107 protein-coding genes and 1 tRNA gene (2 of these 108 running past the window's edge) are annotated in these 113,854 nt (G+C 70.6%); 40 read left to right on the top strand and 68 right to left on the bottom strand.

Going from position 1 to position 113,854, the window contains the following annotated elements; genetic code table 11:
* The 3 genes from KV100_RS16585 to hrcA all read right to left on the bottom strand — a co-directional run.
* A protein-coding gene (locus KV100_RS16585) for a PhoH family protein (protein ID WP_255559410.1) crosses the window boundary here: on the bottom strand, positions 1 to 296 show its start. The gene continues 697 nt to the left of window position 1, outside the view; only the first 296 of its 993 coding nucleotides appear in the window; the start codon lies at positions 294 to 296; the stop codon falls past the left edge of the window.
* A gap of 118 nt (positions 297 to 414) precedes the next feature.
* Positions 415 to 1,560, bottom strand: coding sequence for a molecular chaperone DnaJ (gene dnaJ, locus KV100_RS16580; protein ID WP_220344211.1), 1,146 nt, complete (start codon positions 1,558 to 1,560; stop codon positions 415 to 417).
* 17 nt (positions 1,561 to 1,577) lie between these two features.
* Positions 1,578 to 2,597, bottom strand: a complete 1,020-nt coding sequence (hrcA, locus tag KV100_RS16575) for a heat-inducible transcriptional repressor HrcA (RefSeq protein WP_220344717.1) — start codon at positions 2,595 to 2,597, stop codon at positions 1,578 to 1,580.
* 122 nt (positions 2,598 to 2,719) lie between these two features.
* Between hrcA and KV100_RS16570 the strand changes: the two genes are divergently transcribed.
* Complete coding sequence (locus tag KV100_RS16570) at positions 2,720 to 3,574, top strand: DUF3097 domain-containing protein (RefSeq protein WP_220344716.1); 855 nt, start codon at positions 2,720 to 2,722, stop codon at positions 3,572 to 3,574.
* Between the two features lie 12 nt (positions 3,575 to 3,586).
* On the opposite strand, the gene KV100_RS16565 is transcribed toward KV100_RS16570, so the two are convergent.
* From KV100_RS16565 to KV100_RS16555, 3 genes are read right to left on the bottom strand one after another with little or no spacing between them, the layout of a single operon-like run.
* Positions 3,587 to 4,639, bottom strand: a complete 1,053-nt coding sequence (locus tag KV100_RS16565; RefSeq protein WP_220344210.1) for an ABC transporter permease — start codon at positions 4,637 to 4,639, stop codon at positions 3,587 to 3,589.
* Entirely contained in the window at positions 4,636 to 5,535 is a 900-nt protein-coding gene (locus KV100_RS16560; protein ID WP_220344209.1) for an ABC transporter ATP-binding protein, read from the bottom strand. Before KV100_RS16560 ends, KV100_RS16565 begins: the two co-directional genes overlap by 4 nt.
* Entirely contained in the window at positions 5,532 to 5,924 is a 393-nt protein-coding gene (locus KV100_RS16555) for a GntR family transcriptional regulator (RefSeq protein ID WP_220344208.1), read from the bottom strand. The genes KV100_RS16560 and KV100_RS16555 overlap by 4 nt, the downstream gene beginning before the upstream one ends.
* 92 nt (positions 5,925 to 6,016) lie before the next feature.
* Here KV100_RS16555 and hemW point away from each other — a divergent pair, with 92 nt between their 5' ends.
* Positions 6,017 to 7,243: a radical SAM family heme chaperone HemW gene (hemW, locus tag KV100_RS16550; RefSeq protein ID WP_220344207.1), complete on the top strand. Its 1,227-nt coding sequence runs from the start codon at positions 6,017 to 6,019 to the stop codon at positions 7,241 to 7,243.
* Positions 7,244 to 7,312: 69 nt separating this feature from the next.
* On the opposite strand, the gene KV100_RS16545 is transcribed toward hemW, so the two are convergent.
* From KV100_RS16545 to lepA, 5 genes are all read right to left on the bottom strand, one after another.
* Complete coding sequence (locus KV100_RS16545; protein WP_220344206.1) at positions 7,313 to 9,148, bottom strand: long-chain fatty acid--CoA ligase; 1,836 nt, start codon at positions 9,146 to 9,148, stop codon at positions 7,313 to 7,315.
* A gap of 152 nt (positions 9,149 to 9,300) precedes the next feature.
* Positions 9,301 to 10,230 (bottom strand): TIGR01777 family oxidoreductase, encoded by a 930-nt coding sequence (locus KV100_RS16540; RefSeq protein WP_220344205.1) that lies wholly within the window; start codon positions 10,228 to 10,230, stop codon positions 9,301 to 9,303.
* Positions 10,227 to 10,883, bottom strand: coding sequence for a TetR/AcrR family transcriptional regulator (locus tag KV100_RS16535; protein WP_220344204.1), 657 nt, complete (start codon positions 10,881 to 10,883; stop codon positions 10,227 to 10,229). Before KV100_RS16535 ends, KV100_RS16540 begins: the two co-directional genes overlap by 4 nt.
* Before the next feature lie 77 nt (positions 10,884 to 10,960).
* The gene (locus tag KV100_RS16530) at positions 10,961 to 11,461 is read right to left on the bottom strand and encodes a GNAT family N-acetyltransferase (RefSeq protein ID WP_220344203.1); all 501 of its coding nucleotides are present in this window, start codon (positions 11,459 to 11,461) and stop codon (positions 10,961 to 10,963) included.
* 6 nt (positions 11,462 to 11,467) lie between these two features.
* On the bottom strand, positions 11,468 to 13,342 hold the full coding sequence (lepA, locus tag KV100_RS16525) for a translation elongation factor 4 (protein ID WP_220344202.1): 1,875 nt from the start codon (positions 13,340 to 13,342) through the stop codon (positions 11,468 to 11,470).
* A gap of 93 nt (positions 13,343 to 13,435) precedes the next feature.
* Between lepA and KV100_RS16520 the strand changes: the two genes are divergently transcribed.
* The 3 genes from KV100_RS16520 to rpsT all read left to right on the top strand — a co-directional run bounded on the left by KV100_RS16520 (position 13,436) and on the right by rpsT (position 14,607).
* Positions 13,436 to 13,810 (top strand): YccF domain-containing protein, encoded by a 375-nt coding sequence (locus KV100_RS16520; RefSeq protein WP_220344201.1) that lies wholly within the window; start codon positions 13,436 to 13,438, stop codon positions 13,808 to 13,810.
* A gap of 101 nt (positions 13,811 to 13,911) precedes the next feature.
* Positions 13,912 to 14,136, top strand: coding sequence for a DUF6458 family protein (locus KV100_RS16515; protein ID WP_220344200.1), 225 nt, complete (start codon positions 13,912 to 13,914; stop codon positions 14,134 to 14,136).
* Positions 14,137 to 14,346: 210 nt separating this feature from the next.
* Positions 14,347 to 14,607 (top strand): 30S ribosomal protein S20, encoded by a 261-nt coding sequence (rpsT, locus tag KV100_RS16510; RefSeq protein WP_220344199.1) that lies wholly within the window; start codon positions 14,347 to 14,349, stop codon positions 14,605 to 14,607.
* A gap of 74 nt (positions 14,608 to 14,681) precedes the next feature.
* Here the strand turns inward: rpsT and holA are convergent, their stop codons facing one another.
* The 4 genes from holA to KV100_RS16490 form a co-directional block, all read right to left on the bottom strand.
* The gene (gene holA, locus KV100_RS16505) at positions 14,682 to 15,662 is read right to left on the bottom strand and encodes a DNA polymerase III subunit delta (RefSeq protein WP_220344198.1); all 981 of its coding nucleotides are present in this window, start codon (positions 15,660 to 15,662) and stop codon (positions 14,682 to 14,684) included.
* Positions 15,663 to 15,705: 43 nt separating this feature from the next.
* Positions 15,706 to 18,075, bottom strand: coding sequence for a ComEC/Rec2 family competence protein (locus KV100_RS16500; RefSeq protein ID WP_220344197.1), 2,370 nt, complete (start codon positions 18,073 to 18,075; stop codon positions 15,706 to 15,708).
* 5 nt (positions 18,076 to 18,080) lie between these two features.
* Entirely contained in the window at positions 18,081 to 19,148 is a 1,068-nt protein-coding gene (locus tag KV100_RS20245) for a ComEA family DNA-binding protein (RefSeq protein ID WP_220344196.1), read from the bottom strand.
* A gap of 89 nt (positions 19,149 to 19,237) precedes the next feature.
* On the bottom strand, positions 19,238 to 20,095 hold the full coding sequence (locus tag KV100_RS16490) for a DegV family protein (protein WP_220344195.1): 858 nt from the start codon (positions 20,093 to 20,095) through the stop codon (positions 19,238 to 19,240).
* A 521-nt stretch (positions 20,096 to 20,616) separates the two neighbouring features.
* Here KV100_RS16490 and KV100_RS16485 point away from each other — a divergent pair.
* The 8 genes from KV100_RS16485 (at position 20,617) to araA (ending at position 30,174) form a co-directional block, all read left to right on the top strand.
* Complete coding sequence (locus KV100_RS16485) at positions 20,617 to 21,591, top strand: ABC transporter substrate-binding protein (protein ID WP_308291463.1); 975 nt, start codon at positions 20,617 to 20,619, stop codon at positions 21,589 to 21,591.
* A gap of 79 nt (positions 21,592 to 21,670) precedes the next feature.
* Entirely contained in the window at positions 21,671 to 23,251 is a 1,581-nt protein-coding gene (locus tag KV100_RS16480; protein WP_255566299.1) for a sugar ABC transporter ATP-binding protein, read from the top strand.
* Positions 23,244 to 24,272 (top strand): ABC transporter permease, encoded by a 1,029-nt coding sequence (locus KV100_RS16475; RefSeq protein ID WP_301021688.1) that lies wholly within the window; start codon positions 23,244 to 23,246, stop codon positions 24,270 to 24,272. The genes KV100_RS16480 and KV100_RS16475 overlap by 8 nt, the downstream gene beginning before the upstream one ends.
* Positions 24,269 to 25,285, top strand: a complete 1,017-nt coding sequence (gene yjfF / locus KV100_RS16470; protein WP_220344193.1) for a galactofuranose ABC transporter, permease protein YjfF — start codon at positions 24,269 to 24,271, stop codon at positions 25,283 to 25,285. Before KV100_RS16475 ends, yjfF begins: the two co-directional genes overlap by 4 nt.
* Positions 25,282 to 26,310 carry a LacI family DNA-binding transcriptional regulator gene (locus KV100_RS16465; RefSeq protein ID WP_301021687.1) on the top strand — a complete coding sequence of 343 codons (1,029 nt, stop codon included), beginning with the start codon at positions 25,282 to 25,284 and terminating at the stop codon, positions 26,308 to 26,310. Before yjfF ends, KV100_RS16465 begins: the two co-directional genes overlap by 4 nt.
* A complete protein-coding gene (gene araB / locus KV100_RS16460) occupies positions 26,307 to 27,986 on the top strand; it encodes a ribulokinase (protein WP_220344192.1) in 1,680 nt (559 codons plus the stop codon). The genes KV100_RS16465 and araB overlap by 4 nt, the downstream gene beginning before the upstream one ends.
* Entirely contained in the window at positions 27,983 to 28,681 is a 699-nt protein-coding gene (locus KV100_RS16455) for an L-ribulose-5-phosphate 4-epimerase (protein ID WP_220344191.1), read from the top strand. Before araB ends, KV100_RS16455 begins: the two co-directional genes overlap by 4 nt.
* Complete coding sequence (gene araA, locus KV100_RS16450) at positions 28,678 to 30,174, top strand: L-arabinose isomerase (protein WP_220344190.1); 1,497 nt, start codon at positions 28,678 to 28,680, stop codon at positions 30,172 to 30,174. The genes KV100_RS16455 and araA overlap by 4 nt, the downstream gene beginning before the upstream one ends.
* Here araA and KV100_RS16445 read toward each other — a convergent pair.
* Positions 30,150 to 30,809, bottom strand: coding sequence for a MerR family transcriptional regulator (locus KV100_RS16445; RefSeq protein ID WP_220344189.1), 660 nt, complete (start codon positions 30,807 to 30,809; stop codon positions 30,150 to 30,152). The two genes, araA and KV100_RS16445, sit on opposite strands and share 25 nt — an antisense overlap.
* A gap of 106 nt (positions 30,810 to 30,915) precedes the next feature.
* Between KV100_RS16445 and KV100_RS16440 the strand changes: the two genes are divergently transcribed.
* Entirely contained in the window at positions 30,916 to 31,329 is a 414-nt protein-coding gene (locus tag KV100_RS16440) for a hypothetical protein (RefSeq protein WP_220344188.1), read from the top strand.
* Here the strand turns inward: KV100_RS16440 and leuS are convergent, their stop codons facing one another.
* From leuS to KV100_RS16425, 3 genes are all read right to left on the bottom strand, one after another.
* Positions 31,330 to 33,807 (bottom strand): leucine--tRNA ligase, encoded by a 2,478-nt coding sequence (leuS, locus tag KV100_RS16435; RefSeq protein WP_220344187.1) that lies wholly within the window; start codon positions 33,805 to 33,807, stop codon positions 31,330 to 31,332.
* A gap of 168 nt (positions 33,808 to 33,975) precedes the next feature.
* Positions 33,976 to 34,260, bottom strand: coding sequence for a hypothetical protein (locus tag KV100_RS16430; RefSeq protein WP_220344186.1), 285 nt, complete (start codon positions 34,258 to 34,260; stop codon positions 33,976 to 33,978).
* A gap of 12 nt (positions 34,261 to 34,272) precedes the next feature.
* A complete protein-coding gene (locus KV100_RS16425; protein ID WP_220344185.1) occupies positions 34,273 to 35,988 on the bottom strand; it encodes a sodium:solute symporter family protein in 1,716 nt (571 codons plus the stop codon).
* A 148-nt stretch (positions 35,989 to 36,136) separates the two neighbouring features.
* Here KV100_RS16425 and KV100_RS16420 point away from each other — a divergent pair, with 148 nt between their 5' ends.
* Positions 36,137 to 37,267, top strand: a complete 1,131-nt coding sequence (locus KV100_RS16420) for a sorbosone dehydrogenase family protein (RefSeq protein ID WP_220344184.1) — start codon at positions 36,137 to 36,139, stop codon at positions 37,265 to 37,267.
* A gap of 10 nt (positions 37,268 to 37,277) precedes the next feature.
* A complete protein-coding gene (galE, locus tag KV100_RS16415) occupies positions 37,278 to 38,258 on the top strand; it encodes a UDP-glucose 4-epimerase GalE (protein WP_220344183.1) in 981 nt (326 codons plus the stop codon).
* Positions 38,259 to 38,331: 73 nt separating this feature from the next.
* Here galE and KV100_RS20240 read toward each other — a convergent pair whose 3' ends face one another.
* Genes KV100_RS20240 through KV100_RS16395 form a run of 4 tightly spaced genes read right to left on the bottom strand, consistent with a single transcriptional unit; the run spans position 38,332 to position 43,158 of the window.
* Positions 38,332 to 39,006 (bottom strand): TrkA family potassium uptake protein, encoded by a 675-nt coding sequence (locus KV100_RS20240; protein WP_220344182.1) that lies wholly within the window; start codon positions 39,004 to 39,006, stop codon positions 38,332 to 38,334.
* Between the two features lie 13 nt (positions 39,007 to 39,019).
* Entirely contained in the window at positions 39,020 to 40,363 is a 1,344-nt protein-coding gene (locus KV100_RS16405) for a TrkH family potassium uptake protein (RefSeq protein WP_220344181.1), read from the bottom strand.
* A gap of 37 nt (positions 40,364 to 40,400) precedes the next feature.
* Positions 40,401 to 41,435 carry a LacI family DNA-binding transcriptional regulator gene (locus KV100_RS16400; RefSeq protein ID WP_220344180.1) on the bottom strand — a complete coding sequence of 345 codons (1,035 nt, stop codon included), beginning with the start codon at positions 41,433 to 41,435 and terminating at the stop codon, positions 40,401 to 40,403.
* 4 nt (positions 41,436 to 41,439) lie between these two features.
* On the bottom strand, positions 41,440 to 43,158 hold the full coding sequence (locus KV100_RS16395) for an alpha-amylase family glycosyl hydrolase (protein ID WP_220344179.1): 1,719 nt from the start codon (positions 43,156 to 43,158) through the stop codon (positions 41,440 to 41,442).
* A 195-nt stretch (positions 43,159 to 43,353) separates the two neighbouring features.
* Here KV100_RS16395 and KV100_RS16390 point away from each other — a divergent pair, with 195 nt between their 5' ends.
* The 9 genes from KV100_RS16390 to KV100_RS16350 all read left to right on the top strand — a co-directional run bounded on the left by KV100_RS16390 (position 43,354) and on the right by KV100_RS16350 (position 54,361).
* Positions 43,354 to 44,610 carry a maltose ABC transporter substrate-binding protein gene (locus KV100_RS16390; RefSeq protein WP_220344178.1) on the top strand — a complete coding sequence of 419 codons (1,257 nt, stop codon included), beginning with the start codon at positions 43,354 to 43,356 and terminating at the stop codon, positions 44,608 to 44,610.
* A gap of 85 nt (positions 44,611 to 44,695) precedes the next feature.
* Complete coding sequence (locus tag KV100_RS16385; RefSeq protein ID WP_220344177.1) at positions 44,696 to 46,330, top strand: ABC transporter permease subunit; 1,635 nt, start codon at positions 44,696 to 44,698, stop codon at positions 46,328 to 46,330.
* Positions 46,330 to 47,211 (top strand): sugar ABC transporter permease, encoded by an 882-nt coding sequence (locus KV100_RS16380; RefSeq protein ID WP_220344176.1) that lies wholly within the window; start codon positions 46,330 to 46,332, stop codon positions 47,209 to 47,211. The genes KV100_RS16385 and KV100_RS16380 overlap by 1 nt, the downstream gene beginning before the upstream one ends.
* A 113-nt stretch (positions 47,212 to 47,324) precedes the next feature.
* Positions 47,325 to 49,298, top strand: a complete 1,974-nt coding sequence (locus tag KV100_RS16375) for a M13-type metalloendopeptidase (protein WP_220344175.1) — start codon at positions 47,325 to 47,327, stop codon at positions 49,296 to 49,298.
* Entirely contained in the window at positions 49,295 to 50,563 is a 1,269-nt protein-coding gene (locus KV100_RS16370) for an MFS transporter (RefSeq protein WP_220344174.1), read from the top strand. Before KV100_RS16375 ends, KV100_RS16370 begins: the two co-directional genes overlap by 4 nt.
* A 71-nt stretch (positions 50,564 to 50,634) precedes the next feature.
* Positions 50,635 to 51,582: a glutathione S-transferase family protein gene (locus tag KV100_RS16365; RefSeq protein WP_220344712.1), complete on the top strand. Its 948-nt coding sequence runs from the start codon at positions 50,635 to 50,637 to the stop codon at positions 51,580 to 51,582.
* 111 nt (positions 51,583 to 51,693) lie between these two features.
* Positions 51,694 to 52,263, top strand: coding sequence for a hypothetical protein (locus KV100_RS16360; RefSeq protein WP_220344173.1), 570 nt, complete (start codon positions 51,694 to 51,696; stop codon positions 52,261 to 52,263).
* 22 nt (positions 52,264 to 52,285) lie between these two features.
* Positions 52,286 to 53,119 carry a CDP-alcohol phosphatidyltransferase family protein gene (locus tag KV100_RS16355; protein ID WP_220344172.1) on the top strand — a complete coding sequence of 278 codons (834 nt, stop codon included), beginning with the start codon at positions 52,286 to 52,288 and terminating at the stop codon, positions 53,117 to 53,119.
* 42 nt (positions 53,120 to 53,161) lie between these two features.
* Positions 53,162 to 54,361: a CDP-glycerol glycerophosphotransferase family protein gene (locus KV100_RS16350; RefSeq protein ID WP_220344171.1), complete on the top strand. Its 1,200-nt coding sequence runs from the start codon at positions 53,162 to 53,164 to the stop codon at positions 54,359 to 54,361.
* Here KV100_RS16350 and KV100_RS16345 read toward each other — a convergent pair.
* The 4 genes from KV100_RS16345 to KV100_RS16330 are packed head-to-tail and all read right to left on the bottom strand — an operon-like array spanning position 54,312 to position 61,483.
* The gene (locus KV100_RS16345) at positions 54,312 to 55,577 is read right to left on the bottom strand and encodes a polysaccharide pyruvyl transferase family protein (protein WP_220344170.1); all 1,266 of its coding nucleotides are present in this window, start codon (positions 55,575 to 55,577) and stop codon (positions 54,312 to 54,314) included. The genes KV100_RS16350 and KV100_RS16345 overlap by 50 nt on opposite strands.
* A gap of 20 nt (positions 55,578 to 55,597) precedes the next feature.
* Complete coding sequence (locus KV100_RS16340; protein WP_220344169.1) at positions 55,598 to 56,602, bottom strand: glycosyltransferase family 2 protein; 1,005 nt, start codon at positions 56,600 to 56,602, stop codon at positions 55,598 to 55,600.
* Positions 56,599 to 60,093: a CDP-glycerol glycerophosphotransferase family protein gene (locus KV100_RS16335; protein WP_220344168.1), complete on the bottom strand. Its 3,495-nt coding sequence runs from the start codon at positions 60,091 to 60,093 to the stop codon at positions 56,599 to 56,601. Before KV100_RS16335 ends, KV100_RS16340 begins: the two co-directional genes overlap by 4 nt.
* A complete protein-coding gene (locus tag KV100_RS16330) occupies positions 60,086 to 61,483 on the bottom strand; it encodes a bifunctional cytidylyltransferase/SDR family oxidoreductase (protein ID WP_255561041.1) in 1,398 nt (465 codons plus the stop codon). Before KV100_RS16330 ends, KV100_RS16335 begins: the two co-directional genes overlap by 8 nt.
* Positions 61,484 to 61,627: 144 nt before the next feature.
* Between KV100_RS16330 and KV100_RS16325 the strand changes: the two genes are divergently transcribed.
* Together KV100_RS16325 and KV100_RS16320 are read left to right on the top strand one after the other, a co-directional pair.
* On the top strand, positions 61,628 to 62,440 hold the full coding sequence (locus KV100_RS16325) for an ABC transporter permease (RefSeq protein ID WP_220344166.1): 813 nt from the start codon (positions 61,628 to 61,630) through the stop codon (positions 62,438 to 62,440).
* Positions 62,441 to 62,442: 2 nt separating this feature from the next.
* Positions 62,443 to 63,306, top strand: a complete 864-nt coding sequence (locus KV100_RS16320; RefSeq protein WP_220344165.1) for an ABC transporter ATP-binding protein — start codon at positions 62,443 to 62,445, stop codon at positions 63,304 to 63,306.
* Between the two features lie 6 nt (positions 63,307 to 63,312).
* Here the strand turns inward: KV100_RS16320 and KV100_RS16315 are convergent, their stop codons facing one another.
* The 4 genes from KV100_RS16315 to KV100_RS16300 are packed head-to-tail and all read right to left on the bottom strand — an operon-like array spanning position 63,313 to position 66,484.
* Complete coding sequence (locus KV100_RS16315; RefSeq protein ID WP_308290332.1) at positions 63,313 to 64,197, bottom strand: glycosyltransferase; 885 nt, start codon at positions 64,195 to 64,197, stop codon at positions 63,313 to 63,315.
* A gap of 43 nt (positions 64,198 to 64,240) precedes the next feature.
* Positions 64,241 to 64,663 carry a hypothetical protein gene (locus KV100_RS16310; RefSeq protein WP_220344164.1) on the bottom strand — a complete coding sequence of 141 codons (423 nt, stop codon included), beginning with the start codon at positions 64,661 to 64,663 and terminating at the stop codon, positions 64,241 to 64,243.
* 49 nt (positions 64,664 to 64,712) lie between these two features.
* The gene (locus KV100_RS16305) at positions 64,713 to 65,330 is read right to left on the bottom strand and encodes an FMN reductase (protein ID WP_220344163.1); all 618 of its coding nucleotides are present in this window, start codon (positions 65,328 to 65,330) and stop codon (positions 64,713 to 64,715) included.
* Entirely contained in the window at positions 65,327 to 66,484 is a 1,158-nt protein-coding gene (locus tag KV100_RS16300; RefSeq protein ID WP_220344161.1) for an LLM class flavin-dependent oxidoreductase, read from the bottom strand. Before KV100_RS16300 ends, KV100_RS16305 begins: the two co-directional genes overlap by 4 nt.
* A gap of 95 nt (positions 66,485 to 66,579) precedes the next feature.
* Between KV100_RS16300 and KV100_RS16295 the strand changes: the two genes are divergently transcribed.
* Positions 66,580 to 67,122 (top strand): DinB family protein, encoded by a 543-nt coding sequence (locus KV100_RS16295; RefSeq protein WP_255560939.1) that lies wholly within the window; start codon positions 66,580 to 66,582, stop codon positions 67,120 to 67,122.
* 3 nt (positions 67,123 to 67,125) lie between these two features.
* On the opposite strand, the gene KV100_RS16290 is transcribed toward KV100_RS16295, so the two are convergent.
* Positions 67,126 to 67,851, bottom strand: a complete 726-nt coding sequence (locus tag KV100_RS16290; RefSeq protein ID WP_220344160.1) for an anti-sigma factor domain-containing protein — start codon at positions 67,849 to 67,851, stop codon at positions 67,126 to 67,128.
* A complete protein-coding gene (gene sigK / locus KV100_RS16285; RefSeq protein ID WP_220344159.1) occupies positions 67,848 to 68,447 on the bottom strand; it encodes an ECF RNA polymerase sigma factor SigK in 600 nt (199 codons plus the stop codon). The genes KV100_RS16290 and sigK overlap by 4 nt, the downstream gene beginning before the upstream one ends.
* A gap of 127 nt (positions 68,448 to 68,574) precedes the next feature.
* Here sigK and KV100_RS16280 point away from each other — a divergent pair, with 127 nt between their 5' ends.
* Complete coding sequence (locus tag KV100_RS16280; protein WP_220344158.1) at positions 68,575 to 70,128, top strand: molybdopterin-dependent oxidoreductase; 1,554 nt, start codon at positions 68,575 to 68,577, stop codon at positions 70,126 to 70,128.
* A 29-nt stretch (positions 70,129 to 70,157) separates the two neighbouring features.
* Positions 70,158 to 70,832, top strand: coding sequence for a fasciclin domain-containing protein (locus KV100_RS16275; RefSeq protein ID WP_308290330.1), 675 nt, complete (start codon positions 70,158 to 70,160; stop codon positions 70,830 to 70,832).
* 83 nt (positions 70,833 to 70,915) lie between these two features.
* On the opposite strand, the gene KV100_RS16270 is transcribed toward KV100_RS16275, so the two are convergent.
* The 4 genes from KV100_RS16270 to KV100_RS16255 all read right to left on the bottom strand — a co-directional run bounded on the left by KV100_RS16270 (position 70,916) and on the right by KV100_RS16255 (position 74,041).
* Entirely contained in the window at positions 70,916 to 71,548 is a 633-nt protein-coding gene (locus tag KV100_RS16270; RefSeq protein WP_220344156.1) for a TetR/AcrR family transcriptional regulator, read from the bottom strand.
* 39 nt (positions 71,549 to 71,587) lie between these two features.
* A complete protein-coding gene (locus KV100_RS16265; protein WP_220344155.1) occupies positions 71,588 to 72,271 on the bottom strand; it encodes an ABC transporter ATP-binding protein in 684 nt (227 codons plus the stop codon).
* Positions 72,268 to 73,398 (bottom strand): FtsX-like permease family protein, encoded by a 1,131-nt coding sequence (locus KV100_RS16260; protein WP_220344154.1) that lies wholly within the window; start codon positions 73,396 to 73,398, stop codon positions 72,268 to 72,270. Before KV100_RS16260 ends, KV100_RS16265 begins: the two co-directional genes overlap by 4 nt.
* Before the next feature lie 76 nt (positions 73,399 to 73,474).
* The gene (locus KV100_RS16255) at positions 73,475 to 74,041 is read right to left on the bottom strand and encodes an HhH-GPD-type base excision DNA repair protein (RefSeq protein WP_220344153.1); all 567 of its coding nucleotides are present in this window, start codon (positions 74,039 to 74,041) and stop codon (positions 73,475 to 73,477) included.
* An 86-nt stretch (positions 74,042 to 74,127) separates the two neighbouring features.
* On the opposite strand from KV100_RS16255, the gene KV100_RS16250 reads away from it, so the two are divergent.
* Positions 74,128 to 74,661, top strand: a complete 534-nt coding sequence (locus tag KV100_RS16250; protein WP_220344152.1) for a methyltransferase domain-containing protein — start codon at positions 74,128 to 74,130, stop codon at positions 74,659 to 74,661.
* A 43-nt stretch (positions 74,662 to 74,704) separates the two neighbouring features.
* Here KV100_RS16250 and KV100_RS16245 read toward each other — a convergent pair whose 3' ends face one another.
* The 3 genes from KV100_RS16245 to KV100_RS16235 form a co-directional block, all read right to left on the bottom strand.
* Complete coding sequence (locus tag KV100_RS16245; RefSeq protein ID WP_220344150.1) at positions 74,705 to 75,232, bottom strand: Dps family protein; 528 nt, start codon at positions 75,230 to 75,232, stop codon at positions 74,705 to 74,707.
* 85 nt (positions 75,233 to 75,317) lie between these two features.
* Positions 75,318 to 76,991 (bottom strand): serine/threonine-protein kinase, encoded by a 1,674-nt coding sequence (locus tag KV100_RS16240; RefSeq protein WP_220344149.1) that lies wholly within the window; start codon positions 76,989 to 76,991, stop codon positions 75,318 to 75,320.
* An 81-nt stretch (positions 76,992 to 77,072) separates the two neighbouring features.
* Positions 77,073 to 77,693: a LysE/ArgO family amino acid transporter gene (locus KV100_RS16235; protein ID WP_255566298.1), complete on the bottom strand. Its 621-nt coding sequence runs from the start codon at positions 77,691 to 77,693 to the stop codon at positions 77,073 to 77,075.
* 69 nt (positions 77,694 to 77,762) lie between these two features.
* Here KV100_RS16235 and KV100_RS16230 point away from each other — a divergent pair, with 69 nt between their 5' ends.
* Positions 77,763 to 78,638, top strand: a complete 876-nt coding sequence (locus tag KV100_RS16230; RefSeq protein ID WP_220344148.1) for a LysR family transcriptional regulator ArgP — start codon at positions 77,763 to 77,765, stop codon at positions 78,636 to 78,638.
* Positions 78,639 to 78,645: 7 nt separating this feature from the next.
* On the opposite strand, the gene KV100_RS16225 is transcribed toward KV100_RS16230, so the two are convergent.
* The gene (locus tag KV100_RS16225; protein WP_220344147.1) at positions 78,646 to 79,035 is read right to left on the bottom strand and encodes a nitroreductase family deazaflavin-dependent oxidoreductase; all 390 of its coding nucleotides are present in this window, start codon (positions 79,033 to 79,035) and stop codon (positions 78,646 to 78,648) included.
* Positions 79,036 to 79,094: 59 nt separating this feature from the next.
* Here KV100_RS16225 and KV100_RS16220 point away from each other — a divergent pair, with 59 nt between their 5' ends.
* Positions 79,095 to 79,319 (top strand): hypothetical protein, encoded by a 225-nt coding sequence (locus KV100_RS16220; RefSeq protein ID WP_220344146.1) that lies wholly within the window; start codon positions 79,095 to 79,097, stop codon positions 79,317 to 79,319.
* 4 nt (positions 79,320 to 79,323) lie between these two features.
* Entirely contained in the window at positions 79,324 to 79,620 is a 297-nt protein-coding gene (locus tag KV100_RS16215) for a zf-TFIIB domain-containing protein (RefSeq protein ID WP_220344145.1), read from the top strand.
* 6 nt (positions 79,621 to 79,626) lie between these two features.
* Here the strand turns inward: KV100_RS16215 and KV100_RS16210 are convergent, their stop codons facing one another.
* Positions 79,627 to 81,027 carry an MFS transporter gene (locus KV100_RS16210; protein WP_220344144.1) on the bottom strand — a complete coding sequence of 467 codons (1,401 nt, stop codon included), beginning with the start codon at positions 81,025 to 81,027 and terminating at the stop codon, positions 79,627 to 79,629.
* A gap of 935 nt (positions 81,028 to 81,962) precedes the next feature.
* On the opposite strand from KV100_RS16210, the gene KV100_RS16205 reads away from it, so the two are divergent.
* Entirely contained in the window at positions 81,963 to 82,772 is an 810-nt protein-coding gene (locus KV100_RS16205) for an MBL fold metallo-hydrolase (RefSeq protein WP_220344143.1), read from the top strand.
* Between the two features lie 16 nt (positions 82,773 to 82,788).
* Here the strand turns inward: KV100_RS16205 and KV100_RS16200 are convergent, their stop codons facing one another.
* From KV100_RS16200 to KV100_RS16135, 14 genes are all read right to left on the bottom strand, one after another.
* Positions 82,789 to 83,562: an MBL fold metallo-hydrolase gene (locus KV100_RS16200; RefSeq protein WP_220344142.1), complete on the bottom strand. Its 774-nt coding sequence runs from the start codon at positions 83,560 to 83,562 to the stop codon at positions 82,789 to 82,791.
* Between the two features lie 105 nt (positions 83,563 to 83,667).
* Positions 83,668 to 83,743: transfer RNA gene (locus tag KV100_RS16195), tRNA-Ala, on the bottom strand.
* A 41-nt stretch (positions 83,744 to 83,784) separates the two neighbouring features.
* Positions 83,785 to 84,486 carry a histidine phosphatase family protein gene (locus KV100_RS16190; protein WP_220344141.1) on the bottom strand — a complete coding sequence of 234 codons (702 nt, stop codon included), beginning with the start codon at positions 84,484 to 84,486 and terminating at the stop codon, positions 83,785 to 83,787.
* Positions 84,483 to 84,941, bottom strand: coding sequence for a ribosome silencing factor (gene rsfS / locus KV100_RS16185; protein WP_220344140.1), 459 nt, complete (start codon positions 84,939 to 84,941; stop codon positions 84,483 to 84,485). Before rsfS ends, KV100_RS16190 begins: the two co-directional genes overlap by 4 nt.
* The gene (gene nadD / locus KV100_RS16180; RefSeq protein ID WP_220344137.1) at positions 84,938 to 85,609 is read right to left on the bottom strand and encodes a nicotinate-nucleotide adenylyltransferase; all 672 of its coding nucleotides are present in this window, start codon (positions 85,607 to 85,609) and stop codon (positions 84,938 to 84,940) included. Before nadD ends, rsfS begins: the two co-directional genes overlap by 4 nt.
* Entirely contained in the window at positions 85,609 to 85,764 is a 156-nt protein-coding gene (locus KV100_RS16175; RefSeq protein ID WP_220344764.1) for a hypothetical protein, read from the bottom strand. The genes nadD and KV100_RS16175 overlap by 1 nt, the downstream gene beginning before the upstream one ends.
* A gap of 65 nt (positions 85,765 to 85,829) precedes the next feature.
* The gene (locus KV100_RS16170) at positions 85,830 to 87,089 is read right to left on the bottom strand and encodes a glutamate-5-semialdehyde dehydrogenase (protein WP_220344135.1); all 1,260 of its coding nucleotides are present in this window, start codon (positions 87,087 to 87,089) and stop codon (positions 85,830 to 85,832) included.
* 17 nt (positions 87,090 to 87,106) lie between these two features.
* Entirely contained in the window at positions 87,107 to 87,460 is a 354-nt protein-coding gene (locus tag KV100_RS16165; protein ID WP_220344134.1) for a hypothetical protein, read from the bottom strand.
* 109 nt (positions 87,461 to 87,569) lie between these two features.
* Positions 87,570 to 88,658, bottom strand: coding sequence for a glutamate 5-kinase (proB, locus tag KV100_RS16160; RefSeq protein ID WP_220344133.1), 1,089 nt, complete (start codon positions 88,656 to 88,658; stop codon positions 87,570 to 87,572).
* Positions 88,659 to 88,667: 9 nt separating this feature from the next.
* Entirely contained in the window at positions 88,668 to 90,179 is a 1,512-nt protein-coding gene (gene obgE / locus KV100_RS16155; RefSeq protein ID WP_220344132.1) for a GTPase ObgE, read from the bottom strand.
* 148 nt (positions 90,180 to 90,327) lie between these two features.
* The gene (gene rpmA, locus KV100_RS16150; RefSeq protein WP_220344131.1) at positions 90,328 to 90,582 is read right to left on the bottom strand and encodes a 50S ribosomal protein L27; all 255 of its coding nucleotides are present in this window, start codon (positions 90,580 to 90,582) and stop codon (positions 90,328 to 90,330) included.
* Between the two features lie 21 nt (positions 90,583 to 90,603).
* Complete coding sequence (gene rplU / locus KV100_RS16145; RefSeq protein ID WP_220344129.1) at positions 90,604 to 90,912, bottom strand: 50S ribosomal protein L21; 309 nt, start codon at positions 90,910 to 90,912, stop codon at positions 90,604 to 90,606.
* Positions 90,913 to 91,054: 142 nt separating this feature from the next.
* Positions 91,055 to 93,877: a ribonuclease E/G gene (locus tag KV100_RS16140; protein ID WP_220344128.1), complete on the bottom strand. Its 2,823-nt coding sequence runs from the start codon at positions 93,875 to 93,877 to the stop codon at positions 91,055 to 91,057.
* A 194-nt stretch (positions 93,878 to 94,071) separates the two neighbouring features.
* Positions 94,072 to 94,845, bottom strand: coding sequence for a TIGR03936 family radical SAM-associated protein (locus tag KV100_RS16135; RefSeq protein WP_301022401.1), 774 nt, complete (start codon positions 94,843 to 94,845; stop codon positions 94,072 to 94,074).
* A gap of 64 nt (positions 94,846 to 94,909) precedes the next feature.
* On the opposite strand from KV100_RS16135, the gene KV100_RS16130 reads away from it, so the two are divergent.
* On the top strand, positions 94,910 to 96,109 hold the full coding sequence (locus KV100_RS16130; RefSeq protein WP_220344125.1) for an MFS transporter: 1,200 nt from the start codon (positions 94,910 to 94,912) through the stop codon (positions 96,107 to 96,109).
* On the opposite strand, the gene KV100_RS16125 is transcribed toward KV100_RS16130, so the two are convergent.
* From KV100_RS16125 to KV100_RS16095, 7 genes are all read right to left on the bottom strand, one after another.
* On the bottom strand, positions 96,078 to 96,560 hold the full coding sequence (locus KV100_RS16125; RefSeq protein ID WP_220344124.1) for a GNAT family N-acetyltransferase: 483 nt from the start codon (positions 96,558 to 96,560) through the stop codon (positions 96,078 to 96,080). The two genes, KV100_RS16130 and KV100_RS16125, sit on opposite strands and share 32 nt — an antisense overlap.
* Positions 96,560 to 98,512, bottom strand: coding sequence for a TIGR03960 family B12-binding radical SAM protein (locus KV100_RS16120; protein ID WP_220344123.1), 1,953 nt, complete (start codon positions 98,510 to 98,512; stop codon positions 96,560 to 96,562). Before KV100_RS16120 ends, KV100_RS16125 begins: the two co-directional genes overlap by 1 nt.
* 131 nt (positions 98,513 to 98,643) lie before the next feature.
* Positions 98,644 to 99,852: a rod shape-determining protein RodA gene (rodA, locus tag KV100_RS16115; protein WP_220344122.1), complete on the bottom strand. Its 1,209-nt coding sequence runs from the start codon at positions 99,850 to 99,852 to the stop codon at positions 98,644 to 98,646.
* Complete coding sequence (gene mrdA / locus KV100_RS16110; RefSeq protein ID WP_220344121.1) at positions 99,849 to 101,990, bottom strand: penicillin-binding protein 2; 2,142 nt, start codon at positions 101,988 to 101,990, stop codon at positions 99,849 to 99,851. Before mrdA ends, rodA begins: the two co-directional genes overlap by 4 nt.
* The gene (gene mreD / locus KV100_RS16105; RefSeq protein WP_220344120.1) at positions 101,987 to 102,502 is read right to left on the bottom strand and encodes a rod shape-determining protein MreD; all 516 of its coding nucleotides are present in this window, start codon (positions 102,500 to 102,502) and stop codon (positions 101,987 to 101,989) included. The genes mrdA and mreD overlap by 4 nt, the downstream gene beginning before the upstream one ends.
* Before the next feature lie 2 nt (positions 102,503 to 102,504).
* Complete coding sequence (gene mreC / locus KV100_RS16100) at positions 102,505 to 103,353, bottom strand: rod shape-determining protein MreC (protein ID WP_220344119.1); 849 nt, start codon at positions 103,351 to 103,353, stop codon at positions 102,505 to 102,507.
* A 4-nt stretch (positions 103,354 to 103,357) separates the two neighbouring features.
* Positions 103,358 to 104,392 carry a rod shape-determining protein gene (locus KV100_RS16095; protein WP_220344118.1) on the bottom strand — a complete coding sequence of 345 codons (1,035 nt, stop codon included), beginning with the start codon at positions 104,390 to 104,392 and terminating at the stop codon, positions 103,358 to 103,360.
* A 107-nt stretch (positions 104,393 to 104,499) separates the two neighbouring features.
* Between KV100_RS16095 and KV100_RS16090 the strand changes: the two genes are divergently transcribed.
* Positions 104,500 to 105,183: an NIPSNAP family protein gene (locus tag KV100_RS16090; RefSeq protein WP_220344117.1), complete on the top strand. Its 684-nt coding sequence runs from the start codon at positions 104,500 to 104,502 to the stop codon at positions 105,181 to 105,183.
* A 13-nt stretch (positions 105,184 to 105,196) separates the two neighbouring features.
* Here the strand turns inward: KV100_RS16090 and KV100_RS16085 are convergent, their stop codons facing one another.
* The 4 genes from KV100_RS16085 to KV100_RS16070 are packed head-to-tail and all read right to left on the bottom strand — an operon-like array spanning position 105,197 to position 108,172.
* Positions 105,197 to 106,030, bottom strand: a complete 834-nt coding sequence (locus KV100_RS16085; protein ID WP_220344116.1) for an aminoglycoside phosphotransferase — start codon at positions 106,028 to 106,030, stop codon at positions 105,197 to 105,199.
* A 13-nt stretch (positions 106,031 to 106,043) separates the two neighbouring features.
* A complete protein-coding gene (gene ndk / locus KV100_RS16080) occupies positions 106,044 to 106,454 on the bottom strand; it encodes a nucleoside-diphosphate kinase (protein ID WP_220344115.1) in 411 nt (136 codons plus the stop codon).
* Positions 106,455 to 106,490: 36 nt separating this feature from the next.
* Positions 106,491 to 106,829, bottom strand: a complete 339-nt coding sequence (locus tag KV100_RS16075; protein ID WP_220344114.1) for a DUF4233 domain-containing protein — start codon at positions 106,827 to 106,829, stop codon at positions 106,491 to 106,493.
* Complete coding sequence (locus KV100_RS16070; RefSeq protein ID WP_220344113.1) at positions 106,829 to 108,172, bottom strand: folylpolyglutamate synthase/dihydrofolate synthase family protein; 1,344 nt, start codon at positions 108,170 to 108,172, stop codon at positions 106,829 to 106,831. The genes KV100_RS16075 and KV100_RS16070 overlap by 1 nt, the downstream gene beginning before the upstream one ends.
* A gap of 88 nt (positions 108,173 to 108,260) precedes the next feature.
* Between KV100_RS16070 and KV100_RS16065 the strand changes: the two genes are divergently transcribed.
* Genes KV100_RS16065 through KV100_RS16055 form a run of 3 tightly spaced genes read left to right on the top strand, consistent with a single transcriptional unit; the run spans position 108,261 to position 113,525 of the window.
* The gene (locus tag KV100_RS16065) at positions 108,261 to 110,399 is read left to right on the top strand and encodes an MMPL family transporter (protein WP_220344112.1); all 2,139 of its coding nucleotides are present in this window, start codon (positions 108,261 to 108,263) and stop codon (positions 110,397 to 110,399) included.
* A gap of 55 nt (positions 110,400 to 110,454) precedes the next feature.
* Entirely contained in the window at positions 110,455 to 113,076 is a 2,622-nt protein-coding gene (gene valS, locus KV100_RS16060) for a valine--tRNA ligase (protein WP_220344111.1), read from the top strand.
* A gap of 11 nt (positions 113,077 to 113,087) precedes the next feature.
* Entirely contained in the window at positions 113,088 to 113,525 is a 438-nt protein-coding gene (locus KV100_RS16055; RefSeq protein WP_220344110.1) for a GNAT family N-acetyltransferase, read from the top strand.
* 14 nt (positions 113,526 to 113,539) lie between these two features.
* Here KV100_RS16055 and KV100_RS16050 read toward each other — a convergent pair whose 3' ends face one another.
* On the bottom strand, positions 113,540 to 113,854 hold the final stretch of the coding sequence (locus KV100_RS16050) for a trans-acting enoyl reductase family protein (protein ID WP_220344109.1). Its footprint extends 825 nt past the window's final position; only the last 315 of its 1,140 coding nucleotides appear in the window; the start codon falls outside the window, past its right edge — the gene reads right to left on this strand; it ends in the stop codon at positions 113,540 to 113,542.

The raw sequence follows: 113,854 nt of genomic DNA, 5'->3' as shown, positions 1-113,854 counted from the left end.
TCGGCGGGGCGCTCCTCGGTCTCAGCCCGGAGGATCGCGATGCTCCGCTCGATCGTCTCGGGCGTCAGGCCCTGACCGGTTCGGATCATGGTCACGAGCTCCTCGAGGAGACGCTCGACCATCGCCGACTCCGCGGCCGTCGCGCGGATGGAGACCTGGTTGCCGCGGACGTGGATGTCAGCGTCGAAGCTGGCCTCGATCAGGCGCAGGAACTCGTCGGTGGGGCCCAGCAGCGACACCATGGGGATGCTCGCCGGGATCGTGACCATGTGCTGCAAGGGTTCAGGCGTAGTCATCGGCGCTCCCGCGGGAGCAGTTCTCCTTCTGTGAGTTCGGACTCGTCCATCGTAGGCGGCATCGGCGGTCGCACGAAAGCACGATCTCGACCGCCGGGTGCCGCCTCGGTGGCTCCGATCAGCGGAAGGCGTCCCGGATGCGGTCGAACACCCGCCGGTGCGGTGCGGCGAACTCGCCCTCGACCAGCTCCTCGCCCCGCTCGGTGGCGAGGAGGCCGAGCAGCTCGCGCTGCCGGTCGTCGAGCTTGGTGGGTGTCTCGACGACCACGCGGACCTTGAGGTCACCGCGTCCGACCCCGCGCAGGTGCGGGACGCCGCGACCGCGGATCGTGACCGTCTCGCCGGACTGGGTGCCGGGGACGATGTCGAAGCCGATCGTGGCCTCCTCGGCCGGGACACCGGTGTCGGCCTCGAGCGTCGGCAGGTCGATCTGAGTGCCGAGCGCCGCAGCGGTCATGGGGACCCGGACGTCGCAGTAGAGGTCGTCGTCGGAGCGGGTGAAGACGTCGTGCGGCTCCACCTCGACCTCGACGTACAGGTCGGCGGCGGGACCGCCGCCGGGGCCGACCTCACCCTCGCCAGTCAGCTGGATCCGGGTGCCGCTGTCCACGCCGGCGGGCACCTTGATGGTCAGCGTGCGTCGGGCGCGGACCCGGCCGTCACCGGAGCACTCCTCGCACGGGTTCGCGATCACGGTGCCGTAACCCTGGCAGGTCGGGCAGGGGCGGGCCGTACGGATGTCTCCGAGGAACGACCGCTGCACGTGCTGCACCTCGCCGTGCCCGCGGCACGTCTGGCAGGTGATCGGCTCCGCGCCGTCCGCCGAACCGTTGCCGTGACAGGTCGAGCAGACCACGGCGGTGTCGACCTTGAGCTCGCGCGTGGTCCCGAAGGCCGCCTCGGCCAGCTGGACGCCGATGCGGATCAAGGCGTCGTTGCCGCGCCGGGCACGACCACGTGGGCCGCGCTGGGTCTGCTGCCCGAAGAACGCGTCCATGATGTCGTTGAACGAGAAGCCGGCGCCGAAGCCGCCGCTGGCACCCGCACCGGCGAGGGGATCGCCTCCGCGGTCGTAGAACGACCGCTTGTCCACGTCGGAGAGCACCTCGTAGGCGACGGTGACGGTCTTGAACCGCTCCTGCGCCTCAGGGTCTGGATTCACGTCCGGGTGCAGGCTGCGCGCCAGCCTCCGGTACGCCTTCTTGATCTCCTCCGGAGTCGCGTCGCGACTCACACCGAGGGTCTCGTAGTAGTTCTGGCTCATGCGTCGTTGTCTGTCTCTCAGTCGCTGAGGGTCTGGCCGACATAGCGTGCGACGGCGCGTACCGCCGCCATGGTGCCGGGGTAGTCCATCCTGGTGGGCCCGACGACGCCGAGGGTGGCGAGCGGCTCGTCGTCGGTGCCGTACGCGGTGGCCACGAGGGAGGTCGCCGAGAGCTCCTCGTACGGAACCTCCGTGCCGATGCGGACGGTGAGCGTGGTCGGAGAGGTGGCCTCGCCGAGGAGCTTGAGCAGCACCACGTGCTCCTCGAGCGCCTCGAGGACCGGCTTGATCGAGGTGTCGAAGTCGGTGCCGAACCGGGCGAGGTTGGCGGCCCCGCCCACGGCAACGCGTTCGTCGGCCCGCTCGTCGGAGAACGCCCGGGTGAGCGTCGCGACGACAGCGGTGGCGATGGGCTGTTCCTCGGGACGGAAGGTCGTGATGAGGTCGGCCACCGATGCCGAGGCGTCCGGCAGCCGCTGCCCGACCGCGGCGCCGATCATCCGCGCTCGCAAGTCCGCGAGGAGCATCTCGGACGGCTCTTCGGGGAGCTCCACGATGCGCTGGTCGACACGTCCGGAGCTGGTGATCAGCACCAGCAGGATGCGGCCGCGCTCCATCGGGACCAGCTCGACGTGACGGACGGTCGAGCGGGTCAGGGAGGGGTACTGCACGAGCGCGACCTGGTGGGTCAGCTGAGAGAGCAGCCGGACACTGCGCTGGACGACGTCGTCGACGTCGACCGCGCCGTCGAGGAACGACTCGATCGCACGGCGTTCGGGAGGACTCAGCCGCCGGACGGAGGCAAGCCGGTCGACGAAGAGGCGGTAGCCCTTGTCGGTCGGGATCCGGCCCGCGCTGGTGTGCGGCTGGGCGATGAACCCGTGCTCCTCGAGGATCGCCATGTCGTTGCGGACCGTCGCCGGCGACACACCCAGCTGATGGCGGTCGACGAGCGCCCGCGAGCCCACCGGCTCCTGGGTCGCCACGTAGTCCTCCACGATGGCGCGCAGGACCGCGAGCTTGCGTTCATCGAGCACGACGTCAGCCACGGTCCCTCCTCGTGTCGATGATCTTTGGCACTCCGGTGCCCTGAGTGCCAGTCTAGCCAGCCTCACCAGTCGCGTGTGGCTGCGAGGTGCCGCACGTTCTTTCGGCTAGTTTGCTCCTCGTGGCTCACGACCGATACGGATCCGATGTCCTGGCCGGCGACTGGCGCGTCCCCAAGCGAGGGCGGTCCACCGAGGTGGAGGCGGAGGTGGGGATGGTGCTCGAGGAGGTCCAGACCGACTTCTGCGGCGCCGTGACGCGCACCGACCGAGATCTCGACACCGTCGAGCTGGAGGACCGTCGCGGGAGGCGGCGTACCTTCCCCCTCGGGCCGGGCTTCCTCCTCGAGGGCAAGCCGGTCGTGCTCAAGGCGCCGGTACGACGCGCCGCGCCCGCACGCGCGACGCACACCGCGTCCGGCTCGGTCGCCGTCCACGACACGAAGGCACGGGTCGCACGCGCGAGCCGCATCTACGTCGAGGGACGTCATGACGCGGAGCTGGTCGAGAAGGTGTGGGGTGACGACCTGCGGATCGAGGGGGTGGCGGTCGAGTACCTCGAGGGGGTCGACGACCTCCCGTCGGTCGTCGACCGCTTCAAGCCCGGTCCGGGACGCCGCCTGGGCGTGCTCGTGGACCATCTCGTCCCGGGGTCGAAGGAGTCGCGCATCGCCGCCTCGGTGCTGCGCGGACCGTACAAGGAGCACGTGCTCGTCGTCGGGCACCCGTACGTCGACGTCTGGCAGGGCGTGAAGCCCGAGCGCCTCGGGCTGGAGAAGTGGCCGGTGATCCCACGCTCGATGTCGTGGAAGCACGGCATCTGCCAGTCGCTCGGGTGGCCCCACCGGAACCAGGCCGACATCGCGCACGCCTGGAAGCGCATCCTCGGGTCCGTCCGCTCCTACGCCGACCTCGAGCCGGCGCTGCTCGGGCGGGTCGAGGAGCTCATCGACTTCGTCACGACCTGACCGCGCCCGCCCTTACGGTGCGTCGCCGCGGATCCGCCAGAAACACAGCCCGCCGAGGCCGAGCGCGAGTACGAGGAGCAGCGCCGTCTCGCGCCACTGCAGAGTCCAGAAGGCGCTGGACGGGTGCCACGTGACCTGCTGCCGATAGCCCTCGTCCGCCAACCGGTCGAAGCACGCCGCCCGCGCACCCGCCTGCGCGCTCTCCCCCGGTGGCGGCCCGCCGCAGTCGGCCACCCACGCCGGCAACGACCGCATGCGCTCGCCGTCGGCATCGAGCGTGACGTTCGACAGCTCCCACGTGCCGGTGCGGCCCGTCTCGACACGGATCTCGGAGACGTTCTCGATCGGGTCTCCTGGACCTGAGGCTCCTTCGACCATCAGACCGACGAGGTTCTCCTGCGTGATCGAGCTCGTGGCCTTCTCGGGTTCGACGAGCTGGGCCCGCACGACGACCCCGACGAACAGCTGGGCGCCAAGGACGAGGACGAGCGTCACTGCCATCGCCGCGACGGTCCGTCGCACCACGAGCCCAGCCAGCACGCCGATCGCGAGCGCCAGCACGGCGTACCCGATCGGGACGAGGCCCCGGGCTCCGAAGACTGCGGGCTCGATGCGCGAGACCATGAACGGCCCCGTCCCCTCGCCGGTCGCGATCGCGCGCTCGATCGGTCCGGCCCACCAGGTCACACCCCACGACAGCAGCCCAGCGACCGACACCGTGACGAGGGCGGCGCCGAGGAGCTTGACGGCGAGCCACCGTGTGCGCGTGACCGACTGGCTCCACGCGAGGCGGTGCGTCCGCGCCTCCAGCTCGCGCGCGACCATCGGCGCCCCCCAGAACGCCCCGACGACGAGCGGGAAGACGTACGCCGCCGCGATGCCGACGTAGTAGAGCGTGACGTTGAACGCGTCGGCGCTCAGTCCTGTCAGGAACGAGCGTGCGCCGTCCTCTGCCGCGTCGACGATCCCGGGCCCGGTGATGGCCAGTGCCACGAGCAGCAGAGCGACGGCACCCGCGACCGGAATCGCCTGGACACGCAGCTGGCGCCATGTCAGCCAGATCATCGGATCACCTCGACGGTCGGGCGCGGGCGCTCGTACGAGGCGTCGCCGCGCAGGTAGGCGAGCACCAGATCCTCGAGCCCGAGAGGGGTCACGTCCCAGGAGGGATCGACCGCGGGTCCGCCGGTGCGGACGACGAACGTGCTCTGGCGGTCGGTATGGCTCGCCGTCACGACGTGGTGGCCGGCTGGGCCTGCGTCGGAGGGACGCCGCGCGCCGGTCATGCGGCGGTGCGAGGCCAGCAGATCGTCGAGGTCGCCCGCGACCCGGACCTCGGAGTCCACCAGCACGACGAGGTAGTCACAGGCGCGCTCGAGGTCCGAGACGAGGTGCGAGGACAGGACGACCGTGAGGTCCTGCTCGGCGACCGCCTCCATCAGGTCCTGCATGAACTCGCGTCGGGCGAGCGGGTCGAGGGCCGCGACGGGCTCGTCGAGGATCAGCAGCTCCGGCCGCTTGCCGATCGCCACCGTGAGCGCGATCTGGGCGCGCTGGCCTCCCGAGAGGCTGCCGGTGCGGCGCCGCAGGTCGATGCCGAGCCGGTCGATCCGGTCCCGGACGAGCACGTCGTCCCATCGCGGGTTGAGGTGCGAGCCAATCCGGAGGTGGTCGGCGACACTCATCCCCCGATAGGTCGGCGCATCCTGACTCACGTAGCCGACGCGCGCCTGGTGCTCAGCGCCGGACGACGGCCCCTCGCCCAGCACCTCGATGCGACCGACGGTGGGCACGAGCATCCCGGCCGCGAGGCCGAGCAGCGTGCTCTTGCCGGCGCCGTTCGGCCCGACGAGACCCACCACGCGGCCGGCCGGGAGCTCCAACGTGCAGTCCTTCAGGGCCCAGTGGCGACTTCGGCCGTATCTCTTGCCGAGCTCATGCGTTCTCAGTGCTGTGGTCATGCGATGTCCTCCTCGGAGGCGGCCCGAAAGGTGGTCATGAACAACGCCTCGATGCTCTCGTCGTCGAGGCCGGCGCGGCGGGCCTTGGACAGCCACCGCTGGAGGTCGGTACGCAGCGGGCCGTGCGCCGCCAGCGTGTTGTCGGTGAGGGTCCGCGTGACGAACGTGCCGACACCCGGACGCGGAGCAACGAGGCCGTCGCGCTCGAGGTCGCGGTAGGCCTTCAGGACGGTGTTGGGGTTGATCGCCAGCGCACGCGCGACGTCCTTGACGGTCGGGAGCTGGTCGCCCTCGTCGAGGAGCCCGAGGCGGAGGGCGCGGCGTACCTGCTGAACGAGCTGCAGGTACGCGGAGACGCCCGACCGGGAGTCCAGGTGGAACTCGATCATTCGATACTCCTAATGTGCTATCTGAATAGCACTATAGGTAGCAGCGGATCCGACCGCAAGAGTCCTTGCAGCCGCCCTGCGACACTGGAGGCATGCCGTCCACGCTTCCCGAGGGACAAGCCGTCCCCGCTGACGGCGCCCTCCCTGCAGCCTCGCTCGACGCCCTCGGGGGCGCGCCCTTCGGCGTGTACGTCCACGTCCCGTTCTGCGTGACGCGGTGCGGCTACTGCGACTTCAACACCTACACGTCGTCCGAGCTCGGACCGGGCGCCTCGCACGACTCCTACGCCGACACCGTGCTCGCCGAGATCGCGTTGGCGGCTCAGGTGCTCCAGCGTGCCGACCGCCCGTTGCCGGAGGTCGAGACGGTGTTCATCGGCGGCGGCACGCCCACACTCCTCGCCTCCGACGACCTCGGACGCATCCTCGAGGGGATCGACAAGACCTTCGGGCTGGCGGCCGACTACGAGGCCACCACGGAGGCGAACCCCGACAGCGTGACCCCCGCGTCTCTCGCCACGCTCCGCTCACGCGGTTTCACCCGCATCTCGTACGGCATGCAGTCCGCGGTCCCTCACGTTCTCGCGACGCTGGACCGCACGCACGACCCGGCCAGACTGCCTGACGTCGTGCGGTGGGCCCGCGACGCCGGCTTCTCGCAGGTGAGCGTCGACCTCATCTACGGCACGCCCGGAGAGTCGCTGGCGGACTGGGAGCGGTCGCTCGACACGGCACTCGCACTCGGTCCCGACCATGTCAGTGCCTATGCCCTCATCGTCGAGGAGGGGACCGCGCTCGCACGCCGCGTCTCCCGCGGCGAGGTCGCAGCTCCCGACGACGACCTGATGGCCGACATGTATCTCGCCGCGGACGCGCGGCTCAGCGCCGCGGGCCTCGGGTGGTACGAGCTGTCGAACTGGGCCCGCGACGACGCCGCGCGGTGCCGCCACAACGAGCTCTACTGGACCGGTGCCGACTGGTGGGGCTTCGGGCCGGGGGCGCACAGCCACGTCGCCGGCACCCGCTGGTGGAACGTCAAGCACCCCGCCGCCTACGCCCAGCGGCTGGCCGAGGGCCGATCCCCCGGGCACGGGCGCGAGATCCTCGACCTCGAGACCCGTCGTGTGGAGCAGGTGCTGCTCGAGTCGCGCCTGCACGACGGCATGCCGCTCGTCCGGCTGGATGCCGCGGGACGTGCCGCCGTGCCGGGGCTCGTCTCCGACGGGCTCGTCGAGCTCTCCGACGACAGCCACCGTCTCGTTCTCACCGTCCGCGGCCGCCTCCTCGCGGACGCGGTCGTGCGCCGCCTCCTGCCGTAGGCGACCCCGCTCTCACGCAGAGGAGGGCCGCACCCCGCGGGGGTGCGGCCCTCCTGAGACAGCTGCCGGTCAGGTGCCGGCGTAGAACTCGTCCAGGATCGGGCGGTACTTGTCCTCGACGAACTTGCGCTTGAGCTTGAGGCTCGGCGTCATCTCGCCCTCCTCGACCGACAGGTCGCGGTCGAGGATCTGCCACTTCTTGATCGTCTCCCAGCGGTTGAGCTTGGAGTTGAGCTCCTCGACGTAGCCCTCGATCGCCTTGTGCATCTGCGGCGACGTCACGATCTCGGCGTACGACTTGCCCGCAAGGCCGTGGTTCTCGGCGAAGAGCGTCGCGGCGTCGGGATCGATCGTGATGAGGGCGCTCACGAAGTTGCGGTTGTTGCCGTGCACCACCATCTGGCTGGCGAGCGGGCACACCCCCTTGAAGACGCCCTCGACGTGCGACGGCGCGACGTACTTGCCGCCCGAGGTCTTGAAGAGGTCCTTCTTGCGGTCGGTGATCCGGAGGAACCCGTCCTCGTCGATCTGGCCGATGTCGCCCGTCGCGAGCCAGCCGTCGTCGGTCACCGTCGACGCGGACTCGGTCTCGAGGTTGTGGTAGCCCTGCATGACACCGGGACCCTTGATGAGGATCTCGCCGTCCTCCGCGATCTTGACCTCGGTGCCAGGCATCGGCAGGCCGACGGTGCCGAGCTTGTACTGGTCGGGGTGGTTCACGAAGGAACCGGCCGCACTCTCGGTGAGGCCGTAGCCCTCGAGGATGAGGATGCCGGCAGCCTCGAACCACTCGGCGACCTCCTGCGACAGCGCGGAGGCTCCGGAGATGAAGAAGCGCACGCGTCCACCGAATCGGTCCCGCACCTTCGAGAGGACGATCTTGTCGGCCAGCCGGTGCTGGAAGGCCAGCCCGGCGGGGACCTTCTTGCCCTCTCGCTCGAGAGCCTTGACCTGGGCCGCCACCTTGGTCGCCCAACGGAAGAGCTTGAGCTTGGCGCCGCCCTCCTCCTCCATCATCCCGACGATGCGGCCGTAGGCCTTCTCGAAGATGCGCGGTGCCGCGCCCATGAACGTCGGCTTCACGACGGCGAGGTTGTCGACGATCTTGGGGATGGCGCCGTCGACGGCGGTCGGGAAGCCGATCTGCAGCTGCGTCGACAGGAGCACCTTGCCGAAAGAGTGTGCCATCGGGAGCCAGAGGTACTGGAGGTCGTCGATGGTGATGTAGCCGCCCGCGGCGACCGCTGCTCCCTCGTACGTCCACGAGTCGTGCGTGAGCCGGACTCCCTTGGGACGGCCGGTCGTGCCGGAGGTGTAGATCAGGGTCGCGAGCTGGTCCGGCGAGATCGCAGCGACGCGCTCCTCGACGACCGACGGCTGCTCGGCGAGCAGCTTGTCTCCGAGCTGCTCGAGGTCGGAGAGGGTGATCACCCAGTCGCTGTCGTGGTCACCGTCGAACAGCACGACCTTGATCACGTCGGGGAGCTCGCTGCGCTTGTCCTGGAGCTTCGCCAGCTGGACGGCGTCCTCGGCGAAGACGATCCGGCTCCCGGAGTCCGCGAGGATGTAGGCGACGTCGTCGGTCACGGTCGTCGGGTAGACGGTGGTCGTCGCAGCGCCCGCCGCCATGATGGCGAGGTCGGCGAGGATCCACTCGTAGCGGGTCCCGGACGCGATCGCGACGCGCTCCTCCGGCTTGATGCCGAGCGAGACGAGACCTGCCGCGATCCGGGAGACGACGTCTCCGGTCTCGCCCCAGGTCAGGGAGCGCCAGTTCTCGCCGACCGGGTAGCGGTAGGCCTCACGAGTGGGGGTCTCGCGTACTCGGGCGAAGAACATCTCGCCGACGTTCTTGGCACGGGACTCGACAATCTCCAGATGCTCGGGTGTCGGGGCGTTGGCCATGAAGGGTGCACCTCATCGTTAGGGGTGGTGATGGCGATCACAGGATGGCTCGAATCGTACGTGATCGACGTGATCCGAGGCACATCCATCAGATAATCGTTACCGATCAGTACCCCTGGTGACGCAGGGTGCCCGTCGGCCACGGATCAAGGTCAGCCGAGCGCGACCGGAAGGAGCCCTCGCCGCGTGCGCGACGCGATCTCGCCGAGCGCCCCGTCGAGGTCGGGATGGGCGAACGCGAACCCGGACCCTCTCAGGATCGCCGGGTCGACCCAGCGGCTCTTGAGCACGAGCTCGGCCTCGGTCCTGATGAGCCGCGCTCCAGCTTCGAGCGCCCAGGTGGGCAGCGGGACACCGTGCGAGCGGCCGAACGCCCGGCGCACCGATCGCATCATCTCCGCGTTCGTCACCGCGTCAGGGGCGGCCACGTTGACCGGTCCGGCGATCTCGGGGTGCTCGGCGAGATGGTCCACCACGCGCACGACGTCGTCCACGTGCACCCAGCTGAACATCTGACCGCCGTCCCCCATCGGTCCACCGAAGCCGAGGCGGGCCAGGTTGATGAACGGGTTCACGGCACCACCGCCGGCACCGAGGACGATCGCCATCCTCAGCGCCACCTTCCGTACGGCCGTGGGCGCGTCGAAGAGCTCGTGCTCCCACGCCCGCGCGACGGCCACGGAGAACCCGGCGCCACGCTCTCCTGTCACCTCGTCCATGGGACGGTCTCGCGCATCGCGGTAGATCGTCGCCGTGCTCGCGTTGACCCACAGCGACGGCGGGGACGCCGACGCGGCGAGGGCCCGGCCGAGTAGTGCGGTGGTCTCCGTACGTGAGGCGAAGATCGCGTCAGCGTTGGGCTTGGAGTAGCGGCAGCTCACCGAGCGCCCGGCGAGATTCACGAGGAGGTCGGCACCGCCGAGCACGTCGGCGAGCCCCGCAGCGTCACCCCAGCTCGCGTCCGCGTCCGGACCGCGCCCGATCGTCCGCACCACCGCCCCGTGGCGCGACCAGGCGCGAACCAGGTGCTGACCGATGTATCCGGAGGCTCCGGCGACGACGGCGACCGCACCGCGCCTCATCGCAGCGCACCGGAGGACGGCTGGGTGAGCGCCACGACGTCGTCGACCAGGCCCCGCGCCACCGGGAGTCGGGACAGGGCGACCGCCTTCGAGACCACCGGTGCGAGCCGATCCACGAGCAACCGTGTGCGCTGCTGCTCCGGCGACGGATCGACGACCCAATGGAGCGTCACACCGAGGTAGAGCAACCAGAGCAGGTCCGGGAGCCGGTCGCGTAGTCCGCTCGGCACTCGCACCTTGGAGGTGGCGACCACGTGCTCCATGAGGTCGACCGCCATTGCCCTCGCATTCCCCGACTCCGCGGAGAACGGGCTCGCCGACGACGAGGCGGGGAGCGCCTGCTGCACGAACGTGGTGCCGAAGCCGTGGTAGGGCGTCATCACGTCGAGGCCGGCGTGCAGGGCCGCGCGCAGGTTGTCCGCGAGTGGAGCCCTTTCGACGAGGCGCGGGAGCGCAACGTCACGGTGCTCGCGCTGGACGCTGACGTAGAGCTCGTGGACAAGCTCATCCTTGCCCGAGAAGTAGTAGTAGGCGTTGCCGAGCGACAGCCCGGCCTCGTCCGCGATGCGGCGCATGGTCGTCGCCTGGTAGCCGTCGTCGCGGAACAGCCGTAGCGCGGCAGCGGTCAGCCGGTCGCGGGTGTCCTTGGCCATCAGAGAGCGCCGTCAGGAGACTTGAACATGTTCGAATCTAGCATCAGCCTTCGAACGTGTTCAAGAGTCGGCGCAGATCAGCGCAACGGCCTCGCCATGACGATCCGTGGCCAAGGGCGGAAGTACGCCGACTCGGCGACATGACGCTCACGCAGACCCGCGCTCCACCGCGCCTCGGGCACCACCTCGAAGCCGAGGCGCCGGTAGTACGGCGCGTTCCACGGCACGTCGGCGAAGGTCGTCAACGTCAGCTCGGCGTGCCCGCCTGCGAGTGCCCACCCCGCGACCACGTCGACGAGCGCTGCACCGATCCCCTGTCGGCCGTGCTCCGGGAGGACGGAGAGCTGCTCGAGGAAGGCCCGGCCGTCCAGCACGTCTGCGAGCGCGTACGCCACCGGCGCGCCGGCGTCCCCGACCTCGACCCACGCCCTGCCGCGACCGACCGCCGCGGCCACCGTCTCGTACGGCGCAGGTTCACCGTCCGCGACCAGGTCCCGGCCGATCTCCCGGAACCGCTCGTCCGCCGCTCGCTCGATGTCTCTGAGGAGCTCGACGTCGGCGAGCGTGGCGGCCCTCACGGGAGGCTACTTCTTGCCCTTGTCACCCGAGTCGCCGGTGGAGAGCGCGGCCACGAACGCCTCCTGCGGCACCTCGACGCGGCCGACCATCTTCATCCGCTTCTTGCCTTCCTTCTGCTTCTCGAGCAGCTTGCGCTTGCGGCTGATGTCACCGCCGTAGCACTTGGCGAGGACGTCCTTGCGGATCGCGCGGATGGTCTCGCGGGCGATGACCCGAGCACCGATCGCCGCCTGGATGGGCACCTCGAACTGCTGGCGCGGGATGAGCTCCTTGAGCTTCTGCGCGAGCGCGACGCCGTACGAGTAGGCGTTGTCGCGGTGCACGATGGCGCTGAAGGCGTCGACCGGGTCGCCCTGGAGCAGGATGTCGACCTTGACCAGGTCGGCGGCCTGCTCGCCGGTCGCCTCGTAGTCGAGCGAGGCGTAGCCCTTGGTGCGGCTCTTGAGGTTGTCGAAGAAGTCGAAGACGATCTCTCCGAGCGGGACGGTGTAGCGGATCTCGACCCGGTCCGCCGAGAGGTAGTCCATCCCGAGGAGGGTGCCGCGTCGCGTCTGGCACAGCTCCATCACGGGTCCGATGTAGTCGGTCGGCGTCAGGACGGTCGCCCGCACCACCGGCTCGTAGACCTCGGAGATCTTGCCCGTCGGATACTCGCTCGGGTTGGTGACCCGGTGCTCGCTGCCGTCCTCCATGACGACCCGGTAGACCACGTTGGGAGTCGTCGAGATGAGGTCGAGGTTGAACTCGCGCTCGAGCCGCTCCCGCACGATCTCCATGTGGAGCAGGCCGAGGAAACCGATGCGGAAGCCGAACCCGAGGGCTCCGGACGTCTCCGGCTCGTACTGCAGCGCGGCGTCGTTGAGCTGGAGCTTGTCGAGCGCGTCACGCAGCGTCGGGTAGTCGTCGCCGTCCATCGGGTAGAGGCCGGCGAAGACCATCGGGTTGGGGTGCCGGTAGCCGCCGAGCGCCTCGGTGGCCGGCTTCTGCGCCGAGGTCACGGTGTCGCCGACGCGGGACTGGCGCACCTCTTTCACCCCGGTGATGAGGTAGCCGACCTCCCCCACGCCGATCCGGTCGGCCTTGTTCGGCTCCGGCGAGATGACGCCGACCTCGAGCAGCTCGTGCACGGCACCGGTGGACATCATCTTGATCTTGTCGCGGTGCGACAGGTGGCCGTCGATCACCCGGATGTAGGTCACCACGCCGCGATAGGTGTCGTAGACGGAGTCGAAGATCATTGCGCGGGCCGACTCGTCGGGCTTCCCGACGGGCGCGGGGATCTGGTCGACGACCGCGTTGAGCACCGCCTCGACGCCGACCCCGGTCTTGGCCGAGACCCGCAGGACCTCGTCGGGCTCGCAACCGACCAGGTGCGCCAGCTCCTCGGCGAACTTGTCCGGCTGCGCGCTCGGGAGGTCGATCTTGTTGAGCACGGGGATGACCGTCAGGTCCGCGTCGAGCGCGAGGTAGAGGTTGGCCAGCGTCTGGGCCTCGATGCCCTGCGCGGCGTCCACCAACAAGATGGCGCCTTCGCACGCCGCGAGGCTGCGACTGACCTCGTACGTGAAGTCGACGTGGCCGGGGGTGTCGATGAGGTTGAGGACGTACGTCGTCCCCGCGTCCTCACCGGTCGACTTCGTGAACGGCAGCCGTACGGCCTGGCTCTTGATCGTGATGCCGCGCTCGCGCTCGATGTCCATCCGGTCGAGGTACTGCGCGCGCATCGCGCGACCGTCGACGACGCCCGTGTGCTGCAGCATCCGGTCGGCCAGCGTCGACTTGCCGTGGTCGATGTGGGCGATGATGCTGAAGTTGCGGAGGATCGCCGGATCGGTCGCCCCGGGAGCGGGCGCCGAGGAGGCAGGAGAGGTCTTGGCCATGGTGCCTCCCATCCTCCCATGACGGCCCCAGGTTCCCGAATGCATGAGGGCACAGGTCGTACGTCGCCACGCAATGCGCCTTACAGTTCGAGCGTGAACGTGATCCTCAACGTCATCTGGCTCCTGCTCAGCGGGATCTGGCTCGCGATCGGCTACACGCTCGCCGGTGTCCTGCTCTGCATCACGATCATCGGCATCCCCTGGGGGATCGCGTCGTTCCGCATCGCCTCCTACGCGCTGTGGCCCTTCGGGCGCACCATCGAGCCGAACCCGTCCGCCGGGGTGGCGTCGATGATCGGCAACGTGATCTGGATCGTCCTGGCCGGAGTCTGGCTCGCGATCGCCCACCTGGTCAGCGGGATCGCCCTCTGCCTCACCATCATCGGCATCCCGCTCGGTCTCGCGAACTTCAAGATGATCCCGATCTCGCTGATGCCGCTGGGCTACCGGATCGTGCCGGTGCGCTGACGCCCCGGGCTTTTCTCGCCCCGGCGGCGGCCGCGGTGGCCTGACGGCCGGGACCAGGCCGGGTACGTTGAGCGCCACCATCCCCCAGAGAAAGGACTGTCGTGGTCATCGGACTCGGCATCGTTCTCATCGTCCTCGGCCTGATCTTCGCCCTGGACGTCATCAACATCGACACGACCGTGGTGGACACGGGGACGCTCGGCTGGATCCTGCTCCTCGCGGGCGTCGCCGCCATCGTCGTCTCGCTGATCGTCAACCACCAGCGCACGCGCTCGACGCACGTGGTCGAGGAGCGCCGCGACGGCGGTTATCCGCCGCCGCGCTAGTACGGAGGCGACCCGACGCGGCCCTCGTCCACTGCACGCGTGCGGTGGCCGGGGGCCGCTGGCTTCGGCCATCCCGCTCGTCGTCGGACGGCTCCCGGCAGGATCGAGGCGCGTTTTGGCCGACCGGTCTGCCGCTGATACAGTGGGTGGTCGCGTGTCCGTGTCCGCGCGCGCACCCATCCACTTCGACAGAACAACGAGGCTTGCCCCGTGGCAAACATCAAGTCGCAGATCAAGCGCAACCGGCAGAACGAGCGTGCGCGTGAGCGCAACAAGGCCGTGCGCTCGGAGCTGAAGACCGTCGTCCGCCGGTTCACCGACGCCATCGACGCCGGCAACACCGACGAGGCGCAGCAGCTCGCGAGGGCAGCGACCCGCAAGCTCGACAAGGCTGCGTCCAAGGGCGTCATCCACAAGAACCAGGCGGCTAACCGCAAGTCGTCCATCGCGAAGAAGTCAGCAGCGCTCTGAGCGCCTGACCTCACCGACGCAACGGCACCTCCCGGCGGGGGGTGCCGTTCGTGCGTCCGGGCGAGATCGCGCCGTCACTGGACGCGCGAGGCGGCGACGGTGAGGACCATCCGCTCCAGCGCGTAGTGCGGGTCTGACGCTCCCTTGACGTCGAGGTCTGCTCGGGCGACGGCGCCGATGGCCGCCGTGAGCCCTGCGGTGTCCCACCCCCGCAGCTGCGCACGCAGCCGCTTGAGCCGGAACGGCGGCGCACCGACCTCGCGCGCCAGCTCGGCCTCACGGAGGCCCTTGCTCGACGCCACGCCGTAACGGGCGAGCGAACGGAGCCCTGTCGCGAACGCCGAGGTGATGAGCACGGGGGCCACGTTGTTGTTGAGGGCCCACCTCAGCTGTTCGAGCGCGCGAGCCGTCTCACCGTCGATCGCCGCGTCGGCGATGTCGAAGCCCTTCACCTCCGCGCGTCCACCGAAGTATTGACGGACGAGCTCAAGGGAGATCGGTGCGCGCTTGCCGTCGGCACCGGTCGCGGCGTCGACGAGCTGGTCGGCGGCCGCGGCGAGGGAGCGAAGGTCGTGCCCCACCGCGTCGACCAGGTAGCCCGCCGCCTCCTCGGAGATGGAGGCGCCGAGGTGACGGACCTCTGCGGCGACCCAGCGCGAGACCTCCCAGGGCTTGGGTGCCGTGGTCGTGACCTCCTTGACGGCCGCGAGCTTGCGGAGCTTGTCGAGGACGCCCTTGCCCTTCTGGCCCCCGCCATGGGTGAGCACGACCGCGACGTCGGGCGCCGGCGCTGCGGCGTAGGCGAGCAGCTCGTCGGCCGCGGTCGCGTCGAGGCTCTCGATCCCGCGTACGACGACCGCGCTGTGGGAGGAGAACAACGATGGACTGGTGAGCGCGGCCAGCTCGCCCTGCCCGATCGTCGAGCCCTCGACGTCGGAGACCGACACCTCGGGGTCTTCGTCGTGGAGCTGAGCGAGAGCACGTCTCATCGCGCGGTCGGTGAGGAACTCGACACCGCCGGTGACGAGGAGCACGGTGCTGAACAAGGACGCCATCGCCGCTCAGCATGCCACGTCGCGAGGACACCGCCGACGACGGTCAGCGAACGACACCGGACACCTGGCCGTCGCGTACGACGACCGCGACGTCACGACCCGGATCGGTACGCAAGATCGTGGCCCCGGCGTCTCGGAGGTGCTGCAACGTCTCCGGTGCCGGATGGCCGTAGGTGTTGCCCTCCCCCGCGCTGACCGTCGCCCAGCGCGCACCGAGCCCGGTCAGCCACACCACCTCTTGGTGCGCGCTGCCGTGGTGCGGAACCTTGAGGACGTCGACCTGGAGTGTGGGGTAGGCCGCGGCGAGAGCCCGCTGCGCGGGGGGCTCCACGTCCCCGGTCAGCAGGACCCGGACGTCCGAGGTCTCCGCGAGCAGGACGAGGCTCGCGTCGTTGGCGGTGTCCTCGGTCACCGCCGCGGGGGCGACGCCAGAAGGCCCGGGGCGGGCAAGAGGCCCGAGAACGGTCAGCGTGACCTCGCCTGCGCGCCAACGGTCTCCGGCCGTCAGCTCACGCACGGGCGCGTCCGTGACGTCGGGGCGGCTCGGACCGGCGCCGATCCAGGCGAGCGAGCGGCGACGCGTCACGCCGGGCAGGCCGTCGACATGGTCGGCGTGGTCGTGCGTCACGAGCATCGCGGGCACGGTGCGTACGCCGAGGTCGCGGAGACAGCGGTCGACCGAGCGCGCGTCGGGGCCGGCGTCGACGACGACCGCTGAGCCGGGACCGGCCTTCAGGACCGTAGCGTCCCCTTGCCCCACGTCGCAGGCCACCATCACCCACCCGCGAGGGGGCCAGCCCGGGCGAAGGGGGGCGACGGTGACCGCCGTGACAGCGGCCAGGACCAGGCAGGTGAGAACGGGTCGTCGCAGGAGACGGTGGCCGGTCACGGCGATGGCAGCACTGACGACCACCAGCGCGCTCACCGCCACCGGCCCGTCACCGACGGTCGCGGCGGCACCGGGGAGGTCAGCCGCACGACGACCCACCAGGACGATCCAGCCGGCGGGGAGCGCGGTCACCAGGCCCACCGCAGCACCCGAGGGCGCCCACACGAGCCCGAGCAACCCACCCGAGAGACCCAGCACGGTCGCGGGTCCGACGGCGGGTGCGGCGAGGAGGTTGGCGACGACGGCCACGACCGAGACCTCCCCGGACAGCGCGGCGACGGGTGCGGTGCAGGCGAGCTGCGCGGCGGCCGGCACCGCCACCGCCTCGGCGAGCCAGCGCGGCATCCACCGGGCCAGGGCATCGCGCCAGACAGGCGCGAGCAGGAGGATGCCGCCGGTCGCGACCGCCGAGAGCAGGAATCCGGCCGACGTCGCCAACCAGGGGTCGAGAACCACCACGGCGACGACGGCCCAGGCGAGGCAGCGGGCACCACGCCTGCGTCCGCCGGTGCTCAGCCCAGCGACCCCGACCAAACCCATGATCGCGGCGCGGACGACCGACGGCTCCGGACGCGCCAGCAGCACGTACGCGACCGTGGCGAGCACGGCGAGCACTACCCGGCTCCTCGGGCCTGCACCGAGGGGTCGTGCGAGGGCGAGCAGGAACCCGACCAGCAAGGTCAGGTTGGTGCCCGAGACGGCGAGGAGGTGGGTGAGTCCGCTGGTCTGGAACGCCGCCCTCAGGTCGTCGGGCAGAGCGTGGTCGTCGCCGTGCACGAGCGCCGGGACCAGCGCCGACACGTCGTGCCCCCGGGATGCGACCGACGCACTCACCGCCGCGCGCGCGGATCCGGCAGCGTCCCACCACCACGCGGGGTCGCCCCCGGGACGAGGACGCACGCTCGTCGCGGACAGCGTGGCGGCGTGGGCGGAGTCGTCGGCCGGACGCGCGCGGCCGACCACCTCGACCTCCTCGCCGACCCCGATGATGGGTGGGTCTCCGCGCACCCACACCGTCACGGGCGCGCGCAAGGTGACCGCCCGGCCCCGTGCCTCAGCCCGCACCAGCGTCGCCGCGAACACCGTGGCCGAGCCGAAGGTGCCGCGGACCACCCGAGGGTCCGTCGTCACCCGCGCGACAGCGCGGACCGTCGCTCCGTCCTGAGCGAGCTCGGCGACGAACGACCGCCGGTGGGACTCCGCCCGGACCGACCCCAGCACCACGGAGGTGAGGAGCAGCACCAGCGTGAGCCCGACCCACGCCGAGCGCCGGCGCAACGGCGTGAGCACCCGGGACAGCACGAGACACACGAGAACTGCCGCCGTGGTGACGGAGACGGCGGTGACCAGCTCGAGCCGCGTCGCCACCACCGCACCGGACCACGCACCCAGAGCGGGCCCGAGCATCCGCAGGTCGACCTCGTCGTCACGGTCGACCGCGACAGCGGCACGGGGCCGAGGTGCAGGCGCACGCGGCGACCGGTGAGGGTCGCCCGTCCCGGGGTGGGGCGTACGAGTCGACACCGTGCTCAGACGGTGACGAGGTCGCGCAACCGCGCCAAGGTGGCGTCACCGATCCCCCGGACCTCGAGGAGCTCCTCGACCGCGGTGAACCGTCCGTGCTCCGTCCGCCAGTCGAGGATCGCCTGCGCGGTCACCGGGCCGACCTGCGGCAGCGTGTCGAGCTGCTCGAGCGTCGCGGTGTTGAGGTTGACGACCCCGCCAGGGCCTGACGGACCTCCGCCTGGCGCCGTCTGAGGAGCCGGCGCGGGAAGGCCGGTGACGGCCGGGAGCCCGACCACGACCTGCTCGCCGTCGACGAGCACGCGCGCCAGGTTGACCGACGACAGGTCGGCGCCGCGCCGCGAGCCGCCTGCCGCCGTGATCGCGTCGGCGACGCGCGAGCCGGACGGCAGCGTCACGATGCCGGGCCGCCGGACGCGCCCGGTGACGTCGACGACGACCTGCGCCGGCGCGGTCGCGCCGGGCACTGCGGCGCCGGCAGCCGGCTGTCCGTCCGCCTGGGGCACCGCGACGTCCGAAGGGCTCCCGGACGCCCCTGGCGCGACCGGCTCGGCGACGACCGCCTGCGGCTGCGCGCGCAGCACCCACCAGATCACCGCCCCGGCCGCAAGGAGCACGACCACGATCGCGACTCCGACGTGACGAGGCGTCACCCCCTCGCCGAGCATGCTCAGGCGAGGAAGGGGTGGTCGACTGCCCTCGACCGGTGACTGCCCGGTCGCTCGCACCGTGCCCGAGCGGTGACGCCCCCACCCCGTCTCGTCGAGCTCGGTCGAGTCACTGGACGGTCCGCGCGATCTGCGCGACGACCCGGTCGCCGGACCCGGGATCCGGGTCGCCGGAAGCATCCCGGTCGGCCAGAGCTCGTCCAGACCGTCGCCTGCCGCGTCCGTCCCCACCTCGTCGAACTGGTCATCGAGCTGGTCACCGAACCGGTCACCGAGCTGATCGCCGGCGGTCGCGGCGGTGGAAGGGGCGTCCCACGCGCCCCCGCGATGGTCGAGCTCGCGCGCCAGCAGCTCGAGGCGCCGCCTCGCCGCCTCGCTCGCTCTGTCTGCTCCCCGTCGCTCCACACGACAGACGCTAGAGCGGCGAACCGTCGCCGCGTCGTCTCCGGGCGCTCACCTGTGGACAAGCAGCAGGGACACCAGCCTGGGGGCGTTCACCCCAGCGAAGGCATGCGCGCGGAGACCGTGACGGCGAGCAGACCCGGACCGACGTGGGCGCCGATGACCGCCCCGACCTCCATGACGTCGATCGACTCGCGCCCCAACGACTCCCCGAGACGCTCAGCCAGCGCCCGCGCCTGCGCGTCCGCATCGAGGTGCTGCACCGCGACGTCCACCTCGTCACCGTGGCTCGCGACGGCCTGTGCCGTGAGCTCCTCGAGACGGGCGATGGCGCGCGTCGAGGTCCGGACCTTCTCGATCGGCCGCACCCGTCCGTCCTTCACCCCGAGGATGGGCTTCACCGACAGGGCGGAGCCGAGCAGCGCGGATGCCGTCCCGATGCGACCGCCTCGGCGCAGATAGTCGAGCGTCGCGACGTAGAAGTACGTCGTCGCGCGTTCCGACCGGTCGCGGGCAGCCTTGGCGACGTCGTCGGCGGACTTCCCCGCGTCGCGCGCGTCCGCAGCAGTCAGCACGGCGTACCCGGTGGCCATCCCGACCTGGAGGCTGTCGACGCAGGTGACCGGCACGGTGCAGTCCTGCGCGGCCAGCTGCGCCGACTCCAGCGTCGCGGAGACCCGGGAGCTGAGGTGCACGGAGACGATCGCCTCCGCACCCCGTTCGGCCAGGCCGGCGTAGACGCGGGAGAAGCGCTCCGGCGCGGGCCGCGAGGTGCCGACGGCGCGCCCCGCACGAAGCGCCCGCGCGAGGTCGGCCGACGTGACGTCGAGACCCTCGGTGTACGAGCGGCCGTCCACGACGACCTCGAGCGGCACGACCGTGACGTCACGCGCCGACGCGATGTCGACCGACAGCGATGCCGTCGAGTCGGTGACGATGGCGAGGGTCATGGGGGTGAGGGTAGTCGGACTCTCCCTGAATCACCCCCGGTCCGGTGCTGGGCTTCCCTGAGCGGCGTCATCGAAGCGACAGGACGTGGACCCGAGGAAGGGCCACCAGCGCGGCGCGTGACGATGTGATCGTTAACACGCGCGAGGTCGTCCTGACACGGCCCGCCCGCGCAGGCCGGCACCGCCGCCGGGACGGCCACCTTGCGCGGCAGCGCCTGTGCCGGCGTGTGCCGAGGCGAGAGGCGGACGACGCTGACCGCCATGACCTGCGCTGATGCCGTGACCGAGCCAGCTCGCACCCTCCCCGTACGGACTGCAGCCGGGACCGCCGCGCGCCCGTCGGGCGACGGCGAACTGCCACGCCTCTTGACGGCAGCGAATGTGAGCGTTAACAATCTCTTCTTATCAGTGTGGCGTCCGTCACATTGAGAGCGACTGGGGAGCAGTTGTCCGCCTGCGCCCCTGGCCCGCACCAGAGCCGGTGCCGGCCCCGTAGACGGAGGAACCTCATGATCAGGAGAGTGAGCGCAGCCGCCGTCGGCGCCGTGCTCGTCGGCAGCCTCGCCGCGTGCGGGGGCGGCGACAGCAGCGACGCGTCGGACGACGACAGCATCACCATGGGCTTCGCCCAGGTCGGCGCCGAGAGCGGGTGGCGCACAGCCAACACGAAGTCCATCAAGGACACCGCGAAGCAAGAGGGCGTGACCCTCAAGTTCTCCGACGCCCAGCAGAAGCAGGAGAACCAGATCAAGGCCATCCGGTCCTACATCCAGCAGAAGGTCGACGTGATCGCCTTCAGCCCGGTGGTTGAGACGGGGTGGGACACCGTCCTCCAGGAAGCCAAGCGGGCCAAGATCCCGGTGATCCTCACCGACCGCTCGGTCGACTCCGACGACACGTCACTGTACGAGACCTTCCTGGGCTCCGACTTCGTCCTCGAAGGCGAGAAGGCCGGCGACTGGCTCGTCGAGAACGCCGACGCAGCAGACACCGACACCAACGGCACGATCAACGTGGTCCAGCTCGAGGGGACGACCGGCGCGGCACCCGCGATCGATCGAGCCGACGGATTCAAGGAGAAGATCGGCGCGGACCCGAGGATCGAGGTCACTGCGTCGCAGACCGGTGACTTCACCCGCGACGGGGGCAAGAAGGTCATGGAGTCGTTCCTGAAGTCGCAGCCGGACATCGACGTGGTCTATGCCCACAACGACGACATGGGGCTCGGCGCCATCGAGGCCATCGAGGCGGCCGGCAAGAAGCCCGGGACCGACATCAAGATCATCACCGTCGACGCCGTCAAGGACGGGATGACGGCGCTGTCCCAGGGCAAGATCAACTTCATCGTCGAGTGCAACCCGTTGCTCGGCCCGCAGCTGATGGACCTCGCCCAGAAGGTCGTCGCCGGCGAGGAGGTGCCCGAGCGCGTGGTCACCGAGGAGACGACGTTCGACCAGGAGCAGGCCAAGGCTGCGCTGCCCGACCGTCAGTACTGAGCGCTGACAGCCGGTCGGCGCCACCGCCGACCGGCTGCCCGGCCGCCACACCCGTCCCGACACGAGGCGAGGACTCGAGATGACCCACATGTCCGCCGACGCGTACCCCTCCTCGGGGACGTCGCCCCGAGGACGGACGCCGGTCGACCCGGTGGTCCAGATGACCGGGATCACGATCAGGTTCCCCGGGGTGACGGCGCTCGACGACGTCGACTTCCGGCTGTTCCCGGGAGAGGTGCACGCACTGTTGGGCGAGAACGGCGCGGGGAAGTCGACGTTGATCAAGGCCCTCACCGGCGTGTACGCGACCGACTCGGGCACGATCTGGGTCGGTGGAGCCGAGCATGCCTTCACCGGGCCCGCGGCTGCGCAGGACGCAGGGGTGAGCACGGTCTACCAAGAGGTCAACCTCTGCACCAACCTGAGCGTGGCCGAGAACATGCTCCTCGGTCGGGAGCCTCGTCGGCTGGGGCGCATCGACCACCGGCGGATGAACCGTCGCGCGAGCGAGGTGCTCGGCCGGCTCGGGCTCGACATCTCGCCCCGTTCCCGCCTCGGTGACCATCCGATCGCCGTGCAGCAACTGGTCGCGATCGGTCGTGCGGTGGACATCGAGGCCCGCGTCCTCGTGCTCGACGAGCCGACGGCAAGCCTCGACAGCGAGGAGGTCGCCAAGCTGTTCGAGGTCGTCCGGTCCCTGCGCTCCCAGGGTGTCGCGATCCTCTTCGTCTCCCACTTCCTCGAGCAGGTCTTCGCGATCTCCGACCGGATGACCGTGCTCCGCAACGGTCGCATCGTCGGTGAGCACCTCACGCGTGACGTCACGCGCCTGGAGCTCGTCGAGGAGATGCTCGGGCGCGCGCTCGAGGTCCTCGAGCGGCTGCACCGGGAGCCCTCCCGCCAGCCGGGCGAACGCCGTACGCCCGTCCTGCGCGCGAGGGGTCTGGGGCGCAAGGGGTCGCTCGCCCCGACCGACCTCGACGTCTACGACGGTGAGGTGATCGGTATCGCGGGCCTGCTGGGCTCGGGCCGCACCGAGCTGGCGCGGCTCCTGTTCGGTGCCGACGCCTCGGACAGCGGAAGCGTCGAGGTCCGCGGGCGACGGGTCGCGCTTCGGTCACCGCGTCGGGCCGTGGACCACAAGATCGGCTTCTCCAGCGAGAACCGCCGTTCCGAGGGGGTGATCGGCGACCTCACGGTCGCCGAGAACATGATGCTCGGTCTGCAGGCCGCTCGCGGCTGGCTCCGTCCGGTGCCACCACGTACCCGCGACCAGCTCGTGATCAAGCACCTCGAGATGCTCGACATCCGCCCGGCGAACCCGGACGCGCTGATGCGCAACCTCAGCGGTGGCAACCAGCAGAAGGTGCTGCTCGCGCGGTGGCTGATCATGCAGCCCGACGTGCTTCTGCTCGACGAGCCCACCCGCGGCATCGACGTGGGCGCCAAGGCACAGATCCAGCAGGTCGTCGACGATCTCGCGTACGAAGGGATGGGCATCGTCTTCATCTCGGCCGAGCTCGAGGAGGTGCTGCGGCTGAGCGACCGGCTGGTGGTGATGCGCGACCGTCACAAGGTCGATGAGATCCCGAACACCGGGGTGACCACCGACGACCTCATGGCGATCATCGCGCGTGAGGAGGAGTCCGCCCGTGCGTGACCTCGCCCGGCACCGCCTCTTCTGGCCCGTGCTCGCACTGGTCCTCCTGCTCGCCGTCAACGTGGCCGCCACGCCGTCGTTCCTCCAGATCCGGATGCAGGACGGCCACCTCTACGGGAGCCTCGTCGACATCGCCCGCAACGGCGCGCCCGTGCTCCTGGTCGCCCTGGGCATGACCCTGGTCATCGCGACCCGCGGCATCGACCTGTCGGTCGGGGCCATCGCGGCCATCGCGGGCGCGGTCGCGTGCGTCCATCTCGCCGGGTCCCCCGCCCCCGCGTCGACCGGGACCGCGATCACCGCGGTCACGCTCGCCCTCGCCGTGTGTGTCCTCCTCGGCCTCTGGAACGGCTTCCTCGTGTCGGTGCTCGGGATCCAACCCATCATCGCGACGCTCGTGCTCATGACCGCCGGGCGCGGCCTCGCGATGCTGGTCACCGGAGGCCAGATCACCACGGTGAACAACTCCTTCTTCCGAGGACTCGGCGCCGGCTACCTCCTGACGCTCCCGATCGCGGTCCTCATCGCCATGGCGGTGTTCGCGGTCACCGCGCTGGTCACCCGCCGTACCGCGCTCGGGATGCTGGTCGAGTCCGTCGGGGTCAATCCCGAGGCGAGTCGGCTCGCCGGCGTGCGCTCACGGACGATCCTGTGGACCGTCTACGTCTTCTCTGCGTTCTGCGCCGGCCTGGCCGGACTGATGATCGCGGCCAACACCAGCGCGGCCGACGCGAACAACGCCGGTCTGTGGATCGAGCTCGACGCGATCCTCGCCGTCGTCATCGGGGGTACGTCGCTGGCCGGCGGGAGGTTCTCGCTGGCGGGGACGTTGGTGGGCGCCTTGTTCATCCAGACGCTCTCGACCACCATCCCGACCATCGGCATCCCGGCGGAGACCAACTACCTCTTCAAGGCCGTCGTCGTCATCGCGGTCTGCCTCCTCCAGTCGCCCAAGGCACGGGCTGCGGTCTGGCGTCGTCGACGCGACCGATCCGCCCTCGTGAGAGCAGGTCGAGCATGAGCACCGTGACCAGGCCGGAGATCGCCACGCGCTCCCTCGCCGACCGGGTGAAGGGCTACTCCCCTCCGTCCCAGCTGCTCCCCGTCCTGGCGACGTTCGCCCTGCTCGTCGGGATGTTCGGAGTCGGCGCGGTCCGCTACGAGGGCTTCGCCTCGCCTCAGGTCGTCCTCAACCTCTTCGTGGACAACGCGTTCCTCATCGTGCTCGCGGTCGGCATGACGTTCGTCATCCTGACCGGCGGCATCGACCTGTCGGTCGGCTCGGTCGTCGCCCTGTCGACGATGATCGCGGCGGCGACGTTGCGCGCCGGCTGGCCGCCGGCGCTGGCGATCCTGGCGGTCCTGCTCACCGGGACCGCGCTCGGGCTGGCGATGGGCCTGGTCATCCACTACTTCGAGGTGCAGCCGTTCATCGCGACGCTGGCGGGGATGTTCCTGGCCCGCGGGCTCTGCTACCTCATCAGCGTGAAGTCGATCCCGATCAGGGACGAGACGTTCCAGTCGATCTCCGCTGCGTCGATCACGCTTCCCGGGGAGCTCTACGTGACCCCGACGGTGTTGATCGCGCTCGCCGTGGTGCTCGCCGCGGCGTGGGTGCTGCACCTGACCCGCTTCGGGCGCAGCGTGTACGCCGTCGGCGGGAGCGAGTCCTCTGCGGTGCTGATGGGTCTGGCCGTCGCACGCGTGAAGGTGGGCGTGTACGCGATCAGCGGCTTCTGCTCCTCGCTCGGCGGCCTGCTCTTCTCCCTCTACATGCTCTCCGGCTACAGCCTGCACGCGGTCGGCATGGAGCTCGATGCCATCGCCGCGGTCGTGATCGGTGGCACGCTGCTGACCGGTGGGTACGGGCTGGTGATCGGCTCGCTCCTCGGGGTGCTGGTGCTCGGCACCATCCAGACGTTCATCTCCTTCGACGGGACACTGAGCTCGTGGTGGACGCGGATCTCGATCGGCGCGCTGCTGCTCGTCTTCGTCGTCCTGCAACGCTTCTTCAACCGCCGGGAGATCTCGTGAGCACCGATCGTCAGAGCCCACCGGTGATGGCGGACGTGGCCCGGGCTGCGGGGGTCTCCCACCAGACCGTCTCCCGCGTCATCAACGGCTCCCCCAACATCCGCCCGTCCACCCGTGAGCGCGTCGAGTCGGTGATCCGCCAGCTGGGCTACCGACCCAACACCGCCGCGCGGGCACTGGTCACTCGACGGTCCTCGACGATCGGCATCATCAGCACCGGCAGCGGCCTGTACGGGCCCAACAGCATCCACCGCACGGTCGAGGACGCCGCCCGCGGTGCGGGATGGTTCGCCGGGTCCGTGAGCCTCGCGTCGGTCACCGAGTCCACGCTCACCGACGCGATCGACCACCTGCTGCGCCAAGCGGTCGAGGGGATCGTCATGATCGCCGGGCAGGTCGAGGCCCTCGAGCTGGTGAGCCGCCAGGACTTCGGAGTGCCGTTCGTCGTGGTCGAGGGCGACCTCTCGAAGGCGCCGAACGTCGTCGGGGTCGACCAGCGTGCGGGGGCGTACGCAGCCACGTCGCACCTGGTCGAGCTCGGTCACACGCGGATCGCCCACGTACGGGGTCCCCGCAGCTGGACGGAGGCCGACGGACGTGAGACCGGATGGCGGGAAGCCCTCGCCGACGCGCGGCTCGACCCGGGCACGCTGCTGCTCGGCGACTGGTCGGCCCGCAGCGGCTATGCCGCAGGCAGGACGCTCGTCGCCGCCCAGGAGACGACGGCCGTCTTCGTCGCCAACGACCAGATGGCGATCGGCCTGCTTCGCGCCTATCAGGAGGGCGGACGCCCGGCACCGCAGCACGTCAGCGTGGTCGGCTTCGACGACACTCCAGAGGCGGAGTACCTGCAGCCACCCCTCACGACGGTCCGGCAGGACTTCGCCGAGGTCGGCCGTCGGGCGATCGCGTTCCTCGACGCCGGCATCAAGGGGGTCGAGCCCCCGCTCGAGCGCCTCGTCTCCCCCGACGTGATCCTGCGCGCGAGCACCGCGCGCCCGTACCGGCCGGAGGTGTCCTCGTGAGCAGGGCAGAGTACGTGGTGGGGGTCGACTTCGGGACGCTGTCAGGTCGCGCGCTCGTCGTCGCGGTCGAGGACGGCCGAGAGGTGGCGAGCGCGGAGTCCGTCTACGCCCACGGGGTCGTCACCGACGCGCTGCCGGGACGACCGGAGCGGCGGCTGCCGCCCGCCTGGGCGCTCCAGGTGCCGTCCGACTACATCGACGTCCTTCGGACGGCCGTGCCCGAAGCGATCCGGCAGGCCGGCATCGACCCCGCCGACGTGATCGCGATCGGCACCGACTTCACCGCGTGCACGATGGTGCCGACCACCGCCGACGGCACCCCGCTGTGCGAGGTGGAAGGGTTCGAGGACCGCCCGCACGCGTACGTCAAGCTCTGGAAGCACCATGCGGCGCAGCCGCAGGCCGACCGCATCAACGCGTTGGCCGCCGAGCGCGACGAGCCGTGGCTGTCCCGGTACGGAGGACTGATCTCGTCCGAGTGGGAGTTCGCCAAAGGCCTCCAGGTGCTCGAGGAGGATCCGGAGGTCTACGCCGCGATGGACCGGTGGGTGGAGGCCTCGGACTGGATCGTCTGGCAGCTCTGCGCGACGTACGTGCGCAACGCGGGCGCCACCGGCTACAAGGCGATCTATCAGGACGGGCGCTATCCGGACACAGACTTCCTCACGGCCCTCCATCCCGCGTTCGGTGGGTTCGTCGACGACCACGTCGATCAGCCGGTCGCCGAGCTCGGAGAGGCGGCGGGCAGGTTGACGGCCGCCGCGTCGGCGTGGACCGGCCTGCCGGAGGGCATCGCCGTCGCCGTGGGCACCGTCGACGCGCACGTGAGCGCGCCCGCGGCACAGGCGATCGACGACGGTCAGATGGTCGCGATCATGGGGACCTCGACGTGCCACGTGATGAGCTCGTCGGTCCTCCGCGAGGTCCCGGGGATGTGCGGCGTGGTCGACGGCGGCATCGTGCCGGGACGCTGGGGCTACGAGGCGGGCCAGAGCGGCGTCGGTGACATCTTCGCCTGGTTCGTCGACCACGGGGTGCCGCCGTACGTGCACGAGGCTGCGGCCGCGGCGGGGGTCACCGTCCACGAGCACCTCAGCGCGCTCGCGGCGGAGCAGGCCGTCGGTGAGCACGGTCTCGTCGCGCTCGACTGGCACAGCGGCAACCGCTCGGTCCTCGTCGACCACGACCTCTCCGCCGTCGTCCTCGGCCAGACCCTCGCGACGCGCCCCGAGGACGTCTACCGCGCGCTCGTCGAGGCGACCGCGTTCGGGACGCGCACGATCATCGACGCGTTCGGGCGCAGCGGGGTGCCCGTCGAGGAGCTGGTGGTCGCGGGTGGTCTGGTCCGCAACGCGATGCTGATGCAGATCTACTCCGACGTGACCGAGCTCCCGCTGTCCGTGGTCGGGTCGGCACAAGGCCCCGCCTTGGGCGCCGCACTCCATGCCGCCGTCGCGGCCGGCGCGTACGCGGACATACGCGCTGCCGCGAAGGCGATGGGGTCGGTGCGCAAGGCGGTCTACGTCCCCGACGAGGAGCGTGCGCGTGCGTACGACCGGCTCTATGCCGAGTACGTCACGCTGCACGACTACTTCGGTCGGGGTGGCAACGACGTGATGCACCGGCTGCGCACCCTGCGAGACGACGCCTCACGATCACGCGGAGGTGCCCGATGACGGTCGCCGATGAGGTCCGCCGGACCATCGAGAGGCTGCGCCGCGAGGTGTGCGACCTGCACGCCGAGCTGACGCGCTACGGCCTCGTCGTGTGGACGGCTGGCAACGTCTCGGCGCGGGTCCCCGGCGAGGACGCGTTGGTGATCAAGCCCAGCGGGGTCGCGTACGACGCGCTGACCCCGGAGTCGATCGTCGTCACGGACCTGCACGGCCGGCTGCTCGACGGTGACCTGGCTCCGTCCAGCGACACGGCCGCGCACGCCTACGTCTATCGCCACCGACCGGACGTCAACGGCGTCGTGCACACCCACTCGACCTACGCGACGGCGTGGGCGGCGCGCGGCGAGCCGATCCCGTGCACGCTGACGATGATCGCCGACGAGTTCGGCGGGGAGATCCCGATCGGTCCGTTCGCGCTGATCGGCGACGACTCGATCGGTCGCGGCATCGTCGTCACGCTGGCACGGAGCCGGTCGCGCGCGGTCCTGATGCGCAACCACGGCGTCTTCGCGGTCGGCGCGGATGCGTTGGAGGCGGTGAAGACCGCCGTGATGTGCGAGGACGTCGCTCGGACCGTCCACATCAGCCGCCAGATCGGGGAGCCGGTGCAGATCGCCCCTGCGGACGTCGATCGCCTCTACGAGCGCTACCAGAACGCCTACGGCCAGGGGGCCGGAGAGAGAGAACACCGATGACCGATCGCGTCCTGTGGTTCCTGACCGGCAGCCAGACCCTGTACGGCGAGGACACCCTCCGCCAGGTCGCCGCCCAGTCGCGCGACATCGCCGACGCGCTCGACCGCACCGACGACCTGGCGCTCCCGGTGGTGTGGAAGCCTGTCCTGACCTCGTCCGACGCCATCCGCCGCCTCGTGCTCGAGGCCAACGCCGACGACGCCTGCGCCGGCCTCGTGGCGTGGATGCACACCTTCTCGCCGGCGAAGATGTGGATCTCCGGCCTCGACGCGCTCGCGAAGCCGCTCCTCCACCTGCACACGCAGCACCACGTCGAGATCCCGTGGGCGACGATCGACATGGACTTCATGAACCTCAACCAAGCGGCGCACGGCGACCGCGAGTTCGGGTTCGTGCAGACCAGGCTCGGCATCCCCCGCAAGACCGTCGCCGGCCACGTCACCGATCCCGCCGTCGGCGCCCGGGTCGCGACCTGGGCGCGCGCGGCGGCGGCGTTCGCCGACCTCCGCTCCCTGCGGCTGGCGCGCTTCGGCGACAACATGCGTGACGTCGCTGTCACCGAGGGCGACAAGGTGGAGGCCGAGCTGCGCCTCGGAGTCTCGGTCAACACCTACGGCGTGAACGACCTGGTCGCCGTCGTCGACCAGGTCGGCGACGAGGAGGTCACCAAGCTCGTCGCCGAGTACGACGACCTCTACGCCGTCGCCCCCGCTCTGCGCGCCGACGGTGAGCAGCGCGCCGCACTGCGGTATGCCGCTCGGCTCGAGGCCGGCCTGCGGGCCTTCCTCATCGAGGGCGGATTCGGTGCGTTCACCACCAACTTCGAGGATCTCGGAGGTTTGCGGCAGCTCCCGGGCATCGCCGTCCAGCGGCTGATGGCCGACGGCTACGGCTTCGGCGGCGAGGGCGACTGGAAAACAGCGGCGCTGGTCCGGGCGACCAAGGCGATGGCGGCGGGCCGGCCGGGCGGCACCTCGTTCATGGAGGACTACACGTACAGCCTGGCGCCGGGCCGGATGAAGTCCCTCGGCGCCCACATGCTGGAGGTCTGCCCGAGCCTCACCACGGAGCACCCGACCGTCGAGGTGCATCCGTTGTCGATGGGAGGGCGGGAGGATCCGGTGCGCCTCCGCTTCGTGGCCGATCCCGGCGAGGGCATCGTCGTCGGTCTCTCCGACCAGGGCGACCGGTTCCGCCTGAGCGCCAACGACGTCACGCTGATGGAGCCCGACGAGCCGCTCCCCCGGCTCCCCGTCGCCTGCGCGGTGTGGGAGGCCCACCCGTCGCTGACGGCGGCGGCCGAGGCCTGGCTGATGACGGGCGGGCCGCACCACACGGTCCTCACGACCGCGGTCGGGTTCGAGGAGTTCGACGACCTGGCCGAGATGCTGCGCACCGAGATCGTCCACATCGACGCCTCGACCACGACGCGCGGGCTGCGCCACGAGCTGCGTTGGAACCAGGCCTACTACCGGCTCGCCGCAGGGTTCTGACCGTCGTCACCAGCGGCGTGGCGTTCGCGGAACAGCGCCGCGTGGACGATGCGTCGCAGCGCGAGGATGACGGGCTCGACGAGCACCGTCCCGAGCACGACGTCCTGGACCACGGTGGCCACCGGATCGTCGTGGACGCCGCTGCCGTCGGGCTCGACCGACGCGACCTCGCGCCGAGCGATCGCCGCGACCTCCTCGGCGTACCGGCCGACCGCCTCGGCGTCGAGCGGCCGTCCCGCCGCCTCGAGACCGGCGAGCGCCGCTTCGAGCTGGGCCACCGCCGCTGATCCGGGATCGTGGGCGAGGCCGATGGCTTCGAGCGCAGCCGTGGCGCGGGCGTACGGTGGTTCGTCGCGGACGTAAGGCGGCAGGGCCGCGAGCGCGTCACCCACCGCCGCGTACGGGTCGGGACCTGGGTCGTCGATGACCGCCAGCACGGCGCGGACCTTGGCCAGCGGAAGCCCGCCGACCTCGACGAGCGAGCGGATCAGGCGGAGCCTCTGGAGGTGGCCCTCGTCGTACGTCGCCTGCGTCGCGCTCGTCGATCGACCGGGCGGGAGCAGGCCCTCGCGCAGGTAGTACTTGATCGTCGCGACGGCGACGCCGGATGCGTGGGCGAGCTCGGAGATCCTCACCACGTGTCCCCTTCGAGAAGTCCCTTGACGTACTGGAGAGTATCACTATCTAATATTGGATAGTCGCACTCTCCAAAAACGGAGGGTTCCCACGTCAGGAGACCGTATGAACGCCGCATCCACGCTCACCGCGGGCATCGTCGTGCTCACGGTGATCACCATCGAGTCGGGCGGGGTGTTCCTCCTGCGCGTCGTGGGCGGTCGCAAGCCGGCCAACGCCCTGCAGACGTCGTTCTTCCGGGCGGGCCACGCCCACGCGGGCGTGCTCGTGATCCTCGGGCTCGTCACCCTCCTGCTCACCAGCGCCGCCGACGTCGCCGACCCGTGGGCGTGGCTCGGCCCGCTCGGCGTCCTCGTCGCGGCGATCGTGATGCCCGCCGGCTTCTTCCTGTCGGTCCTGGGGCACGACCCGCAGCGCCCCAGCCGACTGGTCGCCCTGATCTGGACGGGCGCCGCGATCCTGACGCTCGGCCTGGCCACCACGGGGATCAGCCTCGTGGTGACCGGCGCGACCGCGTGATCAGACGACGATGTTGACGAGCTTCGGAGCGCGGATGATCACCTTGCGGATCACGGCGCCCTCGAGGTGCCGTGCGACGTTGGGCTCGGCCAGTGCGAGCGCCTCGAGCTCGTCGTCGGAGATCGAGGGCGCGACCTCGAGCTTGCCGCGCACCTTCCCCTTGACCTGGACCACGCACGTGACGGTGTCGTCGACCAGCAGGGCCGGGTCGACCGTCGGCCACGGCTGCTGCGAGACCGAGGGAGCGTGGCCGAGCTCCGCCCACATCTCCTCGGCGACGTAGGGCGCTGCCGTGCTGAGCAGGATCGCCGTGACCTCTGCCGCCTCGCGGACCGCGGGATCGGCCGCACCCGCACCGGAGTCGATCGTCTTGCGCGTGGCGTTCACGAGCTCCATCACACGCGCGATCACCACGTTGAAGCGCTTGGACTCGTAGAGCTGCTCGGCGTCGGCCACCGTCTTGTGCGTGACCCGACGCAGCGCGACGTCACCGGCGGTGACGTCGGCACCCGGATCGCTCGCCACCTCGTGCGCAACGCGCCACGCCCGCTGCAGGAACTTCGACGAGCCTGTCGGTGACACGTCGGCCCAGTCGATGTCGTCCTCGGGTGGCCCGGCGAACAGCAGCGTCAGGCGCACCGCGTCGACGCCGAACTGCTCGATCTGCTGACCGAGGTCGACGCCGTTGCCGAGCGACTTGCTCATCGCCTTGCCCTCGTTGATGACCTGGCCCTGGTTCATCAGCGATGTGAACGGCTCGACGAAGTCCACCAGGCCCATGTCGTGGAGCACCTTGGTGAAGAAGCGGCTGTAGAGCAGGTGCAGGATCGCGTGCTCGACCCCACCGACGTACATGTCGACCGGCATCCACCGGTTGACGTCCTCGGGGGCGAACGGCGCGTCGGTCCGGTCGGGCGAGCAGTAGCGCAGGAAGTACCACGAGGAGTCGACGAACGTGTCCATCGTGTCGGTGTCACGCTGCGCGGCGCCACCACAGCGGGGGCAGGTGGTGTTGACCCAGTCCGTCGCGGCGGCCAGCGGGGAGGTGCCCTTCGGCGCGAGGTCGGCGCCGGTCAGGTAGGGCAGCTCGACGGGCAGCTGATCGTCGGGCACCGCGACCTCACCACAGTCGGGGCAGTGCACGATCGGGATCGGGCAGCCCCAGTAGCGCTGACGGCTGAGCAGCCAGTCGCGCAGCCTGAAGTTGACCGTGCCCTCGCCCAACCCCTTCTCGGTCAGCGTCTCGATCGTCACCTCGATGCCCTCGGCCTTGTCGGTGACGCCCTCCAGCACCGGCGAGCCGACGTACGCCCCGTCACCGGTGGTCGCGACGCCGGTCTCGGCCGGGTCACCCTCCCCCGGCACGTCGACGACGCGGCGGACCGGCAGGTCGTACGTCCGGGCGAAGTCGAGGTCGCGCTGGTCGTGGGCCGGCACGGCCATCACGGCGCCGGACCCGTAGTCGGCCAGGACGTAGTCGGCGGCCCACACCTGCATGGGCTCGCCCGTCAGCGGGTTGGTCGCGTGGACGCCCAGGAACACCCCGGTCTTCGGACGGTCGGTGGACTGGCGCTCGATCTCCGTGGCCTGCTTGGTGCGCTCGAGGTACGCCTCGAAGGCGGGCCGCTGATCGTCGGACACCAGCTCACCGGCCAGCGTGGCGTCGGGGGCGACGACCATGAACGTCGCGCCGTACAGCGTGTCGGGCCGGGTGGTGAAGACCCGCACGGGCTCCTCGCGCCCCTCGACCACGAACGACACCCAAGCACCCTCTGAGCGTCCGATCCAGTTGCGCTGCATGGTCAGCACGCGCTCGGGCCACCGGCCCTCCAGCTGCTGCATGTCGTCGAGCAGCCGCTGGGCGTAGTCGGTGATCTTGAAGTACCACTGGGTCAGCTCGCGCTTGGTGACCACGGCGCCGCAGCGCTCGCAGAACCCTTGGACGACCTGCTCGTTGGCGAGCACGGTCTGGTCGTTGGGACACCAGTTGACGTAGGACGCCTTGCGGTAGGCCAGGCCCCGCTCGAACAGCCGCAGGAACAGCCACTGGGTCCAGCGGTAGTACTCGGGGTCGGAGGTGTGCAGGCGACGCGTCCAGTCGAAGCTCACGCCGTAGCGCCGGATCGACTCGGCCTGCGTCTCGATGTTGTCGTACGTGAACGTCGCTGGGTTCTCGTTGCGCTTGATGGCAGCGTTCTCGGCGGGCAGCCCGAAGGAGTCCCAGCCGATCGGGTTGAGCACGTCGTAGCCCTTGAGCCGCCAGTAGCGCGCCAGCATGTCGTGCAGCGCGAAGACCTCGCCGTGGCCCATGTGGAGGTCGCCGGACGGATAGGGGAACATCGTGAGCGCGTAGCGCCGCTCGCGACCGGGGTCGGTGCCGTCGGCGTCGTACGGCCGCAGCTCGTCCCACACCGCGCGCCACTTGTCCTGGACCGCGCGGACGTCGTACGACGCCGCCTCGCCCTGCTGGGTGCTCACCTGGGTCTCCTCCGCAATGACGTCCTCGTACGACCGGGTGATCTGCGACACCGAACCGTGCCCGTACACAGAACAGCCCCTCTGGGCAGAGGGGCTGCCACGCTGACGGGGTCGGGATCAGCGTGGCTCGACAAGGTGCAGGTCGTACACGGCTCCCATGCTAGCGCGCTACTCGGCGCGCTGGTCGCGGTCCTCCAGCGCCTCGGGCGGCACGTCCTCGACGACCAGCGGCCGCAGGATCGCCCAGATGATGAACACGGCCGAGACGCCGAGCAGGATCAGCCCGTTGACGAGGTTGACGTTGAAGCCGTCGGCCTTGCTCAGCTCGGCGTCGGAGGCGTTGAAGATGCCGAGGAAGGTCAGGATCACGCCATAGATGCCCATCAGGGCACCGATGATCGTCCGGATGTCGAACGCCGACGCGATCTTGAAGCGGCTCTTGCCCTCAGCCATCGTTGCTCCTTCTCACCAGAAGATGATGTTCAAGGCGATCACCATGACCAACGAGATCGCGGCGAGCACGGTCGGGCGCTGGTACCACGGGAGCAGGTGCGCGAGCGGGTCGCGCAGCTGGTCCTTGGGCGTCAGCGAGTAGACGAAGCCACGCAGCGAGGCGGCCGGCTTCGGCTGGGTCATCAGGCTCACGACGTAGCTGACCACGATGTCGACCACGAACGCTGCGCTCGCCGCGACGAAGCTCGCACCCTGGCCCCCGAGCGGGATGACGCCCACACTGGCGCTGCCGAAGGCGTCCTCGCTGAGGAAGGCGACGACGACCGCTGCTGCCGTGCCGGACACGAGGCCGACCCAACCGGCGGTGGCGGTCATCCGCTTCCAGAACATGCCGAGGATGAACGTCGCGAACAACGGGGCGTTGAAGAACCCGAACAAGGTCTGGAGGTAGTCCATCAGGTTCGAGTAGCTCGACGCGATCAGCGCGGTGAAGATCGCCACCACGGTCGCACCGACCGTGGCCCAGCGGCCGACGCTCGTGTAGTAGCCGTCCGGCTTGTCCTTGCGGACGTACTGCTGCCAGAGGTCCACGCTGAAGACCGTGTTGAACGCCGAGATGTTGGCTGCCATGCCGGCCATGAACGACGCGAGGAGGCCTGCGATCGCGAGTCCGAGCATGCCGTTGGGCAGCAGGTCGCGGATCAGGAGGAGGATCGCGTCGTTGTACGCGACCCCGGAGCTGTCGTCGCCGGCCTTGAGGTCGATCATCTCCGGGATCAGCACGGCGCAGATCATGCCGGGGACGACGACGATGAACGGGACGAACATCTTGGGGAAGGTGCCGATGATCGGGGCGCTGCGCGCGGCCGACATCGACTTCGACGCCATCGCCCGCTGCACCTCGACGAAGTTCGTCGTCCAGTAGCCGAACGACAGCACGAAGCCGAGTCCGAACACGATCCCCACGACGGACCAGAACGGGTCGTCGATGCCCGTGAGGTTGGTGCCGGGCCAGGACGAGAGCTGTTCGCTGCCGCCCGGGGTGGCCGAGATCTTGTCGGTGAGCCCGCTGACCCCGCCGACCTTGTGCAGAGCCACGAGCGTGAGGGGCAGCAGCGCCGCGACGATGACGAAGAACTGGAGGACCTCGTTGTAGATCGCCGCCGACAGGCCACCGAGGGTGGTGTAGGTCAGGACCACGATCGCTGCGGCGATCAGCGACACCCACAACGGCCAGCCGAGGATGACGTTGACGATGCGCGCGAGCAGATAGAGGTTGACGCCGGCGATCAGCAGCTGGGCCACGGCGAAGCTCAGCGCGTTCACCAGGTGCGCGCCCGTCCCGAACCGCATCCGCATGAACTCCGGCACGCTGCGGACCTTGGAGCCGTAGTAGAACGGCATCATCACGACGCCGAGGAACAGCATCGCCGGCACCGCGCCGATCCAGAAGTAGTGCATCGTCGGCAGACCGTACTGCGCACCGTTGGCCGACATGCCCATGATCTCGACCGCGCCGAGGTTGGCTGAGATGAAGGCCAGACCGGTCACCCACGCGGGCAGCGAGCGCCCCGACAGGAAGAAGTCGATGCTGCTGGAGACCTGGCGCTTGGCGAGGAGGCCGATGCCGAGGACGAAGGCGAAGTAGATCAGGATGATCAGGTAGTCGGAGAAGCCGGTGTCCAGACGAAGCCTCTCGTCTGCCGCCCAGACCACGGTGCCGTCCATCCGCCCTCCCGGTCGTCGGTGGTGTCGGGTCAGAGGTCTGTCCCGAACGGCACGTTACTCCCGAAGCGCGGCATCGGCAGGGCAGAAGAAGACGTCGTCGGAGGTCGTGCCACCGGTCCCGTCACCACCGGTGGGCCACACTCTCCCCATGACGCTGACTCGCCGCGAGCTTCTCGTTGCGCTCGCCGTCGCCGGAGCCGGCCTGGCCACCGGCTGCCGCGGAGACGGCTCCACCGACCCGGCTCCGACGACCGTTCCCACCACCGACCCGTCGTCGGTGCCCCCGACGACGCCCGGTCCCCGCGGCCCCGACGACCCGACCCGTCTCCGGATCGACGGTGTGGTCGCCGCCGGACTGACGGTGCCGTGGGGGCTCGCGTTCCTCGATGCTGGCCAGGCCCTCGTGACCGAACGAGACACCGCGCGGGTGGTCAAGGTCGGGGGCGGCAACGCGACGACGATCGGTGAGGTGCCCGACGTCGACACCGACAGCGGCGAGGGCGGGCTCCTGGGGATCGTCCTCGTCCCCGGCGGCGACGCCGTGATCGCCTACCTCACGTCCCCAGACGACAACCGGATCGTGCGGATGTCGTACGACGGACGCCGGCTCGGGCGTCCACAGGTGTTGCTCGACGGCATCCCGCGAGCGTTCAACCACAACGGCGGCCGCCTCGTGATCGGACCCGACCGGATGCTCTACGCCAGCACCGGTGACGCCGGCGAACGCGACCGAGCCCAGGACGTCGACTCACCCTCGGGCAAGGTGCTGCGGATGACCCTCGACGGCCGTGCCGCCGAGGACAACCCCTTCGGCAACCGCGTCTGGTCCTACGGCCACCGCAACGTCGAAGGGCTCGCGTTCGATGCACAGGGCAGGCTGTGGGCGGCCGAGTTCGGCGACCAGACCACCGACGAGCTCAACCTCGTCGAGCGTGGCGGCAACTACGGGTGGCCCCAGACGGAGGGGCCCACGGACGAACGCGGTCTCGTCGGGCCGAAGGCGTGGTGGAGCACCGACGACGCGTCGCCTGCGGGCGTCGGCGTCGCGTACGGGACGGCGTACGTGGCTGCGCTGCGTGGTCAGTGCGTGTGGGCGGTGCCGCTGTCCGGGGCCGACGCCGCCCGACCGCGCCGCCGCCTCGGCGACGCCGGCCTCGGGCGCGTGCGCAACGCCGTGCCGGCACCCGACGGAAGTCTGTGGGTGACGACCAGCAACACCGACGGTCGCGGGGAGCCGGGAGCCGACGACGACCGGATCCTGCGCGTCGTGGTCGGTTAGGGTCGATCGCATGACCTGGCTCGTGACCGGCGGCGCCGGCTACATCGGTTCCCACGTCGTCCGCGCGTTCACCGACGCCGGGATCGGCGTCGTCGTGCTCGACTCGCTCGAGTCGGGCCACCGCGAGTTCGTCCCCGCCGACGTCCCGTTCGTCGAGGGCAACGTCACCGACACCGAGCTCGTCCGTACGGTCCTGCGCGAGCACGGGGTCGTCGGGGTGGTGCACCTCGCTGCGTTCAAGTACGCGGGCGTGTCGGTCCAGCGTCCGATCCACACCTACGAGCAGAACGTCACCGGCACCGTCCACCTGCTGCAGGCGCTGGCCGAGGTCGGCGTGAACTCGGTCGTCTTCTCGTCCTCGGCCGCGGTCTACGGGACGCCCGACACCGACCTCGTCACCGAGTCGACGCCGACGGCTCCGGAGTCGCCGTACGGCGAGAGCAAGCTCGTCGACGAGTGGGTGCTGCGGGCGCAGGCCCGAGCCACCGGGCTGCGGCAGACCTCGCTGCGCTACTTCAACGTGGTCGGCTCCGGCGACGACGACCTCTACGACTCCAGCCCACACAACCTCTTCCCGAAGGTCTTCAAGACGTTGACCGACGGCGGCGTCCCGGTCATCAACGGCGTCGACTACCCGACGCCGGACGGCACCTGCGTGCGCGACTACGTCCACGTGTCGGACCTCGCCCACAGCCACGTCGTCGCCGCGCGCTCCCTCGCGGAGGAGGCCTTGCTCGAGGACGTGTACAACCTCGGGAGCGGCGAGGGCGTCTCGGTGCGCCAGATCATGGACACCATCGCGCACGTCACCGGTGTCGACTTCGTCCCCGAGACCGGTCCACGACGCCCCGGCGACCCTGCGCGCATCGTCGCCTCGGGCGACCTCGCCGCTCGGGACCTCGAGTGGCGGATGCGTCACTCTCTCGAGGAGATGGTCCGAAGCGCCTGGGGGTCGTGGGTGCACGTTCTCAGCCAGGACGTGCCGGACTGACCCGCGAGCGCCAGAGAGTGACCCGCGGGCGCAAAAGAGTGACCCGCGAGCGTCAGAGGGTGACCCGCGGGTGTCAGGAGAGGCCGGCGAACCGCTCGACCTTCTTGGTCGGCCCCGAGACGATCAGCTCGTCGAACTCACCGAGGAACGTCTCGGGCCGCGCGTAGGTGAAGTCCGACCCCGGTCGCTTCACGCCGACCACGGTGATGCCGTACTGGTGGCGGAGCGCGGACTCCGCGAGCGTGCGACCGACCGCTCCCGACGGTGCCGCCGTACGCGCGATGGCGAAGCCGTCGTCGAACTCGATGAAGTCGATCATCGACCCCGAGACCACGTGAGCGACCCGCTCGCCCATCGCCGACTCGGGATACACGACGTGGCGCGCGCCGACGCGCTCGAGGATCTTGCCGTGCTTCTTGTTGATCGCCTTGGCCCAGATCTCGCGAACGCCGAGCTCGGTGAGCGTCAGCACGCTGAGCACGCTCGCCTCGATGTCGGTGCCGATGCCTACCACGGCGCGGTCGAACTGGTCAGCACCGATCTGGCGCAGCGCCTCCTCGTCGGTGGAGTCGGCCTGGACCGTGTGGGTGAACTCCGTCGCCCACTTCTGGACGAGCTCCATGCTCTCGTCGATCGCCAGCACCTCGTGTCCCAGCCGGGTCAGAGACGACGCCACGGCGGTGCCGAAGCGACCGAGGCCGACGACGAGCACGGGGGCGTCGGGCGGAGGGGTCGAGTTCTTGGGCACGGGTCATCTTCTCCTAGCCGATGATCGGTCGCTCTTCGGGCAGGTGGAAGCGACGCGGGCGGGCACGCAGGGCGAGTGCTGACGCCGTCGCGACCGTACCGACACGGCCGATCAACATCAAGAACATCAGCACCGCCTGGCCGGCGGGCGGGAGATCACCGGTGACGCCCATGGAGAGACCGGCGGTGGCGAACGCCGACGTCGCCTCGAACAACGCCTCGTCCAGGCTCACCTCCGCCACCACGAGCAGCGCCAGTGTCGAGGTCACGACGAGCATCACGGCCAGCAGGGCGACGGTGAGCGCCTGCCGCAGGGTGCTGACCCCGATCCGCCGCGAGCCGATGGTGACGTCGGGGTCACCACGCACCTCCGCGAGGATCACGTAGCCGAGCAGGAGAAACGTCGTGATCTTGATGCCTCCGGCGGTGCTGGCCGACCCGCCGCCGATGAACATCATGATGGTTGTGATCAGGGTCGTCTCGGACCGGGCCTCCCCGTAGTCGATGGAGTTGAACCCACCCGAACGCGGCATGATGCCGCCCTCGAACGACGTGACGAGCTTCTCGCCGAACGACTGGCCGCCCATCGTCGCGGGGTTCGACCACTCCACGACCCCGAACAGGACCGTCCCGGCGCCCAGCAGGAGGAACGAGCCCCACACGGTGAGCTTGGTGTGGATCGACCAGCGGTCGGGGCGCCTCCACCGGCGTGACAGCTCCGCAAGGACGGGGAAGCCCACCGCCCCCACGAACACCGCGATCGAGATCGGCAGGATCAGCGCGGCGTCGCCGACGTACTGGACGAGGCTGTCGGGTGCCAGCGCGAAGCCGGCGTTGTTGAACGCCATCACCGAGTAGAAGATCCCGTGCCAGATCGCCTCGCCCCAGCCTTCGTCGTGACGCGACTCGAACCCGAAGGTCAGCACCACGGCGACCACGGCCTCGAAGCCCAGCATCGTCACGAGGATCCGCCGGACGAGCGGGATCACCTCGCCGAGGTTGACGAGGTGGAGGTCCATCTGGGTGGCGAGCCGCGAGCGCAGGCCGATCCGGCCCCCGACGACGACACCCAGGATCGTGGCCAGGGTGACGAAGCCGAAGCCGCCGACCTGGACGAGCACGAGGATGACGACCTGCCCGAGCGGCGTCCAGTAGGACGAGACGTCGACCGTGCTGAGTCCGGTCACGGTCACCGCGGACACCGACGTGAAGGCGGCCGGCAGGACCGCGCCACCCTGCTGACCGTCGGTCCGCATGCCTGGGAGGAGCAGGAGGAGGGTGCCGGCGACGCTGCCGAGCACGAACGTCGCCGGGAGGATGCGGACGGGGTGCGCCAACGCCGTCAGCATGCCGCTCATGCCCGAACGCTGGGAGGACACAGCCACCCGAGGCACGCTACCGCGTGCGTGGCCCGTCCGGGCGTGGAGCCATCGTGCTCGAGCGGATCACGAGGTCCAGGCCGAGCTCGGTGTGGACGGGCTCGCGGTCCACGGAGTCGTCGTCGAGCTGGCGGAGGAGAAGGTCGGCGGCCTGGGTCGCCTGCTCGCGCACATGCTGGTCGACCGTCGTCAGACCGAACACGCCGCCGAGGTCGTGCCCGTCGATCCCCACCACCGACACGTCACGCGGCACGTCCAGACCGAGGTCCCGCGCGGCGGTGATCGCCCCGATGGCCAGCTCGTCGGAGGCGGCAGAGATCGCCGTCGGACGCAGTCGTGGGTCGGACAGCAGACGCTTGGCGGTGGAGTAGCCCTCCTGCATCGTGAAGTCTCCGAGGGCGACCAGCTCCGGTGCGACCTCGAGGCCCGCATCGCGCAGCGCCCGCGCATAGCCGTCCTCCCGGGTCGCTGCCAGAGCGAAGTCCCCGGCGCCCTCCCAGCCGATGTGCGCGATGCGGCGGTGTCCGAGCGCGACGAGATGGTCGGTGGCGAGACGCGCGGTCGCGAAGTCGTCGACGCTGACCGTCGACACGCCGGGGATCACGCCGCCGATGCAGACGACCGGGGTGCCGACTCGCAACAGGTCGACGCGCTCGGTGTCGTCGAGCTCGAGCGCCACGGCAAGGAGCCCGTCGACACGCTTGCGGAGCAGGAAGTCGCTGAAGACGAGCCCTCGCTCGCGCTTGCCGCCACCGAGGTAGTAGAGAGTGACGTCGTACCCCGCCGCCGCCAGAACCGTCGATGCGGTCTCGATGATCGTGCTGAAGAACCAGCGGTTCACCCAGGGCACGACCAGCCCGACGTTCTTGCTGCGTCCCGAGGCGAGACTGGCCGCGTTGTACGAGGCGACGTAGCCCAGGTCACGAGCAGCCTGGGCGCTCAGCGTCCGGGCGGTCTCCGAGACGTGACCGCGCCCGCTGAGCGCGCGCGACACGGTGGCGACCGACAGACCCGCCCGTTCGGCGACGTCCTTGATCGTCACTCCCGCCACCGGATCAGCCTTCCGTCAGACCCGTGCCGGCCGGCGCGCGGAACCACGCGGTCGCGTCCGGGGCCAGGAGTCCGTCGCTGACCGCACCCGGGACGCTCTCGAGCACGATCTCGTCGGCCTCGGCTGGGACGGGGTGGTCGGAGAGGTTGGCGACCACGAGGACCTCCCCGTTGACGAAGGCGAGCACCGCCGGCTCGTCGGCGCGGACCCACCGTAACGAACCCGCGCCGAGCCCGAGGACCTTTCGCGTCGCCAGGGCGTGGGTGTAGAGCGCCAGGGTCGACGTCGGTTCGGCGCCTTGGACGTCGCGGGCGTAGCGGGCCCACTGCGCGGGCTGTGGCAACCAGGAGGAGCCGCTGCCGTTGAAGCCGTACGCGGGGGCGTGCGCCTCCCACGGGATCGGCACCCGGCAGCCGTCGCGGCCGACCACGGCGCCACCGCTGCGCAGGAAGTAGGGGTCGTGCCGCTGGTCGTCGGGGATGTCCAGCACCTCGGGCAGCCCGAGCTCCTCGCCCTGGTAGAGGTAGACGGCACCGGGCAGTGCCAGCATGAGCGCCGTGGCGGCACGAGCACGCCGCTCCCCCCGCTCGGGGTCGAGGGGCGTGTCGGCCCGGAAGCCGTGCCCATGGGCGACGTGAGCGGCGTCGACCAGCGCGAAGCGCGTGGCGTGGCGGACGACGTCGTGGTTGGACAGGACCCACGTGCTCGGTGCGCCCACGCCACCGAACGCGGCGAGCGACTCGTCGATGACGCGGCGCAGGGCGACGGCGTCCCACGGCGCGTGGAGGTAGGCGAAGTTGAACGCCTGGTGCATCTCTCGCGGACGGACCCACTTGGCGGCGCGCTCGAGGGGCGCGACGTTGGCCTCGGCGCACAGGATGCGGTCGGGCCCCCAGCGCTCGAGCCGCTCGCGCCAGCGCTCGTAGACGGCGTGCACGCCGGGCTGGTCGAACATCGGGGCCTCGTGGCCGGGGAACCCGGGTGAGCTGGCGCCATCGGCCCGTCCGCCCCAGTCGGGGAGGCCGGGGGCCTTGACGAGCGCGTGGGCGACGTCGACGCGGAAGCCGTCCACACCCCGCGCGAGCCAGAAGTCGAGGACCTCGTCGAAGAAGGTGAGGACGTCCTCGCTGTCCCAGTTGAAGTCCGGCTGGGTGGGGTCGAAGAGGTGCAGGTACCACTGCCCCGGGCGCCCGTCGGGCTCGGTGACATGGGTCCACGCGGAGCCGCCGAAGTGCGACTGCCAGTCGTTCGGGGGGAGCTCACCGTGCTCGCCACGGCCGTCACGGAAGTGGAAACGCGCTCGCTCCCTGCTGTTCGGAGGCGCCGCGAGAGCCGCCCGGAACATCGGGTGGTCGCTGGAGCAGTGGTTCGGGACGAGATCGATGATCACCCGCAGGCCGTGGGCGTGCGCGACGTCGACGACACGGTCGAGGTCGGCCAGGGTCCCGAAAGCGGGATCGACGTCGCAGTAGTCGCTCACGTCGTAGCCCCCGTCACGCTGCGGCGACGGATAGAACGGCGACAGCCACACCGCGTCGACTCCGAGCTCGGCGAGGGCCGGCAGGCGGTCGCCGATGCCCATGAGGTCACCCGTCCCGTCCCCGTCGCCGTCGGCGAAGGAGCGCGGATAGACCTGGTAGACGACGGCGTCACGCCACCAGTCACGCTGCTGCACAGGGGTGTCGGCGGGTCCGTCGGCGCGGGGGGCCACGTCGATCGCCATTGCTGCTCTCCTTCGAGGCCGGATTTGTGGAAGCGATTACACCATAGTCAACGCCTGTGGCCTATCCGGCCATCCGGCCCATGTGGAGGCCCGTTATCGAAATGTTGCGATCAGGTTTCGTCGCGCGACTTGCTTGAGATGACTCTTGTCGCTTAGAAATGGAACCGATTCCACTCTTACGAAGGAGCACACCTCATGCTCGTGAACCGCAGAGGCGTCCTGGCCGCAGGTGCCCTGGCCGTCGCCTCGTCTCTCCTGCTCGGCGCCTGCGGCGGGTCGTCCGACGACGACGCCGCCGACGACTCCTCGAAGTCGTCGGGGTCGACCCTCACGATGTGGGTCGATGCCGAGCGCGCGCCGGCTCTGAAGGACGCGGTCGCCTCCTTCAAGAAGGACAAGGACGTCGAGGTCAAGCTCGTCATCAAGGACTTCCAGTCGGCTCGTGACGACTTCATCACCCAGGTACCGACCGGCAAGGGTCCTGACATGATCGTCGGCCCGCACGACTGGCTCGGGAAGTTCGTCCAGAACGGCGTCGTCGCCCCCCTCGAGCTCGGCGACAAGGCCGGTGAGTTCGAGGACGCGGCCATCCAGGCGATGACCTACGAGGGCAAGACGTACGGCCTCCCGTACGCGATCGAGAACGTGGCGCTCGTCCGCAACACCGCGCTCCTCGCCGAGCCGGCCACCACGATGGACGAGGTCGTCGCCGCCGGCACGAAGGTCGTCGACGCCGGCAAGGCGAAGTACCCGTTCCTCGTCGGGCTCGACCCGAAGCAGGGCGACCCGTACCACCTCTACGGCATCCAGACCTCGTACGGCGTCCCCGTGTTCGAGCGCAACGCCGACGGCGACTACGACCCGAGCAAGCTCGGCCTCGGTAACCCCGGCGGCGTCGAGTTCGCGAAGGACCTGGCGGCGTGGGCGAAGGCCGGTGCGCTGAACCCGAGCATCACCGCGGACATCGCGAAGGAGACCTTCAACAAGGGTCAGTCGCCGTACTTCCTGACCGGACCGTGGAACGTCCCGGACATGCAGAAGGCCGGGCTCGAGATCGCCATCGACCCGATCCCGACCGGTGGCAGCAAGCCGGCGACCCCGTTCATCGGAGTCAACGGGTTCTTCATCAGCGCGAAGGCCACCAACGCCCTCGCCGCCAGCGAGTTCGTGCTCAACTACCTGAGCTCCGAGGACGCCCAGGACGCGCTCTTCGCCCAGGGCGGTCGTCCGCCGGCGCTGAAGGCGTCGTTCGAGAAGGCGGCGTCCGACCCGATCGTCGCGGCGTTCGGCGCGATCGGCAAGAGCGGTTCGCCGATGCCGGCCATCCCGCAGATGGACGCGGTGTGGGCCGACTGGGGCGCGACCGAGCTCGACATCATCAAGGGCAAGGCTCAGCCTGCCCAGGCGTGGCCCAAGATGGTCGCGAGCGTCCAGACGAAGGTCGCAGGCTGACATCTCTCACTGACGGCCGGGGAGCGGTTCCGCTCCCCGGCCGGTCTGCTCTCCCCCGCTCTCACCCCAGGAGGGGCACGCCCTGATGACGCTCACCGACGAGCACCGCAGCGAGGACTCGGGCTCTCCCGACCAGCGACCGGGGCGCCGGGGCCCGTGGGCACGGCTGCGCCGGCCCGGAGAGACCGACGGGCTGATCGGCATCCTCGTGAAGATCGCGCTCCTCGGCCTCGTCGACGCGCTCGCGGTGTATGCGGTCTTCATGCTGGCCGCCCAGGAGAAGTGGCTGGTCCTTGCCGTCACGGTGGTCGTGACGGTCGCCGTGAACGTCGTCTACCTGCGCCGCGACGGCCTGCCGGCGAAGTACCTCGCGCCCGGGATCACGCTGCTGCTGATCTTCCAGGTCTTCGTCATGGTCTACACCGGCTACATCGCCTTCACCAATGCCGGCGACGGGCACAACAGCACCAAGGAGGACGCGGTCACGGCGATCGCGACCAAGGGCCAGGAGCGTGTCCCCGACTCCCCGCAGTACCAGCTCGCCGTCCTCGAGAAGGGCGACGACCTGTGGTTCCTGGTCACCGCTCCCGACGGCACGGTCTCCCTCGGCTCGGCCGACGAACCGCTCTCCGAGGTCGAGGACGCCGAGGTCTCCGGCGGCGGAAAGGCGACGCAGGTCGACGGCTACGCCCCCCTCGCGTTCGAGGACCTCCTCCAGCGCCAGGACGAGATCCTCGACATCTCCGTCCCCGTCTCCGACAACCCCTCCGACGGCACACTGCGCACGGCCGACGGCAGCAGCGCCTACGAGTACCGCTCGAACCTGCGCTACGACGAGGACGCCGACAGCTTCACCGACGTCGCCACCGGCACGGTCTACACCGACGGCGGCGAGGGCGCGTACGTCTCGGCCGAGGGCGAGGAGCTGGTCCCGGGCTGGAAGATCAACGTGGGCCTGGAGAACTTCCGCCGCGCGGTCGAGACACCCCAGCTGCGCGACTCCCTGGTCTCCGTGATCGTGTGGACGTTCGCCTTCGCGACCCTGTCGGTCGTGCTCTGCTTCGGGCTCGGGCTGTTCCTCGCGATGGTCTTCAACGTGCCGAGCATGCGTGGCAAGAAGGTCTACCGGGTGCTGCTGATCCTTCCCTACGCCTTCCCCGCCTTCCTGTCGGGACTCGTCTGGTCGGGGATGCTCAACACGGAGTTCGGGTTCGTCAACCAGGTGCTGCTGGGCGGCGCCGAGATCGAGTGGCTCACCGACCCGTGGCTGGCCCGCTTCAGCGTGCTGTTCGTCAACCTCTGGCTCGGCTTCCCCTACATGTTCCTCGTCTGCACCGGGGCGCTGCAGTCGATCCCCGACGAGATGACCGAGGCCGCCCGCATGGACGGCGCCGGCCCATGGCGGGCCTTCCGGTCGGTCAAGCTCCCGCTGCTGCTCGTGTCGGTCGCACCACTGCTGATCACGACGTTCGCCTTCAACTTCAACAACTTCAACGTCATCTACATGCTGACCCGCGGCGGGCCGCGGTTCGAGGACACGAGCAACGACATCGGAGCCACGGACCTGCTGATCACGATGGTCTACAAGGTCGCGTTCGGCACCGGGACCGGTCGCGACTACGGCCTCGCCAGCGCGCTGGCCATCATCATCTTCGTCGTCATCGGCGTCATCGCGGCGATCATGTTCCGCCGTACCAAGGCCCTGGAGGACATCCACTGATGAGCACCGTCCACGCTCCGCGCCGGCGCAGCTTCCGGCGCTGGTTCACCGCCCTGGGCTGGCGGCACCTCGTCGGCATCGCCGTCGTCGTCTATGCGACGTTCCCGATCCTCTACGTCCTGTCCGCCTCGCTCGACCCCGCCGGCACGCTGTCGGGGAGCAGTCGGCTCTTCAGCACGTTCGACCTCACCAACTACCGTGCACTCTTCGACGACCCGAGCCGGCCGTACGGGCGGTGGTTCGTCAACACGCTCGTGGTCGGCACGGTCACCGCGCTCGGCACGGTGTTCCTCGGCGCGCTGGCAGCGTATGCGTTCTCGCGGATGCGGTTCACCGGGCGGCGGTTCGGGCTGCTGTCGCTGATGCTCGTCCAGATGTTCCCGCAGATGCTGGCGGTCGTCGCGATCTTCATCCTGATGTCGAACGTCGGCGACGTCTTTCCCGCGCTGGGCATCGGCACCCACGCGGGGCTGATCCTCGTCTACTTGGGCGGCGCGCTCGGCGTGAACACCTACCTGATGTACGGGTTCTTCAACACGGTGCCGGTCTCGATCGACGAGGCCGCCCGGCTCGACGGAGCCAGCCATGCTCAGATCTTCTTCGGGATCGTCCTGCGCCTGGTGACGCCGATCCTGGCGGTCGTGGGCCTGCTGGCCTTCATCACCGCCACCAGCGAGTTCATGATCGCGAGCGTGTTCCTCACCGACCCCGACAACCAGACGCTCGCGGTCGGGCTCTTCGGGTTCGTCTCCGAGCAGACGTCGTCGAACTGGACGATCTTCGCGGCCGGCGCGGTGCTGGCCGCCCTCCCCGTCACGATCCTCTTCCTCGCGCTCCAGCGCTACATCGTCAGCGGACTCGTGTCGGGATCGGTCAAGTAGGACCGGCAGCAGGCGTCGCCATAATGCGTGAGGTCTCGGAGACCCTCCCTGCCTAGACTGACGAGGGCGTGAGGCGAGAGCCGCCGCCACGAGGTCGATGACGAGGAGTACGCGTGAGATCAGGGATCGACGGCAGCGGCAGCGACCAGGCGGTGCGTCCCCGGGACGACCTGTTCCGCCACGTCAACGGGGGCTGGCTCGCCACCGCCGAGATCCCGCCGGACCGCGCTGTCGCCGGCTCGTTCGTCACCCTCGTCGACGAGGCCGAGGTGCACGTCCGCGCCATCGTCGAGGAGTGCCAGGCAGACCCGGCCGGAGACCCGGCCGGTGGCAGCGTGAACGACGAGGGCGCCAAGATCGGTGCTCTCTACGCCAGCTTCATGGACGTCGACCGGGTGGAGGCGCTCGAGGCGGCCCCGCTGGCCGACGACCTCGCCCGCGTCGACGAGGTACGCGACCTCGCCGCCGTCGTCGACGCGCTCGGCCGGCTGGAGCGCCAGGCCGCCTCCGGCGCCTTCGGGATGTACGTCGGGCCCGACCCCGGTGCGCCCGAGCGCTACGTGGTCACCGTCGTGCAGGGCGGCCTGGGTCTTCCTGACGAGGCCTACTACCGCGAGGAGCAGTTCGCCGCGGCGCGCACGGCCTACCAGGCGCACGTCGCGATCATGCTGGGCCTCGCCGGTTTCGACGACGCCGACGCCCGGGCGGCGCGGGTCTACGGCCTCGAGGAGCGGCTGGCGAAGGGGCACTGGGACCGGGTGGCGAGCCGCGACGCGGTCGAGACCTACAACCTCCTCGACCTCGATGCCCTCCAGGGGCTCTCCCCGGCCCTCGACTGGCACGCGTGGGCCGCCGCCGCACGCTTCGACCCGGCGGTGCTGTCCGAGGTCGTCGTCTCCCAGCCGTCCTACCTCCAGGCGCTGTCCGACGCGCTCCGCGAGGAGCCCGTGGCCGCGTGGCAGGACTGGCTGCGCTTCCGCCTCGTGTCCGCGGCGGCCCCGTACCTGTCGAGTCCGTTCGTCGACGCGAACTTCGACTTCTACGGCAAGACGCTCTCGGGCACCGACGAGCTGCGCGCCCGCTGGAAGCGCGGCGTCGCGTTCGTGGAGGGCGCGATCGGCGAAGGGCTCGGCCGGCTCTACGTCGAGCGTCACTTCCCCCCGACCGCCGCGGCACGCATGGACGCCCTCGTCGCGAACCTCGTGGCGGCCTACCGGCACAGCATCTCGACGCTGCCCTGGATGAGCGACGAGACCAAGGAGCGCGCGCTCGAGAAGCTCGACGCGTTCACCCCCAAGGTCGGCTTCCCGAAGCGCTGGCGTGACTACGCCCCGCTGGCCGCCGACCCCGCGGACCTGCTCGGCAACGTCCGCCGCGCCTCCAACGCGGCGACCGACCGCGAGCTCGCCAAGATCGGGAAGCCGATCGACCGGCACGAGTGGCTGATGACGCCGCAGACGGTGAACGCCTACTACAACCCGACGATGAACGAGATCGTCTTCCCCGCAGCGATCCTCCAGCCGCCGTTCTTCGACGCCGAGGCCGACGACGCGGTGAACTACGGCGGGATCGGCGCCGTGATCGGCCACGAGATCGGCCACGGGTTCGACGACCAGGGATCGCAGTACGACGGTTCCGGAGCCCTGCGCAGCTGGTGGACCGACGAGGACCGGGCCGCGTTCGAGAAGCTCACGAGCTCGCTGATCGCTCAGTACGACACGCTCTCCCCCGACGGCGCCGATGGCAGAACGGTCAACGGTGCCCTGACGATCGGCGAGAACATCGGGGACCTGGGCGGGCTGGGGATCGCGTACCAGGCCTACCTCCTCGCCCTCGACGGACAGGAGCCGCCCGTGCTCGACGGTCTGACGGGCGCGCAGCGGTTCTTCATCTCGTGGGCGCAGTGCTGGCGGGGCAAGGTGCGCCCGGCCGAGGTCGTCCGTCGCCTCACGATCGACCCGCACTCCCCGCCGGAGTTCCGCACGAACCAGGTGGTCCGCAACCTCGACGCCTTCCACGACGCGTTCTCCGTGACCTCCGACGACGGCATGTGGTTGGCGCCGCACCAGCGCGTGACGATCTGGTGACGACGACGTCCTGGTCTCCCGAGCACGTCGCCGCCGTCCAGCGGCGTACGGTCGGCGTCCTCTCGTCCGCCCAGGTCATCGGTGGGCTGGGAGCGGGCGCCGCGCTCTCGATCGGGGCGCTGCTGGTCAAGGAGGTCTCGGGCTCTGCGGCCGTCGCCGGACTGGCGACGACGATGCTGACTCTCGGCGCGGCCGTGCTCGCGCTGCCGCTGGCTGGTCTCGCCTCGGTTCGTGGGCGGCGGACGAGCCTGGCCACCGGATGGCTCGTCGCCGCGATCGGTGCGGTCGTGGTGGTCGCGGGCGCCGTCGCCGACTCGACCTGGATCCTGCTCACCGGGCTCTTCGTGGTGGGCGCCAACAGCGCGACCAACTTCCAGTCGCGCTACGCCGCCACCGACCTCGCCGAGCCGATGCACGTCGGCCGCGCGTTGTCCCTGGTCGTCTGGTCGACCACGATCGGATCGGTGATCGGGCCGAACCTCACCGGCCTCGGCGCCCAGGCGGCCGGTGCTCTCGGCATCCCGGACCTCGCCGGCCCGTTCGTCTTCGCCGCGGTCGGGTTCGCGCTCACCGCGATCCTCATGGCCGTCGCCCTGACGCCGGACCCCCTCCACGTCGCCAAGGAGATCCGTCCGGCGGCCGACGGGCCGCGCCCGCGGTCTCGCATGAGCGACGCGTGGCCGCTGCTCCGGTCGAACGCGGCGGCGCGGACGGGCGTGGTGACCGTGGCGGGGGCCCACGCACTGATGGTCGCGGTGATGGCGATGACGCCGGTCCACATGGAGGACCACGGATCGAGCCTCACCATCATCGGCCTGACCATCAGCCTGCACATCGCCGGCATGTTCGCGCTCGCACCGGTCATGGGCCTGCTCACCGACCGGTGGGGGCGCGGGCGCACCATCATCCTCGGTCAGGCGACGCTGCTCCTCGCCACCCTCGTCGCGGGCACCGCCGGAGAGTCGGAGCTCCAGATGATGGTCGGCCTCGTGCTGCTGGGGCTGGGTTGGTCGGCGTCGACCATCGCCGGGTCCTCGCTCGTCGCCCAGTCGGTCCTGCCGGCGTCCCGTCCGGCCGTCCAGGGTGCCTCCGACCTTCTCATGAGCCTGGCCGGTGCGTTCGGCGGCCTGCTCGCGGGCGTGGTCGTCAACGTCTGGGGCTTCGGCCCGCTCAACATCGTCGCCGCCTTCCTGACCGTCCCCGCGATCCGGATGGTGGTGGCACGGCGGCACCGCATCATCGGAGCAGGCAGACTGGGGAGGTGAGCACCACGACGGACGACCCCAACTCGACCAAGGGCGCGTACGTGCACGCGGGCGAGGACTTCACCCGCGACATGCGCTATCTGACCACTCGCATCACGCGCGACGGCCGTGACGGCTACCCGGTGGAGCCGGGCCGGTACCGGCTGGTCGCCGCCCGCGCCTGCCCCTGGGCGAACCGGACAGTCATCGTCCGTCGCCTCCTCGGCCTGGAGGACGCGATCTCCCTCGGCCTGTGCGGACCGGTCCACGACGCACGGAGCTGGACCTTCGACCTCGATCCCGGCGGCGTCGACCCCGTCCTCGGCTACGAGCGCCTGCAGCAGGCCTACTTCGCCCGTGTCCCGGATTATCCCCTCGGCATCACCGTGCCCGCCATGGTCGACGTGCCGACCAAGGCCGTGGCGACGAACGACTTCGACCAGATCACCCGTGACCTGTTCTTCGAGTGGTCCGACCACCACCGCGCCGGCGCGCCGGACCTGTGGCCCGAGCACCTCCGCGACGAGATGGAGACCGTGATGAGGCGCGTCTTCACCGAGGTCAACAACGGTGTCTACCGGTGTGGCTTCGCGGGCTCGCAGGCCGCGTACGACGCGGCGTACGAGCGCCTGTGGACCGCGCTCGACTGGCTCGAGGAGCGGCTCGCGACACGGCGCTACCTGATGGGCGACACGATCACCGAGGCCGACATCCGCCTGTTCACCACCCTGGTGCGCTTCGACCCCGTCTACCACGGCCACTTCAAGTGCAACCGTCAGAAGCTGACCGAGATGCCGGTCCTGTGGGCGTACGCACGAGACCTGTTCCAGACCCCTGGCTTCGGTGACACGATCGACTTCGACCAGATCAAGGCGCACTACTACGTCGTCCACACCGACCTGAACCCGACGCAGATCATCCCGGCCGGTCCCGACCTGACGGGTTGGCACTCCGCGCACGGACGTGAGGCGCTGGGCGGCTCGCCCTTCGGGGAGGGGACCGCTCCGGACGCGCTCCCCGAAGGCGTCCTGGCGCACTAAGGCGGTGACCGGCCGCGTCGCCACGTTCACGCAGCCCTTGCCAGCCGCCGAGCAGCGACCTAACGTCGTGCTCAGGCTGCTGGGGGGCAGCGCTGAACCTCGGGGGACGCTATGAAGGACGAGATGCCATGGGGGCCGTCGCCGGCTCTCGGTCACTACACGTACTGGATGCGCGACGACCGGTGGGAGTTCTCCGACGGGCTGTACGCGATCCTCGGTCTCGGGCCGTCCGACTGCATCACGACGGAGCTGTTGCTCCGCCACCAGCACCCCGACGACATCGAGCGCACCCGCGCGCTGATCGCGGGGGGCTTCAATGAGTCGGCCGGCTACAGCTACCAGCACCGGGTCGTCGACACCGCGGGCTTCGTCCACGAGGTCATCGCGGTGGGGAGCAACGTCGGCAGCGAGGACGACGAGGGCGGTCCGCGAAGCGAGGGCTTCGTGGTCGACATCAGCGAGGTGGGCGGCCACCCGGCAGTCAGCACACCGATGATGCCGGTCGAGTTCGATCCGGACGACCTCGTGATCACACCGTGCCCGCACTGTCCGCACTGGTGGGCGGAAGTGGTCCCGTCTGCCGGCTCGACCGTTCTCCGCGAGTGGCACGCGCCCTTCTGCCCCGAGGTGCTGCACTGGACCACCCCCGACCCCGCGACGCTGGCACGCGGACCACGCTGAGGCTGCTGCTACGGTGGCGGCCGTGCCCGACTCGACCGCTGCCAGGCCCGATCGCCCGACCCTCGCGGAGTATCGTGCGGTCGCCCAGCCACCCGAGGTGCGCGCCAGGCGCAGCGCCGAGCACTGGGTCGCCGACCTCTACCTGAGAGACATCTCGCCCTACGTCAGCCGTCCGCTGGTGCGCCTCGGTCTCAGTGCCAATGCGGTGACGGGTCTGATGATCCTGAGCGGCTGGTTCGCCGCGGGGTCCTTGCTCGTCCCCGGCATCGTCGGAGTGGTGCTCGCCGTCCTCTTCGGACAGCTCCAGATGCTGCTCGACTGCGCCGACGGCGAGGTCGCGAGGTGGCGTCAGACGTTCTCCCCCGCGGGAGTCTTCCTCGACAAGATCGGCCACTACACGACCGAGTCGCTGATCCCCATCGCGCTCGGCGTACGAGCGGCCGGCGGCTTCCCCGACCTCGACGACCACTACGGGTGGACGACGCTCGGTGCGCTGCTCGCGGTGATCATCCTGCTCAACAAATCGCTCAACGACTTCGTGCACGTCTCCCGGGCCTTCGCCGGCCTCCCCCGGGTGCCTGACAGCGCCGAGGCCTCGGCACCCCGGCCGGGCGTCGTCGCGCGTCTGCGCCGGGTCGCCCGCTTCGTCCCGTTCCACCGCCTCTACCACTCCGTCGAGCTGACCCTGCTCGCCCTCGTCGCCGCGGTGGTCGATCTCGTCGCGGGCGACGCCTGGGGCGGCCTGGCCGGGACGCGCACCCTCGTCGTCGTGCTCGTGCCCCTCGCGCTGGCCGCGGTCGTCGGCCACTTCCTGGCGATCATGGCGTCCTCCCGGCTTCGCGCTCCCGCGCCGTGACGGGCGGCGAACGCCGGTGCGACCGGCGGTAGAGTGACCGGCGTGCATCGGATCCGCCGCCTCGCCTCTGTCGCGCGCCGAGGCGTCGCGACGGTGCGCAACCGCCTCGACCGCGGGGCGTTCACCGCTCGTTGCAACACCGACCCGGCTGCCCTCGACGCGCCGATCGTCCTCTACTTCGCCGACGGCCCGGAGAACCTCTACCAGCTGCACCAGTGGGACCGCGTCCTCGCCGCGCTGCCCTGGCCGGTGGCCGTGGTGGTCGCCCGACCCGACACGGGACGGCGGGTTCTCGAGGAGACGGCGTTCCCCGTCTACTTCGCGCCAGGATCCTCGTACCTCGAGGACCTCGTCGGTCGAGGCGCCGTCAGGGTCGTGCTCTACGTCAACCATCTCCCCCTCAACTTCCGCATGCTGCGGTTCGCACGACCCGTGCACGTCCACCTCGGGCACGGTGAGAGCGACAAGGACTCGAGCGTCACCAACCAGAACAAGGCGTACGACCGCGTCCTCGTCGCCGGTCCTGCGGCGCGCGAACGCATCACCGGAGCGCTCCGGGAGTTCGACGCGACGACGCACGTCCGCGAGGTGGGCCGCCCGCAGCTCGACCTCGACTACCCGGGGGCGCCGTCCTGGCCGGCCGACGGCAGTGTCCGCGTGCTCTACGCGCCGACGTGGGAGGGTGACCGGGCGAGCATGGCCTACGGGTCCGTGGCTTCCCACGGGGTGGCGCTCGTGGCCTCGCTGGTGGCCGACCCCCGCTACCGGGTGATCTACCGTCCGCACCCGCGCAGCGGCGTGCAGGACACCGCGTACGCTGCCGCGGACCGCGAGATCCGCGCCCTGCTCGCCGACCACGGAGACCGTCACCTGGTCGACACCGGGCCGTACGGCTGGCAGTGGTCGTTCGCCGACGTGTGCGTGACCGACCTGTCGTCGGTGGCCTACGACTGGCTCGCCACAGGCAAGCCGATGGTCGTCACCGTCCCGAGCGAGCCCCGGACGACCCTCCCAGCGTCGCGGTTCCTGGACGAGGTGCCACGACTGTCGGCTGAGGATGCGCCCCGGACCGCGGAGCTGCTCGACCGCCCGTGGCCTCGCGAGCGGATGCACGCGCTGTCGTTCCACTACTTCGGCGAGACGGCCGACGGGGCGAGCACACGCCGCTTCACCGACGCGCTCGACGAGGCCCTCAGACTCGCTGACGAGCCGGTCGGACCACCCTCCGCGCCTTCGACCTGATCCGGTCGGCCAGCGCACGGGAGCGTCCGACCCCGACGACGGGCTCTCCGACGGGCGGCGGGAACGTCTTGCGGGCGATCCGTTCGTCGAACGCCTGGGCACCCGCGGCCTGACCGGGATCGAACACGTGCGAGAGGCCGTGGGAGTGGAGGAAGGCGGAGTAGCGATCGAAGCGCTCGGCGTGGCCGGCCGTCATCGGGGTCCAGTCCGCCTCGGCGTACAGGGCCGCCGCATCCACACCGTCGACGTCCACGTCGATGCGACGGTGCGGGATCTGGTGGTAGCGCGCCAGCTCCAGGGTGCGGGCGTCGTGGGCGAGGACGTAGGCCGGCGTGCCCGCGAGGAGGGCCGCGATGTTGCCATGGATCCGCGTGCCGTACGAGAACGGGTACGTTGCGAGCGCCTCCATCCACGTCGTCGCGTCCAGCGGGAACCGGGTCCGGCCCTCGGCGATCAGAGGATGGTCGGCGTGGATCGGCAAGCGCTCATCGATGACCGTGCGATCGCTGCTGCCCTCGAGCAGGAGCCCGAGGGTCTTGATGTCCTGGGCGAAGTAGACCAGTCCCGGGTAGCGCGCGACCTGGTCCTCGACGACAGGCGCCATCTTGGGGAGGTACGGCGAGAGGTTGAAGGCGACCGGCCCACGGGGGTCGAGCGGCCGCGTCGAGCGGCGCAGCGGGAGCTGGTCGCCGTGGAGGAACATCGACGGACAGCCGATGACCTCGACATGGTCGGAGCCGAAGCCGAGCCCTTCGAGATACTCGGCGGTCCACTCACCACGGACGCCGATCGACGGCGAGTGCTCGAGCACCGCCCGGACGAACCGGGTGACCGACTCGCCGACCTGCCGAGGGGCCCTCACGCGCTCCCCCACCGCCGACTGCACCCCGACCCCGACCACGGTGACGGGGATCTCGAGCTTCTCGATCGTCTCGCTGATCGCGTCGAGGTTGGGCAGGAACCGTTTGCGGAAGGCGTTCGCCAGCGGGATCACGACGTGGTCGTACCGCTCGGCGATCTCCTCAGGGCTCAGCGTGCGTGCACGGTTGAGACGCGCCACGTCGACCGACGACCCCGGCACGGACAGCGTCCGCTGGACCGCATAGCTGAAGACGAGGTTGCCCACGTTGTCACCGACCAGGTTGCGCGCGAGGACCCGTGCCGCGGACGGCGTGGTGAACGGGTTCCGGTGAGCCCGCAGCAGCAAGCGCGTCATTTGTCTCCTAGGTTAGTCGACTAACTTGTGAGAAAGCCTACCCCCCAGGCACCGTGCATCGTCACCATGGCCACCGGGAGCCGCCGGCGCGCCTGCGGATCCAGGTCACGGCCCTCCCACAGCGCCGCGGCCGTGACCCCCGCCAGGTAACCTGCGGGGGCCGCGAAGCCGAGGAGCAGCCACGGCGTCGTGAAGAGGCCCGCCACTCCTGCCGCGAGGCCCAGGCCCGAGGCCACGACGACCGCCGGAGGCGCGAGATAGCGTACGGAGGCTGTCTCCGGGTGCTCCTTGATCACGCGACGCCGCCAGCCGCCCGTGCGGTACTGCTGCGTGGCGAAGGCCTTCCAGGTCTCCCTCGGATGGTACGTGACGGCCACGTCGGGCAAGAACCAGACGATCTCGCCGTTCTCACGCAGCCGGTGGTTCAGCTCCCAGTCCTGAGCCCGGACGAAGCGCTCGTCGTAACCACCCACCTTCTCGAGCGCGCTGCGGCGGAAGGCACCGAGATACACGGTGAGCTGCTGGCCGGGCTCGCCGCCGGTGTGGAAGGCAGCACCGCCGATCCCGAACCGGGAGGACATCGTCCGAGCGACCGCACGGCCGAACGCGCTGTGACCGACCGGGTGCATGCGGCCCCCGACGTTGGCCGCGCCGGTGGTCACCAGTGCCGAGACCACGCGTTCGAGGTAGTCCGGCGGGAAGAGGGCGTGCCCGTCGGCGCGGACGAGCCACTCGTGCCGCGCGGCGGCGACCGCGGCGTTGAGACCGTGCGGGGTGAGGCCCGTCGGGTTGTCCACCACCGTCACCGTGGGGTGCCTCGACGCGAGCTCGTCCGCGATCTCGCGCGTCCGGTCCTCCGACGGACCCACCGCGACGACGACCTCGACCTCTCCGTCGTAGTCCTGCGCCAGGATCCGCTCGACGCACTCGGCCAGGTCACGCTCCTCGTTGCGTACGGCCATGAAGACCGAGACCGGCGGCATCGACGTCGCACGCTCGGGGATCAGGGTCTCGTCCGTGGTCATCGCAGTCCTTCGTCGAGGGGCCCGGCGTCGACGAGACGCCGCGCTCTGGTCAGGAACCCGTCGGCGTACGAGCCGGCAGGGAAGTCACCGAGGTAGTACGTCCGCGTCTTCTGGCGGTCTGCGGCGAGCGGGTCGTCACCCAGCATGGCGTCGAGCGCCTCCTCGACGTTGGACAGCGCGCCGTCCACGACGTACGCGGCCCGCGCCGCCGGGGCGTCCGTCCGGAGCTGCTCGGGCGACCTGCCGACCGAGATCATCGCGAACGGCTTGCCGGACTGCAGGTAGTCCGAGACGACCGCGGAGACGTCGGCGACCATCGCGTCGGAGGCGTTGAAGCAGTCGACCAGCGACATCGCCTCCTCCGCGGCCGGACCCCAGACGTGCTGGCGACCGGTGCGAGCACGATCGGCGTCGAGCAGCGCGCCGATCTTCGTGATCATCCGCTCGGCGTCGGGGAAGCGGTAGTTGAACGGGTGCGACCGGAAGATCACCCGCGCACCGCGCTCGAGCAGGGCGGAGACGATCTCCTTGCCGCGAGGGAGGGAGTAGACCTCGGAGTCGGCGTACGGACCCCTCCAGGTCGGTGCGTAGAGGACGGTGAGGTCCTCCAGCGAGTCGACGGGGCCGCGTGCGGGCGTGATGTCCTCGACCTGGGGCCGGCCGACGATCTCGAACTTCTCCCGCGGGATCTCCACGCCGTGGCGCGCGTACCGGTCGATCCCCGCCTGCCCCGCAGTGAAGATACGGTCGTAGATCGCGTGGACCGGGTTGTAGCACGCGGGCTTCTCCGAGTCGCCGTGGTTGAGCCAGACGTGCACCATCTGGCGACGCTCGAGGAAGTGGGTGTTGTTGGGAGCGTTGTTGACGTAGAACGACGCCCGCATGCTCGGGACGACGACCTCCTGGAGGCTCCTGATCGTCGGCCGGTGGACCACCGGCGCGTCGGTGAGGCCCCCGATCGCCCGGAACATCCCGAGGTTGCGGGTGACCACCACGAAGGGTCGACCGATCCGTTCGAAATACGGCATCCACATCCCGAGCTGGTACTGCGCGCCCACGTTGGACCCGAAGTAGACGGCGAACTCGGGGGCGACACCCTCCAAGGTCGCGTACAGGCGGTCCTCGGCGTCGACGCACCGGTGGACCCGCCGCAGGCCCGTGACCAGGGCGACCACCGTGGCGGCAGCGACGACGAGGGCGAGCAGCACGAGCGCAGCGGTCAGCCCGGCCATCCCAGCGAGCCAGGCGAGGGCGAGGGCAGCCACGTCCACCACGCCGACCGTGCCCCGCGAGACGATCTCTCGTGTGTCGACGCGCAGCGACGGCAGGTTGCGCGCCTCGAGACCGACCCGCTCCCAGCAGTCGAAGATCGTGGTCTCGACCGCGGTCGCCGCGCCGATCACCGCCAGGCTCACCGCCACCGCCCAGGACGCGCCGTGCCAGTCGAACCATCCGACGAGCAGCGCGAGCACGAGGAGGAGCCGCGAGAGCTGGAGGGTGCCAGCGATCTCCGGATAGTTGCGGTTGCCCGGTCGGGCCCGACGGTGCAGCACCACGAAGAGAGCCAGGGTCACCAGTGCGCCGGCCAGCGGGAGGACTCGTGAGGTCCCGACGAGGGTGGCCACGAAGGTCAGGAGCGCCAGGCCGCCCGTCACGACGTCGCGAGCGGCCACGGCGAGCTGGCGACGGACAGCTCCGAGTGTCAGCCTGACGCCGGCGTCCTCCGTCTCCCCCTCGGCAGCCTCACCTCCCAACGACGAGACGCGCGGGTGGTCGATGATCTCGCGGGCACGCTCGACGAAGACGTCGGAATATCCCTCTGCCGGGAAGTCACCCAGGTAGTCCGCACGGACCGCGCGGCGTTCGAGCGCGAGCGGATCGCTGCCGAGCATCGCGTCGAGCGCCTGAGGGAGGGTGGAGGCGTCCCCCTCGATGACGTACGAGGCACCGGCGATCGGGTAGTGAGCGACGAAGTCACGACCGTTCTCGGTCATCGCGGTCATCGCGAACGGCTTGCCCGAGAACAACCAGTCCACCACGACGCTCGAGACGTCGGACACCATCGCGTCGGCGGCGTTGATGCAGTCGAAGACCGACATCTCGCGCTCGGCCCGGTGGCCGTAGACGTGCTGGCGCCCGGTGCGCTCAGCGTCCTCGCGCAGCATCTGGTGGATGGTCCGGATCGTCTCGGTGTCGGTCTCGAAGCGGTAGCTGAACGGGTGCGGCCGGAAGACGACCGTCGCCTCCCTCTCGAGCAGCGCCGCGACGATCTCGGTGCCGATGGGCAGGGAGTGGTACGCGGTCTCGTCCACGTGCCCGCGCCACGTCGGCGCGTACAAGACGGTGGGGTCGGCGGGAACCGGGCCCTCGACCTGCCGGACACCCTCGACCTGCGGTCGGCCGACGACGTCGAAGGTGTCGCGCGGGATGGCCACCCCGTGGGCCGCGTAGCGGCGGACGGCCGCCTCGCCTGCGGCGAAGATGCGGTCGTACATGGCGTGGGTCGGGTTGTACGACGTCGGCTTGTCGGAGTCGCCGTGCCCCAGGAAGACGTGGGTGATCTGGTGGTGGCGGACGAAGATGCTGTTGCCCGACGACGCGTTGACGTAGAAAGCGGTGGTCAGCGACGGGACGACCAGGTCGTCCAGATCGCGCGATCCGTGTCGCATGACCACGGGAAGGTCGGTGTGCTGAGCGAGGAGCTCGGCCGGGTAGTTGTGGCGCGTGACGACCAGCAGTCGTCGGCCCGTCCGCTGGAGGTACGGGAGCCACATGGTGACCTGGTGCGTGCCGTCGTCGGGCCAGGCGGTGTAGACGATCGCCTGGGGCGCGTAGGCCTCGACGGCCGCCGGGAGGTCGGCCTCGATGCGCCGGCCGGCACGCATCCGCGCCACGGCGTTGATCCCCATGATCACGTCGGGCAGGGCGGCGACGAGCGTCACCGCTGCCCACCACCACGCGGACAGGCCCAGCCCCGCGGCGATCGCGCCGAACGCCAGCGCGCCGAGGTGGGCCCCTGTGGCGGCGGCCTCGAGGTCGATCTGCTTGGGCGCTGGTGTGAGTCCGGGGACGTTGGCCACGAAGGTCACGCGATACTGACGGGCCTGGCTCAGGACGGGCTCGAGGACGACGATCCCGATGCTCGTCAGCGCCGCGAGCGAGGCGACCCAGGCCGAGGAGTCACCCCACGCGACGAAGCAGACGGTGACCGCAGCGCCGAGGGCGCCGCGCAGCGCGCCGTCGTGCCCGAGGAGCAGCCGCTCCACGGTGGGCGGCAGGTCGTCTCGTCGCACGAAGCGCCACGCGTCGAAGCCGAGCGCGGCCACCACGGCCAGGAGGACCGCGACGACGACGGCGTGGACGGCGCCGGTCAGCGCGGCCGCCGTCGCTACGGTGATCGCCGCCGCACTGCCGATCTCGGTCGCGGTATCGCCCGCGCGGGCGGCCGTGACGCGCCCTGCCTCCGGCGGCGCCAGGCCTGCGTCAGCCATTCGTGATCGCCGCGGGGCCGTTCTCGCGCCGGATGTCGATCACGTGCCCGGTCTGCTCTGAGAGGAGCACGTCCAGCGACTGCCGCGCCACCTCTTCGGACGACAGGAGGGTGCCGGCCGGCTCGTCACCGAAGGCCTTGGTCCGCATCGGCGTGCCGGTGCGCTCGGGGTTGACGCAGTTCACGCGGACCTGCCCCGCCCACTCGTCCGCGAGCGCCTGCGTCAGGTTGACCACGGCCGCCTTGGCCGACGAGTAGAGCGAGTATCCCGAGCGCCCGCGGGTGTAGGACGAGGAGGTGAACAACAGCAGCGAGCCGGACGTCTCGGCCAGGTGGGGATAGAACTCCTGGGCGATGAAGATCGGCCCGAGGTAGTTGACCTCGGTCGCGTTGTAGATGGTCTCCTCGCTCGTCTCCGACAACGGAGCGATCGGCAGGACCCCCGCGGTGTTGACGACGTAGTCGATCCGGCCGGTCTTGGCCAGGACCTCGGCAGCGGCCGCGTGGACCTCGTCGCGACGCTCGACGTGGGTGCCGGTCGCCGAGCGGGAGAAGGTGAAGACTGTCGCGCCGGCCCGCTCGGCGGTCTTGGCGATGTCGCCGCCGATCCCGTACGACCCGCCGAAGACCACCATCGTCTTGCCCTCGAGCGCCGCAGCCTGCTCCGACTCGGAGAGGGCGGCCGGGCGCTCGGCGGAGGCGAGCTGGAACAGCTTGTCGGCGATGTAGACGTCGATCGGCTCGGTGACCTTCATGTTGCGCTCGTGCCCGTCGACCACCGTGATCGGGACGTGGGGCGTGTAGCGCAGAACCACGGTGCAGTCGTCCGTCGCCACGAAGTCGGGGTCCTTGGCGGCCTCGGCGTACGCGGCCCGGATCACCGAGAGCCGGAAAGCCTGCGGGGTCTGTCCGCGCCGCAGCAGGTGCCGGGGCAGGACGTCGGCGATGGTGCCGGTGTCCTCGTGGACCGAGACGATCGTGTCGGCCGACGGGATCACCGTGTCGACGGCTTCGTACTCCTCGAGCGCCGTCACGACGTCCTCGATGATCGTCTGCGAGACGAGGGGGCGTACGGCGTCGTGGAGGAGGACGTTGCACTCGGTGTCGCCGAGGGCCGCCAGCGCCCGCTCCGTCGTGGCGTTGCGGGTCTCGGCGCCCTCGAGGATCGCGGTCACCTTGTCGTAGCCGCCGTTGCGGACGATGGCCCGCACGGGGTCCAGGTGACCCGGAGCCATCAGGACCAGGATCTCGTCGATCAGCGGCGACCTCTGCATGGATGCGATCGTGTGCTCGATGATCGGCTTGCCGGCGATCTTGATCAGCTGTTTCGGGATCGACAGCCCGACGCGCGTGCCGGTCCCGCCCGCCAGCACGACGGCCACGTTTCGCATCCTAGTCACGCCCAAGAGAGTAACTTGTGGCGCGAGGCCAGACCCGGAGGGTGTGCGTGGACCCGCGGGATATCGCGCGTACAGTAGCCGTGCGACACGGGGTCTGTCCCCGAGCGGGGCTAGGCTTCGGACGGAAAGGGACCGATGGTCGACTCGAGCTACACGCGGTCGCCCTGGGCGCGGACACGCGCAATCTGGGGCGCCCGCAAGATCTTTTTCCTGCTGGTACGCCGCGACCTGAAGGTCCGGTACGCCGACTCCGTCCTGGGATACGTCTGGACGGTCCTCGACCCGCTGCTGATGAGCCTGGTCTACTGGGCCGTCTTCTCGATGCTCTTCGAGAGAAACGTCCCCGGTGACGACCCCTACATCGTCTTCCTCCTCGCCGGCATGCTCCCGTGGCAGTGGTTCAACTCCACCGTGTCGCAGGGCGCCAAGGCGCTGCGCAGCTCTTCGCGCCTGATCCGGTCGACCAACCTGCCACGCGAGATCTGGGTGCTGCGGGTGGTGGCCTCCAACGCCGTCGAGTACTTCTTCGCGCTCCCCGTCCTCGCCGGCTTCCTCATCGCCTTCCAGGTCCCGCTCCACTGGAACATGCTGATCACGCTGCCCCTGGCGTTCGTGCTGATGAGCGTGCTGCTCTCCGGCATCGGACTCGCGCTCAGCGTGCTCACCGTGCTGGTGCCAGACCTCAACCGGATCGTCGCGATCTTCCTGCGACTGTTCTTCTACGCCTCGCCGGTCCTGTACTCGACGACACGGCTGCCGGAAGAGATCCGGTGGGTGTACGTCGCGAACCCGGTCGCCGACCTCCTCCAGCTCTTCCGCGCGGGGATCTTCCCGCAATACCTCAACTGGCTCCACGTCGGATACGCGGCAGCAGTCTCGCTGCTCGTCCTCGCGCTCGGCTGGTGGGTCTTCGCCCGCCTCGAGCGCACGGTCCTCAAGGAACTCTAGGCATGACCGAACCCATCATCTCCGTCCAGGACGTCTCCGTCCGGTTCCACCGGTCACGACGCCACCGCAGCATCCGTGACCTCGTCTTCCGGGGCGAGGGCGGGGTGCGCGCTGGGGAGTTCTGGGGTCTGCGCCACATCTCCTTCGACGTCCAGCCGGGCGAGGCGATCGGTGTCGTCGGTCGCAACGGTCAGGGCAAGTCGACCCTCCTCAAGACCATCGCCGGGGTCCTCATCCCCGACGAGGGGCGCGCGGTCATCAACGGCGGTGTGGCACCGCTCATCGAGATCACCGGCGGTTTCGTGGGTGACCTCACGGTCCGCGACAACATCTATCTCGCGGCCGGCCTCCACGGCATGAAGAAGAAGGAGATCAACGCGTCGTTCGACGAGATCGTCGAGTTCGCCGAGATCGAGAACTTCGTCGACACCCCGTACAAGCACCTGTCGTCCGGCATGAAGGTCCGCGTGGCCTTCAGTGTCGTGTCGCGCCTCGAGGAGCCGATCCTGCTCGTGGACGAGGTGCTGGCCGTCGGTGACCGTGCGTTCCGCGAGAAGTGCTTCGAGCGCATCGACGAGATGCTCGCCGACGGCCGGACGCTGTTCATGGTGTCGCACAGCGAGGCGAACCTGACCCGCTTCTGCAGCCGCGGCCTCTATCTCCGCGAGGGCAAGCTGATCAAGGACGGCCCGATCGACAAGGTGGTCGAGGACTACTTCAGCGACTCCGGCAACGAGGCTGCCCTGCGACGCCGCCACGAACGCCGGATGCGTCGGATGCGCAACCTCGGTCTCCTGCAGGACGGCGACAGCGACAGCGACGAGGACGACGACGACGGTCAGACCGAGGGCCGGCGCGTCGGCTGACGCCGGTCAGACGACCGGCGGGCGGCCTCGTCGCGTCATCGCAGCGATGGTCCGCCATCGCATCGGACGCCTCGGGCCCGGGTCGCCGCGCCACCCCTCGGACCACCCGGCGAACCATGGCCGCAGCGCCGCGCGTCCCGACGCCGTCCGCGCACCGCGCAGCACCGCCACGGCCGTCCAGGTCGCGACGTACGCCCAGGTGAACGGCCACGGCAGGTTCCGGCGCGCCAGCCACACACGGTTGCGCGCGTTCAGCCGGTAGTAGAAGTCGTGCCGCGCCGGGTCGATCGCCGGGTGGGCGCACCGCAGGTCCCCTCGGTACCAGACCTCGTACCCCGCGTCCCACACCCGCCATGCGAGCTCGATGCCCTCGTGCGCGTAGAAGTACTCGTCGCCCCAGCCGCCCGCGGCGTCGAAGGCTGCTCGCCGGACGACCAGCACGCCCTCCCACAGCGAGAACGCGGGCGAGGAACGGCGCGGGTCGCCCTTGCGCATCCGGGGGATCCACCGCGTCGGCGCCTCCTCCCCCGGGCTCTCGACGCGAGGCTGGACCACCCCCAGCCGCCGGTCGTCCGCGAACAGCTCCGAAGCCCTCGCGAGGAAGTCCGGGTCGACCAGGCGCGCGTCGTCGTCGACGAAGAGCAGCAGGTCGCCCGTGACGTGGGGCACACCGGCGTTGCGGCCCGCCGGGATCCCGAGGTTCTCCGGGAGCGCGAGCGTCGCGACGCCCTCGGGCAGGTCGACCGGAGCCCATCCGTTGCCGACGCACACCACGTCGACGTCGACCCCCTGCTGGGCCAGCACCGAGTCGATCGCGGCGCGGAGGTCGTCAGGGCGCTTGCCCTGGGTCAGGATGACGGCTCCGACACGGGGGCGTACGGCGGTGGTCACGCGAGCCACCGTACCCGCGGGCCTCAGGGAGGCTCGCTGCCGGTCAGGACGCGACAGCGTCGCCGTACGTCACGGCGAGCCGCCCCGCGGGTGCGACGTCGACGATCAGCGCAGAGGCCCGGACGGCGAGCTGGCCCGAGGTGTGGAGGATCCGGAAGCGCCCGCCCCGTCCACGGCTGAGCTCGACGACCTCGGGCAGGTCCGTGGGGCGTCGGCGCAGCCGCTCGCGCCACGACGGACGCCAGACCGGCACTCGGACGCCGTCGAACGTGAGCACGACGTGGACGGGCACGTCCCCGAGCGGCGAGGAGTCCTCCGAGATCGCCAGCGACACCGACAGCTGCGGCGTCATCCCGCCGTGGAAGGAGACGTGCTGGAGCCGCGAACCAGGGATGCGGGCAAGGATGTCGCCCGCCCACAACCCGTATCCGCGCGCCCGGTCGGAGAGTGTCACGGGCCGTCGCATGAACGCATCACAGCACATCGAGCGGTCACGCTCGCGCTGCCACGCGGGCTCACCGACCCGCCAGCATGTCCTCGAACGAGGACGTCAGGGTGAAGGGATCGGCTGCCGGAGGCGCCTCCCGTGCCGCGACAAGCGCTGCCAGCTCGCCGCCCGCCCGCTCGATCCGTTCCTGCAGAGGACCGGTCGCGCCGTCCGCCCCGCCCCAGTCCTCGGCCGCGGCGAACACCGCGGTCGGCACGACGACCGCGCGCAGGTAGGCGAACAGCGGCCGCAGGGCATGCTCGAGGGCGAGCGAGTGGCGTGCGGTCCCGGCGGTGGCCGCGATCAGGACCGGCTTGGCCGCCAGTGCGTCCTTCTCGAGGACGTCGATGAACGACTTGAACAGCCCTGAGTACGAGGCCGTGAAGATCGGCGTGGCGACGACGAGACCGTCTGCGGCGACGACATCGTCGATCACGGTCTGCAGCCCTGCCGGGGCGAACCCCGTCAGCATCGCGTCGGCGATGTCGTGCGCGTGCTCGCGGAGCCCGTGCACCCGCACATCGGCGTCGATGCCTCGGGTGAGCAGTCCGTCCCGGACGGCCTGCGTGAGCCGGTCGGCGAGCAGTCGCGTCGAGGACGGATCGCTCAGACCGGCACTGACGACGGTGATCGTGCGGCTGGTCATACGGTCGCCTCCTCGGTGCTCTCCTGGACGGACGTCCCGGTGACGTCGTCGCCGTCGGCATGGACGGTGGCGTCGTGGCCGCCGCCGGCAGCGGCCACCAGCGACGCGTGGGTGGGTGCGTCGGGGACGTGGTCGGGCTTGAGCGCCGCGAACTCCTTGCGGAGGACAGGCACGACCTCCTCGCCGAGGAGGTCGAGCTGCTCGAGGACCGTCTTGAGCGGCAGGCCCGCGTGGTCCATGAGGAACAGCTGGCGCTGGTAGTCGCCGACGTACTCCCTGAACCCGAGCGTCCGCTCGATCACCTGCGCGGGACTGCCGACGGTCAGCGGCGTCTCGCGGGTGAAGTCCTCCATGCTCGGCCCGTGCCCGTAGACGGGTGCGTTGTCGAAGTACGGTCGGAACTCGTCGACGGCCTCCTGGCTGTTCTTGCGCATGAAGACCTGTCCACCGAGACCCACGATGGCCTGGTCGGCGGTCCCGTGTCCGTAGTGCTCGAACCGCTGACGGTAGAAGGCGATCATCCGCTCGGTGTGGCTCGCGGGCCAGAAGATGTGGTTCGCGAAGAAGCCGTCACCGTAGTACGCGGCCTGCTCGGCGATCTCGGGACTGCGGATCGATCCGTGCCAGACGAAGGGCGGCACCCCGTCGAGCGGGCGCGGCGTCGAGGTGAAGCCCTGCAGCGGCGTACGGAACTTGCCTTCCCAGTCCACGACGTCCTCGGTCCACAGGCGTCGCAGCAGGTGGTAGTTCTCGATCGCGAGCTCGATGCCCTGCCGGATGTCCTTGCCGAACCACGGATAGACCGGGCCGGTGTTGCCGCGGCCCATCATCAGGTCGTTGCGGCCGTCGGAGAGGTGCTGCAGCGTCGCGTAGTCCTCGGCGATCCGGACGGGATCGGTCGTCGTGATGAGCGTCGTCGACGTCGAGAGGATCAACCTCTCGGTCTGTGCGGCGATGTAGGCCAGCGTCGTGGTCGGCGCGGACGGGATGAAGGGCGGGTTGTGGTGCTGCCCGGTGGCGAAGACGTCCAGTCCCACCTCCTCGGCCTTCGTGGCGATCGCGACGGTCGCCTTGATCCGCTCGTGCTCGGTCGGTGTCCGGCCCGTCGTGGGGTCGGTCGTGACGTCACCGACGGTGAAGATCCCGAACTGCATCGTGTCCTCGTCTCCGACCGCGTCTGCGGTCTCACACCAAAGTAGTGCACAGTTCAACTAAATGACAACGCGCGCTATTCCCCTACCGTGGGTGGATGGCGACAGACTCCGCGCTGGATGCGCTGCGATCCATGCTTCTCGACCGCGTCGACCGCACCGACGAGCTGGTCGACGACCTCACGGACGACCTCCCGACACCGATCGGCACCTACCGCCCGGACGGCGAGGCCAACACCGTCTGCTGGCTGCTCTGGCACCAGGCACGCGTGCTCGACGACCACGGCGCGGATCTCGCGGGCACGCTCCAGGTCTGGACCGACGGCGGATGGTACGACGAGCTGCGCCTCCCCTTCACGAAGGAGGCCACCGGGTACGGCCAGTCCGCCGACGAGGTGGCCCAGGTCGTCGCGAGCGGCGGACAGCTCGCCGGCTACCACCACGACGTCACCGCGCGGGTGCGCGACTACCTCGCAGCGGTGGACGTGGCCGAGCTCGAGCGCGTCGTCGACCGACGGTGGGACCCGCCGGTCACGGCGGCGGTCCGGATCGTCAGCATGCTCGACGACAGCGTCCAGCACCTCGGCCAGGCGGCATACGTCCGCGGCCTGGCCGAGCGTGCAGGTCTCGGCGACGAGTGACCGTCAGGCCGTGTCGATCAGCACGATCGGGTCTGCCGTCGGCTCCTTGGAGCCGCCGGCCGGCTCGACGCTGATCGCGACCGCGGTGACGCCCGAGACGTCCTCCATGACGTGCGCGCCTCTGCCACCCTGCTCATCGCGTGGCAGCACGCCGGCGCTGTGCATCGTGCCGTCGCTCTGGGTCCACATCTGGTAGTCGTACCCGTCGGCGAGCTTCGGCAGGTCGGCGACGACCATGACGGCCTTCGCGAGATCGGCCGACTGCACCACGCTCACCGTTCCGCCACCCGCGACCGGCGCCGACACCATCGCGGCGTCGGGGGCCGAGAGGACCTCGGTGATCGCGGCCTGCTGCGCCTCGATCTGGTCGGCCTGGTCGCGCTGGGACACCCCGAAGACCGCGGCACCGACCACGAGGGCGAGCGCGGCCGCGGCGACGAGCACGCGGGTGGGCCAGCCCTTCAGCCGGCGCCGGCGTCCGCCGAGCTCCACGACCACCGGACGCTCCTGCGGCGTCCGAGCGATCGCGTCGAGGACGCCCTGCCGCAGGTGCGGAGGCGCCACGACCTCCTCGGCGGCACCGAGCCGAGCGGCGGTCACGAGGAACCCTCCGACCTCCTCAGCGCAGTCGGAGCACCGGCTGAGGTGAGCCTCGTACGCCTCGCGCTCCTCGGTGTCGAGGGCGTCGAGGGCGTAGGCACCGGCGAGGTTGTGGGGGTCCGTGGTCATGCCGTCACCCCCAGGCAGTCGCGCAGCCGGATCAGGCCGTCGCGCAGTCGTGTCTTCACCGTCGCCGGATTCGCCTCCAGCATCACCGCAACCTGGGCGTAGGTGTGGCCCTGATAGTAGGCCAGTCCCACGGCCTCTCGCTGCAAGTCTGTCAACGTGCCGAGGCAGCGACGAACCTGTTCGTGCTCCAGCCGCACGGTCACCTCGTCGGCGACCTGGTCGTACGCCGGACCACCGGACCAGTCGTACCGCGCGTCCCGGTCGGCCGCCGCCTGGTCGTGGCGGACGGCGTCGACGGCCCGCCGGTGGGCCAGGGTGAGCACCCACGACCGCGCCCGGCCCCGGCCGGCGTCGAAGTTCGGCGCCTTCTGCCACACCTGCAAGAACACCTCCTGCGTCACCTCCTCCGAGCGGACCGGGTCGCGCAGGACCCGGCGTACGAGACCGAAGACCGCCCCCGACAGGGCGTCGTAGACCGAACCGAAAGCGCCCTCGTCCCCCCGCGCGACACGCGCCATCAGGGCCTCGAGGTCGTCGGTCGCCGGTGGAGGGACCGCGTGCGGGTCCCCGCGTCGATCGTGCTCCGGATCTGGCATCCGTACTCCTGCGCTCGGGGGGTCTCACTGGTGATTCGTCACCGCCCACCACGTGGATGGTCCGTGGCCCGATCACATTCTCGCCCGTCGCGCCCATCCCTGTCGCGGGCGGCCGCGAAGCAGGAGCATGGTCCACCACCAAGCATCGCGCCAGGCGCTGGCAGCAGGGTCGGGCGTCCTCGCCGCCCTTGCCGGCACGGCGGCGGGTGCTGCGGTCGCGACCCTGACCGGTGGTCCCTCGCCGGTCGTGGCCGTCGGCAACGCCTTCGTCGCACGGACACCGGGGTGGCTGAAGGACTTCGCCGTGCGCCAGTTCGGGGAGGACGACAAGGCCGTCCTGCTGGCCGGGACCGCGGTCGTGCTGGTGCTGATCGCGGCAGGTGCCGGCTGGATCGGGCTGACTCACCCGAGGATCGCGGTCGGGCTCGTCGTGGTGACAGGCGTGCTCGCCGTGGCCGCGACCCTGGCGGACACCACGACGTCGGTTCCGCCGGACGTGGCGGTGCTGGCGCCGCTGGCGACGGTCGCCGTCGGCGTCGCCGCGCTGGTGGTGCTGCTCGCCCCCTTGCGCACCCCGTCGCCGCTGGGCCTACGTCGCGAGGACGACCTCCCGTCGGGGTTCGACCGGCGTGCGTTCCTGGTGGCAGCGCTCGGGACGGCGGCGGTCGCCACGGTCGGCGGAGGCGTGACGCGGCTCCTCGGGACGTCCGACGCTGCTGCGTCCCGGGCGACCGTGACGATCCCCCGGCCGATCGACGCCGCGGTGCCGGTGCCCGCAGGCGTCGACCCGCTGCGAGGCATCTCTCCGTACCTGACGGACAACCACGACTTCTACCGCGTCGACACGGCGCTCACGGTCCCCGACGTCCCCGCCGACACATGGCGGCTGCGGATCCACGGCGACGTCGACGAGGAGCTCGAGCTGACCTTCGCCGACCTGATCGCCGAGCCGCTGATCGAACGGCGCATCACCTTGACGTGCGTGTCCAACGAGGTCGGTGGAGAGTACGCGGGCAACGCGACGTGGATCGGCGTCCCCCTCGCAGGCCTGCTGCGGCGTGCCGGCGTGCGCGACGGCGCCGACGCGCTGAAGTCGACGAGCGCGGACGGCATGGTCATCGGCACTCCGCTCGAGGCGGTGCTCGACGGCCGCGACGCCATGGTCGCCGTCGCGATGAACGGCGATCCCCTCCCGCTCGAGCACGGCTTCCCCGCCCGGATGGTCATCCCCGGACTCTACGGCTACGTCTCCGCGACGAAGTGGCTCGTCGACCTCGAAGTCACGCGGTTCTCCGACTTCACGGCGTACTGGACCTCCCGCGACTGGGCCGAGCAGGCGCCGATCAAGCTCGCCTCCCGCATCGACGTCCCCCGAGGATTCCAGTCCTTCGAGTCCGGCGACGTGCGCGTCGGCGGTGTCGCGTGGGCACAGAACGTCGGGATCAGTGCCGTCGAGGTCCGCGTCGACGACGGCTCGTGGGAGCCCGCGCGGCTGGCGCCTGAGGACGGGATCGACACCTGGCGGCAGTGGACGTGGCGATGGGCCGACGCCACCTCCGGCGACCACACGCTCGCCGTCCGTGCCGTCGACGCCGACGGCAACACCCAGACCTCCGACCGCGCTGACCCGCGTCCGGACGGCTCCACCGGCTGGCACAGCGTCCAGTTCTCGGTGGAGTGATCACACCATCGAAGGAAAAGGAAAAGATGATGCGCACCACCACACGCAGGACCCGCTTCATGGCGACGGCGGCGCTGCTCGCCTCGCTCACGCTCGTCACCACCGCGTGCGGCGGTGACGACTCCGACTCGAGCTCCAGCGACTCGACGTCGAGCGCCTCGGCCTCGCCGTCGGAGTCGGCGACTGCCGACGACGCCGCGTCCGAGCTCGTCGGTCCCGGCTGCGCGGCATACGCCGAGCAGGTGCCGGACGGCCCCGGGTCGGTCGAGGGCATGTCCCAGGACCCGGTCGCGACGGCGGCAAGCAACAACCCGCTCCTGAAGACTCTCACCGCGGCCGTGAGCGGACAGCTCAACCCGGAGGTGAACCTCGTGGACACGCTCAACGGTGGTGAGTTCACGGTCTTCGCGCCGGTCGACGATGCGTTCGCGAAGCTGCCGAAGGACACCGTCGCGTCGCTGGGCACACCCGCCGGCGCCAAGACCCTCGAGTCGGTGCTGACGTACCACGTCGTTCCCGGCCAGCTGAGCCCCGACGAGGTCGTCGGCACTCACAAGACCGTGAACGGCGCCGAGGTGGAGGTCGCCGGCTCGCCCGACGCGCTGACGGCCGGTGCGGAGGGTGCCGCGGTGGTCTGTGGCGGCGTCAAGACCGCGAACGCCACCGTCTACCTCATCGACACGGTGCTCATGCCGCCGGCGTGACCTGAGGAGACCAGACCGCCCGCCGGCCCTCCCCCACGACTCGGGGGTGGGGAGGACCGACGGGCGGTCCGTCGCGTCCGCCCTCAGCCCGAGGAACCCCGCTCGGCCTCGGACCCGGGAGACTCCGGCAGGTGCAGGTAGCCGCCGAGCAGCCGGCGGAGCCGAGCGAGCGCGCGATCCTTGGCCGGCACCGGCGACTCCGGGTCGGTCGACGAGAGACCGCGGGATGCCTGGACGATGAGCGAGTCGATGTGCTCGGCGACCGCCTCCGGCTCGGGCTCGCCGAACTCGCTGAGCGCCTCGCGCAGCGGCACCTGGAGCTGGGCGTGGAACTCCGTCATCGGACCGGCCAGGACGTGCGGTTCCACGACCCGGCTCAGCGCCTGCGCGACGGCCTGCTCCGAGCTGGCGAAGAGGTCGACGTTGGCCTCGATGTAGGCCCATACGCGGCCGCTCGGCGTGGAGGCTTCCGCCACCCTGCCCAGGACCTTCCCGGCCCAGTCGGGGAACAGCTCCTCGACGAGGGCGCCCAGCAGCTCGTCAGCCGACGCGAAGTACTGGTACACGCTGCTTCGTGCGAGGCCCGCCCGGCGACCGACCTCGCCCATCGAGGGTGCCTCGCCGGTCTCGGCCAGGATGGTGTGCGCCGCGTCCAGGAGTGCCTGGCGCTGGCGAGCGTGGTGCTCGGCCACCGTCGGCGCCGCGATCCGTGGCATGTCACTCCTTCAGCAGTGTCGGAACCTCCGACGATCCCATCAGACCGACTCGGCGACGACGGGCCCGAGTCGGCCGTCGACCATCTCGAGGACACGGTCGCAGTGGTGGAGGACGTCGTGGTCGTGGGTGACCATGATGCTCGCCACCCCGTGCTCGTGCGCCTCCCGGGCCAGCAGTCCCACCACCTCCTGGCTGCGACGGCGGTCGAGGGCCGCGGTCGGCTCGTCGACGAGGAGGACCTCGGGGCGGGTGACGAGCGCGCGGGCGATCCCGACGCGTTGCCGCTCCCCGCCGGAGAGCTCGTGCGGACGGCGCCGCGCCTTGTGCTCCATGCCGACCTCGGCCAGGAGCTCACGCGGGTCGCGGGCGTCGGCGACCTTGCCGAACGTCAACGGCAGTCGGACCTGGTCGAGGCTGGTGAGCGCCGGGACCAGGTTGCCGCTCTGGAAGACGAAACCGATCCGCTGGCGACGTACGCGCGTGAGCTCACGCGGTGACGCGGTCGTGAGGTCGACGTCGCCGAGGCGGACCTGGCCGGAGGTCGGCGTGGTGAGTGCGCCGGCCACCGCGAGGAGGCTCGACTTGCCGGAGCCCGAAGGTCCGACCACGGCCACGAGCTCGCCCTCGGCGACCTCGATGCTGACCGAGTCCAGGGCTCGGACCGTCTCGTCACCGTCTCCGTGCAGGAGCGTGACGTCGGACAAGGACAGGACGGCGGTCATCGGCTGCCTCCCAGGGCAGTGAGGGGATCGATGCGGGTGAGGCGCACGACGGCGACCGCGGCGCCGGCGAGACCCAGCACGAGCAGCAGCACCGTGGCACCGATGACCGGACCGGCCTCGAGGGCGAACGGCATGGACGTCGTCGCGAGAGCGGCGCCGGCGGCCAGGCCGATGCCGATGCCGATGCCGGCGGAGGCGACGAGCAGGACGATGGACTGCATCAGGCTGTCGCGCAGAAGGTAGCCGGTGCTCGCCCCGAGCGCGCGGAGCACGGCGATCTCCTGTCGCCGCTGGATCGTCAGCACGGTGAAGAAGGCACCGACGACGAGCGCGGAGATGGCATAGAGGAAGCCCTGGATCAGCTGGAGCGTCGAGGTCTCGGCGGTGTAGCCCGGAGAGCCGCCGTACGACTCCTCGCGGGTCAGCGAGGTGGTGCCTGCCGCCTCGTCACCTGCGGCCAGGTCGACCTCGGCGCCGTCCTCGGCCTTGACCGCGACAGCGGTGAACTCGTCGTAGACCCGGTCGGGCACGGCGTCACCGGCGCGGACGCCCGCGCGGATCTCCTGCCACGTCTCGAGCGGGAGGTAGCCGATGTCGACGTGGCCGAAGGTGTGCTGGTCGGCGAGCACGCCGACGACCTTCAGCTCGGTGCCTGAGGGTTGCAGCACGACGGTGTCGCCGATCTCCACCCCCTCCTCGGCGGCGGTCCCGCTCACGACGACCTCCCCCTCACCGGCGATGGGTGAGCCCTCTGCCACGTCGGGATCGAGGAAGGATCCGACCTCGACACCGAACAACGCAAGGTCGATCTCGAGACCCTTGTCGGTGCGGGCGTTGACCAGCGTGTTGCCGAACGGCTCGGCCTCGGCGACGCCGTCCTGCTTCGACCAGGACTCGACCGCGTTCTCGCCGACCACGCTGCGAGAGAAGGCGGAGTCCTTGGAGACGTCCTTCTGGAAGGCGAAGGAGGTCACCGGCATCCGCTGGAGACCGGAGACACCGTCGTTGGCGAGCCCGACCGAGAGGCCGCTGAGGAGCACCATCAGGATGGCGATGAGCGCGACGACGGCTCCCATCAGAGCGAAGCGACCGCGGGCGAAGACGAGTTCACGAAGGGCTAGGAACATCAGGACCGACCGTCCTGGCAGTTAAGCGACACCATGTCGACATGATACCAACAGCATGTCGGCAAACCCCCGCAGGCTACTCCTTGTCCGCGGCGGCCCGCTTCTTCTGCTTCTTGAAGTCACGGACCTTCTGCAACGAGTCGGCGTCGATGACGTCGGCGACCGACCTGTAGCCCTCCAGGGCGTAGTCCCCGGCCACCCCCTCCCAGCCCTCCGGCCGTACGCCCAGCTGCTTGGCGAGCAGCGCGATGAAGATCTGGGCCTTCTGCCGGCCGAAGCCCGGCAGCTCCTGGACCCGTGCGATCAGCTCCTTGCCCGTGGTCGGCTCGGTCCACAGGCGGGTCACGTCGCCGCCGTACCTCGACTCGACCAGGGCCGCGAGCGCCTGCAGCCGCGCGGCCATCGACCCGGGGAACCGGTGGATCGCCGGCGGCTCGCTGCACAGCTCCTTGAACGCCTCAGGGTCGGCGGCGGCGATCGCGGCCGGCTCGAGAGTGCCGAACCGGCTCAGCACCTTCCAGCCGCCGCGGAAGGCGTGCTCCATCCCGTACTGCTGGTCGAGCATCATCCCGACCACGACGGCGAAGGGGTGCTGGTCGAGGACGTCGTCGGCTTCGGGCAGCCCGGTCATCTGGAAGGACATGCCCCCATCCTCTCTCATCAGAACGGATGGCCCGCCGACGCGACGGCGCGTACGGCGGTGGCCCGGCCGGCGCCGTACGCTGAGACATGCCCGCCCCAGTACGTCTCGCCACCGCGGTCGCTGCACTCCCCCTGCACCCCGACAGCGACGTGCTCGAGGTCGGCGGCGGCGGCGGGGTGGCGGCGAAGCTCGTGCTCGAACGCCTGGGTCCGGACGGAAGCTATCTCGGCGTGGACCGCTCGCCGGTTGCGGAGGAACGCACTCGGCGGCGCTGCGAGGCGACCTCGGGCGACGCCCGCTGGGACGTCGTCCGCGGATCGGTCGAGGACGTCGCCCCGAGCCTTCTCGAGGCCTCGCGCGACCTCGTCTTCGCCGTGAACGTCAACCTCTTCTGGACCGGCGACGCTGCCGAGCCCAGCCGCGCCCTACGGCGGCTGCTGCGGCCCGGCGGCTCGTTCTGGCTGTTCTACGAGACGCCCTCGGGCTCGGTCGCCCGCAGGGTCGCCGACGCGGTCGTCGCCTCGCTGCGCGGCGGGGGCTTCGACGTGGTGACCGCGTTCGCCTCGGGTCCGCGGCTCGCGGGCTTCACCGCCACCTGCCAACGAGACCGGCAGTCATGACGCGGCGACCGACGGACGTGTCCGTCGGTCGCGCGTCAGACGGTCATTCGTGGATCGGGCGCGGGATGCTGCGGTTGGCGATCCGGTTCTCGGCCTCCACCATCCACGCGAGCTGCTCGATGCGCTCGAGAACGGCGTGGAGGAGATCGGCCGTCGTCGGGTCCTCCTCGTCGACGGCGTCGTGGATGCGCCGCGCTGTCGCGGCGACCGCGTGGAGCGCGCTCGTGATCAGGTCGACCGTCTCGCCGGTGTCGACCTCGTCGGACGGGAACTCCGGCAGGCTGCTCTGCTTGGCCACCGTCGCTGCCCGACCGTCCGGCGTCACGTAGATCGCCCTCATCCGCTCGGCGACGTCGTCGGAGAACTGACGTGCGGCCGCCACGATCTCGTCGAGCTGGAGATGGAGGTCGCGGAAGTTCTTGCCGACCACGTTCCAGTGCGCCTGCTTCCCCTGGATGTGGAGGTCGATCAGATCGACGTGGATCTGCTGGAGGTGGTCGGCCATCTGCTTCGACGCGCGGTACGGGGCATCCACCGTGGTGCTGTCGCCGCGGCTCATCGTCTTGCCCATGCTTCCTCCTACGTCATCGCTTGTGCTGGCCCTCCCAGGCAAGCACGGATGCGAGGACCTTTCCACCGGTGTGGCCCACGTCTCGTCAACCCGCCAGGCCCGTCACCACGAGCAGGGCGGCCACCGCGACGACCGTGACACCGGTCGTGATCAGTCCCGGGGCCAGGCGGAGCATCTGTGGCGGCCCCACGCCGCGGTCGCGGCGGGCCTCTGCCGACCAACGAGCCGCGAGCACGAGGAGCCCGACGACGACCAGCAGGAGTGCGAGGAGGTCCCAGGCGATCGCCCGGCCACCGACCTCGACGACCGGCAACACGCGGTCGATCCAGGCGAACGGCGCCCGGACGGCAGCGTCGGCACCGGAGAGGCAGCCCACCAGGACGGCGAGAATGCCGACGAGAGCGACCAGACCGGCCCCCTTGTCGCTCCACCATCCGCGACGGATCAGCGCCCGCTCCTGCTTCCAGCCCTCGTCGGTGTCGGGGAAGCGGCGGCGCTGGGCGAACTGGCCGTCCCACCACCGGTTGCGACGCCAGATCGTGGCCTTCACACGGGCGGGATCCAGCGCGCGGACCGAGCGCCGATGCGTGTGCCGCTGGGCTCGCGACACCACCTCCACAGCCGCCCGGTCGTACCCCCGGGCGTGGGCGGCCTCGAGCTCGACCGCGAGACGGCCGTTGTCCAGCAGCCGCTGGAGACCGTCGGGAGGGAGCGAAGCAGCCGCTGGCGCGGGGACGGCGACCGTCTGCGGCGGGGAGGTCACGCTCCGCGGACGGGGCGCGGCCGGTGTCACGACAGGCGCGACCACCGGCCGGGGCTCGGGCGGCCGAGGCGCCGTCGGCTTGGCGACCGGCCGCTCCTCGTCCGGGGCCAGCCGTGCGAGCTCGGCGACCACCTCCTCCATCGGAGGACGGTCGCCCGGTGAGACCGCGGTCGCCGAGCGCACGAGAGGGGCCAGCGCGTCAGGAACACCCCGCAGGTCGATCCGGCCCTCGGCCACGGCGCTCAGCGTCGCCGCGTCGTCTCCTCGCGGGAACGGGGTGCGACCGGAGGACGCGAACGCGACGAGCAGGCCGAGACCGTACACGTCCGTGGCCGCGGTGGCCCGGTCCCCGGTCAACCGCTCGGGCGCCGCCCACGCGACCGAGCCCACCATCTCGCCAGTCGAGGTGAGGTCGTGGGTGTGGTCGCCCTTGGCGATGCCGACGTCGATCAGCGTGGCTCGTCTGCCGGCGAGGACGGCGTTGGCCGGCTTCACGTCACGGTGGACGTAGCCGAGAGCGTGGAGCCGCCCGAGCGAACGCCCGACGTCGAGCGCCGCCACCACGACGGTCGGGACAGCGAGCGGTCCGGCATGGCGTACGGCGTCACCCACCGTGACGCCCTCGAGGAGCTCCATCGCGAACCACGGGCGCGCGGCCTGCAGGTCTCCGTCGATGTAGCGGGGGAACCCGTTGCCGCCGAGCCGGTCGAGCAGCGCCGCCTCTCGGGCGAACCGCTCCCGCGCTCCCGACCCCTCGAACGTCAGCACCTTCACGGCGACGGGCGGACCGCCCGCGGCACTTCCGACGTACACGGCACCGAAGCCACCCGACCCGAGGAGCACCCGGAGCTGGTAGGGCCCGACAGCGGCCGAGGTGGGGTCGCGGGGAAGCGTGGCGCCCGTCGCGAGGTGCACCGTCGGGGCAGCGCCGTCCGCCCGAGGGTCCGGACCCTGGACCGTCGGGACGTGGTCCTCCGCGGTGTCGCCCGCTGCCATGTGCCCCTCTCAACCGTCGTCGATGCTCGTTCGAGCGTAACAACGAGGCGATCTCCGAGACGTCCGTCACGGCACGCCGCGTCAGGCGTGGCGGACCAACGAGACGGCGATCACGAGCATCACCACGGCGATCCCCGCGTCCAGGACGCGCCAGGCGCCCGGCCGGGAGAAGACGGGACGCAAGGTCCGCGCGCCGTACCCGAGCCCCAGGAACCAGGCCCAGCTGCCCGCCACGGCGCCGATCGCGAAGAGCCAACGGTCACCCCCGTACGAGCTCCCCACCGACCCCAGGAGCAGCACGGTGTCGAGATAGACGTGCGGGTTCAACCAGGTGAGTGCGGCGGCTGTCGCGACCACGGCCCCGCGCGACGCCGGGGCGCCACGGTCGTCGACCTCCAGCCGGCCGCCGACCCACGCGCGCCGTGCCGCGAGCAGCCCGTACGCGGTGAGGAAGGCAGCCCCGCCCCAACGAGCCACCGCGACCAGGGCTGGGGCCTGGACGACGAGCGATCCCACGCCGGCGACCCCCGCCGCGATCAGGACGGTGTCCGAGGCGGCGCAGACGAGGACGACCGCACCGACGTGCTCGCGACGCAGACCCTGCCGGAGGACGAAGACGTTCTGGGCGCCGATCGCCACGATGAGCGAGAGGCCCGTGACCATCCCTGCCACGACGACCGACATCGCACCTCCTGTCTCCATGCTTCGACGGTAGGTGCGGCGCGTCATCCAATCCAGCTAAACTTCCTTCAGCAGATGAAGGAGCGCTTCATGACCGACCTGGCCCTCGACCAGCTCCGCACGCTCGCGGCCGTGGTCGGCGAGGGCAGCTTCGAGGCGGCCGCCGCGTCGCTCCACGTCACCCCCTCCGCCGTGAGCCAGCGCATCAAGGCGCTGGAGGCGGCGACCGGTCGCGTGCTCGTCCGCCGTACCCGCCCCGTCGCGGTGACCGAGCAGGGCGCCGCCGTGCTGCGCGCCGCCCGCCAGGTCGACCTCCTCCTGGCCGACCTCGTGCCGTCGGTCGCACACCCAGGACCGGTCACGATCCCCGTCGTCGTCAACGCCGACTCGCTGGCCACCTGGTTCGTCCCCTCGATCGCGGTCGTCGCCGACCAGGTGTGCGTCGACGTCCACCGGGAGGACGAGCAGCACTCGCTCGGACGGCTGCGCGACGGCACCGTCCTCGCCGCGGTCGCCGCGGACCCAGGACGCGTGCCCGGGTGCACCGTGACGAGTCTCGGGACGATGCGTTACCGGGCCATGGCCACGCCGGGGTTCGTCGCACGGTGGTTCGCCGACGGCGTCTCGGCCGCCGCCCTCGCGACGGCGCCGGTCGTCCAGTTCGACCGCCTCGACGATCTCCAGCACCGGTTCGTCCGACGGGTCACCCGCCGCCGCGTCGATCCTCCGCACCACTACGTGCCCGGTTCGGAGGCCTACCGTGACGCCGTACGCCTCGGGCTGGGGTGGGGGATGCTTCCCGACCTCCAGTCCGCCGCGCTGGAGCAGACGGGAGCGGTGCGGGAGATCGGCGAGCGCACGCGGATCGACGTCAGGCTCTTCTGGCACCAGGCGCAGCTCGAGTCGCGACCTCTGGCGCTGCTGTCGGACGCCGTGCACGCAGGCGCTCGCCGGCACTTGAGATGATCGGCGCTCATCCGGCGGCAGGGACGGTCCCCGCCGTCAGGAAGCTGTCGGCGCCCAGCGCGCGAAGGAACGGGCGGACCAGCGCCGGCACGGCGCGGTGCTGCGGGTCGCGCGCGATCCTCGGGGAGACGAGCGGGAGCGTACGTCCCCGCGTCACGACCGCCGACTTGCCGGGTCCCAGCACGTTGCGGACCCAGTCGGTGTCGTCACCGTAGGGCAGCGCGACCACGATCTGCTCACCGTGGCGGAAGACCATCACTGGTGTGCGGTAGACATGGCCGGACCGGCGGCCCCGATGGACGACCACCCCCAGTCCGGGCAGCCGCGGGGCAACGTGCACGACGAGCCGGTTGAGCCCGACGCGGTTGACCCGACGAAGGCGTCGCGGGAGCACCATGGTCGTACGCTCTCACGCGCGCGGCCCTCACGCCACGAAGAACGGCGCATGATGGGCGCATGACCGAGGAGCCTGTCGAGGTGCTGACCCGCTGGGAGCGCGCGGGCGGGACGTGGCGCGTGGTCGCGCACAGCTCGTCGGCGGCGACCGTGACACTGTGCCGGTGCGACGGCGGCGAAGAGGTCGACCGCCTCACATCGACCGATCCCCGACTCCTCGCCTTCCTCGGCTCGCGCAGCAGCAGCGACGACGCTTGGCAAGGCTCCTCCGACCCCCGAGGATGAGCCCATGAGATGCCCGAACGACGAAACCACCCTTGTGATGAGCGAACGCAGCGGGATCGAGATCGACTACTGCCCCGAGTGCCGCGGGGTGTGGCTCGACCGTGGCGAGCTCGACAAGATCATCGACCGCGCCGGCTCCCAGTCGGCCCCCGCCGCACCGTCACCGCCGTCTCCGGGCTCGTACCAGCAGGCGCCGCCGCAGCAGCAGTACCAGCAGCGCGGCTACGACGACCGCCGCTACGACGACCGGTCCCCCAGGCGCAAGAAGAAGGAGAACTGGCTGTCCGACCTCTTCGACTGAACGGCCTCACCGAGCATCACGGGCGGGGCGGCACGTCAGCACGACGGCCGCCCCGACGAGCGAGAAGGCCGCGGTGAGGAGGACGGCGACGTTCCACCCGTCGAAGAGGTCCTGCCGGCTCGTGCCGTGGCTCGCGACGATGACGGCGACGACGGTCACGCCGATCGCCGAGCCGACGTAGCGGGCGGTGTTGTTGGCCCCTGCACCCATCGCCTCGCGGCCCACGGGCACGGCCGCCACAGCCTCGCGACCCAGCGCGGCGTTGAGGACACCACTCGCGACCCCTGCGACGAGCAGAGCGGGGACGAAGCGGGGCCAGGACGTGTCCGGCCCGACCGCCGCGAGTCCCGCCTGACCGACGGCGACGCCGACCAGACCGATCGCCAGCTGGACCCGGCCCGAGACTCGGTGCTCAGGGATCCGACGTGCGAGGAGGGACGCCGCCACGCTGGTCGCCGACCACGAGAGCAGGAGCAGGGAGGCACCGAGCGCGTCGATGCCGAAGCCGGTGTCGAGGAAGACCGCCATGAACGAGAACAGGGCGATGATCCCCATGCCCGTGGCGAACGCCGCGACCGTGACGGCCAGGAACCGACGATGGCGCAACAGCATCAGGTCGAGCATCGGCGCCCGGCCTCGCCGTTCGACGGCGACGAAAGCCACCAGCGCGAGGACGGCACCACCGAACAGCGCGAGCGCCGACGGATCACCGAGATCCTGACGGCTCTCGACGAGACCCGCGAGAAGGCTCCCGAGCCCGACAGCGAGGAGCAACCCGCCCCACCGGTCCACCGGACGCGGACGGGCCGCGCGCGACTCCCTCACCACGCCCAGTGCGAGCGCCGCCGTCGCGACGCAGGCTGCTGCCAGCAGCGCGTAGGCGAGACGCCATGACACCCACGCGTCACAGAGCCCGGCGACCACCGGTCCGACGGCGATGCCCGCGCCCAGCGCGGCACCCCACACGCCGCTGGCCGACGCGCGTTCAGGTCCCGCGGGGAAGGTATGGGCGATGATGCCGAGACTCGAGGCGGTGACGGCGGCGCCACCGACACCTTGCAGGACGCGCGCGAGCACGAAGGTGACTGTGTCGGGCGCGACCACGCACACGACGCTCGTGAGCGCCATCAGGAACAGCCCTGCCACGAAGGTGCGGCGACGGCCGAAGTCGTCAGCGACCGCCCCGCTGGTCAGCAGCGCGGACGCCAACCCGATGCTCATCGAGCTGAGGACCCAGGTCCGGCCGGCGACTCCGGCGTCCAGAGAGGCAGCCGTGGGGACGATCGTCGCGAGCGGCATCGTGAAGGCGACGAGCATCAGGAAGGTGCCGCAGGCGACAGCGGCAAGGGTCCATCCTCCCGACGGCGCCCCACGAGGGACGCTCACATCGCCCTGCGGCAGCGACATCGCGGTCCCCCGGCTGCTCTCACGAAAGGTCTTGCACGAACACCGACCTCGACCTCGACCTCGAGACCGCCCTCTTCGCCGAGCGGATCGGATCTACTGGGTGTTCCGCACGACCCGGTTCGGCACGGTCAAAGGTTTGTTCAACGCCTCCGGCCCCGCCGGCACCTGGACCAACCTAGCCGGTACCCGTGTGTCGTCAAACGGCGTTTCGGTGAGGATGTACGGCCGTAAAGGACGGACGCTGGTGCTACCTACCCGATCGTCGCCGACCCTTCCTCGGCACGTTCGACCCATTTCGAGTACGCGCTCTTGACCGCCCGGGTTTCTTCGTGACCCCAGCACGTCGTAGGCGGCCGGTGCATAGGGTTGGAGAGAGCTCTGTGCGAGTGGCGCCGCGGCGCCTCAACAGGAACCTGGACACGATGCGCGATCAGTACATGTGCCCGCGGGGTGGCGCATATGCCTGTTGACCTCGTCCTCGACCTTGCGTGCGTCGTCGGCGCCTTCGGAAGTCCACTCTGGCTCGCGATGGGCATCATCACGACCCTGACAGATCGGACTCCGCACGCATGGCGCGTCGGAAACGGGGCACTCACCGTCGTAGGAGCCGCTTCCCTGCTCGCCTGCATGTGGCTTTGGGCACAGGGGTGCAAGTACGTCGACGCCGGAAGAACGAGGCCACTCGGCGATCGAGAATGGTCTCTTGCTCGCCACCGCTGCTGCTGGCATCGCGGTCATCACACTGGCCACGTGGTGTCTCACCCACTTTCGAACACCAACGGCGAAGTTTGGCGGACAGTGACCGAACAACACCGAGCGTCGAACGACATCGCATCTCTAGAGCGACCCGTCTACGCGATGCACCGCAACGAGCCCGGCCCTCGATGTGTCGTCGCCCGCGGGATCCGGCCGGCGCTCGCGACCCGGGAGGACCGATGAACGAGCGCGAGCGCCTCGTCGAGGTGGCCGACGGCGTCTTGGTGATCACCCACCCGTTCTGCGCCACGACCACCACCGTGGTCGTCGGGCACGACGGACGGGAGTGCGTGGTGGTGGACCCGGGTGTCACGGCCGACGAGATCGACGCGCTGGCGACAGCACTGGTGTCACGCGGCCTCACCGTCACCGGAGCGTTCTCCACCCACCCGCACTGGGACCACCTCCTGTGGCGTCCGTCCCTGGGGGACGCGCCACGGTGGGCCACCGACGCCGGCGCGGCGAGGGCGCGCGCCGTCGTGGACGACAACGCCCGCAAGGCGCGTGCTGCTGTCGAGGAGGTCGACACCTCCGGACTCGGGCGGGTCGTCGCCCTCGAACCCGGCGCGATCGTGCTCCCCTGGACCGGCCGCCACGTCCGCGTGCTCGAGCACCGCGCGCACGCGCCAGGCCATGCCGCGCTGATGGTGACCGACGTCGGCGTCCTGGTGGCCGGCGACATGCTCTCCGACGTGGAGATTCCGTTGCTCGATCTCGAGGCCGGTCGCCCCTGGGACGACTATGCCGAGGCCCTCGACGTCTTCGACGAGGTCGCACGCTCGGTGACAGTCGTGGTGCCCGGGCACGGGTCGACGGGGGACGGTGTCGAGCTCCGGCGCAGGATCGACGCCGACCGCGCCTATCTCGCGTCGCTCCCGCTGGAAAGCGAGGGCGACCCTGACCCTCGCCTCGCCGGCGCCGCGGACTGGCTCCTCGCCGAGCACGAGGCCGCCGGTCGCCGCGTCCGTCACGACCTGGGCGCTCAGTGACCGGATCACCGGAGATCTAGACGGCGAGCTCGACACGGTCTCCGGGAGCGAGCAGGACCGCCCGCGTGGGCGACCCCTCGGTCGCGTCGACGAAGCGCTCGCCCGGTGTGTCGAACAGGTGGTGACGAACCGCGGGAGCGACGCGCCCCAGACCCACCGGCCAGAACGTCCCCCAGTGCACCGGTACGGCCCAACGAGCTCCCACCCGTGCCACCAGCTCTGCCGCTTGCTCGGGATCCAGGTGGTCCTCACCGAGCGTGGGGCCCCACCCGCCGATCGGCACCAGTGCGAGGTCGACCGGCGCGATCCGCCTCACGTCCGCGTGCGGGCCTGTGTCACCGGGGAACCAGAACGTACGGTCACCGACGACCCGGAACCCGAGCGGCTGTGAAGCTCGGCGGGACCAGCGGTGGCGCGACGCGGGATGGTCGGCGTCGGTCACCTCGACGTCGAGACCGGCCACGCGGAGCCTGTCGCCAGGAACAGCCTCGTACACGTCGAGCCCCAGCCCTCCGAGCAGCCCTCCACCGGCCTCGGGGACCACGACGGGCGTGCCCCGCGGAAGGCGTCGCAACGAGGGGACGTGGAAGTGGTCGAGGTGGAGGTGGGAGACCAGCACGAGATCGGCCCGTGCCGCAGACGCCGACGGCGACATCGAGCGGCGGCGCAGGTGGACCACCCGGTCGAGGAGCACCGGGTCGGTGAGGACGCGGGTGTCACCGATCTCGACCGTCGCTGTCGAGTGCCCCCACCAGGTGACGGCCATCGGCGTCACGGGCGCGCGGTCCACACGCGCCATCGTGCCACGGGCTCACGACAGGGACGGCCCGAAGCCCATCAGAGACGAAGAAACCCTGTCCAGCGTCGCGGGACAGGGTCGGGACTTCAGAACACGTGGTGGAGCATAGGGGATTCGAACCCCTGACCTCTTCCATGCCATGGAAGCGCGCTACCAACTGCGCCAATGCCCCGTGCTTCGAGCGGTCTCCCGCTCATCGAGCCGAGGTCGATCTTAGCGGGTCGCCCCGGTCGGACCGAAATCGGGGTCCCCCTGTCGCAAGGGCCCACGGTCCTCGGTGTGCGCCGCATCATCGCTCATCTCCGGGACGGGCAGGTTGCCGGCGTTCCACTCGGTGACCTGCCAACGGGCGAAGCCCTCCTGGAGGACGGCCCAGCAACCGTTGCTGAAGCCGCCGAACGAGCGCCAGTACTCCTCGGGCAGCCCGATGAAGGCACAGATCCCCACCCGGATGACGGCACCGTGCGCGACGACGACAACCGTCTCGTCCTCGCCCATGGCCTCGACGATCTCCTCCAGGGCCCGGCTGAACCGGACCGCGGCTTCGGCGTGCGTCTCCCCGCCGGGCGACACGATCTCCTCACCACGCCGGAAGCGACCCTCCGCCTCGGGATAGCGGCGCGCGATCTCGTGCCGCGTCATCCCCTCGCGCTCTCCGAAGGCCACCTCTCGCAGGCGTTCGTCGGTCTCGACCGGAAGGTCGACGATCCGGCCGAGCGCGGCCGCGGTGGCCGACGCCCGCTGGAGGTCCGAGCTCACGATGCGCACGGGGCCGAGCACGGCCAGCCGCGCCGCCATCTCCGCCGCCTGGGCTCGGCCGGCCGCATTGAGGGGGGTGTCGGTCTGGCCCTGCAGGCGTCCCGCGACGTTCCAGTCCGTCTGCCCATGGCGCCAGACGATGATCCTGCGACTCATGCGTCCGCGACCGGTGGCTCGCCCGCCAGCGGGACCTCGTCCTGCTCAATGGACTCGCGCGACGTGGGCGCCGAGGGGACGCGCCCCGCAGCCTCGCCGATCTCGGGCAGCGCCACGGCCGGGCAGTCACCCCACAGCCGCTCCAGCGCGTAGAACGACCGGTCCTCGTCGTGCTGCACGTGAACGACGATCTCGGCGTAATCGAGCAGCACCCAGCGCCCCTCACGCTCCCCCTCACGGCGTACGACCTTGGCGCCGTGCTCGAGGAGCTTCTCCTGGACCGCGTCGCTGATCGCACGCACCTGGCGGTCGTTGCCGGCCGAGGCGAGGACGAAGACGTCGGTGATGACGAGCTGCTCGGAGACGTCGTAGGCGATGATCTCGTGCGCGAGCTTGTCCGCTGCGGCAGCCGCCGCGGCATGGGTGAGCTCGAGCGCCCGCTCGGATGCGGTCACTGGGGTGCCCCCTTCGGGTGGCGTTCTGGGTGGTTCGACGCGGCGACCGCGTCGATGTAGAGACGATGCTTGGCGATGTACTGGACGACCCCGTCAGGGACGAGGTACCAGACGGGTTCGTGTCGCGACACCCGCTCGCGGCAGTCGGTGGACGAGATGGCCAGGGCCGGGATCTCGACGATCGTGACGCGGTCCTTCGGGAGTCCGTCCAGCGTGTGGGGGTCGATCGCGTGCCCTGGTCGGGTACACCCGACGAACTGGGCGAACTCGAACATCTCCCCCGCGTTGTGCCACGTCAGGATCTGGGCCAGCGCGTCGGCGCCGGTGATGAAGAACAGCTCCACGTCACCGCCATAGTGGGCGCGGAGGTCCCGCAGGGTGTCGACGGTGTAGGTGGGGCCGGCGCGGTCGATGTCGACGCGGCTCACCCAGAAGCGAGGGTTGGAGGCGGTCGCGATGACCGTCATCAGGTAGCGGTCCTCACCTGGCGAGACCTTGCGGTCGGCCTTCTGCCACGGCTCACCGGTAGGGACGAACACGACCTCGTCGAGGCCGAACCACGCCTGCACCTCAGATGCCGCAACGAGGTGGCCGTGGTGGATGGGATCGAACGTTCCACCCATCACCCCGACGCGGGGGCGGCGGCCGACCTCGAGCGGCAGGCTCATCAGGTGTGCTGACGTCCCTTGCCGAACGCGAAGAGACCGATGATCAGGAGGAGGAAGAAGACCAAGGTCGCCCCACCCACGACGAACGGCGAGAGGGCTTCCTCGTGCTCGGCGCCCTGCGCCACCACCTGGGTGAGGACGGACCCGTTCAACACTGATTCAGTCAACGACATGGGGTCAATCTACCGTCCCACCCCGGCTCGCACGCGGGCCACCCCGGTCAGCGGACGTGCCCGTCACCCGTGACGACAAACGTCGTCGTGGTCATCTCTGGCAGACCCATCGGTCCGCGGGCGTGCAGCTTCTGCGTCGAGATGCCGATCTCGGCCCCCATCCCCAGCTCTCCCCCGTCGGTGAACCGGGTCGAGGCGTTGACCATGATCGCCGCGGCGTCGACGGCCGCGGTGAACCGCTGGGCGGTCGCCAGCGAGCGGGTGACGATCGCCTCGGTGTGGCCGGACGAGAAGGTACGGATGTGGGCGACCGCGTCCTCGAACGAGTCGACCACCCGCGCGGCGATGTCGAGCGAGAGGTATTCGGTGGCGTAGTCCTCGTCGGTGACCGCCACGACATCGGCGTCGGCCGCGGCGAACGTGGCGTCCCCGTGGATCGTGACGTCGCGCTCGTGCAGCGCAGCCACCACCCGCGGCAGGAAGTCGTCGGCGACCGCCTTGTGCACCAGCAACGACTCGGCCGCGTTGCAGACGCTGGTCCGGTGGGTCTTGGCGTTGACGACGATCGCGAGCGCCATGTCGAGGTCGGCGTCGGCATCGACGTACACGTGGACGTTGCCCGTCCCCGTCTCGATCACCGGCACCTGGGCGTCGCGGACGACGGCCTCGATCAGCCCAGCGCCGCCGCGAGGGATCACGAGGTCGACGAGGCCGCGCGCCTTCAGCAGCGCCGTCGAGCTCGACCGGTCGGACGGGTCGATGGCCTGGACGGCGTCGACCGGCAGACCCGCCGATGCGACGGCGTCACGGAGCACCGACGCGATGGCGGCGTTGGAGTGCTCGGCGGAGCGCGACCCTCGCAGCAGGACGGCGTTGCCCGCCTTCAGGCAGATCGCGGCGGCATCGGCAGTGACGTTGGGTCTGCCCTCGTAGATCATCCCGATCACCCCGATGGGCACCCGGACCTGGCGAAGCTGCAGACCGTTGGCCAGGGTCGAGCCGCGGACCACCTCACCGACCGGGTCGGCCAGGGCGGCGACGTCGCGGATGCCCTCGGCCATCGCGGCGATGCGGTCGGTGTCGAGGAGGAGTCGGTCGATGATGTTGTCACCGACCCCGGCCTCACGGGCGATCGTGATGTCTCTCGCGTTGGCCTCGACGATCTCGGCGGCGTGAGAGACCAGCGCGTCGGCCATCGCGTGCAGAGCCGCGTCCTTGCCGGCCCGCGGGACCGCCCGCAGGTCGAGTGCGGCAGCGCGGGCCCGCCGGGCGGACTCGTGGACGTGGTGCTCGAGGTCGTGGCTCACGTCACCAGGATAGTGACTCAGAAATGGACGGGGACCGGAGCGACCATGCCCACCGCAGGAGGCGACTCCGCGCGGCTGCGACGGTCACGTGTGTCCCGCTCGAGGATCTCGAGACCCACGACCGCCCAGGGAGGCAGTCCGGCCGAGTCGCGGTGCTCCGACCACACGCGCATCGCCATCGCAGCGACGTCCAGCATGTCGGGAGCCTGCTCCCAGTAGCAGATCTCGGCGCGGTCGACGTCGTAGCGAAGGGAGTGCAGGAACGCGTGCTCGTCACGCAGGCGCAGCATCGCCGAGCGCACCGCTTCGTCGGCGAACGGCGTGCCGGCCACCGTCAGGGTGACGTGCCACATCTTGTCCTGCGCAACCACGGATCCTCCTCACCGACGGCCTGTCCGCGGCCACCTTAACCGGGGCTCGGCAACGCAAGCCCCGGGTTTCCTCGATTGGGTCGAGCACCACGCTCGGACCGCGGCCGGTTCAGTCCAGGAGCACGAGATCGTCGCGGTGGACGAGCGCGCGCGCGTACTCCCCGCCCATCTCGGCTGCGAGGTCGTGGGTCGAACGACCGACCATCTTGGGCAGCTCGGTGCTGTCGTAGCCGATCAGCCCACGGGCGACCAGACTCCCCGACTCGTCCACGAGGTCGACCGGGTCCCCAGCCTCGTACGTCCCCTCGCTGGCGACGACACCTGCGGGGAGCAGGGACGCACCCCGCTCGACGAGCGCGCGGACCGCTCCTGCGTCGAGGACGAGGCGGCCCTTGCCGGTCGTCGCGTGCGCCAGCCACAGGAGGCGGGTGGGGCGGCGCCGTCCCGTGGGGTGGAACGTGGTGCCGACGTCGCGTCCCTCGAGCGCTCCGTTGACCTCCGAAGCGCTCGTGAGGAGCACGGGGATCCCGGCGCCGGTCGCGATCCGGGCGGCCTCGACCTTGGTGACCATGCCACCGGTGCCGACCTTCGACGGGCTCGGCCTGGCGATGTCGAGCCCGTCGAGGTCGGCGTCGCCGTGGACGTGGCGGACGAGCCTGGCACCCGGGGTCGCCGGGTTCCCGTCGTAGAGTCCGTCGACGTCCGACAGCAGCAGGAGCCGGTCGGCGTGGACGAGGTGGGCCACCAGCGCAGCGAGGCGGTCGTTGTCACCGAAGCGGATCTCGCTCGTGGCGACCGTGTCGTTCTCGTTGACGACCGGGACGACTCCGAGGTCGAGCAGACGAGCGAGGGTCCGGTACGCGTTGCGGTAGTTCGTACGGCGCACGACGTCGTCGATGGTGAGAAGGACCTGACCGACGACGAGGTCGTGCCGCGCGAACCGCTCGGTGTACCGCGCCACCAGCAGGCCCTGTCCGACGCTGGCGGCAGCCTGCTGCGTCGCGAGGTCACGCGGGCGCGCCGTCAGGGCCAGCGGCGAGAGCCCTGTCGCGATGGCACCGGAGCTGACGAGCACCACCTCGTCACCGCGTACGCGCGCTGCGGCGAGGGCGTCGACGAGGCCGTGCAGGCGCGCCAGGTCGAGGCCGCCACGCGGGGAGCTGAGCGACGACGAGCCGACCTTGACGACGATCCTCACCTCAGGGCCTCACACGTCCTCGTCGCCGTCCGGCGCCGGTTCCTCGGACCAGAGCGTCTCGGGCGGCACACGCCCGGCCGCGCGATCCCTGCGGGCCGCACGCTCGTACTCGCGCTTGCGTGTCAGGTCCTCGCGGCGCTGCTTGTTGGTGCGCCGATGGTTCTCGATCAGCCGGTCATCCTCGCCACGTCGCGAGCCGAGCAGCTCAGCGCCGGCGTTCACCTGCGGGTCGAAGTCGAACACGACCGCGTCGTCGACGCCACCGATCACCACGTCGTCGCCCGCCTCCGCGCCCATGGCGATCAGGCGGTTCTCGACGCCGAGACGGTTGAGCCGGTCTGCGAGGAACCCGACGGCCTCGTCGTTGGTGAAGTCGGTCTGGCGAACCCAGCGCTCCGGCTTCTCGCCGCGGACGACCCACTGACCGGCGGTGTGCGTGATCGTGAAGTCGTCCTCGCCGTCGGCCGAGCGCGGCCGGAGGACGATGCGCGTCGCTGGGGCCGCGGTGACGCTCTTGCGCGAGGACGCGACGACCTCCGCCATCGCGTACGAGAGGTCCTTGAGGCCCTCGTGGGAGGCGGCCGAGATCTCGTAGACGTCGAGACCGCGCGCCTCGAGCTCGCCGCGGACGAACTCGGCGATGGTCTTGGCGTCGGGGACGTCGACCTTGTTGAGGGCCACCAGACGGGGGCGGTCCTCGAGGCCGCCGTACGCCGCGAGCTCGTTCTCGATGACGTCGAGGTCGCTCAAGGGGTCTCGCCCGGGCTCGATCGTCGCGCAGTCGATGACGTGGACCAGCGCAGCGCAACGCTCGACGTGACGCAGGAAGTCGTGACCGAGGCCGCGCCCGTCCGCCGCGCCCTCGATCAGGCCGGGGACGTCGGCGACGGTGTAGGTCACGTCACCGGCGACCACGACGCCGAGGTTGGGGACGAGGGTGGTGAAGGGGTAGTCGGCGATCTTGGGCCGAGCTCGCGAGAGCGCGGCGATCAGGCTCGACTTGCCGGCGCTCGGGAACCCCACGAGACCGATGTCGGCCACGACCTTCAGCTCGAGGGAGATCGTCCGCTCGTCGCCCGGCTCGCCCTTCAGCGCGAAGCCGGGGGCCTTCCGCTTGCTGGAGGCGAGCGCGGCGTTGCCCAGCCCTCCACGACCACCCTCGGCGATCACCAGCTCCGAGCCGGGCCCGACCATGTCGGCGAGGATCTCGCCGTCGGCCCCGCGGACCACGGTGCCGTCGGGCACGGCGAGCACGATGTCCTCGCCCTGGGATCCGCTGCGGTTGCCACCGCTGCCGTGATGCCCCTTGCCGGCTCGACGGTGCGGCTCGTGGTAGAAGTCGACGAGCGTGGTCACGTCGGAGTCGACCCGCAGGATGACGTCACCGCCACGGCCGCCGTTGCCGCCGTCGGGTCCACCGAGGGGCTTGAACTTCTCGCGGTGGACCGAGGCGATGCCGTTGCCGCCGTCGCCACCCTTGACGTGCAGGGTCACCTTGTCGACGAAAGTCGGAACTGCCATCCGTGCCACCTCCTCAGTACGCCGCGCTCAACCTGCGCTGATGCGCGGTCCCGTACGACGGGCGCGGACGCCGTCGACGGTGCTGGAACGAGACGAGGGGCGAGCCCGCGCGATGCGGACCCGCCCCTCGTCGTGGAAGTCCTTCAGGTCACTCCGCCGGGACGATGTTGACGACGCGACGGCCGCGACGCGTGCCGAACTCGACCGCGCCCGCGGCGAGGGCGAACAGCGTGTCGTCGCCACCACGGCCGACGTTGGTGCCCGGGTGGAAGTGCGTGCCGCGCTGACGGACGATGATCTCGCCCGCGCCGACCTGCTGGCCACCGAAGCGCTTCACACCGAGGCGCTGGGAGTTGGAGTCACGGCCGTTCTTGGTAGAAGCGGCGCCCTTCTTGTGTGCCATGTGCTCGAGCCTACTTTCGCGTCACTTCGAGATGCCGGTGATCTTGACCTGGGTGTAGTGCTGACGGTGACCCTGGCGCTTCTTGTAACCGGTCTTGTTCTTGTACTTCTGGATGATGATCTTCGGGCCCTTGGTGGCGCCGAGGACCTCAGCCGTGACCGAGACCTTGCCGAGGGAGTCGGCGTCCGACGTCACCGCGTCACCGTCGACGAGGAGCACGGCGGGGAGCTCGACCGACTCGCCGACCGTGGTCTTGATCTTGTCGATCTCGATGATGTCGCCGACCGCGACCTTCTGCTGCTGGCCGCCACTGCGCACGATCGCGTACACCGCCGACTCACATCCTCACTCGTTGCTGCTCCGCTGTCGGAGCTTGGCTGTCTTGAAACTCTGGGGTGGTGCCGTCACCAGGCACGAGGCGCTCGTGCGGGCACACAGACCGACACGCTCACAGGCGCGCCGCTCATCTAGTCTACGGAGTCTCCCTGTCACCGGTCAAAGCGGGGTCCGGGGCTCCTCCGTCGAGCGTACCGGGTGCCTCTACGCCGGCCTCGGCCGACGGGCCGTCGCTCGACTCCTCCGAGCCGCTGCGGCGACGGCGACGCTTGCGCGGGGTGGTCGCCTCCGGGGTCTCCTGCGTCGCGGCGTCTGCCGTGTCGTGAGACGTCGGCTCCGGCGCCTCGGGCTGCGCGTCGTCCGCGGGCTTCGGCTCCTTCTTCGCCTTGGAGTCGGCGCCCTTGGCGGGCTTGTCTCCCTCGTCGCTGCGCCCACGACCTCGGCCGCTGCGACCGCGCCGGCTCTCCTCCGAGCCCCGCTTGGACTCGACGGGGTGGTCGTGGATCATCAGGCCGCGGCCGTGGCAGTGCTCGCACGGCTCGCTGAACGCCTCGAGGAGGCCCGTCCCGATCCGCTTGCGGGTCATCTGGACCAGCCCGAGGGAGGTCACCTCCGCCACCTGGTGCCGGGTCCGGTCGCGGCCGAGGCACTCGACCAGACGGCGGAGCACGAGGTCGCGGTTGCTCTCCAGCACCATGTCGATGAAGTCGACCACGATGATGCCGCCGATGTCGCGCAGCCGGAGCTGACGGACGATCTCCTCGGCGGCCTCGAGGTTGTTCTTGGTGACCGTCTCCTCGAGGTTGCCGCCCGATCCGGTGAACTTCCCGGTGTTGACGTCGACGACGGTCATCGCCTCGGTACGATCGATCACCAGCGAGCCGCCGGACGGCAGCCAGACCTTCCGGTCCAGTGCCTTGGCGATCTGCTCGTCGATCCGGTAGGCGGAGAAGACGTCACCGGACTCGGATCCGCTCCACGCCTCCACCCGGTCCTTGAGATCCGGGGCGACGTGGCTGACGTAGCCGTCGATGATCTCGGTGGCGTCGGTCCCCTCGACGACGAGGCGCGCGAAGTCCTCGTTGAAGAGGTCACGGACGACCTTGATGGTGAGGTCCGGCTCGCCGTACAGCAGCTGCGGGGCCGATGCGGAGGCGGCCTTCTTCTCGATGTCCTTCCAGCGGGCGTCGAGCGCCTCGACGTCGCGGGTGAGCTGGTCCTCGGTCGCGCCCTCGGCGGCGGTCCGGATGATCACGCCCGCGTCCTCGGGGAGGATGCCCTTGAGCAACGACTTGAGCCGGTTGCGCTCGGTGTCGGGCAGCTTGCGGGAGATCCCGCTGGTCTGGCCGCCGGGCACGTAGACCAGGAAGCGACCGGGCAGGCTGATCTGGCTCGTGAGCCGCGCGCCCTTGTGCCCGACGGGATCCTTCGACACCTGGACGAGGACCGACTGGCCGGACTTGAGCGCCTCCTCGATCTTGCGCGGCTTGCCGTCACCGAGCTTGCTCCAGTCGACCTCGCCGGCGTAGAGCACCGCGTTGCGGCCCTTGCCGATGTCGACGAACGCCGCCTCCATCGAGGGCAGGACGTTCTGGACCCGCCCGAGGTAGACGTTGCCGATGAGCGAGGTCTGCGACTCGCGCGCCACGTAGTGCTCGACGAGGACGTCGTCCTCGAGAACGGCGATCTGCGTGAGGTCCTCGCGCTGGCGGATGACCATCTCGCGCTTGACCGACTCGCGCCTGGCGAGGAACTCGGCCTCGGAGACGATCGGCGTGCGGCGACGACCCGCCTCACGACCCTCGCGGCGGCGCTGCTTCTTGGCCTCCAGCCGGGTCGAGCCCGAGACGCTCGTGATCTCGTCCTCGGCGCTGCGGCGCTCGCGCACACGGACGACGGTGTTCTCGGGGTCGTCCGCGGCCGCGTCGCTGTCCTCGCCGCGACGACGGCGGCGACGACGACGACGGCTCGAGGTGCCGCTGTCGTCCTCACCGGTGCTCGAGGACTCGTCGTCGGAGGTGTCGTCGTCCTCGGACTCGTCAGGGGTCTCATCGGCTGCCGTCGTCGCGCCTTCTGCGGCCTCGCCGGAGTCGGACTCGGCGTCGAGGTCGAGGTTCTCGACGTCGTCACCGTTGCCCGAGCGACGTCGACGACGGCCACCGCGGCGGCGACGGCGACGGCCGGGCGTGCTGCCGTCGCTCTCGTCCTGGCCCTCGTCGGAGTCGGAGTCGGAGTCCTCGTGGTCGCGCTCCGGCAGGTCCGCGTCGTCACGGCTGCGTCCACGGCGGTCGTCCGAGCCGTACCCGCGGCCGTCCTCCTCGCGGTCCTCCGTCTCGTCGGCCACGTCGGCTGCACGGCGGCGGCGGCGCGGCGCGGCCTTGGGCTCGGGCGCCTGGAAGAGCGGTGCGACGAAGGGCGCGCGAGCCGAGGTTGCCGGTCGAACCTCCTGCTCGTCCTCCTCATCGACCTCGTCGACCTCGTCGACGCGCTCGACCACAGCCGGAGCGGCTTCCGCGGGCGCGACGGGGTCGTCGGTGACAGGGAGCTCGTCGGCCGGCTCGACGGCGGGCGTGTCGCCGGACGGCACGTCAGCGGCGACGGGCGCAGGATCTGCGGGACCTGCCGACCGGGAGGCGGCCTTCTTGCGGGTCCGGGTGGTACGGGTGACCTTGGGCGGCTCGGCGGCCTCGGGAGCGGCCGTCTCGACCGAGGTCTCGGGCTTCTCCTCGGGCACGGTCTGCGCGGCGCCGGCGCTCGCGGGAGCCTTGCGTGACCGGCTCGAACGCGCGGGCTTCGCAGGTGCCCCGGGCTCCGAGAACACGGCGGCGGTCGGGGGGCCAGCCGGTCGGGAAGCGGTGCGACGCCGGCGGGTCACGGCAGCGACCGGCTGATCACCGGGGGCCTGTGGGGTGTCGACGTCTTCCGAGGTCGAGTTCGGCGGGTTCTGCTCGTCGAGCATGTGTGCTCCTCCGGCCCCGCGGCCGCCGAAGCTGCACGCGAGGCGATGTCGTCGCCGCGTGCAACGGGGTCGCACTGCGGACGCAAGCCTGCGGTCGGCCCGGCTACCCGGGCTACGGCGACGCTCCCCACTTAGGTCGGCCTGTCACGGGCTCTCCCCTCGCCGCCGCGGTCGTCGCCGCAGGCATCGTGCGCCTACGACGCGTCGCGGTCGGGCGCGAGTGGATCGCCGACCGTGCCGGACTGCGCATCGAGTGGACCTTGTGCCGTCCGGGTGGCCACAGGGACCTCCGAGGGCACGAGACCCGCGATGGCGCGGAGCCCGGCGAGAACATCGTCGGGTCGTACGGACGGGGTTCCGTGACGCACGACCACGTCCAGTATCGCACACGTGCCCTGAGTGTCAGGGGACCTCCGGCTCTCCAGGCGCACCACGGCGGCGCGGCTGTCGAACGTCCGCAGGCCCTTCTTGGTCATCCGGTCCACCAGAACCTCCGGGGCCGCGAGGAAGGCATCGACCGCCGAGGCGGCCGTCTCGGGCGACACGGTCGGCAGCACCAGCGTCCATGCACTGGCCTCCAGCCGATCGGCCAGACTGCCGCTCCCCTCGCGTACGGCGACGACCTCGAGGATGTCCAGGCCCGGCGGGAGCGCGGTGTCCAGCGCCCTCGCGAGCTCGTCCGGGTCCACGTGGCGCACGACGCCGATCTCGAGGTACTCGGCCTCGCTGGCGGCACCGGTCGGCGAGGCGCCGGCGTACGAGATCTTGGGGTGAGGGGAGAAGCCGGAGGAGTGGGCGATGGGGACACCGGCGCGACGCACCGCGCGCTCGAAGGCACGTCCGAAGTCCCGGTGGCTCGTGAAGCGCAGCCGACCTCGCTTCGCATAGCGGATCCGTAGCTTCTGGACGCTCGGGAGCTGCGGGTTCGGCGCCTCCGGGTTGGCGGGGACGCGGTCAGGGCTGGTCACCGTGCGAGGGTACCCAAGGGCGCCCCTCCGCCGGCTCCCGCGCGTCCCGTGACAGATTTGTCCGGTGACGTCCCCCACTCTCGAGTCTCGTGGCAACCGAGCCTTCGTCCTCGCGTGCATCATCCTGCTCGCGCTGAACCTGAGGGCGTCGGTGGGCAGCGTCGGCGTGGTCCTCAACGACATCCGCGGTGACCTCGACATGTCGGCGACCGCCGCCGGCGCGCTCACCACGCTCCCGGTGATCTGCTTCGCCCTGGTCGGCTCGCTCGCGAACACGATCGTGCGCGCGATCGGCCTGCACACCACCGCTATCGCGTCGACCGCGGTCGTCGCGGTCGGACTCGCGGCACGGACGTTCGCCGAGAGCGGCGGGCTCTTCCTCATCGCCTCGGCTGTGGCGCTCGCGGGCTGCGCGATCGGCAACGTGATCCTTCCGCCGTTGGTGAAGGTCCACTTCCCCGACCGGATCGCCCTGGTGTCGTCGATCGCCGGCGCCGCCATCGTCGGAGGGGCGACGCTGTCGGCCGCCCTCACCGTTCCCATCGCGGAGGCGACGGGTGACTGGCGGTGGGGCCTCTTCACGTGGGCCCTGCTCGCGGCCGTCACGCTCGTCCCCTGGCTCCGGCTGCTCCGCCACGACGTCCGCTCCACCGACGCGGCGACCCCGATCACGATCGGGGAGCTGGTCCGCGCTCCGCTGGCCTGGATGATGGCGGTCTGCTTCGGGGCACAGGCCGCGCAGGCGTACGCCCAGTTCGGCTGGTTCCCCGCGATCCTGGAGGATGCCGGGCTCAGCGACGCCTATGCGGGCAGCATGCTGGCGATCGTCACGGGGATCGGGATCCCGGCCGCGCTCCTGCTGCCGGCGGTCATCGGCTGGTCACGCGACCGCGCGTGGTTGCCCTGGTCGTTCGCCGTGGTCACGGCGGCCGGCTGGCTCGGCGTCCTCTGGTGGCCGACCGCGGCGCCGTGGGCCTGGGCGGTCCTGCTGGGCATCGGAGGCGCCGCCTTCCCCTGGGTCCTGACGATGATCGCCAAGCGGTCCCGCACGCACGAGGGCACGGTCGCGCTCTCGGGGTTCGTGCAGGGACTCGGCTACCTCATCGCGGCGCTCGGCCCGTTCGGGACGGGACTCCTCCACGACTCGACGGGTGGGTGGGGCGCCCCGGTCGCGATGCTCGTCGCGCTCGCGCTGCTGATCGGGGTCGTCGGGACCTACGTCGCCCGGCCCGTCATGGTCGAGGACCAGCTCCACGCTCGCTGAGTGCTCCCTGGGGCCGCAGCATGAGGTCGTGGTCACCGCTGAACCCCGCGCGTGCGTAGAGCGAGACCGACCGTGCGGTCGGGCTCAGGACGAGACGGACCAGGCCGGTCTCGTCCGCGTACGAGGTCAGTGCCCCCATCAGCCGCCCTCCGACACCCGCGCCCCGGTGCGCGGGCACCACGTAGACGTTGGCGACGTAGCCCCAGCTGCCCGTGGCCCGGCCCGGCCGCGGCATCCGCTCGAAGAGCATCACGTTGAGCATGCCGATCGGCGAGCCCTCGCCGGTCTCGGCCAGCCAGACCACCCGCTGCGCCGACTCGCGGGCGAACCACGCGTCGAAGCGGTCGAGGAACGACGGGTCGTCGGTCGGACCGTCCAGCTCCTCGGTCCACCGCGCCCGGAGACCGGCGAGGGCCCGCACGTCGGCCGCCCCGGCGCGGCGTACCCGCATCAGAGGACGCTGAGCGGGAGCAGCGTCTTGCCGGTGGGGCCGATCTGGATGTCGAGGTCCATCTGCGGGCAGACGCCGCAGTCGAAGCACGGGGTCCAGCGGCAGTCCTCGACCTCGCGAGCCCCGTCGGGGTCGATGGCGTCCTGCCAGTCCTCCCAGAGCCAGTCACGGTCGAGCCCGGAGTCCAGGTGGTCCCAGGGGAGCACCTCGGCGTACTCGCGCTCCCGCGTGGTGTACCAGTCGAGGTCGACCGGCTCGTCGGCCAGCGCCTCGTCCGCGCAACGCTCCCAGCGCTCGTACGAGAAGTGCTCGCTCCAGCCGTCGAATCGGCCGCCGTCACGCCAGACCGCCTCGATGATGCGGCCGACCCGTCGGTCACCCCGCGAGAGGAGGCCCTCGATCGTGCCCGGCTTGCCGTCGTGGTAGCGGAAGCCGATCGCCCGGCCGAAGCGCTTGTCGGACTGCACCGAGGAGCGCAGCTTGCGGAGTCGCTCGTCGGTGGTCTCGTGGTCGAGCTGGGCGGCCCACTGGAACGGGGTGTGCGGCTTCGGGACGAAGCCGCCGATCGACACCGTGCAGCGGATGTCCTTGCGGCCGGACACCTCACGGCCGGTCTCGATGACCTTCTTGGCGAGCTCACCGATCTGCATGACGTCCTCGTCGGTCTCGGTGGGGAGGCCGCACATGAAGTAGAGCTTGACCTGGCGCCAGCCGTGCGAGTACGCCGCAGAGACCGTCCGGATCAGGTCCTCCTCGGTGACCATCTTGTTGATCACCTTGCGCAGGCGCTCCGACCCGCCCTCGGGAGCGAACGTGAGGCCGGACCGGCGCCCGTTGCGGCTGAACTCGTTGGCGAGCGTGATGTTGAACGCGTCGACGCGGGTGCTCGGCAGCGACAGCGAGGTGTTGGACCCCTCATAACGGTCGCCGAGCTGCTTGGCGACCTCTCCGATCTCGGTGTGGTCGGCGCTGCTCAGCGAGAGGAGGCCGACCTCCTCGAAACCGGACTTCTTGAGCCCGTTGTCGACCATCTCTCCGATGGTCTGCAGGCTGCGCTCGCGCACCGGGCGGGTGATCATGCCGGCCTGGCAGAAGCGGCAGCCGCGGGTGCAGCCGCGGAAGATCTCCACCGAGTAGCGCTCGTGGACGGTCTCGGCGAGCGGGACCAGCGGGTTCTTCGGGTACGGCCACTGGTCGAGGTCCATCAGCGTGTGCTTCGTGACGCGCCACGGGACCCCGGGACGGTTGGGGGCCACCCGCTGGATGCGACCGTCGGGGAGGTAGTCGACGTCGTAGAACATGGGAACGTAGACGCTGCCGGAGCTCGCGAGGCGCATCAGCAGCTCCTCGCGACCACCGGGACAGCCCTCGGCCTTCCACTCCCGCACGACCTCGCTGATCTTGAGGACGATCTCCTCGCCGTCACCGAGCACCGCCGCGTCGACGAAGTCCGCGATCGGCTCGGGGTTGAAGGCGGCGTGCCCACCGGCGAGGACGATCGGGTCGGCGTCGGTGCGGTCGGCCGCGCGCAGCGGGATGCCCGCGAGGTCCAGAGCCGTCAAGAGGTTGGTGTATCCGAGCTCGGTGGAGAACGAGACACCCAGCAGGTCGAACGCCCTGACCGGGCGGTGGCTGTCCACCGTGAACTGAGGGATCCCGTGCTCGCGCATCGCGGCTTCCATGTCGGGAAAGACCGCGTACGTGCGCTCGGCGAGGAGCCAGTCGCGCTCGTTGAGGACCTCGTACAGGATCTGGACGCCCTGGTTGGGGAGACCGACCTCGTAGGCGTCGGGATACATCAGGGCCCACCGGACGTCGACGGCGCTCCAGTCCTTGTTGACGGAGTTGAGCTCCCCGCCGACGTACTGGATCGGCTTGCTGATCGTGGGAAGGATCGGCTCGAGCCGGTCGAAGACCGACGCGACGGAGTCGTCGAGGTGGTTGACGGGCATGCCACCAGGGTAACGAGGGATGTCCCGCCCACCGAATCCCTCGCGGGCCACCGTCTGGCGGCCGCGGGTCAACGTCTGGCGGCCGCGGGTCAACGTCTGGCGGCCGCGGGTCAACGTCTGGCGGCCGCGGGTCAGCGGGAGCGGGTGGCCCGGGACCGGACGACCACGGCCGGAGGCGCGCTGCGACGGCCGATCGCGACCAGCAGGCCCACGGCCATCGCCGAGGCGAACAACGCCGTGCCGCCGTACGACACGAACGGCAGCGGCACGCCGGTGATCGGCATGATGCCCAGCGACATCCCGATGTTCTGGAACGCCTGGAAGCCGAACCAGCACCCGATCCCCGCCGCTGCCAGCCGGTCGAAGAGGTCGTCGGCCCGTGCGGCGATCCGCAGGCACCGCCACACCAGGACCCCCAGGAGCAGCACGACGAGCCCGGCGCCGAGGAGACCGAGCTCCTCCCCCGCCACCGTGAAGACGAAGTCGGTGTGCTGCTCGGGGACGAAGCCGGCCTGCGTCTGGGTGCCGTGGAAGAGTCCTTGACCGAGCAGACCACCGTTGCCGATCGCGATCCGTGCCTGCACCGTGTTGTAGCCAGCCCCGCGCGGATCGAGCTCAGGGTCGGTGAAGGCCTCGAAGCGCAAGACCTGGTACTCCTCGATGACCCCCACGGCGATCGCTCCGAGGACCACCGCCAGCCCGACCGTCACGAGTCCGCCGAGCCACAGGAGACGGACACCCGCGACGGCGAGCACACCCAGGACGATCGCGGCCATCACCATCAGCGTCCCGAGGTCGGGCTGGGCGAGGATCAAGGCAGCCGGCACGGCAGCGCAGGCCAGGGCCAGCAGGACGTCGGACGAACGGACGACCCGGCGCATCCTGCCCTCGGTCCGCTCGGCGAAGAGCAGGGCCATCACGAGCACCACGCCGAGCTTCGCGAGCTCGGCCGGCTGGAGCGAGAGCCCGCCCACCTGAAGCCACGAGCGTGACCCGTTGACCACGGCGCCGACACCGGGCACGAAGACCAGCACCAGCCCCAGGACCGCGGCGCCGTAGACGACCGGCGCCCACAACCGGATCCACCTCCGGTCGGTCGACGCCATGACCACGCCGAGCCCGACGGCGATCACGACGTTGGTCGCCTGCTTGACCAGGTACGCGGTGGGATCGCCACCGGTGAGGTCGTCGCGCGACGCGGTCGCCGACCAGACCAGCAGAGTCCCGACGACCGAGAGCGCGAGGGCCGACGCGACCAGAGGCAGGTCGACGTCGCCCCACGAGGTCCGCACCGAGGCGCCAGGCCGCAGCGCCGGGCGTACGGTCCCCCGGCCGCTCACCGGTCGTCCTCCTCGTCGGCATCGGCCTTCGTGCGCTTCGTGACCGGCGGCAGGATCCTGCCGTCGTCGGCGACCCGAGGGAGCGAGACCGGCGGTCTGGCTCTCGGCATGAGTGCCCGGTCCCGCCGGACCTTGCCGCCCTCGATGCCGTACAGGCCCTCCCAGATCGCCCGCACCGCGTCGCCGGACGACCCTGAGCCGGTGCCCGCCTGCTCCATCATCATCACGACGACGTAGTTCTCGTCGTACGAGGCGACCCACCCGGTCGTCTGACGCCCTGTGACCTCGGCGGTCCCGGTCTTGGAACGGACCTTCACCTGGTCGAGCGGGAAGCCGCCCATCTTCCAGGCCATCGTGCCCGTCTTGGCGGTGTCGAGGAGCGCGCCGTCGACGTAGCGCAGGTGCTTCTTGCTGACCGGCACGCGTCCGGCCCGCTCCGGAGCGATCTCGCGCACCACCGAGCCGTCGGCGTCCAGCACCGCCTTCGCCACCCGGGGCTCGTAGAGCGTGCCTCCGTTGGCGAGCGCGGCGTAGCCAACAGCGAGCTGCAGCGGCGTCACCAGGGTCTCGCCCTGACCGATCGAGAAGTTGACCGCGTCTCCCGCTCGGTAGACGTAGCCGTCGGCGCAGAACTCGCGCGCGAACAGGCGCAGGTAGGCGCTCTCCACCTTCTCGGGCTTGCGGGCGATCGCGCAGTAGCGGTCCTTGTTGGCCTTCCAGTAGTCCTGGCGCCACTGCCGGTCGCCGAGACGCCCGCCGGCCTCACCGGGGATGTCGATGCCGGTGCGCTCGGAGAACCCGAACGCGCGTGCCATCTCGACCAGCGGGTCGTGGACGCCGGTCTTGGCGTCGGTGCCGCCCTGGTCCGTCCACGCGGCGTAGGCGATCCGGTAGAAGAACGTGTCGCAGGACGCCGCGAGCGCCCGGTCGAAGCCGATCGGCCCGTACGAGGCCGACTCGTAGTTCTTGAACCACCGGTTGCCCACCTGGAGCCCGGAGGAGCAGTCGAGGCGCGATCCGGTGTCCCACCGGTCCTCGAGCGCTCCCGCGGCGACGAAGGGCTTCCACGTCGACCCCGGCGCGAGCTGCGCCTGCGTCACGCGAGACAGCAGCGGGGTCCCGGAGTCCTCGGCGTAGAGCGACTCGAGCTGCCGGTTGGTGATGCCGTCGACCCAGACCTGCGGGTCGTACGACGGGTAGCTCGCCGCCGCGATCACTCGCCCGTCGTCGGGGTCCAGGACGACGGCGGCCCCGGCGGTCGCCTCGTAGCTGCGTCCGGTGACGTCGTCGTGGGTCGTGCGGGCCTTCTCGATCGCCTTCTTCAGCTGTCCCTCGGCGAGCGCCTGGACCCGGGAGTCGATGCTCGTGACCACGGTCCTGCCCGCCTGCGGGTCCACCGCCGTACCCTCCGCGATGACCCGACCTCGCGAGTCCACCGACTTGCCGGTCGTCCCCGGGACTCCACGCAGGTCGGCGTCGTAGCTGCGCTCGACCCCGGCCCGTCCGACCACGGAGGCCGCGTTGAGGCTCTCGTCGTCGCGCTCGCGCGCCGCGTCGTACTCGTCAGCGGTGATCGGCGTGACGTAGCCGAGCAGCTGCGCGGCGTTGACCCCCTCGGGGCGCGGGTACGCCCGCACCGAGCGCTGCTCGGCGGCGACCGCGGGGAACTCCTCGGCCCGCTCCGACAGCGACAGCGCCACGTCCCGCGGGACGTCCTGCGCGACCGGGACCGGCTCGTACGGCGAGCCGTTCCAGCAGGCCGGGGGCTCCGGCGCCCCCTGCTCGCCACACAGCTTGATCCGGTCGAGGAGCACGTCGTAGTCGAGGTCGACCAGCCGGGCGAGCCGTCCCAGCACGTCGCTCTGCTCCTCGGACTCGAGCCGCGTCAGCCGCGAGCGGTCGACCGTGACGACCCAGGTGACCTTGTTGGCAGCCAGCGGGCGCCCCATCGCGTCGACGACCAGGCCGCGCTGAGGCTGCACGAGGACCTGGCGGTTGGCGTTGTTCGCGGCGCGCGCTTGGTATTCGTCGCCGCCGACGACCTGGACGTACCAGAGGCGGGCGCACAGCGTCGCGAACAGCGCGACCACGAGCACCTGCACCACGACGATCCGTGCCCGCCCTCGCCGCACCGTCACCACCTGACCTGTGGGGCAGGCTCGACCCTGCCGAGCAGAGCACGGACGCCGGGCACCAGAGCCAGGCCCAGCACCACGTCGTAGACGACGGCGAGCGCGACGACCGGGAGCACCATCGCGAGGTGCGCCCCGGGCTCACCGAGGGCGAGGCTGCTCAGCGCGAAGATCGAGGTGCCGACGAAGGCGGCCGCAGCCACGGTGAGGCTGTCGCTCAGCCACGACGGCCGGCTCCCCCGGTCGACGGTCCCGGCGAGGTAGCCGACCACCGTGAGCGATAGCGCCCACTGACCGAGGACGTGGTCGGCGGGCGGCGCGGCGTCGAGCAGCAGGCCGCCGGTGAACCCGGCCCAGGCCCCTTCGGTGGTCCCCCCGCACAAGCCCACCGCCACCACGAGGACGAGCACGACGTCGGGAACCACCGCGGTCGGGACCAGCGGCGCCAGCACGCTGGTCTGAGCGACCACGCCGACGACGAGCAGGGCCACGACGAGGGCGACCCGACGGCCGTCCACCGTCACGATCCCTTCCGGGCGCCGACGACGACCGAGACCGTGTCGAGGGCGGAGAAGTCGACGTAGGGCGCCACCGTCACCGATGCGGTCTCGTCACGCGGCGACTCCACGACCTTCTCGACGCGGCCGATCGGGACCCCGGCGATGTACGGGACACCGTCGCGCGATCCCCACGAGACGATCGGGTCACCGACCTTCGGCACGGCGGAGCGGTCGAGCACCTCGAGGTTCAGCCTCCCCGTGCCCGACAGGCTGCCGTCACCACGCAGCATCCCGAGCTCGTGCTCGGCTCCGAGCCGCGCACCGACCACCGAGTCGGCGTCGACGAGCAGGAGCACGACGGCGTTGCGCGAGGTTGCGCTGATGACGCGACCGACGAGGCCGTCGGGACCCAGCACGGTCATGTCCCGGCGGACACCGCGTGACGTGCCCGCGTCGAGGACGACGGTGCGCCGGAAGGACTGCGCTGCACCGATCCCGACGACGTGGGCCGTCACCGTCTCGAGGTCCGCCGAGGTCGCGAACGCCGCGAGCGCGTCGTACTCGGCGAGCCGAGTCCGGTCGACGTCGGACGAGGCCACCAGCCCTCGCAGGCGGGCGTTCTCCGCCTCGAGCGCGGCCTTGTCGTCGCGGAGCTGGTCGCGGGTGGCGAAGCTGTCGACGCCGAACGGCGACAAGAGCCGATGGGCGCCCGACTCCAGTGGTCCGAGCACGGAGCCGGCGAGCGTACGGGCGGGCGATCCGGCTCCGGACAGGTCGACGCTGATCAGGGCGACGGCGGCGAGCAGCAGCACGAGCAGCACCGTCCGCGGACGGTGCTGCTGGTCGGGGCGACGACGGGTCCTGGCCACGCCGTCACCTGCGGGGCTCGGAAGTGAGCACCTGCTGCAGGGCGTCGAACTCCTCCACGCACTTGCCGGCGCCGAGCGCGACCGAGTGGAGGGGGTCGTCGACCACGTGGACCGGGATCTGCGTCTCGTGGCGGATCCGGTCGTCGAGGCCCGGCAGCAGCGCCCCGCCGCCGGTGAGGACGATGCCCCGGTCCATGATGTCGCCCGCGAGCTCGGGCGGCGTCAGGTCGAGCGTGCCCCTGATGGCGTCGACGATCGCCGCCACGGGCTCCTCCAACGCGCGACGGACCTCGCCGACGGTGACGTCCACCGTCCGAGGGAGACCTCCGACGAGGTCGCGGCCGCGGACGTGGACGGTCCGTTCGTCGGGCAGGGGGAAGGCTGATCCGGCCGTCACCTTGAGGTCCTCGGCCGTACGGTCGCCGAGCAGCAGCGCGTGCTCCTTCTTGAACCACGCCACGATGGCCTCGTCCATGTCGTCGCCCGCGGTGCGGATCGAGCGGCTGGCCACGATGCCCCCGAGCGCGATCACCGCGACCTCCGTCGTGCCTCCGCCCACGTCGACGATCATGTTGCCGGTCGGCTCGTGCACGGGCAGACCCGCACCGAGCGCTGCCGCCATCGGCTCCTCGACGATGAACACCTGGCGGGCTCCGGCCTGGTAGCCGGCCTCTCGGACCGCACGCTGCTCGACCGAGGTGATGGCGCTCGGGACGCACACGACCAGGCGAGGCTTGGTGAAGTAGCGACGCCGGTGGACCTGCTGGATGAACAGCCTCAGCATGTGCTCGCACGCCTCGAAGTCGGCGATCACGCCGTCCTTCATCGGTCGGACCACCGAGATCGCGTCAGGCGTGCGCCCGTGCATCCGCTTGGCCTCAGACCCCACGGCGAGGATCTCATGGGTCTGCGCAGCGAGGGCGACGACCGACGGCTCGTCGAGCATGACGCCCTTGCCCCGCACATAGACGAGGGTGTTCGCCGTGCCCAGGTCGACCGCCATGTCGCGCCCGAGCAGGCTGCGCAAGGGGAAGGACATGGGCTCAGGCTAGGTCGGCGTCGCAGTCTTCCCGGGCAGACACGCCCGCGAACCGCCGTACGGCCCGTCCGAGCGGGGATGTCGGTGCCTGCTGCCAGGGTGTGGTCATGTCCTCTGCGCCTGCCCTCGTCGAGCTCCGCCGCTACGCGCTGCACGCGGGTCAACGCGAGACGCTCGTCCGCCTGTTCGAGTCGGAGCTCGTGACCCCGCAGGAGGAGGTCGGGATGTCGGTCCTCGGGCCGTTCCGAGACCTCGACGATCCCGACCAGTTCGTCTGGATACGCGGGTTCGACGACGCCGCGAGCCGCGGGCCGGCACTGCGCGCGTTCTACGAGGGGCCGGTGTGGGCCCGGCACCGCGACGCCGCGAACGCCACGATGATCTCGTCGGACGACGTCCTGCTGCTCCGTCCGGTCTCGGGACGTGCCTTGTCCCCCACCGCCGACCTCGCTGCGGACATCGTCGTCGTCACGCTGTACGAGCCGGACGACGTCGACGACTTCGCCGCACTCATGGCAGAGCAGGGCGACGACCTCCTCGCCGAGCTGGGCTCGGTCGCCGTCGCGGCGTACGCCACCGCCGACGTCGTCAACGCGTTCCCGGCGCTGCCGGTACGCGAGGACGTCGACGTCTACGTCCGCGTTGCACGGTTCGCCACGGCGTCGGAGCACGCCGCCCACCGACGGCGGCTGGAGTCCGCCCAGCGGTCCGACGGACTGTTGTCCGCGCTGCGCGCAAGCGTCACCGGCGAGCTCCGGCTCGTGCGGACGGAGCAGTCCGCCTCGCGCTAGGTGGCGCGAGACCTCAGCCGGCCACCGCCCGGTGCAGGGCGTCGCGGTGCTCGGCCAGCCAGACCTGGCGACGTCGGATCGCCTCGCCGACACCCTCGTCCCACATCCGCGCCCAGCCGCCACCGAGCGTCTCGGCGTTGTGCCGCATGCGGAACCATGCCCGCGCCGCGGCGTTCTCGACGACGTCGACCAGCCGTGCGCGGTCGGCCGCGGCGAGCCCGTACGCGTCGACCAGCAGGCGGGCCCGCGCGAAGACGTCCACGTCGGCGAGGGGGCGAGGTCGGTCCTGCACAGGGACGAGGGGAGCCCACCAGAGCAGGAGGTTCTGCACCTCCTCCGTCCGGGTGGCCGGACGAACGAAGTCGAAGTCGATGAGTGCACGGGCCTCGCCGTGGGCGAAGACGACGTTGTCCGGCGTCACGTCGAGGTGGCCGATCAGCTCGGGTGTCCCGGCGACGCGCGCCGGGGTGCCGGCTGGGTCGGCAGGCGGCAGGCCGGTTGCCGCGGCCGGGACGCCGAGGGTCTCGACGGCGTCGTCGTAGCGGCGAAGCAGCCGAGCGACGCTCACGATCCGTGTCTCGTCGGCGATCCAGCCCGGTCGCGGGCGTGAGGCGACCTCCCCCGGGACGTACGAGACCACCTGCCGGCCGGCCTCGTCGATCCCGAGGTGGCGCGGGGCACCGTCGAAACCGACCCGCTCGAGGTGCGTCAAGACATCGATCACGAGCGGCGTCTGCGGACCGGTGGGTCGGCGTACGGTGTCGCCGACGCGCACCAGGCCCTCGGTGACGTCACCGCCGAGGAGGGGGACCTCGGGGAGCGAAGGGTTGGGCTCGCGATATCTCACGCGGCCCGCGCGGTCAGACCAGCTCGGGGAACCACAGGGCGATCTCCCGCTCCGCCGACGCGGTGGAGTCCGAGCCGTGGACGAGGTTCTCGCGGTTGGACAGCGACAGGTCGCCGCGGATGGTGCCCGGCGCCGCGACCCGGCCGTCGGTCGCACCGTTGAGCACGCGCACGACGTCGATCGCCGCGTCGCCCTCGAGGACCAGTGCCGCCATCGGGCCGGACGTGACGAACTCGCGCAGCGGCGGATAGAAGTCGCGCTCGACGTGCTCGGCGTAGTGGGCGTCCGCTTTCGCGCCGTCGATCGTGCCGAACCACATCGCGGCGATGCGGAGCCCCTTGGACTCGTAGCGGCCGAGGATCTCACCGACGAGACCGCGGCCGACGGCGTCGGGTTTGAGCAGGACCAGAGTGCGTTCGGACATGGACCGAAGCCTAGCGAGCCGGGGTGGAGCGGCTTCTCAGCGGGCGTAGAACTCGGGGTTGGCGGCCCGGTCGCGCTCGATGCGGCGGCCGAGCACCCACGCCGTGGCCCAGATCGCCGCGAACACGCCGCCGACGAAGAACGCGATCGGGAGCAGGAAGCCCATCGCCACCGCGCCCACCTGGACGAGCCACCCCAGGGCGTACGCCCACGGGAAACGCAGCAGACCGGCTGTCACCAGCGCCAGGGCAGCCAACCCCAGGCCCCAGGCGAGCGCCACGCCTGTGGACACGCCCTCGACCTGGATCATCACCGGCGTCGCCAGTGCCAGGACGATCGCCTCGAAGAACAGCACTCCGGCACACATGCCGCGCATCAGTCCACCGTCTCTCTCGGGGCAAGCAGCACTCGCGCCTCTCCCACGGTCACCACCGAGCCGGTGACGAGGACACCCCCGCTGCCGACGCCCTCGCCGTAGCGCTCGCTCTCGGCCAGCGCGACGGCCTTCTCGATCGCGTCCGGGAGCCGTCGCGCGACGTGGACCCGATCCGAGCCGAAGATGCCCTCGGCGACGTCGGCGAGCTCGTCGGCGGGCATCGCCCGGTCGGTCGCGTTCTGTGTGCAGACGATCTCGGCCATCACCGGCTCGAGCGCCTGCAGGATCTCGTCGACCTCCTTGTCGGCCATCACGCCGACCACCCCGATCAGAGGTGTGAAGGAGAACGCCTCCTGGACCGCCTCCGCGGTCGCACGTGCACCGGCCGGGTTGTGGGCCGCGTCGAGGACGACGGTCGGGCTGCGCCGTACGACCTCGAGCCGGCCCGGCGAGGTCACCGCGGCGAAGGCGTCGCGCACGATCGTGCCGTCCAGCTCCTTGGACCCGGTGAACGCCTCGACGGCAGCCAGGGCGTACGCGGCGTTGTCGGCCTGGTGGCTCCCGAACAGCGGCAGGAAGACCTCCGGGTAGGTCCCCCCGATGCCCTTGAGCGTCAGGAGCTGACCACCGAGGGCGGGCGTCCGGTCGATCACGCCGAACTCCACGCCCTCGCGGTGCAGCGTCGCTCCGACCTCGGTGGCCCGCGCCGCGATCTCGGCGGCGGCATCCTCGGGCTGGCGGGCCACCACGACCTGGGCGCCGGGCTTGATGATCCCGGACTTCTCGACGGCGATGTCGCCAGGCGTGTCACCGAGGTAGCTGGCGTGGTCGACGTCGATGGGCGTGATGACCGCGACCGCGGCGTCCACGACGTTGGTGGCGTCCCAGGTGCCGCCCATGCCGACCTCGACGACGGCCACGTCGACCGGGGCGTCGGCGAAGGCCTGGTAGGCGATCCCGACCATGAGCTCGAAGTACGACAGCGGGACCGGCTGGCTGTCGTCGACCACCTGCGCGTACGCGGCGACGTCGGCATAGGCCTCGACGAAGAGCTCCTCGCTCAGCGGCTGGCCGTCGATGCTGATGCGTTCGGTCATCGAGACCAGGTGCGGGCTCGTGAACCGGCCGGTGCGCACTCCCAGCTCGCGCAGGAGTGCGTCGATCATGCGGCCGGTCGAGGTCTTGCCGTTCGTGCCGGTGAGCTGGATCACCGGGTACGCCGTCTGGGGGTCGCCCATCAGACGGCACAGGGCGCGGATGCGCTCCAGCGACGGCTCGAGCCTGGTTTCGGGCCAGCGCGCCAGCAGGGCCTGCTCGACGTCGGCGTACGTGGGGTTCGTCATCGCGTCCAGTATCCCAGGGATGCAAACGATGACTTCCTGGCGCCCGGCCGGTCGTAGGGTCGAACAGCTGCTTTTCAGGGGGAACACCATGCACCGATCGATCGCCGGATGGATCAACCACCGCTTCACACCTGTACTTGCGATCGTCTTCTGGGTCGTGGTCGTCGGTCTGCTCGGCTCGACGGCCGGCCAGCTGACCGACGTTCAGGAGAACGAGGCAGAGAACTGGCTGCCCACCAGCGCGGAGTCGACGAAGGCGCTCGACGCTGCCAAGAACTTCTCCTCCCCCAACCTCATCCCGGCGGTGGTGGTGTACGAGCGCGAAGGCGGCCTGCAACCGGCTGACACGGCTGCCGCACAGGAGGACGCGGCGACGTTCGCCCAGCGCGACGACATCGACGGGAAGGTCGTCGGTCCGATCCCGTCCGAGGACGGCGAGGCCCTCGAGATCATCGTCCCGCTCAACCTGGGCGAGGACGGCTGGAACAAAGCAGCTGAGGTCGTCGACGAGCTGCAGGCCACCGCGGGCGACGGTGATGACGGGCTCGAGACGTACGTGACCGGCCCTGCGGGGCAGGCCGCGGACTCCGCCGCGGTCTTCGAGGGCATCGACAGCACCCTGCTGCTCGCGGCCGGCGGCGTGGTGACCATCCTGCTGCTGCTCACCTACCGCAGCCCGGTCCTGTGGCTGCTGCCGGTCGTCTCGGCCGCCGTCGCTCTCGTCGTCGCCCAGGCGGTCATCGTCCTGCTGGCCAAGTACGCGGACCTCACCGTCGACGGTCAGAGCGCGAGCATCCTGACGGTCCTGGTCTTCGGCGCCGGCACCGACTACGCCCTCCTGCTGGTCGCCCGCTACCGCGAGGAGCTGCGACGGCACGAGAGCCGTCGTGAGGCGATGGCGAGCGCTCTGCACCGCGCGGGACCCGCGATCGTCGCCAGTGGCGCGACCGTCGCGATCGGCATGCTGTGCCTGCTGCTCGCCCAGATGACGTCGACCCGCGGCCTCGGTCCGGTCGCCGCGATCGGCATCGTGTGCGGTCTCGCGGTGATGCTCACGATGCTGCCCGCGCTGCTGGTGGTCCTGGGGCGATGGATCTTCTGGCCGCGCATCCCGCACTTCGGCGACGTCGACCCGAGCGCGCACGGCGTGTGGGCCGGCGCCGGTCGCCGCATCGCCCGGCGCCCCCGGCGGATCTGGGTCGGAACCTCGCTCTTGCTGGCCGTCGCGAGCATCGGCATCATTCAGCTCAACGCGACCGGTCTCAGCACCGAGGAGGCGTTCCTCGGCACGCCCGACTCCGTCGCGGGCGAGAAGGTCCTCTCCGACCACTTCCCGGGCGGCGCCGGCGCGCCGGTCGTCGTGGTCTCGAGCCCCGAGACAGTCGATGACGTCCGCGCGGCGTTCCAGGCCGACGACGGGATCGCCGACCAGAGCGTGACCGAGCCGACGGTCAAGGGCGACCTGGCCTACATGGAGGGCACCCTGGAGTCCGAGCCCGACAGCGACGCCGCCTACGACGCGATCGAGAACCTCCGTGACGACCTCGACGCCGCCGACCCCGACGCGCTGGTCGGTGGCACCACCGCTGTCACCCTCGACATCCAGAACGCCTCGGCCCGCGACAACCGGGTGATCATCCCGGCGATCCTCGTGGTGGTCGTGCTCATCCTGATGGCACTGCTGCGCGCCCTGGTCGCGCCCGTCATCCTGCTCGCCACGGTGGTTCTGTCCTTCGGGGCGGCCCTCGGCATCAGCGCGCTGGTCTTCCGTCACGTGTTCGGGTTCGCGGGGACCGACACGGCCTTCCCGCTGTTCGTGTTCGTCTTCCTCGTCGCGCTCGGGATCGACTACAACATCTTCTTGATGACCCGGGTGCGCGAGGAGGCGCACCGGGTCGGCACACGCAGGGGTGCCCTCATCGGGCTCGCCGCGACCGGCGCCGTGATCACCTCGGCGGGTCTGGTGCTCGCCGGCACGTTCTCGGTGCTGGCGACGCTCCCGCTGGTGTTCTTCGCGCAGATGGGCTTCACGGTCGCGTTCGGCGTGCTGCTCGACACCCTCGTCGTACGGTCGGTGCTGGTGACCGCTCTCAACCTCGACGTGGGGCGCCACATGTGGTGGCCGAGCGCTCTCGCGCGCCAAGAGGACGTCGCCGGCGATGACGCGCTCGGTCCGCACGCAGATCCGGTCGCGGTCGGAGGCGAGGGTGGACCACGGACCCCGTGACGGGAGGTTGCAGCCGGGTCACGGTCGAGGATCGCCGCACTCCTAGACTGGCGTCATGAGCAACGTGCCGGAGAAGCCTGCCCTGGAAGGGCTCGAGCAGAAGTGGTCCGCGCTGTGGCAAGAGCGTGGCACCTACGCGTTCGACCGCTCCAAGACGCGGGACCAGGTATACGCGATCGACACACCGCCGCCGACCGTCTCCGGGTCGCTGCACGTCGGCCACGTCTTCTCCTACACGCACGCCGATCTCATCGCCCGCTTCCAGCGCATGCGTGGCATGGAGGTCTTCTACCCGATGGGTTGGGACGACAACGGTCTGCCCACCGAGCGCCGCGTCCAGAACTACTTCGGTGTCCGCTGCGACCCCTCGCTGCCGTACGACGAGGACTTCACGCCGCCCGAGAAGCCCGACCCGAAGCGCCAGATCCCGGTGAGCAGAGAAAACTTCATCAAGCTCTGCGAGGAGCTCGTCGAGATCGACGAGAAGGCGTTCGAGGACGTCTGGCGCACCGTCGGCCTGTCGGTCGACTGGGAGCAGACCTACACGACGATCGGTGACACCTCGCGGACCGCGTCGCAGCGGGCCTTCCTCCGCAACCTCGCACGCGGGGAGGCCTACACCTCCGACGCCCCGACCCTGTGGGACGTCACCTTCCAGACGGCGGTGGCGCAGGCCGAGCTCGAGGCCCGCGACTACCCGGGGCACTACTACCGGGTCGGTTACACGCTCCCCGACGGCTCGAAGGTCCACGTCGAGACGACCCGGCCCGAGCTGACCCCGTCGGCGGTCGCGCTGATCGCCCACCCCGACGACGAGCGCTACCAGCACCTGTTCGGCACGACGGCGACCTCGCCGATCTTCGGCGTGGAGCTGCCGATCATCGCGGATGCCGCCGCCGATCCTGAGAAGGGCTCAGGCATCGTCCACTGCTGCACCTTCGGCGACCTGACCGACGTCCAGTGGTGGCGCGAGTACGACCTGCCGACGCGGACGGTCGTCGGTCGCGACGGCCGCATCCTCCGGGAGGTCCCGGGCTGGATCTCGTCGCACGACGGACGCCGGGCGTACGAACAGCTGGCCGGCAAGACCGTCTTCTCCGCGCGCGAGGCGCTCGTCGCCGCGCTGCGCGAGTCCGGTGACCTCGACGGCGAGCCCAAGCCGACGACCCGCATGGCGAACTTCTACGAGAAGGGCGACAAGCCCCTGGAGATCGTCTCGACGCGCCAGTGGTACCTCGCCAACGGCGGTCGGGAGCCGGAGCTGCGCGGTCAGCTCGTGGCGCGTGGCCACGACATCTCGTGGTCCCCGGCCTACATGCAGACGCGCTACACCAACTGGATCGACGGTCTCAACGGTGACTGGCTGCTCAGCAGGCAGCGCTTCTTCGGGGTGCCCATTCCCGTCTGGTACGCCCTCGACAACGAGGGTGAGCCCGACTACGAGAACCCGATCGTGCCGACCGAGGCCGACCTACCGGTCGACCCGCAGGCACAAGCACCGAGAGGCTTCGAGGAGTACCAGCGCGGCAAGCCGGGCGGGTTCGTCGGCGACCCGGACATCTTCGACACCTGGGCCACGTCGTCGCTCACCCCGCAGATCGCCTGCGGCTGGGAGCGCGACCAGGACCTGTTCGAGCGGACGTTCCCGATGGACCTCCGGCCCCAGGCGCACGACATCATCCGCACCTGGCTGTTCTCCAGCGTGGTGCGTGCCCACCTCGAGAACCACACCGCGCCGTGGTCGCACGCGCTGATCTCAGGCTTCGTGGTCGATCCCGACCGCAAGAAGATGTCCAAGTCCAAGGGCAACGTGGTCGTCCCGACCGACATCCTCGAGAAGTTCGGGGCCGACGCGGTGCGTTGGCGCGCCGCGGGCGCACGACCCGGTGCCGACTCGCCGTTCGACGAGGCCCAGATGAAGGTCGGGCGCCGCCTCGCGATGAAGGTGCTCAACGCGTCCAAGTTCGTGCTCGCCGCGCCCGAGGCGTACGGCCTGGGGGTCGACGCCTCCTTCCTCGAGCCGCACCGGGTGACCGAGCTCCTCGACCTCTCGATGCTGCGCCGGCTCCGCCAGGTCGCCATCGAGGCCACGGAGGCGTTCGAGGCCTACGACTACACGACGGCGCTCGAGGTGACGGAGCGGTTCTTCTGGGACTTCTGCGACGACTACCTGGAGCTCGTGAAGGACCGCGCCCGTGGCGAGGGCGCGGGCGCGGACTCGGCACGCTGTGCCTTCGCGATCGCCCTGTCGGTCCAGCTGCGCCTGCTCGCACCGTTCCTGCCCTACGTCACCGAAGAGGTCTGGTCGTGGTGGCAGGAGGGCTCGATCCACCGTGCTGAGTGGCCCGTGGCCGACATCGAGATCACGACCACTCCCCACGATCCTGCGCTGCTGGTGGCGGCCGGTCAGGTCCTCGCCGGCATCCGCGGCGCGAAGTCCACGGCGAAGGTCAGTCAGCGCACCGCTGTGACCGGACTGGTCGTGCGCGGCGCCGAGCAGCGCCTCGAGATCGTGAAGCGGGCCCTTCCCGACCTGCGTGCCGCCGGCAACGTCACCGGCGACGTCGAGTTCGTCGTCGACACCTCGCAGCAAGGTGACGAGATCGCGGTCGAGGCCGAGCTCGCGGACCCGGAGCCGAAGAAGCCCGCCGAGAGCGCGGCGAAGCCGAGCGAGTGAACGACCCGGCGATGCGCGACGCCGTCCCCGACGACGTCCCGCAGATCGTGGCCATGCTCGCCGACGACCCGCTCGGCGCGACCCGTGAGTCGCCTGACGACCTCAGGCCCTACTACGAGGCGCTCACCGCGCTCACGGGCGACCCGAGCCAGCGCATCGTGGTCGCAGAGCGCGGCGGAGAGGTGGTGGGCACGCTCCAGCTCAGCTTCCTGCGCGGGCTGGGGCGGCGTGGAGCGACGCGAGCCCAGATCGAGGCCGTACGCGTTCGGCGGGACCTGCGCGGTGACGGGCTCGGGTCGACGATGATCCAGTGGGCCGTCGACGAGGCCCGTGCTGCGGGCTGCCACCTCGTGCAGCTCACGTCGGACGCCTCACGTGAGGGTGCACACCGCTTCTACGAGCGGCTCGGGTTCACGGCGAGCCACGTCGGGTTCAAGCTCACGCTCTGACGGGGCGCGACGTGTCAGATCGTGTGGAAGTACGGCAGGCGCGCCAGCAGCGCGTCCCCGGCCGCCACCGCCGTCGTGACCTGGCCGGCCGTCTCCGGCAGGTCGTCGTACGACAGCGCCAGCATCGTCTCGCCGAGCATGCGCGCGGTCTCGGTGTATCCGGGGTCGCCGCCGGCAGCCTCGGTGATCAGACGGGTGTCACCCGCCTGCGCCTCGAACCGGACCCGGAACCACGAGCGCGCACGTCGTGCCTCGCTGGGCCCCTCCCCCGACCCCTTCATCCCCAGCAGCGCCTTGCGGACGGGCGGGACCTGCACGCCGACAGCGAG

It is taken from the genome of Mumia sp. zg.B21 (assembly GCF_019550855.1).
Taxonomy (GTDB): domain Bacteria; phylum Actinomycetota; class Actinomycetes; order Propionibacteriales; family Nocardioidaceae; genus Mumia.
Note: the sequence above shows the minus strand (reverse complement) of the source record. Positions and strands in the feature narration are given on the sequence as shown.

What these genes read in the sequence shown, in the direction of transcription:
- ndk (WP_220344115.1), bottom strand. Translation starts at nt 106,454, where the DNA reads ATGTCCGAACGCACTCTGGTCCTGCTCAAACCCGACGCCGTCGGCCGC.
- KV100_RS16215 (WP_220344145.1), top strand. Translation starts at nt 79,324, where the DNA reads ATGAGATGCCCGAACGACGAAACCACCCTTGTGATGAGCGAACGCAGC.
- KV100_RS16555 (WP_220344208.1), bottom strand. Translation starts at nt 5,924, where the DNA reads ATGATCGAGTTCCACCTGGACTCCCGGTCGGGCGTCTCCGCGTACCTG.
- sigK (WP_220344159.1), bottom strand. Translation starts at nt 68,447, where the DNA reads ATGCCAGATCCGGAGCACGATCGACGCGGGGACCCGCACGCGGTCCCT.
- holA (WP_220344198.1), bottom strand. Translation starts at nt 15,662, where the DNA reads ATGGCGTCCTTGTTCAGCACCGTGCTCCTCGTCACCGGCGGTGTCGAG.
- araA (WP_220344190.1), top strand. Translation starts at nt 28,678, where the DNA reads ATGACCGATCGCGTCCTGTGGTTCCTGACCGGCAGCCAGACCCTGTAC.
- yjfF (WP_220344193.1), top strand. Translation starts at nt 24,269, where the DNA reads ATGAGCACCGTGACCAGGCCGGAGATCGCCACGCGCTCCCTCGCCGAC.
- lepA (WP_220344202.1), bottom strand. Translation starts at nt 13,342, where the DNA reads ATGGCCAAGACCTCTCCTGCCTCCTCGGCGCCCGCTCCCGGGGCGACC.
- KV100_RS16345 (WP_220344170.1), bottom strand. Translation starts at nt 55,577, where the DNA reads ATGACGCGCTTGCTGCTGCGGGCTCACCGGAACCCGTTCACCACGCCG.
- KV100_RS16455 (WP_220344191.1), top strand. Translation starts at nt 27,983, where the DNA reads ATGACGGTCGCCGATGAGGTCCGCCGGACCATCGAGAGGCTGCGCCGC.
- KV100_RS16480 (WP_255566299.1), top strand. Translation starts at nt 21,671, where the DNA reads ATGACCCACATGTCCGCCGACGCGTACCCCTCCTCGGGGACGTCGCCC.
- KV100_RS16220 (WP_220344146.1), top strand. Translation starts at nt 79,095, where the DNA reads ATGACCGAGGAGCCTGTCGAGGTGCTGACCCGCTGGGAGCGCGCGGGC.
- KV100_RS16300 (WP_220344161.1), bottom strand. Translation starts at nt 66,484, where the DNA reads ATGCAGTTCGGGATCTTCACCGTCGGTGACGTCACGACCGACCCCACG.
- hemW (WP_220344207.1), top strand. Translation starts at nt 6,017, where the DNA reads ATGCCGTCCACGCTTCCCGAGGGACAAGCCGTCCCCGCTGACGGCGCC.
- KV100_RS16290 (WP_220344160.1), bottom strand. Translation starts at nt 67,851, where the DNA reads ATGACCACGGACCCCCACAACCTCGCCGGTGCCTACGCCCTCGACGCC.
- KV100_RS16490 (WP_220344195.1), bottom strand. Translation starts at nt 20,095, where the DNA reads ATGACCCTCGCCATCGTCACCGACTCGACGGCATCGCTGTCGGTCGAC.
- KV100_RS16335 (WP_220344168.1), bottom strand. Translation starts at nt 60,093, where the DNA reads ATGGCTGACGCAGGCCTGGCGCCGCCGGAGGCAGGGCGCGTCACGGCC.
- KV100_RS16095 (WP_220344118.1), bottom strand. Translation starts at nt 104,392, where the DNA reads ATGTCCTTCCCCTTGCGCAGCCTGCTCGGGCGCGACATGGCGGTCGAC.
- KV100_RS16330 (WP_255561041.1), bottom strand. Translation starts at nt 61,483, where the DNA reads ATGCGAAACGTGGCCGTCGTGCTGGCGGGCGGGACCGGCACGCGCGTC.
- nadD (WP_220344137.1), bottom strand. Translation starts at nt 85,609, where the DNA reads ATGAGCCTGCCGCTCGAGGTCGGCCGCCGCCCCCGCGTCGGGGTGATG.
- KV100_RS16340 (WP_220344169.1), bottom strand. Translation starts at nt 56,602, where the DNA reads ATGACCACGGACGAGACCCTGATCCCCGAGCGTGCGACGTCGATGCCG.
- KV100_RS16125 (WP_220344124.1), bottom strand. Translation starts at nt 96,560, where the DNA reads ATGCGGGTACGCCGCGCCGGGGCGGCCGACGTGCGGGCCCTCGCCGGT.
- rpmA (WP_220344131.1), bottom strand. Translation starts at nt 90,582, where the DNA reads ATGGCACACAAGAAGGGCGCCGCTTCTACCAAGAACGGCCGTGACTCC.
- KV100_RS16390 (WP_220344178.1), top strand. Translation starts at nt 43,354, where the DNA reads ATGCTCGTGAACCGCAGAGGCGTCCTGGCCGCAGGTGCCCTGGCCGTC.
- KV100_RS16230 (WP_220344148.1), top strand. Translation starts at nt 77,763, where the DNA reads ATGACCGACCTGGCCCTCGACCAGCTCCGCACGCTCGCGGCCGTGGTC.
- KV100_RS16430 (WP_220344186.1), bottom strand. Translation starts at nt 34,260, where the DNA reads ATGGCTGAGGGCAAGAGCCGCTTCAAGATCGCGTCGGCGTTCGACATC.
- KV100_RS16425 (WP_220344185.1), bottom strand. Translation starts at nt 35,988, where the DNA reads ATGGACGGCACCGTGGTCTGGGCGGCAGACGAGAGGCTTCGTCTGGAC.
- KV100_RS16540 (WP_220344205.1), bottom strand. Translation starts at nt 10,230, where the DNA reads ATGAGGCGCGGTGCGGTCGCCGTCGTCGCCGGAGCCTCCGGATACATC.
- KV100_RS16065 (WP_220344112.1), top strand. Translation starts at nt 108,261, where the DNA reads ATGCACCGATCGATCGCCGGATGGATCAACCACCGCTTCACACCTGTA.
- KV100_RS16250 (WP_220344152.1), top strand. Translation starts at nt 74,128, where the DNA reads ATGCCCGCCCCAGTACGTCTCGCCACCGCGGTCGCTGCACTCCCCCTG.
- KV100_RS16260 (WP_220344154.1), bottom strand. Translation starts at nt 73,398, where the DNA reads ATGTTCCTAGCCCTTCGTGAACTCGTCTTCGCCCGCGGTCGCTTCGCT.
- KV100_RS16255 (WP_220344153.1), bottom strand. Translation starts at nt 74,041, where the DNA reads ATGTCCTTCCAGATGACCGGGCTGCCCGAAGCCGACGACGTCCTCGAC.
- KV100_RS16420 (WP_220344184.1), top strand. Translation starts at nt 36,137, where the DNA reads ATGACGCTGACTCGCCGCGAGCTTCTCGTTGCGCTCGCCGTCGCCGGA.
- KV100_RS16545 (WP_220344206.1), bottom strand. Translation starts at nt 9,148, where the DNA reads ATGGCCAACGCCCCGACACCCGAGCATCTGGAGATTGTCGAGTCCCGT.
- KV100_RS16075 (WP_220344114.1), bottom strand. Translation starts at nt 106,829, where the DNA reads ATGCGCGGCATGTGTGCCGGAGTGCTGTTCTTCGAGGCGATCGTCCTG.
- KV100_RS16275 (WP_308290330.1), top strand. Translation starts at nt 70,158, where the DNA reads ATGCGCACCACCACACGCAGGACCCGCTTCATGGCGACGGCGGCGCTG.
- dnaJ (WP_220344211.1), bottom strand. Translation starts at nt 1,560, where the DNA reads ATGAGCCAGAACTACTACGAGACCCTCGGTGTGAGTCGCGACGCGACT.
- obgE (WP_220344132.1), bottom strand. Translation starts at nt 90,179, where the DNA reads ATGGCAGTTCCGACTTTCGTCGACAAGGTGACCCTGCACGTCAAGGGT.
- KV100_RS16320 (WP_220344165.1), top strand. Translation starts at nt 62,443, where the DNA reads ATGACCGAACCCATCATCTCCGTCCAGGACGTCTCCGTCCGGTTCCAC.
- KV100_RS16270 (WP_220344156.1), bottom strand. Translation starts at nt 71,548, where the DNA reads ATGCCACGGATCGCGGCGCCGACGGTGGCCGAGCACCACGCTCGCCAG.
- KV100_RS16305 (WP_220344163.1), bottom strand. Translation starts at nt 65,330, where the DNA reads ATGACCAGCCGCACGATCACCGTCGTCAGTGCCGGTCTGAGCGATCCG.
- KV100_RS16225 (WP_220344147.1), bottom strand. Translation starts at nt 79,035, where the DNA reads ATGGTGCTCCCGCGACGCCTTCGTCGGGTCAACCGCGTCGGGCTCAAC.
- KV100_RS16205 (WP_220344143.1), top strand. Translation starts at nt 81,963, where the DNA reads ATGAACGAGCGCGAGCGCCTCGTCGAGGTGGCCGACGGCGTCTTGGTG.
- KV100_RS16190 (WP_220344141.1), bottom strand. Translation starts at nt 84,486, where the DNA reads ATGAGTCGCAGGATCATCGTCTGGCGCCATGGGCAGACGGACTGGAAC.
- KV100_RS16385 (WP_220344177.1), top strand. Translation starts at nt 44,696, where the DNA reads ATGACGCTCACCGACGAGCACCGCAGCGAGGACTCGGGCTCTCCCGAC.
- KV100_RS16120 (WP_220344123.1), bottom strand. Translation starts at nt 98,512, where the DNA reads ATGCCCGTCAACCACCTCGACGACTCCGTCGCGTCGGTCTTCGACCGG.
- KV100_RS16210 (WP_220344144.1), bottom strand. Translation starts at nt 81,027, where the DNA reads ATGTCGCTGCCGCAGGGCGATGTGAGCGTCCCTCGTGGGGCGCCGTCG.
- KV100_RS16395 (WP_220344179.1), bottom strand. Translation starts at nt 43,158, where the DNA reads ATGGCGATCGACGTGGCCCCCCGCGCCGACGGACCCGCCGACACCCCT.
- KV100_RS16565 (WP_220344210.1), bottom strand. Translation starts at nt 4,639, where the DNA reads ATGATCTGGCTGACATGGCGCCAGCTGCGTGTCCAGGCGATTCCGGTC.
- KV100_RS16235 (WP_255566298.1), bottom strand. Translation starts at nt 77,693, where the DNA reads ATGGAGACAGGAGGTGCGATGTCGGTCGTCGTGGCAGGGATGGTCACG.
- KV100_RS16295 (WP_255560939.1), top strand. Translation starts at nt 66,580, where the DNA reads ATGGCGACAGACTCCGCGCTGGATGCGCTGCGATCCATGCTTCTCGAC.
- KV100_RS16240 (WP_220344149.1), bottom strand. Translation starts at nt 76,991, where the DNA reads ATGGCAGCGGGCGACACCGCGGAGGACCACGTCCCGACGGTCCAGGGT.
- KV100_RS16070 (WP_220344113.1), bottom strand. Translation starts at nt 108,172, where the DNA reads ATGACGAACCCCACGTACGCCGACGTCGAGCAGGCCCTGCTGGCGCGC.
- KV100_RS16325 (WP_220344166.1), top strand. Translation starts at nt 61,628, where the DNA reads ATGGTCGACTCGAGCTACACGCGGTCGCCCTGGGCGCGGACACGCGCA.
- KV100_RS16405 (WP_220344181.1), bottom strand. Translation starts at nt 40,363, where the DNA reads ATGAGCGGCATGCTGACGGCGTTGGCGCACCCCGTCCGCATCCTCCCG.
- KV100_RS16310 (WP_220344164.1), bottom strand. Translation starts at nt 64,663, where the DNA reads ATGCGACGGCCCGTGACACTCTCCGACCGGGCGCGCGGATACGGGTTG.
- KV100_RS16055 (WP_220344110.1), top strand. Translation starts at nt 113,088, where the DNA reads ATGCGCGACGCCGTCCCCGACGACGTCCCGCAGATCGTGGCCATGCTC.
- KV100_RS16560 (WP_220344209.1), bottom strand. Translation starts at nt 5,535, where the DNA reads ATGACCACAGCACTGAGAACGCATGAGCTCGGCAAGAGATACGGCCGA.
- KV100_RS16360 (WP_220344173.1), top strand. Translation starts at nt 51,694, where the DNA reads ATGAAGGACGAGATGCCATGGGGGCCGTCGCCGGCTCTCGGTCACTAC.
- KV100_RS16245 (WP_220344150.1), bottom strand. Translation starts at nt 75,232, where the DNA reads ATGGGCAAGACGATGAGCCGCGGCGACAGCACCACGGTGGATGCCCCG.
- KV100_RS16380 (WP_220344176.1), top strand. Translation starts at nt 46,330, where the DNA reads ATGAGCACCGTCCACGCTCCGCGCCGGCGCAGCTTCCGGCGCTGGTTC.
- KV100_RS16440 (WP_220344188.1), top strand. Translation starts at nt 30,916, where the DNA reads ATGAACGCCGCATCCACGCTCACCGCGGGCATCGTCGTGCTCACGGTG.
- valS (WP_220344111.1), top strand. Translation starts at nt 110,455, where the DNA reads ATGAGCAACGTGCCGGAGAAGCCTGCCCTGGAAGGGCTCGAGCAGAAG.
- KV100_RS16090 (WP_220344117.1), top strand. Translation starts at nt 104,500, where the DNA reads ATGTCCTCTGCGCCTGCCCTCGTCGAGCTCCGCCGCTACGCGCTGCAC.
- KV100_RS16265 (WP_220344155.1), bottom strand. Translation starts at nt 72,271, where the DNA reads ATGACCGCCGTCCTGTCCTTGTCCGACGTCACGCTCCTGCACGGAGAC.
- KV100_RS16535 (WP_220344204.1), bottom strand. Translation starts at nt 10,883, where the DNA reads ATGGCCAAGGACACCCGCGACCGGCTGACCGCTGCCGCGCTACGGCTG.
- galE (WP_220344183.1), top strand. Translation starts at nt 37,278, where the DNA reads ATGACCTGGCTCGTGACCGGCGGCGCCGGCTACATCGGTTCCCACGTC.
- KV100_RS16365 (WP_220344712.1), top strand. Translation starts at nt 50,635, where the DNA reads ATGCGCTATCTGACCACTCGCATCACGCGCGACGGCCGTGACGGCTAC.
- KV100_RS16280 (WP_220344158.1), top strand. Translation starts at nt 68,575, where the DNA reads ATGGTCCACCACCAAGCATCGCGCCAGGCGCTGGCAGCAGGGTCGGGC.
- KV100_RS16140 (WP_220344128.1), bottom strand. Translation starts at nt 93,877, where the DNA reads ATGCTCGACGAGCAGAACCCGCCGAACTCGACCTCGGAAGACGTCGAC.